This is a genomic window from Citrobacter sp. wls710, assembly GCF_005281115.1.
Classification (GTDB): domain Bacteria; phylum Pseudomonadota; class Gammaproteobacteria; order Enterobacterales; family Enterobacteriaceae; genus Citrobacter; species Citrobacter werkmanii.
In genome coordinates, this window is record NZ_SZXD01000011.1 from 172217 (window position 1) to 287559 (window position 115343).

The following is a 115343-nucleotide window of genomic DNA, read 5'->3' on the forward strand; positions in this document are numbered from 1 at the left end:
GATGGAGCGCGCCCTGTATAACACCGTACTTGGCGGCATGGCGCTGGACGGGAAGCACTTCTTCTACGTTAACCCGCTGGAGGTGCATCCTAAATCTCTAAAATTCAATCATATTTACGACCATGTGAAGCCCGTTCGCCAGCGCTGGTTTGGCTGCGCCTGCTGCCCGCCCAATATCGCCCGCGTACTTACTTCTATTGGCCATTACATCTATACGCCACGTCAGGACGCACTGTATATCAACATGTATGTGGGCAATAGCATGGAAGTTCCTGTGGCAGACGGCGTGCTTAAGCTGCGCATTAACGGAAATTACCCGTGGCATGAGCAGGTAACAATCGCCATTGAATCACCGCTGCCGGTCGATCATACCCTCGCGTTACGCCTGCCGGACTGGTGTACCACGCCGCAGATTTTGCTGAATGGTCAACCGGTTGCACAAGATATACGTAAAGGCTATTTGCACATCAACCGAACCTGGCGGGAGGGGGATACGCTAAGCCTGACCCTGCCGATGCCCGTGCGTCGCGTATACGGAAACCCACTGGTGCGCCATGTTGCCGGTAAAGTCGCCATTCAGCGTGGGCCGCTGGTGTATTGCCTGGAGCAGGCCGACAACGGCGAAGAGTTGCATAACCTGTGGCTGCCAAAAGAGAGTGAGTTCAGGGTCTTTGAGGGTAAGGGACTGTTCAGCCATAAGATGTTAATTCAGGCGGAAGGCGTGAAGCAAAGTGCCCACAATGCGGCACAACAAGCGTTGTGGCACTACGATGTTTCACCAGCTTCGCGTCAGGCGCATACGCTGACGTTCATTCCGTGGTTTAGCTGGGCAAACCGTGGTGAAGGCGAAATGCGAATCTGGATAAACGAGCAGTAACGATGACGACGGATGGCGGCAGTTAGCCCCATCCGTCAAAGCATCATGAAAAGATTGCCCTCCTCCCTGAGGACAAACGGGTGAGAATCAGAAACGCCAGGTCAGACCGGACATCAAGGTAAAGCTGTCATCGCGATCAACCATCGGGCTATTTTTAATGTCATCCGGCAGCACGCTATAGTTGGCGCTGGCCAGCAGCGTCAGGTTGCTGGTCAACGCGTATTTAGCGGACAGGCCAACATACGGTGTCCAGCTGTCCCCTGGGGAGTAGCTTGATAACCCACTACGGCGGGATTCATTGCCAGAGATGCCGTAGTAATATTCGTTGAAGTTTTCGTCATAGTAGAGCACGCCAATCGCCGGCGTCAGCGTCAGCTTGCCCATTGGCATTTGGCGGAACATAGACATTTCCGCCACCCAGCCATTGCTGTTATCCAGCACATCCGCTGCGGCAGAGACCTTCACGCTGCCCCATTTTTCATGGTGATACCATGCGGCACCCGCCATCGCGGTTGCATCACGCTTGTCCAGCTGCTTCATCGCATGATCGTCGTTATCACCGGGATCAAACTCAAGCGGCATGTAAGAAGCAGTAATGCTAAATTCATTACTTTCACTTTTTGAAAGAATATAGCCTAACGTTGTTTGCCTAAAATAAAATGATTCACTTTCATAACTGATAAGCGGTACTGCATGAACATTATCATTATATCCACGATAAGGAGATTCATTATATACAGCGCCACCGCCAATAGAAAACTCTGCGGCAGTTGCACTCGCCATAAAAGAAAAGGCGAACAGCGCCACAATATTGCGTTTAATTAACATGCCAACATTCCATTTTAAAATAAGCCACAAAGCGGGTGCATAATAATGCTTACAATTTCATCGATGCAACTTCCATATTTATATAGTAATATATACAAACATATATATATTGGGTTTGGCGATGAACAAATTACAACTCAAACACCGGGAACTGAAGATTATTTCGGTAATTGCTGCCAGTGAAAACATCAGTCATGCCGCTACGGTTCTCGGCATCGCACAGGCTAATGTCAGCAAGTACCTTGCTGATTTTGAATCAAAAGTTGGGCTAAAGGTATTTGATCGCACCACCCGACAGTTGACCCTGACGCCCTTTGGTGTAGCGCTGCTACCTTACATCAATGACATGCTGGACAGAAACGATCAGCTAAATAGTTTCATCGCTGATTATAAGCATGAAAAACGTGGCAAGGTAACGGTATATGCACCAACCGGAATTATTGCTTACTTATCGCAACATGTTATTGCAAAAATTCAGGATATCGGTGGTATTACTCTCTCGCTGAAAACCTGCAATCTTGAACGGAAAGCATTTTATGAAGGTGTAGACTTCCCGGATGATTGTGACGTTTTAATTACCTATGCGCATCCTAAAGATGAATCACTGGTCGCCAGCTTTATTACCAAATATGCAGTGATGGCGTTTGCCAGCCCTGAATATATCAAACAGCATCCCATTAACAGCCCTGATGAGCTGGAAAATCATTCCTGTATTTTAATCGATTCCATGATGATTGATGAGGCCAATATCTGGCGCTTCAGCTCCGCGGGCGGCAAGGAAATGCATGATTATCGGGTGACCGGAAACTACGTCTGTGACAATACGCAATCCGCGCTGGCGCTGGCGCGTAATCATCTGGGCATTGTTTTTGCGCCTTATGCGAGTATACAAAAAGATGTTCAGTCCGGATTGTTGGTTCCCTGTTTCTCCGAACAGCACGAATGGTGGCTGGATTTGGTGGCGATTTTCCGCAAGCGTGAATATCAGCCCTGGCGTGTACAGTTTATTCTCGACGCAATGTTAGCGGAGATACGTCAGCAGCTTACTCAGACGCTACAGCTGTCTGAGTAAGCAAAATAGCCTGCACCTAGTGGTCGAGATACAGGTAATGCACCCAACTGGTCATCCGCAACAAGACTTTGCGCATGATTGACACATGTTCGAAGTGGTCAGAGTAAACGGCGACCTGGGCGTAAATCCCATCAGGTAACGCGCTCACGTCCGCATTGTCGTTCAGTTCAATCGTGGCGATCACCCCTTCTGAACCGGGCGTAGAGTTTAATGATTGCAACGCCCCGTTCGACTGGTATGTACCACCCGGTACAGCCGGGCTGATAGCAGCCAGTTTGCCGCTAAATACCTTCCCCGGCAGGGCGTTAAACACCACTTCTGCTTCATCGCCTGGCTCCAGTCGCAGCAGCGAGTTTTGACGGAACTGGGCGATAATTTGCCGTTTCTGTTCCGGGATAAACACCATCACCGGACGCATAGGCAGCGCGGCGGCATAGGTTCCGGGGCGCATCAGCACCTGCGTAACGTAACCATCGCTGGGCGCACGAACCACGGTCTGGTCAAGGTTAAACTCCGCTTCGGCGAGTTGTGCCTTCAGGCTGGCAATTTGCGAATTTTCACCCAGTACCAGGCTGTCTAACTGGCTCTGGATTTGCTGTTGCTCCGCAATAGACGATTTCACCGATGCTTCCTGCGCCAGATAGTTTTGACGAGCCGCATCGATATCGCGTTCAGAAAAAGGGTTGACCTTCGCCTGACTCCCCTGCGCATAGCGCTGGTAATCTTTTGCCAGCTTGTCACGCGTCGCCTTTGCCCGCTGCGTATTAGCTTTCATTTCGTCTAGCTGCGCAACCAGCGCCTGCTCTTTATGCTGAGCGGTGACAATGTCGGCTTTCAGACGATCAACCCGCGCCTGATAACGTCCTGGATTAAGTTTAAACAGAACTTCGCCTTTTTTGATCAGCGTATTCTTCTTATCCGTCACTTCCGTTACAACACCCGTGACCTGCGGCACCACGGGAATAGAAATTACCGCTTTTTGCGCCTTAAAGGTATACGGATGGTTATAATTCATCAGTAATATAAGTCCGCAAACAATGAAAATACCACCCAATGCCGCAGTGGGTACCGTCCATTTATTTACAGGAATTTTAAAAATTTTAAATATCGACCATGCGCATGCCACATAGGTCAGAACAATCAGTAAATCCATCGATATTACTCCGCCGGAGAGGTCTTAACCTCACCCAGTTTCTTTTCCAGATCGGCAACCCGCGCCTGAAGCTGGATCAGGGAAGAATCCGCGCTCTGCATACCCCACCCGCGCTCCGGGCGATAAAGCGTTGCCCAGATCCATAAAAAGGGCCAAATAACATGTAAGGTAAACAAGCTAACCCAGCCCGCAACATGTATAGCGTCGGCATGAGGATGGTTACGTTTCTTTGCAATGAGATAGGGAATATCATGCAGAATAATAATCCCGTAAAAAATGACCAGGAATACAAAAATAAGCACTCCTAATGCAAAATAATCAAGGAACATATTTGCCTCAGGGATTTAAATTAAAGAACTTGGCTGCTATTTATTTAAAAAATAGAGTTGATAATAGTAGTGGAATGACCAGATTGGATGCAATGGGGTTATTTATATAACGATATATGACTTTCTATATACCCGTCGTCTTTCGAACTGCTTCTTTGTTGGTTGCGTACGTTCACCCCAGTCACTTACCGGAGTAAGCTCCTGGAGATTCCCTCTCTTACCGCCTCGAAGCAACACGAAATCCATAGGGTATATTTTTCATACTTTAAGCTGCAGGACATAACTTGATGCCCGGTACGCTAAATGCGACCGGGCAGTAAGTGACGGGATATTAAAACAGCCCCAGCGGTTTATCCGAGTAGCTCACCAGCAGGCATTTGGTTTGTTGATAATGCTCAAGCATCATTTTGTGTGTCTCGCGCCCAATGCCCGACTGCTTATAGCCGCCGAACGCCGCATGTGCCGGATAAGCATGGTAGCAGTTGGTCCAGACACGCCCCGCCTGAATCCCGCGGCCCATCTTGTACGCGAGATTTCCGTTACGGCTCCAGACGCCAGCGCCAAGTCCATATTGGGTGTCATTGGCAATTTCCAGCGCTTCGTCCATGGTTTTAAAGGTCGTAACAGCCAGTACCGGGCCGAAGATCTCCTCCTGGAAAACCCGCATATTGTTCTTGCCAAACAGAATGGTCGGTTCGAGGTAGTACCCCTCCTTTAACTCACCATCCAGCTGCTTGCGCCGTCCACCGGTCAGGACATCCGCCCCTTCTTTCTTACCAATATCGATGTAATTCAGAATGGTTTCCAGTTGACCATGTGAAACCTGCGCCCCCATTTGTGTCACGCTGTCTAACGGGTTGCCGCTGCGGATGCTCTCCACCCGGCGAATGGCTCTTTCCATAAAGCGTTCGTAAATGGATTCCTGCACCAGCGCGCGGCTCGGACAGGTACACACTTCGCCCTGGTTAAAGGCAAATAGCGCAAAGCCTTCCAGCGCTTTGTCAAAGAACGCATCTTCTTCATCCATCACGTCCGCGAAGAAGATATTGGGCGATTTCCCACCCAGCTCCAGCGTGACGGGAATAATGTTCTGCGTGGCATACTGCATGATCTGCTGGCCGACTTCCGTTGAGCCGGTAAACGCCACTTTTGCGATACGTTTAGACGTCGCCAGATACTCACCGATTTCCCCACCCGCGCCGTTTACCACGTTCACGACACCAGGCGGGAGCAGATCGCCGATGACCTCCATCAGCAGCAGCACAGACAGCGGCGTCAGGCGCGCAGGTTTAAGCACCACGCAGTTACCCGCCGCCAGCGCGGGCGCCATCTTCCAACTGGCCATTAGCAGCGGGAAGTTCCACGGGATAATTTGCCCGACCACGCCAAGAGGCTCATGGAAATGATAAGCCACGGTCTCACTATCAACCTCGCTGATCCCCCCTTCCTGCGCACGAATACAGGAGGCGAAATAGCGGAAATGGTCAATCGCCAGCGGCACGTCTGCCGCGCTGGTTTCACGGATGGGCTTACCGTTATCCCAGGTTTCTGCCGTCGCCAGCAGCTCCAGGTTTTGTTCCATACGATCGGCGATTTTGAACAGAATCGCCGCTCTGTCCTGTACGGATGTTTGCGCCCATTTATCTTTTATTTTGTGCGCGGCATCCAGTGCCAGATCGATATCCTTCTTACCGGAAGAGGCCACTTCGCACAGCAATTGCCCGGTGACCGGCGTCAGGTTTTGGTAATACTCGCCGTCCACCGGCGCGACCCAGTCTCCGCCGATAAAGTTATCGTATCGGGCTTTTAACTTCAGAGGGTAACCATACTCGCCGGGATAAATACGCGTTGAAGGGGGGTTATTGGTCATGACCGTCTCCTTGCTGTAGGGGTACTACAAGGGTAGACGGGGCTGGCGAATAATTCGCCAGCCTTTTACTGCTTTACGACAGGTATCACGAATTACATCGCAGCACGATAAATCGCCATGATTTCTTCATGTGTCGCCTGAATCGGATTAGTGAAACCACAGGCATCTTTCAGGGCATTGGTCGCCAGAACGGCAAAATCTTCTTCCTTCACGTTTAGCTCACGCAGACCAGCCGGAATATTCACTTTCTGCGCCAGTTCACGGATCGCCGCGATACAGGCTTCCGCCCCTTGCTCTGCACTCAGTCCAGCAACGTTAACGCCCATCGCAGCCGCGCAATCACGCAGACGAGCGGCAGCAACTTTGCTGTTGAAAACCTGCACATGCGGCAGCAGCACGGCGTTACATACACCGTGTGGCAGATCGTAGAAGCCACCCAACTGGTGCGCCATGGCGTGCACGTAACCCAAAGAGGCGTTGTTAAATGCCATACCTGCAAGGAATTGCGCATAAGCCATGGCTTCACGCGCCTGAGCATTGCTGCCATCTTCAACGGCAACTGGCAGGTTTTCCGCAATCATGGTGACCGCTTTCAGCGCACACGCATCGGTAATCGGGGTCGCAGCAATAGAAACGTAGGCTTCGATAGCGTGGGTCAACGCATCCATACCGGTGGCCGCCGTCAGAGATTTCGGCATACCGACCATCAGCGAGGAGTCATTGACCGACAGCAGCGGAGTGACGTGCTTGTCGACAATCGCCATTTTAATATGGCGTTCTTCATCGGTAATGATGCAGAAACGGGTCATTTCAGATGCTGTACCCGCCGTGGTGTTAATGGCAATCATCGGCAACTGCGGTTTTGCAGAGCGGTCAACGCCTTCGTAATCACCGATATAGCCACCGTTAGCGGCCACCAGCGCGATACCTTTCGCACAATCGTGTGGCGAACCGCCGCCGAGAGAAATAACGCTATCGCAGTCGTTTTCTTTCAGCATTTTCAGGCCAGCAGCAACGTTGCTGGTCGTGGGGTTAGGATGCGTACCATCGTAAATTACGCTGAAAATACCATGTTCCTGTAATGCCTTTTGAATCTCACCAGCCATACCTAATTTGGTCAACATGGCATCCGTGACAATTAGCGTGCGGCGAAAACCATATTCAGCCATGGTTTTCATCGCATCTTTTAATGAATCAGCGCCGATTACATTCACGGAAGGAATAAAAAATGTTGAAGCAGCCATTGTACGATCCTTAATTACTCAAAAGAGTCAGGAAGCATACGTGTGAAATTTCCAACAAAATATGATCGAGGTTGTTATTTTAATAACATTCAGAATAAAAGAGCACATTAGGTTCATAATCTAATGTGCTGATTTCAATCAATATATATATTGTATTAATTCATTTGATTTCTGAATTAATTGTTTCATTATTTTTCAGGAAACAGTAATGCATCGCGTAATAAATGATCATTTCCGCGACGACGCGTAAAACCAATCCGGTCAAAATATTCCAGAATCTGGATAGCTAATTTACGCCCCACATTAAGCCTGTCGCGAAAATCGGCGGCGCAGGTCGATCCTTTCTCCTGATCCAGTTCGCGGATCATGTTGGCGAAGGCCACAATCCGATCGTTACGGTAATAACGATCTTTCACGATCGCAGTAATAATGCCTTGCTGCGCCGCTTGTCGTAATGCCACGCGCATCATTTGCTCATCCGTACCCGTCTGTTTTGCCAGATCGCGCACCCACCACGGCTCATCGCCAAAAAGCGGTTCTGCTTTTAGCCAGATTGCCTGCTGCTCATCGCTGAAACCCGCCTTATGATCCGGCAAATGCAGCCAGCCATGATGGCTATGGATGGCACCACTCTCGCGCATCTTTTCAATCAGCAGCAAGACCAGCGCTTCGTCTTCCATCGGCAACGCCATACGACGCAGACGTTCGCGCCCTGGCCCTGGCTCATCACGGTGCTGTTCGTGATAGGTCGCCAGCGTATCGAGGACTTTTCGCTGCCAGCGCGCGGCAACGGGCGCATTCAACAGGCTGTACCCCGCCTGAATAAAACCATGTTGCTCAATCAACGGGCGCATCCCATTGCCGTTGAGCTGGCGCGCCCAGGCAAAGTCAGGAATATTCACCGCCCCACGCGTCAGATGCAACGCCAGGGCGTCGCCGTCGGTGCGTGCATTTTCGAGCGCCGACAGCCACTGCAGATATTCCGGTTTACGCTTTCCGCGGCGCGGTGGGTTGAGCGTGACGACGCGTGCGCCAGCCAGCGTCGTGCGGGCAGAAATATCGCGCAGCACCAGGCGGTCGTTATCGGCGAGCCACAACGGTGTATCAAACACCAGTTCCGCCAGCGTTCCTTCAAGCAGTGAGATGCGCCCGGTGACATGGCTGGCCGCGTGGTGAATATGCAGCGGTTGCCACTGCGTCAGCGGCGCGGCATGTTCTAAAGAGACAATCACGCGGTTAAAAGCCTCTGGCGGGACATCGGAAAGCAGCCAGTCGCCGCGGTTAAGCTCTTCTTTTTGCGCATCACCGGCAATATTCAGCGCAATACGCTGCCCGGCATGAGCATGCTCAGTAGCCTGGTTTTGCGCATGCAGGCTACGTACGCGCATTGGCTTATTGACGCCCGTCAGCCACAGCGTATCCCCGACATTCACTTCACCGCTGAGCGCCGTCCCGGTCACCACCAGCCCTGCGCCCTTGACCGTAAAAGCACGGTCAATCGCCAGGCGGAAGCTGTGATCGCGGGCATGCTCGCGTGAGGTTAATTGCAATAAATGGTCGCGCAGTTCTTCGATCCCACGGCCTTCACTGGCGGCAGTCACAAACAGAGCCGCATCGGCAAAACCATAGTTCTCCAGCGTGGTGTGTACCTCTTCACGCACCGTATTGATGCGTTCCTCATCCACGCGATCGGCTTTTGTGAGCGCCACGGTGATTTGCGGATTGCCCGTCAGTTGCAGAATTTGCAAATGTTCACGCGTTTGCGCCATCACGCCGTCATCACAGGCGACGACCAGCAGCGCGTGGTCGATACCGCCTACACCCGCCAGCATGTTGGACAAAAACTTTTCGTGTCCGGGAACATCAATAAACCCCAACACCTGCCCATCCGGCTGCGGCCAGTAGGCATAGCCGAGATCGATGGTCATGCCACGCTTTTTTTCCTCCGGCAGACGGTCGGCATTCACGCCCGTAATTGCCTGTAATAACGTTGTTTTTCCGTGGTCAACGTGTCCGGCGGTCGCAATAATCATTTCAGCATCATCTCCATAAACCGGGTCTCGTCTTCAAGGCAGCGCAGATCCAGCCACATGCGGCCATCATAAATTCGCCCAATGATCGGCACGGGCAGCGCACGCCAGCGGGCGGCCAGTGCGTCGAGGCGGCTACCGCGCCCGTCATGCGGGGTAAAGGTCAATGCCGCGCTGGGTAACCTGTCAACAGGCAACGAACCGCTACCAATCTGCGACAGGCAAGGCATCACATTCAAAGCAAACTCGTCGCTGTAACGATCGGCAAGCTGCGCCTGTAATTGCTGGGCCTGTGCGTAAATCGCCTCTTGCGAGCGAGTGAGCTGGCGTAATGTCGGCAGCTTCGCCGCCAGCGCTTCCGGGTGCAGATACAGACGCAGCGTTGCTTCCAGCGCCGCCAGCGTCATTTTATCTGCCCGTAACGCACGTTTCAGCGGATGGCTCTGCAAGCGGGCGATCATCTCTTTTTTACCGACGATAATCCCGGCCTGCGGCCCGCCCAGCAGTTTGTCGCCAGAGAAGCTCACCAGACTCACGCCTGCGGCAATCAGTTGCTGCGGCATTGGCTCCTGCGGCAAACCATACTGGCTGAGATCGACCAGCGAACCGCTGCCGAGATCCGCCACCACAGGTACATCCAGCTCCCGGCCAATGGCGGCCAGCTCAGCCTCATCCACCGACTTCGTAAAGCCTTCGATGCTGTAATTACTGGTGTGCACCTTCATCAGCAGGCCGGTATTTTCATTCACCGCCTGGCGGTAATCTTTCGCGTGGGTGCGGTTGGTGGTCCCCACTTCGCGCAGCATACATCCGGCCTGACACATCACATCAGGAATACGAAACGCGCCGCCAATTTCCACCAGTTCACCGCGCGAAACGACCACCTCTTTGCCGTTAGCCGTGGCGGCCAGCATCAGCAGCACCGCTGCCGCATTGTTATTCACGATACAAGCGTCTTCGGCCCCCGTCAGGCGACAGAGTAAATCCGCCAACGCCCGATCCCGATGTCCGCGCCCGGCATCATCCAGGCTGTATTCCAGCGTCACCGGCGTGCGCATCGCCTGCACCACCGCATCGATGGCTTCCTCGGCCTGCAACGCACGACCCAGGTTAGTATGCAGCACCGTTCCGGTCAGGTTAATCACTGGACGCAGCGCGCTTTGCGATTCTCTTTCCAGCCTGGCTCTGGCTTCTTGCGCCCAGTCCTCACACCATGCCGGGAGCGCGTGGGCGTCGCGAATGGCTTCTCTGGCTTCGTCGAGCATATGACGTAGCAGGTCAACTACCCGGGTATGACCGTGGGATTCACGTAAGGCTGAGAAAGCGCTATCGCGCAATAAACGATCGATAGCAGGAAGCTGGCTGTAGAGTGAACGCATGTCGGTTGTCATGAAAGGGCCTGGCTGTTGGTGGCCCTCTCCACCGTGGAGAGGGATATCGATATAGGAAGGATTGTATCGTGACTTTGCTCAGGCGGACATAACGTGTATCAAGCCTTTGGCGGTTCCGTACGGGCAAAACTTTCGCGCTGAAAGAGCGTTTCCACCAGTTTGACCAGACGCGGGCGGTCCACACACCAGCCGGGCGCGACCCGACGGAAATTGAGATAGCCGACAGCGCAGGCAATCGCAATGGTGGCCAGGTTAACCGTATCAGTTTTCAGCGTACCGTCCGCCAGATAGCCTTCCAGCACATCCAGACTGCGGGTGATCTTCTCCCGCTGGCGTAACAACTCTGTTTCTGACTGCTGTGCGGCGGGGCGAGCCTGTTCGCGTACCGAGACTAAACCGGCATCCATAATGCCGTCTGCCAGCGCCTCCAACTGCCGTACCTTCAGCGCCGCCAGCGGTTCACGCGGCAACATAGCTGGCGCAATATCCAGCAGCTCTATGTATTCCGCGATGATTGGAGAATCAAACCAATACTCACCCTCATCAGTAACCAGCGCGGGCACTTTTCCTAACGGGTTATAGCGCGCCACGCCGCTATCCGCGTTGTAGGGGAGTTCATTTACAAATTCGAAGGTGATGCCCTTTTCCAGTAACAGAATAGAAATTTTACGCACAAAAGGGCTGGTATAGCTGCCAATGAGTTTCATGCCGGGTCCTTTTTGCCAACAAAAATATCAGTATGGCTCAGGACAGCGCAAATGGCAGGTGATGACGTTCTCAATGATCCAAATAAAGATAATGCATCCAGCTGGTCATGCGCAGCAGCACTTTACGCATCACCGACACGTGGGCGAAATGGTCGGAATAGACCGCCACCTGGGCATAGATACCGTCCGGCAGCGCCTCCACATCGGCATTCGGATCCAGTTCAATGGTTGCCAATACGCCATCGGTCCCCGGCACCACCGTTAAGGACTGTAATGCCCCCTGCGCCTGATAAGAACCTCCCGGCACAACGGGAAGGATACTGGTTAGTTTGCCGCTGAACACCTGGCCTGGCAGCGCGTTGAATACCACTTCGGCTTCATCGCCCGGCTCAAGACGCAGCAGTGAGTTCTGGCGAAATTGCGCCACGATTAGCCGTTTTTGTTCAGGAATAAATACCATAACTGGTCGCAGAGGCAACGCGGCGGCGTAAGTCCCCGGGCGAATAAGCACCTGCGTCACGTAACCGTTGCTGGGCGCACGCACAACGGTCTGCTCAAGATTATATTTGGCTTCGGCAAGCTGGGCGCGCAGGGAGGCAACCTGGGATTGCTCACCATTGACCATACTGTCTAACTGGCTCTGAATCTGGGTCTGTTCCGCTACTGAGCCTTTCACCAGCGCATCCTGAGCCAGATAGTTCTGGCGGGCATTGTCGATATCACTTTCGGAAAACGGGTTAACCTTCGCCTGACTACCCTTCAAATAACGCTGATAATCTTTATACAGGCGGTCACGTTCCGCAGACACGCGAGTGGTATTCGCGACCGCTTCCAACAGTTGCGCTTTCAAATTGTCGATATTGTGGGTCGCGGTGACCAGGTCAGCCTGGAGTCTGTCAACCCGCGCCTGATAACGCACAGGATCGAGTTTAAATAACACTTCGCCTTTTTTAATCAGCTGATTATTTTTATCTGTCACCTCACTAACAATTCCTGTGACCTGTGGGGTGACGGGAATTGAAATAACCGCTTTTTGCGCCGTAAAGGTATATGGATGGTTATAGTTCATTAATAAGATGAGTCCCGCAACAATAAACACCCCACCTAATGCTGCGGTGGCAAGCGTCCACTGGTTTACCGGAATACGGAATATTTTAAAGATGGCCCAGGCGAATGCCACATAAGTCAGGACAATTAACAAATCCATGATTAAATCTCCGGAAAGGTGGAGTTATCGATTCTTTTTTCCCCATCCAGCTTTTTTTCCAACTGGGCGATGCGCGCTGCCAGCACGGCTATCTCAGGGTCAGGTTCCTTTCCGGTCGGCGTGATGTGCGACTGCATTCCCCACCCCTTTTCGGGCTGGTAGAGCGTGGCCCAAATCCACAGGAACGGCCAAATAACATGCAACGTAAAAAGACTTACCCACCCTGCCGTGTGGATAGCATCGGCGTGGGGATGGTTGCGCTTTTTAGCGATGTTATAGGGAATGTCATGGATGGCGATGATTCCGTAAAACAGAACCAGAAAAACGAAGATCAGCACGCCTAACGCGAAATAATTTAGAAACATACCTGCCTCGAATTCACGCTAATTAGAGTTTTTTTATGCCGGCAGCCGTATGCATCCTGGCTGATGCTTTGAACATAACTGCAGTTTGCGGTTTTCGCCATACCATAAAAAAAATATTTTTTCTGGTTTTAAGTTGCTTTATTTGGCAAGAAAAATGTGAGTTCCAGAACCCGTCGCAGATCACATTTGGTTAAACCGAGACAAAAATACTTTGTGAATCACATCACAAAAATCCAACAAACAGCAAATACAAAAACGTGAACAAGTTCACATTTAACCGCCATTTTTAGCGATTTCTTGCGCTGTGATGTTTTTTTGTACCGGTGTTTTGTGATTGGAGTCACATTAACTAGCGCCACACACCCTATATTTACGTGACAAACATCACATAAAAGGCCGTCGACTGGACAGTTGAACGATTCAGTGCCAGATTTCGCAGTATCTACAGGGTCCGGCTACCTCCTGCCGCTACATTAACAAACCTCGGGCTTTCAGCCTGCGCGATAGCAAACATAAGAAGGGGTGTTTTTATGTCATCCGATATTAAGATCAAGGTGCAAAGCTTTGGTCGATTCCTCAGCAATATGGTGATGCCAAATATCGGCGCGTTTATCGCGTGGGGTATTATCACCGCATTATTCATTCCGACAGGGTGGTTGCCGAACGAAACGCTGGCGAAGCTGGTCGGTCCGATGATCACCTATCTGCTGCCGCTGCTGATCGGTTATACCGGTGGTAAGTTGGTAGGCGGTGAGCGTGGCGGCGTGGTTGGTGCTATCACCACCATGGGCGTTATCGTCGGTGCGGATATGCCGATGTTCCTTGGCTCCATGATCGCAGGCCCGCTGGGCGGCTACTGCATCAAGAAATTCGATAACTGGGTAGACGGTAAGATCAAATCCGGTTTTGAGATGCTGGTGAATAACTTCTCCGCAGGCATCATCGGTATGATCCTCGCCATCCTGGCTTTCCTCGGCATTGGCCCATTGGTTGAAGGTCTGTCCAAAATTCTGGCGGCAGGCGTTAACTTCATGGTTGTCCATGACATGCTGCCGCTGGCGTCTATCTTCGTTGAACCGGCAAAAATCCTGTTCCTCAACAACGCCATCAACCACGGTATTTTCTCACCGCTGGGTATTCAGCAGTCCCATGAGATGGGCAAATCCATCTTCTTCCTGATTGAAGCTAACCCAGGTCCGGGTATGGGCGTCCTGCTGGCGTACATGTTCTTTGGTCGCGGCAGCGCTAAGCAGTCTGCGGGCGGCGCGGCTATCATCCACTTCCTGGGCGGTATCCACGAAATTTACTTCCCGTACGTGCTGATGAACCCACGTCTGATCCTGGCCGTTATCCTTGGCGGTATGACTGGCGTATTCACCCTGACCATCCTGAACGGCGGTCTGGTTTCTCCGGCTTCTCCTGGCTCGATTCTGGCCGTACTGGCGATGACGCCAAAAGGCGCTTACTTCGCCAACATCGCTGCTATCTGTGCCGCCATGGCGGTCTCCTTTGTGGTCTCAGCCATTCTGCTGAAAACCAGCAAAGTGAAAGAAGAAGACGATATTGATGCGGCGACCCGTCGTATGCAGGACATGAAAGCGGAATCTAAAGGCGCATCTCCGCTGGCGGCTGGCGACGTAACCAACGACCTGAGCCATGTACGTAAAATCATCGTGGCTTGCGATGCCGGTATGGGTTCCAGCGCCATGGGCGCAGGCGTATTGCGTAAGAAAGTGCAGGATGCGGGTCTGTCTCAGATTTCCGTCACCAACAGCGCGATTAACAATCTGCCGCCGGATGTGGATCTGGTCATTACCCACCGTGACCTGACCGAACGTGCGATGCGTCAGGTGCCTCAGGCACAGCACATCTCGCTGACTAACTTCCTCGACAGCGGTCTGTATACCAGCCTGACCGAACGTCTGGTCGCTGCACAGCGCCACAACGTGAACGAAGAGAAAGTCCGCGATCATCTGAAAGACAGCTTTGATGAGGGTGATACCCACCTGTTCAAACTGGGTGCGGAAAATATCTTCCTTGGCCGGAAAGCCGCTAACAAAGAAGAAGCGATTCGCTTTGCCGGTGAACAACTGGTGAAAGGCGGCTATGTTGAGCCGGAATACGTCGATGCCATGCTGGACCGCGAAAAACTGACGCCGACTTACCTCGGTGAATCCATCGCAGTACCGCACGGTACGGTAGAAGCCAAAGATCGCGTGCTGAAAACCGGCGTGGTGTTCTGCCAGTACCCGGAAGGCGTACGCTTCGGTGAAGAAGAAGACGATATTGCCCGTCTGGTCATTGGTATCGCCGCACGTAACAATGAGCACATCCAGGTCATCACCAGCCTGACCAACGCGCTGGATGATGAATCCGTGATCGAACGTCTGGCCCATACCACCAGCGTGGATGAAGTTCTGGAACTGCTGGCAGGTAAAAAAGCTTAACAGTTAAGTATCCCCAAAATAGTTCGAGCTGCAGGAAGGCGGCAACACAGTGAATCCCCAGGAGCGTACATAAGTACGTGACTGGGGTGAGCGAGGAGAGCCAACGCATCTGCAGTTCGAAATATGAAGGCGATATCCTCTCCCTTGTGGAGAGGGTTAGGTTGAGGGAAAAGCCTCACCCCAGCCCTCTTGGGTAAAAACATTAATGAAGGTTAATACTATGAAAGCATTACATTTTGGCGCAGGTAATATCGGTCGTGGCTTTATCGGCAAACTGCTGGCGGACGCGGGGATACAGCTGACGTTTGCGGATGTAAACCAGGTCGTGCTCGATGCCCTGAATGCCCGTCATAGCTATCAGGTTCATGTTGTAGGTGAAAACGAGCAGGTTGATACCGTTTCCGGCGTCAACGCCGTCAGCAGCATCGGCGATGATGTCGTCGACCTGATTGCCCACGTTGATTTAATCACCACTGCCGTGGGTCCGGTTGTGCTTGAGCGTATCGCTCCGGCCATCGCTAAAGGGCTGGTAAAACGCAAAGCGCAGGGCATCTCTACCCCGTTGAATATCATTGCCTGTGAAAACATGGTGCGCGGAACCACACAGCTGAAAGGCCACGTCATGAACGCGCTGGCAGATGAAGACAAAGGCTGGGTTGAAGAACATGTTGGCTTTGTCGATTCCGCCGTGGATCGCATCGTGCCGCCATCTGCTTCTGCGACCAACGATCCGCTGGAAGTTACCGTTGAAACATTCAGCGAGGGGATTGTCGACCAAACGCAGTTCAAAGGCGAGCTGCCAAACATCCCGGGAATGGAATTAACTGATAACCTGATGGCATTTGTCGAACGTAAACTCTTCACGCTGAACACCGGGCATGCTATAACCGCGTACCTCGGAAAATTGACCGGTCATCAGACCATCCGTGACGCGATTCTCGACGAGAAAATCCGCGCAGTGGTCAAAGGTGCGATGGAAGAGAGCGGCGCGGTACTGATCAAACGCTATGGCTTTGATGCAGCTAAACATGCAGCATACATTCAGAAAATCCTCGGTCGTTTTGAAAACCCGTATCTGAAAGATGATGTTGAGCGCGTAGGACGTCAGCCGCTGCGTAAACTGAGCGCGGGCGACCGCCTGATTAAACCGCTGCTGGGCACGCTGGAGTATGGTTTGCCGCACGTTAATCTGGTTACCGGTATTGCTGCTGCAATGCACTATCGCAGTGAAGAAGATCCGCAGGCACAGGAACTGGCCGCGCTGATTGACGAAAAAGGTCCACAGGCCGCGCTGGCGCAGGTATCCGGTCTGGATGCCAACAGTGATGTGGTGGCGGAGGCGGTTAACGCATATAACGCGACCAAATGATAGAGAATGTGGCGCAGGTCAGCCTGCGCCCGAATGACAGATTGTCAGATATGCAGGCAATAATGGAACAAACGCAGGCCTTTGAAAATCGTGTGCTTGAGCGTCTGAATGCTGGCAAAACCGTACGCAGCTTCCTCATCACCGCCGTAGAACTGCTCACTGAGGCGGTGAATATCCTTGTGCTTCAGGTATTTCGCAAAGATGACTATGCGGTGAAATATGCCGTAGAACCGTTGCTCGACGGCGACGGTCCATTAGGCGATCTTTCGGTTCGTTTGAAGCTAATCTATGGTCTGGGCGTACTCAGCCGCCCGGAGTATGAAGATGCGGAGCTTCTGATGGCGCTGCGGGAAGAGCTGAATCACGACGGCAATGAATATGCGTTTACCGACGACGAGATTCTCGGGCCGTTTGGCGAGCTTCACTGCGTGACGGCACTCCCGCCGCCGCCACAGTTTGATACCTCAGACTCAGGTTTGCACGCCATGCAGATCCAGCGCTACCAGCAAATGGTACGCTCCACGATGGTACTTTCCCTGACCGAGCTGATTTCTAAAATCAGCTTAAAAAAAGCCTTTCAAAAATAAGTCCATGCAGGCTTATTTCTCTTCCTGCTGCGGTCGATAAAGCTGTCGATAGTACGCCAGACGTTGCAGATACAGCTGCGCATTCTCCTGCGGTATTTCAGAAGGGACAACGTTGCGCGGCGGTGTTTTATTCAGATACTCGCGAAAAGCCTGGCTTGAGGCCATGAAATCAACAGTCTTATCAATAAGGACCGAAACATTCTCACCTATTTTCGCCATAATCTTCCCTCCTCCATGTATTAACCACGCTTAGCCTGCGCGGTTGATCATTTAAGTTTAGGATCGGTTGGGCGATTATATTGAGGAAAACGTGCTTCGCTATCAACCCGCCAACAGAAAGCGCCATGGCCGATCTTATTGCTTAAAATTCCTTATCAATCAAAAGCGTAATATTATCATTAGCTGATTAATACTTGCGGCATTTGATTATTTATCTTCGATTTGTTGTGAAGAATCCCGCTCTGCGCGCATACTATAGGATATACATTCTATTTTTATCAGAAGCTATCCTATGAAAGAAGTCGAAAAAAACGAAATTAAACGCCTGAGCGATCGTCTGGACGCTATCCGCCATCAGCAGGCTGACCTGTCGCTGGTTGAAGCAGCAGACAAATATGCCGAGCTGGAAAAAGAGAAAGAAACCCTGGAAACCGAGATCGCGCGCCTGCGTGAAGTCCACGGCCAGAAGCTGAGCAAAGAAGCGCAAAAGCTAACGAAACTTCCCTTCCGCCGTGCCATTAGCAAAAAAGAACAGGCCGACATGGGCAAGCTGAAGAAAAGCGTACGTGGCCTGATTGTCGTCCACCCGATGACCGAACTTGGCCGTGAAATGGGCCTGAAAGAGATGACAGGCTTTGCAAAAACCGAGTTCTGATCTCCTGCCGGGCAACATCCGTTTGCCCGGTCTTTCCTGCCCCGCCAATTGGCCCTACCAATTATAACCAGATCCTACCATCACCTCACATTTCATTAAAATTCGCGTACAATACCGTTGCCAATAAATAACATCTGATTAACCATTCATTGTCATTACCCCTACACAACAATATTGGCAGGGCCACTTTTACACATAATGTGACGAAGAGATGAGCAAAGACTCATTTCATTATGTCTAAGGCCCCCAGGAGACCTGCAATGAATCTCTGGCAACAGAACTACGATCCGGCCGGTAACATCTGGCTTTCCAGTCTGATCGCATCGCTCCCAATCCTGTTCTTTTTCTTCGCCCTGATTAAGCTCAAGCTGAAAGGCTATGTTGCGGCGTCATGGACGGTAGTGATCGCTCTGGCTGTCGCCCTACTGTTCTACAAAATGCCGGTCGATCACGCTCTGGCCTCGGTGGTATACGGCTTCTTTTATGGTTTGTGGCCGATTGCCTGGATAATCATCGCAGCAGTATTCGTTTATAAAATCTCGGTAAAAACCGGGCAGTTCGACATCATCCGTTCATCAATACTCTCCATTACCCCAGACCAGCGTCTGCAAATGCTGATCGTCGGTTTCTCCTTTGGAGCATTCCTTGAGGGGGCGGCAGGCTTTGGCGCACCGGTCGCCATTACCGCCGCGCTGCTGGTGGGTCTGGGCTTTAACCCGCTGTACGCGGCCGGGCTGTGCTTGATCGTGAATACCGCGCCAGTCGCCTTTGGCGCAATGGGCATTCCGATTCTGGTTGCCGGCCAGGTTACCGGACTGGACAGCTTTGAGATTGGCCAGATGGTCGGTCGTCAGTTGCCGTTCCTGACGATTATCGTGCTGTTCTGGATTATGGCGATTATGGATGGCTGGCGCGGCGTGAAAGAAACCTGGCCTGCGGTAATGGTCGCTGGCGGCTCGTTTGCTATCGCCCAGTATCTCAGCTCGAACTTTATCGGGCCGGAACTACCGGACATCATCTCTTCGCTGGTCTCACTGGTGTGTCTGACGCTGTTCCTGCAACGCTGGCAGCCGGTACGTATCTTCCGCTTCGGCGATATGGGCGCTTCGCAGGTCGATATGGACCTGTCGCGCACCCGCTACACTGCAGGGCAAATCATCCGCGCCTGGTCCCCGTTCCTGTTCCTGACAGCCACCGTCACGCTGTGGAGCATACCGCCGTTTAAAGCGCTGTTTGCGCCGGGTGGCGCGATGTACCACTGGGTGGTCAATATTCCGGTTCCGTTCCTCGACAAGCTGGTAGCCCGTATGCCACCGGTCGTACACGAAGCCACAGCCTACGCGGCGGTGTACAAATTTGACTGGTTCTCCGCGACCGGTACCGCGATTCTGTTTGCCGCTCTGCTGTCTATCGTCTGGCTGAAGATGAAGCCGTCCGCTGCGCTGCAGACCTTTGGCAACACGCTGAAAGATCTGGCGCTACCAATCTATTCCATCGGGATGGTGCTGGCATTCGCGTTTATCTCTAACTACTCCGGGCTTTCATCAACCCTGGCGTTGGCCCTGGCGCACACTGGCAGCGCGTTTACTTTCTTCTCGCCGTTCCTCGGCTGGCTGGGGGTATTCCTGACCGGGTCCGATACCTCATCTAACGCCCTGTTTGCCGCCCTGCAGGCCACCGCAGCTCAGCAAATCGGCGTTTCGGATGTGCTGATGGTGGCGGCAAATACCACCGGCGGCGTGACCGGCAAGATGATCTCTCCACAGTCTATCGCTATCGCCTGTGCGGCAGTGGGATTAGTGGGGAAAGAGTCTGATCTGTTCCGCTTTACCGTGAAACATAGCCTGATTTTCACCTGTATGGTGGGGGTGATTACCACCCTGCAGGCTTATGTCTTAACCTGGATGATTCCATGATTGTGATGCCCAGACGCCTGTCAGACGAGGTCGCATCTCGTGTGCGGGCGCTGATTGAAGAACAACAGCTGGAGGCGGGCATGAAGTTGCCCGCTGAGCGCCAGTTGGCCGTACAGCTCGGCGTGTCGCGCAACTCGCTGCGCGAGGCGTTAGCAAAGCTGGTGAGTGAAGGCGTGTTGATCAGCCGTCGCGGCGGCGGGACGTTTGTTCGCTGGCAGCATGAAGCCTGGTCTGAACAAAACATCGTTCAGCCGCTGAAAACCCTGCTGGCGGACGATCCTGATTACAGCTTCGATATTCTGGAAGCCCGCCACGCCATTGAAGCCAGTACCGCCTGGCACGCAGCCATGCGGGCCACCAGCGCCGACAAAGAGAAGATCAGACTCTGTTTCGAGGCTACGCAAAGCGAAGATCCAGATCTCGCCTCACAGGCGGACGTGCGCTTTCATCTCGCCATTGCGGAAGCCTCGCATAACGTGGTGCTGTTACAGACCATGCGCGGTTTCTTCGACGTATTGCAGTCTTCGGTAAAACAGAGCCGCCAACGTATGTATCTTGTGCCGCCCGTATTTTCACAGCTTACAGAACAACATCAGGCCGTGCTGGACGCCATTATCGCCGGTGATGCCGATGGCGCGCGTAAGGCCATGATGGCGCACCTCAGCTTTGTCCACACCACGATTAAACAATTTGACGAAGATCAGGCCCGTCAGGCGCGTATAACCCGCCTGCCCGGTGACCCTGGTGAGAATAGCAGGGAGAACAACACATGATTATTTCAGCAGCCAGCGACTATCGCGCCGCAGCCCAACGTATTTTGCCCCCTTTCTTGTTCCACTACATTGACGGCGGCGCGTATGCAGAGCGCACTCTGCGCCGCAACGTCGAAGACCTGTCGGAAGTGGCGCTGCGACAGCGTGTGCTGAAGAATATGTCCGATCTGAGCCTCGAGACAAAGCTGTTCAACGAAACGCTCTCCATGCCCGTGGCCCTCGCGCCTGTCGGCCTGTGCGGAATGTATGCGCGCCGGGGCGAAGTGCAGGCCGCCGCTGCCGCTGACGCCAAAGGCATTCCGTTTACGCTTTCCACGGTTTCCGTATGTCCAATTGAAGAAGTCGCGCCGACCATCAGGCGCCCAATGTGGTTCCAGTTATATGTTCTGCGCGATCGTGGCTTTATGCGCAACGCGCTGGAGCGCGCCAAAGCGGCGGGCTGCTCTACGTTGGTCTTTACCGTCGATATGCCAACACCTGGCGCACGCTACCGTGACGCCCATTCCGGAATGAGCGGTCCCAACGCCGCGCTGCGTCGTTACTGGCAAGCGGTTACCCATCCGCAGTGGGCATGGGACGTGGGCCTGAACGGTCGTCCGCATGATTTAGGCAATATCTCAACCTATCTTGGCAAACCTACCGGCCTTGAGGATTACATTGGCTGGCTGGCGAATAACTTCGATCCGTCAATTTCGTGGAAAGACCTTGAGTGGATCCGCGAATTCTGGGATGGCCCGATGGTGATCAAAGGGATCCTCGATCCGGAAGATGCCCGCGATGCCGTCCGTTTCGGCGCGGATGGTATTGTCGTTTCTAACCACGGTGGCCGCCAGTTAGATGGCGTGCTGTCTTCTGCTCGCGCGCTGCCCGCCATTGCCGATGCGGTGAAAGGCGATATCACCATTCTGGCAGACAGCGGTATCCGTAACGGTCTGGACGTTGTGCGCATGATTGCGCTGGGCGCGGATAGCGTTCTGCTGGGGCGTGCTTATCTGTACGCGCTCGCCACCCACGGCCAGGCCGGTGTGGCGAACCTGTTGAACCTAATCGAGAAAGAGATGAAGGTGGCGATGACCTTAACCGGTGCGAAATCGATTAGTGAAATCAGCCGCGATTCTCTGGTACAGGAGCTGGGTAAGAGCCTGCCTGCTGCATTAGCGCCTCTGGCTCAGGGTAGCGCTGCGTAACACTCTCTCCCGTAAAAATCGTGTTTTCTGCATGGTCGGCCTGTTCTCAGTCCGGCCATTTTTTATGCAAAAATAACGACCAGTTAACATTTACAACCAATATATTTGACAACTTTTTATCCACCTGCCAAATGTATATACAAGCTAATACAAGGGCATTTTATACAGATACCCAAATAATTCGAGCTGCAGGAAGGCGGCAACGCAGCGAATCTCAGGAGCGTACATAAGTACGTGACTGGGGTGAGCGAGGAAAGCCAACGCACATGCAGCTTGAAGTATGACGGGTAGATAACAACCATCATAACGGGCGAGGGTGACATGGCTTATTCCGGTAAAGTGAATATCCAGCAGGCGATAGACGACAGTCCTTTTTCACGCTTTCATTGGGTGATTATTGTCCTGGGCTTTCTGGTGTTAGCCATTGACGGCTTCGATACCGCGGCGATGGGTTATATTGCGCCCACGCTCTCTGCCGACTGGGGCATCCAGAAGCAGGATCTCGGGCCTGTTTTAAGCGCCGCATTATTGGGTCTCTCATTTGGCGCATTATTAGCCGGACCGATTTCCGATCGGATGGGCCGTAAGCGCGTTCTGGTCTTTTCCTGTTTGTTCTTTGGTCTCGCCAGTCTCGGCACCGCCTATGCACAGACGCTGAATATGTTGACCTTCTGGCGCTTTCTCACCGGGCTTGGACTCGGCGCGGCAATGCCTAATGCCATTACCCTTGTGTCAGAATTTGCGCCCAAACGCTGCCGTTCGATGGCAATAAACACCATGTATTGCGGCTTTCCGTTAGGGGCTGCGGGCGGTGGCGTCATCTCCTCCTGGCTGATCCCCAACTACGGCTGGCACAGCGTGCTGCTCGCTGGCGCAATCGCCCCGCTGACGCTCACTGTGCTGTTAGTGCTGTTCCTACCGGAGTCGGTTAAGTATTTGGTGCACCGTGGTAAAAGCGTTGCGCAGGTGAAACGTATTGCCCAACGCTTTATGTCGGGCAGTCTGGAACAGGTCACCCAGTTTTATCTGGATGAAGACAAGGTTACGGTCAAAAAAGGCAGCGTGGCGCAATTGTTCAGTATGCCCTGGCTGCCGGGCACGCTGATGCTGTGGCTGACCTACTTTATGGGGCTGGTTATCTATTACGTACTGCTGAGCTGGATGCCAACCCTGATGTTGGGCATGGGCTATCCACTGGCGGAATCGGCCTGGTTAACCTCACTGTTTACCTTCGGCGGTACGGCGGGGATCCTGCTGGCCGGTTGGTTAATGGATCGCTGGGAAGCACATAAAGTGGTGTCACTCGGCTTTATCCTGACGATGCTGTTTGCCCTCGCCCTCGGTTTTGAGCATAACCATATCATCCTGTTCGGCGCCCTGATCTTCCTGATGGGGATTACCATGAACGGTGCGCAGTCCGGGCTACAGACGCTGGCTGCGACGTTCTATCCTACCCACTGCCGCGCGACGGGTATTGCGTGGATGCAGGGAGTAGGCCGATTCGGCGGCGTGGCCGGAACGATGATGAGCGCCCAGCTGCTTTCCCTGCAATGGCAGGCTGATAGTATCTTAATGTTCCTTAGCCTTCCCGCGCTGCTCGCTGCTGCGGCGACAATTTACAAACTGCAACGCTATAAACCGCACGCGCTGACCGTCGCATAGTACCCGCTCTTTCTGCTATTCTGCCCCCCGTTATTAAGGGGGCAGTATGCTTAACATCGTTTTATTCGAACCAGAAATCCCGCCAAATACCGGCAATATTATCCGTCTTTGCGCCAATACCGGCTTTCGTCTGCATATTATTGAGCCGATGGGCTTTACCTGGGACGACAAGCGCCTGCGTCGTGCGGGGCTGGATTATCATGAATTTACCGCCGTGCTGCGCCACCCTGATTACGCCGCCTTCGTCGCCGCAGAAAACCCGCAGCGTCTGTTTGCCCTGACCACCAAAGGTACGCCAGCGCACAGCGCGGTAAGTTATCAGGATGGGGATTATCTTATGTTTGGCCCGGAAACACGCGGTCTGCCAGCCAGTATCCTCGACGCTCTGCCGGCCGAACAAAAAATTCGTATTCCGATGATGCCGGACAGTCGTAGCATGAACCTGTCAAATGCGGTGTCGGTGGTGGTGTATGAGGCCTGGCGCCAGTTGGGATATCCTGGCGCGGTATTGCGTAGTTGATTTGTCGGATGGCGGCTGACGCCTTATCCGACCTACAAATACCACGTAGGCCCAGTAAACGCAGCGCCACCGTGCATGGCTCGAAATCAGATGCCGTCGCCGTACTCGAACGTATGATGTATCCCGTTGAAATGCTGATCCATATCCATAGACGGCTTATCGCTGTCAGGTTTGCCGACAATGCGTGCCGGAACACCTGCGGCGGTAGTGTGTGGCGGTACGGGTTGTAAAACGACGGAACCCGCGCCAATCTTTGCGCCGCGCCCGACTTCAATGTTGCCGAGAATTTTCGCGCCCGCGCCAATCATCACCCCTTCACGAATTTTTGGATGACGATCGCCGCCCGCTTTACCGGTCCCGCCAAGCGTAACGGATTGCAAAATAGAGACATCGTTTTCAATTACAGCGGTTTCACCCACCACAATACCGGTAGCGTGATCGAGCATAATCCCACGGCCAATTTTTGCCGCCGGATGAATATCTACCTGGAAAGAAACAGATACCTGATTTTGCAGAAAGATTGCCAGCGCCTGACGCCCCTGATGCCATAGCCAGTGGCCGATGCGGTAGGCCTGAAGCGCATGAAAGCCCTTCAGATACAGAAGTGGGGTGGAATATTTGTCGACGGCCGGGTCGCGTGTGCGTACCGCCTGGATATCACAAGCCGCTGAGGCAATCATTTCAGGATCGGCCGCGTAGGCCTCTTCCACGACTTCGCGAATCGCAATGGCAGGCATGATTGGAGACGCGAGCTTATTCGCCAGCATATAGCTCAGCGCGCTGCCGAGGTTTTCATGCTTGAGCAGCGTTGCGTGATAAAAACTGGCCAGCATAGGCTCACATTCCGCCAGTGCCCGGGCTTCCGCTTTAATGTTTTTCCAGACGATATCCAGTTCTTCACACGGCATTGCGTACTCCAGAAGGTAGCAAAACGACCGACCCGTTCTTCGCGGGTCGGGTCGTTATTATTCAACAGATCCTTACAGCTAGTGGCGACTCAGCTCGTCCTTGCGCGCACGGCCTAATAACGTTAATGCTGCCTCGCGCGCGTTTTTTCCGCAATACAATACTTGATAAATTTCCTCGGTTATTGGCATCTCAACACCAAAACGGTGCGCCAATTCACGAACTTCTTTCGTATTGCGGTAGCCTTCCACCACCTGACCAATCTTGTCCTGCGCACCCTGCACGTCCATCCCCTGGCCGAGCATCATGCCAAATCGACGGTTGCGCGACTGGTTGTCGGTACAGGTCAGCACCAGATCGCCTAAACCCGCCATCCCCATAAAGGTGGCAGGATCGGCACCCAGCGCCGCGCCAAGACGCGACATTTCGGTCAGTCCACGGGTGATCAATGCGGTTCGCGCATTTGCGCCAAAACCGATGCCGTCAGACATCCCCGCACCAATCGCAATGACGTTTTTCACCGCGCCGCCAAGCTGCACGCCAATGAAATCCGGGTTGCTATAAACGCGGAAGCTTTTGCCGCAGTGCAGCAACTGCTGGAGATCGTCAGCGAAAGTATCGTCCGTTGAGGCCAGAGAAATCGCCGTCGGCATACCCGCCGCCAGCTCTTTGGCGAACGTCGGGCCGGAGATGACCGCCAGCGGAATAGAATCCCCCAGCGCTTCACGCGCCACATCCTGCAGCAGACGCCCTGTTTCCGCTTCCAGACCTTTTGTCGCCCAGACCAGACGCGCATCAGGACGCATCAGCGGTTTGATGTTACGCAGCACTTCGCCAAAGACGTGGCTCGGCACCACCACCAGAATATTACGGCTGGCGGCCAGCGCAGTGGCTAAATCACTTTCCAGGCGCAGCGTGTCGGGAAAAGGCACATCAGGGAGGAACGCGACGTTGCAGCGATCGTGCTCAAGGGTCGCGATATGTTTTGGATCATGGCCCCACAGCACAACCTGATGGCCATTTCTTGCCAGGGTAATAGCAAGAGCGGTGCCGTACGAGCCGGCACCAATCACAGTCATTGAAGCATTACTTTGGTTCATCAGGCATCCTGATGTTCTTCAGTACCTTCGCCAGCCTGCTGCTGTAAATAGTTCATGAACAGCGCATCAAAGTTGACCGGCGCAAGGTTCAGTTGCGGGAACGTACCGCGTGAAACCAGACTGGTGATGCATTCGCGGGCATACGGGAACAGAATGTTCGGGCAGTATGCGCCCAGGCAATGCGCCATCTGAGTCCCTTCGATACCACTGATGGAGAAAATACCGCCCTGCTGAACTTCACACAGGAACGCCGTTTCTTCGCCAAGAGAAGCCGTTACGGTGACACGCAGCACTACTTCATACACGTCATCTGCCAGTTGGGTAGATGCGGTATCAAGATCAAGTTTAACCTCTGGCTGCCAATCTTTCTGGAAAACATGCGGTGCATTTGGCGCTTCGAAAGATACATCCTTGGTATAGATACGTTGGATCTGGAAAGCCATTTCAGTGTTATTTTGTTCTGACATGTTTAGAAAACCCTTAGTGTTGTCCTTTAAATACTTTCAGTACGCCTTATCGCAGCAGGGGATCCAGTCCACCACGCGCATCCAACGCATACAAGTCGTCACAACCGCCAATGTGCTGTGCATCAATAAAAATCTGCGGAACCGTCGTACGGCCACTGCGTTTGATCATCTCTTCACGCTTTACGGCATCGCCGTCAATCGGAAGTTCCTGGAAACTCACACCCTTGCTGTTCAACAGCGCTTTTGCGCGATGGCAAAACGGGCAGGTTGCTTTGGTGTAGATCTCAATATTGGCCATGACTTATCTCCAGTGTTCTTTTTACCCTGCGGCATGAAAGAAGACGGGTAAATTACTTGCCGCGAACCAGTGGCAGATTCTCACCACTCCAGCCCGCTACGCCGTCTTTCAGTACGGATACCTGCTCAAAACCGGCTTTAATCAGCGCAGTTGCTGAATCCTGGCACTGCATGCCTGAACCATCAACCACAATCACAGGTTTGTTTTTGTGTTTTTCAAGTTCGCCAAAATTGTTGGCTTTGATTTCGCTCGGCAGCAGGTTAGTGGAGCCTGCGATATGGCCTTTGCGGAAGTCGTCGCGCTGGCGTAAATCCACAACAACGGCGTCTTCTTTGTTGATGAGACGTGTAGCTTCGCCGCGAGTAATCACCTTCACTTTTGAGGTCAGGCTCTTAAACGTGGTAAATAATACAGCCGCCAGTAACGCAATCCAGGCGATACTCAAGACAGGGTGGCGACTAACAAATTGCATAATTTCTTGCATGGGGGGTAACAACTCCCGACTCAGTGATTAAAAAAACCAGGAAAGGAGTATACCTGCGCGTTGGCGCAAATACAGCCAGAGCATGCATTGGATTGCATTTTTGCGGGGCGCTACGGAAAAAAAAATGTAAATCGGTGTTCCCCCTGGCACGCGATCCCCCATTATTTGATCTTCGGGGGCTACTTTATCGATTCAGCTGTAGTAAAATTACGCAATTATTTTTTATCTATTGAGTGTGAGGTTGTCGCAATGTCGGTTTCTAAAAAACCTATGGTACTGGTGATTCTGGATGGCTACGGCTATCGCGAAGACAGCCAGGATAACGCCATTTTTAGTGCTAAAACCCCGGTAATGGATGCGCTGTGGGCAAAACGTCCGCATACCCTGATTGATGCGTCTGGTCTGGAAGTCGGCCTACCCGATCGCCAGATGGGCAACTCCGAAGTGGGTCACGTCAACCTGGGCGCGGGCCGTATCGTGTATCAGGACCTTACCCGTCTGGATGTCGAAATCAAAGAACGTACTTTCTTCGCTAACCCGGTGCTGACCCACGCGGTCGACCAGGCAAAAAATGCCGGAAAAGCGGTACACATCATGGGTCTGCTCTCTGCTGGCGGCGTTCACAGCCACGAAGATCACATCATGACGATGGTAGAACTGGCCGCTGAACGCGGTGCGGAAAAAATCTATCTGCACGCTTTCCTTGATGGTCGTGATACCCCGCCGCGCAGCGCTGAACATTCACTGCAGAAATTCGAAGAGAAATTTGCCGCGCTGGGCAAAGGTCGCGTAGCGTCCATCATCGGTCGTTACTATGCTATGGACCGCGACAACCGTTGGGATCGCGTAGAACAGGCTTACGATCTGATGACGCTGGCAAAGGGCGAGTTCCAGTTCGCTACGGCGGTTGAAGGCCTGCAGGCTGCTTATGCCCGCGACGAAAACGACGAATTCGTCAAAGCGACCGTGATCCGTGCCGAAGGTCAGGCAGATGCAGCTATGGAAGACGGCGATACGCTGATTTTCATGAACTTCCGTGCTGACCGTGCGCGTGAAATCACTCGCGCATTTGTTAACGCTGATTTCGACGGCTTCGCCCGTAAGAAAGTCGTTAACCTCAACTTTGTGATGCTGACCGAATACGCGGCAGACATCAAAACTGCGGTTGCTTACCCACCAGCATCTCTGGCCAACACCTTTGGCGAGTGGATGGCGAAGAACGAAAAAACGCAGCTGCGTATTTCCGAAACTGAAAAATATGCGCACGTAACCTTCTTCTTCAACGGCGGTGTAGAAGAGCCGTTCAAAGGCGAAGACCGTATTCTGATCAACTCTCCGAAAGTCGCTACCTACGATCTGCAGCCGGAAATGAGTTCTGCTGAACTGACCGAGAAGCTGGTTGCAGCGATTGAGAGTGGTAAATACGACACCATCATTTGTAACTATCCGAACGGCGACATGGTTGGCCACACCGGGGTGATGGAAGCAGCGGTTAAAGCGGTTGAAGCGCTGGACCATTGCGTTGAGCAGGTAGCGAAAGCCGTTGAATCCGTTGGTGGACAGCTGCTGATCACCGCAGACCACGGTAACGCAGAGCAAATGCGCGATCCGTCTACTGGCCAGGCGCATACCGCGCATACCAACCTGCCTGTTCCGCTGATTTATGTCGGTGGTAAAAACGTTAAAGCGGTCGAAGGCGGTAAACTTTCGGATATCGCCCCGACGATGCTGACGCTGATGGGTATGGAAATCCCGCAAGAGATGACTGGTAAGCCGCTGTTCATCGTGGAATAATCCCTCCCCATGAGGGGAAAGGCGATTAATACCATCACTCGGGCCGTGAAACTGCCAAAGTTTTCAGTCAGGCCCTTGTTCTACGCCAGCGCGCTTAGCGCTGGCGTATTGCTGTGCGCCTTTTCCGCCCACGCGGACGAACGCGATCAGCTCAAATCTATTCAGGCCGATATCGCGGCAAAAGAACGCGCGGTACGCCAACAGCAACAACAACGTTCCACTCTCCTCGCTCAGCTTAAAGCTCAGGAACAGGCTATTGCCGTCGCCGCAAGGCAACTGCGCGAAACACAAAACTCATTGGCACAGCTGAACGCACAAATCGCTGAGATGAACGCCGCGCTCGCGAAGCTGGAAAAGCAGCGGGCAGCACAAGAGCGCAGCCTGGCAGCACAGTTAGACGCCGCGTTTCGCCAGGGTGAACACACCGGTATTCAGCTCATCCTCAGCGGCGAAGAAAGCCAGCGCGGACAGCGCCTGCAGGCCTATTTCGGCTACCTGAACCAGGCGCGGCAAGAAACTATCGCGCAGCTGAAACAAACCCGCGAAGAGGTCGACTCGCAAAAAGCCGAGCTGGAAGATAAGCAGAGCGAACAGCAGACCCTGCTGTACGAACAACGCGCTCAGCAGGCTAAGCTGGAGCAGGCGCGTAACGAACGCCAGAAAACACTGTCGGGTCTGGAATCATCAATTCAACAGGGCCAGCAGCAACTGGGCGAAATGCGCGCTAACGAATCCCGTCTGCGCAACAGCATTGCTCGCGCCGAAGCCGCGGCCAAAGCGCGCGCGGAACGTGAAGCGCGCGAGGCGCAGGCCGTACGTGATAAGCAGAAGGATGCGTCACGAAAAGGCTCGACCTACAAGCCGACCGAAAGCGAAAAATCACTGATGTCCCGTACCGGTGGCCTGGGTTCGCCGCGCGGCCAGGCATTCTGGCCCGTTCGTGGCCCAACGCTGCATCGTTATGGCGAACAACTGCAGGGTGAGCTACGTTGGAAGGGTATGGTTATTGGCGCATCCGAAGGCACCGAAGTTAAAGCCATTGCCGATGGTCGCGTCATTCTGGCGGACTGGCTGCAGGGCTATGGCCTGGTGGTGGTGGTTGAGCACGGTAAAGGCGATATGAGCCTGTACGGTTATAACCAGAGCGCGCTGGTCAGCGTCGGTACGCAGGTTCGCGCCGGACAGCCTATTGCACTTGTGGGTAGCAGCGGCGGTCAGGGCAGGCCGGCACTCTATTTCGAAATTCGTCGCCAGGGTCAGGCGGTCAATCCACAGCCGTGGTTGGGAAGATAAGTTTTGCCTCAATTTCGTCGTCAATTACTCTCTCTTGCCAGCGTGCTGGCCTTCGTAACACCTGTTTTTGCTGGCAAACTCGCCATCGTTATTGATGATTTCGGCTATCGCCCACAAACTGAAAATCAGGTACTGGCGATGCCTTCCACCATCTCGGTTGCCGTTCTCCCTAATGCCCCACACGCACGTGAAATGGCGATTAAAGCGCATAACAGCGGGCATGAAGTGTTAATCCATCTGCCGATGGCGCCGCTGAGCAAACAACCGTTAGAGAAAGATACTTTGCGCCCGGAAATGAGCAGCGAAGAGATTGAGCGCATTATTCGCGACGCGGTAAGTAAAGTGCCGAATGCCGTGGGGCTGAACAACCATATGGGTAGCGCGATGACTTCCAGCCTGTTTGGCATGCAGAAGGTGATGCAGGCGCTGGAGCGTTACGATCTCTACTTTCTGGACAGCATGACTATCGGCAACAGCCAGGCCATGCGCGCAGCGTCAGGAACCGGTGTGAAGGTCATCAAACGCAAAGTCTTCCTGGATGACACACAAAATGAAGCTGACATTCGTCGTCAGTTTACTCGCGCCGTCGATCTTGCACGCCGCAACGGCTCAGCAATCGCCATTGGTCACCCTCACCCTTCCACGGTGCGAGTATTACAGCAGATGCTTTATAATCTGCCAGCCGATATTACGCTGGTTCGCCCGAGCAGTCTGCTCAATGAACCGCAGGTCGATACCTCCAGACCCAACCTCACGCCGCCGAATAACAGCGCACCACATAATCCTTTCCGTGGTGTGAAATTGTGCAAACCGAAACAGCCGTTAGAACCCATTTACGCCAGTCGATTCTTCACCGTACTCGGTGAAAGCATCACCCAAAGCACGCTGGTGCAGTATATGCGCCTGCAGTGGCAGGGCTGGCAATAATCAGTCGTTAAGTTCCAGCGTTAAATGGGCCAGGCGGCGCGGCGTCAGTGATTTATCGCGCCACTGGCTAAAACGGATGGCCCACAGCAGCACCTGATAACCCAGCTTAACGCTGCAGATATTACTTACCATCCGTTTGAACATACCCGACACAAATACTTCAGCAATCATACGCTGGCGGATTTTTTCATCCGGCTCTTTACGTATGCAATGACAAACGCGTAGCGCTTCGTAAATCACCTGCTGTTTGAATTCCGGATAAATGGGAATGCGCCCGGCGTACTCGTGATTCATCTTGTCGAGCAGGCGGGTAATTTTGATGTAGTGGCGCTGATAGGCGAGGTTCTTCAGCCCGGTACGCGGCAGACGACTCACGGACGCGCCGTGCAGAAAGTATTTGTACAATGGAACTTCCGTATAGCGCGCGCGTTTGGCGTTAAACATAAATTCCGTGGTCCAGATGATATCCTGGTGGTGCAGGCCAGACAGGAAGGTCAGCCCCGCGTCGCGGATCGTCTGATGACGATATACGCCCATCCAGACAACATGCCGCCAGCGGCGGCTGGCTAACGCTTTTCTTAACCAGTCCGGTCCGGTCATCACGTCAGTAGAACGTATACGATCGGTAGGAATGGATGCCCATGTATGCCCCGTCTCCGCAATACACCAATCGGCATTGCACTGCGCCACATCCAGATTGTCCTGCAGCGCCATATTCATCAACGTTTCATACATTTCCGGATAAGCAATATCATCGCCGTCAACATAAGCGATGTACTCACCCCTGGCGACTTCCATCCCGGTATTACGCGCCGCTGAGACTCCCCCGTTCCGCCGATGCAGTAGATGAACGTGCGGATAACGATCCGCATATGCCTGTGCGAGCTGCGCAGAGTTATCCGTAGAGCCATCATTAACAATGATGATCTCCAGATTTTTCCACGTTTGCGCAATCAGCGAATCCATACACGCAATGAATGGTTCACCCGTATTGTAGAGCGGCATAATGACGCTCAATAGGCCGGGGGTATAGGTCATGTCAAATCCTGCCAAACAGTATAATTAACGGCAATTTCTAACATATTTAGCGGTAAATCTTCAGAGAAAATTTCTCAAACCTTTAGCGGAAAATGCGCCGGACGAGTGAGCGCAGCAAACAAAAAAATCCCCGGAGGGTTAACGATAGTCAACATCCGGGGATAACATACAGAATCCACTACGTGGATACGGTTAATCCCAGCTCAGGATCACTTTCCCTGACTGGCCTGAACGCATCGCGTCAAAGCCTTGCTGGAATTCATCGATCGAGAATCGATGGGTGATGATTGGCGACAAATCCAGACCAGACTGAATCAGTGCAGCCATTTTGTACCAGGTTTCAAACATCTCGCGACCGTAGATACCTTTAATAAACAGCCCCTTAAAGATAACCTTTGTCCAGTCGATAGACATATCTGACGGAGGGATCCCCAGCATAGCAATACGCCCACCGTGGTTCATGGTGTCCAGCATAGTGCGAAACGCTGGCGGCGCACCGGACATCTCCAGGCCTACATCAAACCCTTCGGTCATGCCCAGCTCAGCCATCACGTCGGTCAGATTTTCTTTCGATACGTTGACCGCGCGGGTGATGCCCATTTTGCGCGCCAGCTCAAGACGATACTCATTCACGTCGGTGATCACCACGTGGCGTGCGCCAACGTGCTTCGCGACCGCCGCCGCCATAATACCGATTGGACCCGCGCCGGATACCAGCACATCTTCACCCACCAGATCGAACGACAGCGCCGTGTGTACCGCATTACCGAACGGATCGAAGATAGACGCCAGATCATCGGAGATATTGTCCGGAATTTTAAAAGCGTTAAATGCCGGGATCACCAGGTATTGTGCAAAACAACCAGGACGGTTTACACCGACACCGGTCGTATTGCGGCACAGGTGAGTACGCCCACCACGGCAGTTACGGCAATGCCCGCAGGTGATATGGCCTTCGCCAGAAACTCGATCGCCGATTTTAAAGCCTTTAACTTCCTGACCGATGCCAACAACTTCGCCGACATATTCATGCCCCACGACCATCGGAACCGGGATGGTTTTTTGCGACCAGTCATCCCAGTTATAAATGTGAACGTCAGTCCCGCAGATGGCTGTTTTACGGATTTTAATCAGCAAATCGTTATGGCCGACTTCCGGTTCAGGAACGTCGGTCATCCAAATGCCCTCTTCCGCTTTCAGTTTGGATAACGCTTTCATTTCACATCCTCAGGCAATAACGCCCAGTTGTTTACCAATGCGTGTGAACGCCTCAACAGCACGCGTAATCTGCTCAGGGGTATGCGCTGCAGACATCTGAGTACGGATACGCGCCTGGCCTTTTGGAACCACTGGATAGAAGAATCCAGTAACGTAAATCCCCTCTTTTTGCAGTTCACGGGCAAACTCCTGCGCCACCACCGCATCACCCAGCATAACCGGGATAATCGCGTGGTCCGCACCGGCTAAGGTAAAGCCTGCGGCAGACATTTGCTCGCGGAACTGGCGCGCGTTCGCCCACAAGCGATCGCGCAGTTCGCTACCTTGCTCGACCATTTCCAGCACTTTAATGGAAGCAGCCACAATCGCCGGAGCCAGTGAGTTGGAGAACAGATAAGGGCGGGAACGCTGACGCAGCCACTCAACGACCTCTTTACGGGCCGCGGTGTAACCACCGGATGCGCCGCCGAGCGCTTTACCCAGCGTACCGGTAATGATGTCCACACGGCCCATCACGTCACAGTATTCATGAGAGCCACGACCATTTTCGCCGACAAAGCCGACCGCATGGGAGTCATCAACCATGACCAGCGCATCGTACTTGTCCGCCAGATCGCAGACGCCTTTCAGGTTCGCAATCACGCCATCCATAGAGAACACGCCATCGGTGGCAATCAGGATATGACGAGCCCCCGCTTCGCGCGCCTCTTTCAGACGCGCTTCCAGCTCGACCATGTCGTTGTTGGCGTAACGGAAACGCTTCGCTTTACACAGACGAACGCCATCAATGATTGAAGCATGGTTCAGGGCATCGGAGATGATCGCGTCTTCTGCGCCCAACAGCGTTTCAAACAGACCGCCGTTGGCGTCAAAGCAGGAAGAGTAAAGGATGGCATCTTCCATACCGAGGAAAGCCGCCAGTTTTTGCTCCAGTTGCTTATGGCTGTCCTGGGTTCCGCAAATAAAGCGTACCGAAGCCATGCCAAACCCGTGAGAATCCATACCCGCTTTTGCCGCTGCAATCAGTTCCGGGTGGTTAGCCAGCCCCAAATAATTGTTCGCACAAAAGTTAATGACGTGGCTTCCATCTGCCACGGTGATATCCGCCTGCTGGGCAGATGTAATAATGCGCTCTTCTTTAAACAATCCTTCCGCACGTGCGGTTTCGAGATCGTTGGTTAACTGTTTGTAAAAATCCCCACGCATTTCAATTCTCCAGACTGGGCAAATTTCAGCACATATTACCCAAAGCTATACATTGATACGAGATGACGCATCATCACTTCTTCAAAATGAAGCATAAATCACGCGTACCCGCACAGCTTATCGGTGAATGGCTGAAGCCTGGACCATGTAGTGATATGATAGAAGTATTCGTGTCTGAGATTGTCTCTGACTCCATAATTCGAAGGTTACATTTATGATCATCGTTACCGGCGGCGCGGGCTTTATCGGCAGCAACATCGTTAAGTCCCTGAATGATAAAGGCATCACCGATATTCTGGTGGTGGACAACCTGAAAGACGGCACTAAATTTGTTAACCTGGTGGACCTGAATATTGCTGACTACATGGACAAGGAAGACTTCCTGATCCAGATTATGGCTGGCGAAGATTTCGGCGATATCGAAGCGATTTTCCACGAAGGCGCATGCTCCTCCACCACCGAGTGGGATGGCAAGTATATGATGGATAACAATTATCAATACTCCAAAGAGCTGCTGCACTACTGCCTGGAGCGCGAAATTCCGTTCCTGTACGCCTCTTCCGCCGCGACTTACGGCGGTCGTACATCTGATTTCATCGAATCCCGTGAATATGAGAAACCACTGAACGTCTATGGCTACTCAAAATTCCTGTTCGACGAATACGTGCGCCAGATCCTGCCAGAAGCCAACTCTCAGATTGTTGGCTTCCGCTATTTCAATGTCTACGGACCGCGTGAAGGCCACAAAGGCAGCATGGCAAGCGTCGCTTTCCACCTCAACACCCAGCTTAACAATGGCGAAACACCAAAACTGTTCGAAGGCAGTGAAAACTTCAAACGTGATTTCGTTTATGTTGGCGATGTGGCAGCGGTAAATCTGTGGTTCCTCGAAAATGGGGTTTCCGGCATCTTTAACCTCGGTACCGGTCGCGCGGAATCTTTCCAGGCCGTTGCCGACGCAACGCTGGCGTACCATAAAAAAGGGAGCATTGAGTACATTCCATTCCCGGAAAAACTGAAAGGCCGCTACCAGGCATTTACTCAGGCAGATCTGACTAACCTGCGCGCTGCAGGATATGACAAGCCGTTCAAGACCGTTGCCGAAGGCGTAACGGAATATATGGCCTGGCTGAACCGCGACGCATAAGTATGAAAATTTTGGTGGTAGGCCCGTCCTGGGTGGGCGACATGATGATGTCGCAAAGTCTCTATCGCACGCTCAAGGCGCGCTATCCCCAGGCGATAATCGACGTGATGGCACCGGCGTGGTGCCGTCCGCTGCTGTCGCGTATGCCTGAAGTCAACGAAGCCATCGCCATGCCGCTGGGACATGGCGCGCTGGAGATCGGCGAGCGCCGTAAGCTTGGTCATAGCCTGCGTGAGAAACGCTATGATCGCGCCTGGGTGCTGCCTAATTCGTTTAAATCCGCTCTGGTGCCATTTTTTGCTGGCATTCCCCATCGTACCGGCTGGCGTGGCGAGATGCGCTACGGCCTGCTAAACGATGCGCGCGTGTTGGATAAAGAAGCATGGCCGTTGATGGTCGAGCGCTATGTGGCTCTGGCCTATGATAAAGGCGTGATGCTGACGGCCAAAGATTTGCCGCAGCCTCTGCTATGGCCGCAGTTGCAGGTCAGCGAAGGTGAAAAATCACTGACCTGTAGTCAGTTTTCTCTTTCTGCCGAACGTCCGATCATCGGTTTTTGCCCAGGTGCGGAATTTGGTCCGGCGAAACGCTGGCCACATTATCACTATGCGGAACTGGCGAAACAATTGATCGATGAAGGTCATCAGATTGTGCTGTTTGGCTCGGCAAAAGACCACGAAGCAGGAAATGAGATCCTCGCTACGCTGAGTGTTGAACAGCAGGCCTGGTGCCGTAATCTGGCGGGCGAAACGCAGCTGGAGCAAGCGGTCATTCTGCTCGCCGCCTGCAAAGCGGTTGTTACCAATGATTCTGGATTAATGCACGTTGCCGCCGCGTTGAATCGACCTCTGGTAGCATTGTATGGTCCAAGTAGTCCGGACTTTACCCCGCCGTTGTCGCACAAAGCGCGAGTCATCCGCCTGATTACGGGCTACCACAAGGTGCGTAAGGGCGATGCAGCAGAAGGTTATCACCAGAGCCTGATCGACATCACTCCTCAGCGCGTACTGGAAGAACTGAATGACCTGTTGTTACAAGAGGAAGCCTGACGGATGCGGGTTCTGATCGTTAAAACATCGTCTATGGGCGATGTGCTGCATACGTTGCCCGCATTAACCGATGCGCAGCAGGCCATACCGGATATTCACTTTGACTGGGTGGTGGAAGAAGGGTTCGCTCAGATCCCCTCCTGGCATTCGGCCGTTGACCGCGTGATACCGGTGGCGATCCGCCGCTGGCGTAAAGCGTGGTTTTCCGCGCCGATTAAAGCCGAGCGTAAAGCGTTTCGTGATGCCGTCCGTTTACAGCAGTATGACGCGATAATTGATGCCCAGGGGCTGGTAAAAAGCGCGGCGCTGGTTACCCGTCTGGCACACGGGATCAAGCATGGTATGGACTGGAGCACGGCCCGTGAACCGCTGGCGAGCCTGTTTTATAATCGCAAGCACCATATTGCCAGGCAACAGCACGCCGTAGAACGTACGCGTGAATTGTTCGCAAAAAGTCTGGGATATACCAAACCGCAATCGCAGGGTGATTACGCTATCGCTCAGCATTTTTTGACGGAAGTAAATGCTGATACAGCGCAGTATGCGGTGTTTCTGCATGCCACGACCCGTGATGATAAGCACTGGCCGGAAGCCAACTGGCGGGAGCTGATTGGCCTGTTAAACAATGCAGGCATACGCATTAAACTGCCCTGGGGAGCCGCACATGAAGAAGCGCGTGCCAAGCGACTGGCGGAAGGGTTTACTTATGTTGATGTCCTGCCACGGATGAGTCTGGAGGAGGTCGCCCGCGTTCTGGCGGGGGCCAAATTTGTAGTGTCGGTTGATACAGGCCTAAGCCATTTAACCGCCGCATTGGATCGCCCCAATATAACGCTGTATGGCCCAACGGATCCGGGACTGATTGGGGGATATGGGAAAAACCAATATACACAACAGAGCCATTCCGGAAAATTGCAGGATCTGGATGCTAGTTTAGTCAACGCATCGCTGGTTGATAATAATTTGCTTTAACTTTAAGAGATGAACCATGCTTCACCAACAAATGTTTTCTCGCTTTATATATAGTATAAAAAATAATCCATTTGATTTTATATACTTCTTATTTTATGTCGGGATACTTGCTACACTCGGGATGGTGCTAGTCAATCCAGATGAAGCACTGAAAATATTTATTTTTTCCACGGCTCTGTCTCTGCCTCTTATAGGTAAAAACTTAAAGCATGTATGCAGTAACAAAAAGAATCTGGTTTTGCCTTTTATGTTGCTACTCTTCGGTTTGCTGCAGATTATTTGGGTAGAAATATTTAAACAACCAGGCTCAGCCTTTACCGGAGCCTACCGCTCATACCAGAACGGTGGCAAAGTGATGCTTTTTGCCGCACTGGTGATGACCGCGCTAACATCGCGAGCGCCGTGTGCCAATAAAGCCCGCATCACCAGTGTCTGGGTTATTCTTACAGCAATCGGTTTGTACCTTTTCGCGGGATATCAACTTGCCGGAGCAACTGAACCTTTAAAATACCGCGTAGCACTTGGTTTTGAACACCAAACCGGCACAGCTTATGCGCTGACATTGATCGGCTTATTGGCGTCTCAGGCCATTATCAACCTGCGTATGAAACATACCGTTTCACTGTATCTGTTACATTTTTTGATCTCGCTGGCGGTTATTATTACCACACAAACCCGGGCGGCGATTTTGGTATACCCGATCCTGAGTATCGTCCTGTTTCTCATGCACCATCGCCACAACCGTACCATGTTGTTTAAAGCATTATTGGGCTTCGTGATACTGGTAGGTCTGGCGGCCATCCCTTTAAAGCCAGTACTTGAACATCGCTACCAAAATTTTATGCTGGATGTGCACTCTTACAACCAGAACAATAGTAATACCTCTATTGGCGCGCGGCTTGCAATGCAACGAGCAGGTATTGAGGCAGGGAAAGTACATCTCGGGGGGCAGTCACTTGAACAACGTGGTGCAGAAATTCAGCAACTTGCTGTGCAAGATACCTCTCTGCAAGGGGCGCTAGTGTTCCTGAACGTCCATCTGCATAACGAAATCGTTGATACCTTTTCGCTGAAGGGCATCCCTGGGGCGATTGTGCTACTCTTGCTCTATACTGCCATGTTTTTAACAGCTTACTGGCAACGCAGTCCTCTGTTGTTCGTCATCTCAAGCGCTATCGCTATCTATGGCTTGAGTGATTTATTATTGTATGCCAAAGGTGAAGCCTTGAGCAGTGTGCTGGCGTTATGTGTAGCAGCAATGCTGAGCTCGAAATTCAACGAGAGAACAATGCCATGATTAACGCTTCAGGTTATTTGCTGAGCATAATTATACCTACCTATAACAATGCTGAACTCATCACAGCTACGTTGACATCGATCCATCAGAGCATCACTGATGAGGTGGAGATAATAATTGTTAATGATGGTTCAACAGATTTAACGGAAGAGCGCATCAAGGCATTTTATCATGAGCATAACTGCAACAATGTAAAATATATAAGCCAGAAAAATCAAGGTGTTGCAATCACCCGCAACGTCGGATTGACCCAGGCAACGGGAAAGTATATTGGTTTTGTCGACAGCGATGACATTGTCTGTGCAGATTATTTCACTATCCTCCTCCCTAAATTGAGGGAGGGAAAATATGATATTGTGGAATTCAATTTAACTCGAAATATAAACAATCTGTATCAGAATAAACCTGGCGCAAAGAATACCCTGGCTCAACACGAAATTATTTTGGCTGATGATAACTATGCTCCCCTGTTGCCAACTTTTCGTGCCGGGCAATGGCATCTCATGACAAAAATTTTTCACCGCGACATTATTGGCAACGATCGATTCGAAGAACATCGTCGATATGAAGACATGATTTTTTGTCCCTTCCAATACTTTAAGTGTCATAACATATTAAAGATAGAGAATAAATTATATTACTATCGGGTAAATGAAAAAAGCATTACCGAAAATATTATTGATAGCGATGCGGACAGCATCTTCTTTGCTATGCGAAAAATGTATAACTATGTGAATGAAAATAACGAGAAACGTACCGTCGCCACATTAATGATCATCAATTGTTTTCTGGAAGGCCGCAAACTTTTACGCAAGAAAAAAGGCTACTATCGTTATAACGAAAGTATGTTGAATGACATTCAGAATGCGCTTGCGTGCTGCGATACAAAAATCGTTAAGAATAAAATAATCCTTAAGATGAAATACCCGCATATTGATCGTTCAATTTCTGAAATTAGATATAAGATACTATCCGCTTGCAAAAGTTTATTTTTTCGAAAGGGATTTTAACATGTTTGATAAAGTCGACCGTGTTCTTATTTGCAAGCTCAAATTCTATGGTGATGTTCTGTTAACAACACCTGTTATTGCCAGCATTCAGGCTCGTTATCCTCATGCTAAAATCGATCTGCTTCTTTATAAAGATACAAAATCAATTTTGGCAGCAAATGAAAGTATCAATAATTTTTATCTCATTGAGAAAAAGAAAGGCCTTTTAGATACAGTAAAAAATTATCTTTCAGTGCGTCAACAGCTGAAAAAAAATCACTATGACCTGATCGTTAACCTAACCGAGCAATGGCCGATTGGCGCTCTTGTTGCCTCCTTACGTCGCCCCTCAATTGCATTTGAGCGTGATAAGAAACAATGGAACAATCTTTTTTCACGTGTTACACCGATGACCGGCACGCACATAGTTGAACAAAATCTATCCATTTTAAAGGGTATCGGGTTTAGCGAAGCAGATCTGAAAAAAGAGATGTCACTGCACTATCGCCAGGATGATTACCACCATTTGGTTTCCCAACTTCCGGCATTATCTTCACAAAAATATGTCGTTATTCAACCTACTGCCAGACAAGAATTTAAATGTTGGGATGATGATAAATTCGCCCATGTGATTGACCATCTGCATCAGCGTGGTCTGCATGTTTACCTCACCTGTGGGCCAGCACAAAGTGAGCAACAGCAAGTCCAGCGCATTGCTGAACTGTGTCAATCTGCCCCTGACCTGGCACTGGCAGGCAAAACAACCTTCCTGCAGTTGACTGCGTTAATCGACCATGCCGTTCTTTACATCGGGGTCGATTCCGCGCCTATGCATATGGCGGCAGCATTAGGAACACCTCAGGTCTGTCTGTTTGGCGCGACCAATTATCAGCAATGGAGACCATGGTCAGATAACGCCGTGTTGATTTGGGCTGGTGATTACCATCCAATGCCCTCCAGAGATGAACTCGACAGGTCAAAAAAATATTTAACATGGATACCGGAGCAAGCCGTGATTGACGCTATCGATAGGGTACTTCATGATAGTGGCAATGATAAAGGTAATGAGAAAGCATAAATGGACAACAAAAATAACGTTATTAATATTGCTTACTGCACAGATGCTAATTATCTGGAATATGTAGCAGTGTCCATTATGTCTGTCATAATGAACAACCCAGGACAAGACCTGTCATTTTTCGTTTTTGTCTATGATGTCTCGGACGACGAAATCAATAAACTGCGCTCAACCAGTGATAAAATTCAGGTTATCAATATTGATAAAGAGGAGATTGAAAAGTATAACAATGACTTTGCAATCAAACATCTGAACCGTTCGACCTATATGCGCCTTGCCGTTCCGCGCTTACTAAAAGATAAAGTTGAGTACTTTATCTATTTAGATGCCGATACTCTATGTTTTGATAAACTCAATGATATTAACAGTATTGATATCAGTAACGTCATTTGCGCAGTCAGCCATGACTCGCTCGATATCCATGATACAAAAAATGCTAAACGCCTGGGTCTCAGTACAGGTCATTACTTCAATGCCGGTTTTTTGTATATTAATATCGCAAATTGGATTAAGTTCGACATCGAAAACAAAGCAAATACTGTACTATTTGAACAGGGAAAAAGTCTACCTTACTTTGATCAAGATGCTCTGAATATCGCAATGGATGGCAATGTCAAATTTATTGATAATCGATGGAATTTTTTGTTTAACTGGTTTAACGACCAACAAAAAGATAGCTTCTTCTATCAAAAAGATATCCTGCCACGTATTATCCATTTCACCGGTGGACGAAAGCCATGGTATAAAGAGCACACTGGGCTTTCACAGCAACTGTATCTTTTCTACCATCATTTCACACCCTGGCAGACTACAGAAATGCGCTCTTATGCCCCACGAATGAGGCCTACTGATTATCGGGTTTACTCACGTCAGGAAGCCAAAAGGGGAAATTACTGCGCTTCTATCAAATGGTATCTAAAATATCTCAAAACGAAATTGCGCTAAATAAAAAACTCCCTTTCGGGAGTTTTTTTAATTACTTTGTAACTTTGCACGCAAATAGCCGATATAGCTAATTATTGAAGCGAAATATTTTCCTTGTAGCCTTTCATGCCGTGATTTCTTTTTATATTGCTTTGGTGTTCTGGCTGGTAACAAAGGAACATCAGCCCATGGAGAAGACTTCCACGCTTCAACAAAAAACTGTGCTGAAGGATAGTTAGCCCAGGAATTCCATGGTTTGGTCACGCCTATATAGTGGATCAGAATAGTTTCAGGCGTTATATACTCTTTATATTTTGAAGTATCCTTACTTTTTAGTTCTTGTTTTATACCGTAAATAGCATTAAACCTTCTTTCCAAAAAAATCACTTTTTTTAAGAAAAGAATATTTAAAACATCCTGATCAGGGAAGGAAAGATTGTTATTTTTGTCCAATAAGATATCAAAGGCTGAGTTGATAAAATTCTGTTCTTTCCACTTTTTAAGATTTGCAAAAATGACACCAGAATTAAAATAATCTTTATTCTTCTCAATATCTCTGGCAGGGCTGTCATCAACATCAGTAATTACAGCTGCGACATGTTCCCCAAGATCAATTTGCGTTAACTCATAAAGTGAACCTTTACACATTACATCTGCATCAATGTACAGTAGCGAATCAACTTTCTCGCCAAGATATTCAAAGGCAATGAATCTAAAGTACATTGCATGCGACCAGGCATTGCCACTCGGTAATACTTTTAACCCATTGGCATCCATAATGTAAATTGAGATGTTAGTTGCAAATTGTTCTGCTAATTTTGCAACGCGTTGCTGATAATCAGCATCGATATAATCGGTAAAAAGGTGAAAATGAATATTCAGATCTTTATTATGCAATAGCACCGATGTCATCGAGATCGCAGCACCAAACATAAAATTTTTGTCCACACCCCAGGCGATATTGAGCTGTGTTTGTTGTCCAGATGGCGCTTGATTAAAATCAAGGATCTTTTTTATAGACTGATGACAATCAAAGTTCATTCGCTACACCTATTTAATTTATTATCAATAAGTTACTATTTTTAATTTCAGTAAGCCTTAGAGCTATGTAACTTATTTTTTATATACATAACATGGCTCAGCACAGAACGGATATATTTTCGCTGCACTCGTTCATGTCGTGACTTACGTTTATACAACTTAGCTGTATTTGCATTTAACAGAGATTTTTCCGCCCATGCAGATTTTTTATATGCTTCAATAAAAAATTTAGCCACTGGATATTTGGCCCATGAATGCCATGGTTTGGTGACACCGACATAATGAATTAATACCGTGTCGTCGGTAATAAAGTCCTGATAAATCTTATCGTTTTTATTTTTGAGTTCCTGATCGACCCCATAGATACAGTTAAAATCTCTTCTCAGGAAAATAACATTGCCGACAAACAAAATATTGAGCACGTCCTGGTCGAAATAAAGCAATTCCTTTTGGCGTTTGTCTAATATAGAAAATGCTTTGGTTAACAACTGCTGCTCACGCCATACTTCGAGATTCGCAAATACAACACCCGAATTAAAATACCCCTTACTCAGTTCAGGGATACCGAGTCTGGTACCGGATTTAATTCGCACTTCATCAACATCATTAATGACAGCTGCATATTCCCCACAGAAACTAATCTCAGTAAGTTCCCGTAGAGAACCTTTACAAATGACATCGGCATCCAGATACAGTACCGAGCTTAATTCGGTGCTTAAATATTCAAATGCAAAGTAACGATAGTACATTGCATAAGTCCAGGCTTTCGTGCTCGGCAGTTCACGAAAGCCTGCATTATCGAAAACAAAGACAGTCACTGTCGTACTGTACATTTGCGTCAGGCGTTTTATGCTTTCCAGATAGTCGTCATCGATATAGTCAGTGGCGATATAAAAATGGATATCAATATCAGGATTATTCACTAATACTGAGGTCATAGAAATGCCGGATCCAAACAAAAAATTACGATCGACACCATACGCAACGCTTAGTTTTTTACTCTTGTCATGCGTCGAGCTGTCGATGATATGTTTTTGAATGATCAACTTCTGGAAATCGATGTTCATAATAAAATAGCCTCAAACTTCATGTGTAATTTATAGCGCTTTTCTTATTGTTCTTTGTCTTATTTTTTGCGCTTTTGTGACAGCCTGTTCAAACAACCTGACTTCCTGACGAAAGATTTCACGTAATGGCATCGAAAAATAGACACGTAAAAAACGGTAGATATCTCTGGACGTTAGCCCAATCTCCAGTGAGGAGAAATAGAGCCCGATCAAATCCTTATCCCGCCAGCGGCGTGGTACCCGCTGACGTATTTGCGCACGATGCAGATCAATCACAGAGAGTTTGATCTCCGCAATATCTGCTGGCATCGGCTGTTGGAGCAGGAAATGGCAAATATAACAATCCCGATGATTTACTCCACCTCGATGCATTTTACCCACCATTTCCGCCACGCGGGTAATAATGGTCCGTTTTAATACAAAATCGGGCCGTTCAATTCCCCAGTTGGCGCAAAAATCTTCAAGGCTGATGGCAGGAGAAAGATCCTCAGTGATAATAAATGAGGTTCGCTCTAACGGATTCAGCCCTTTCTGTCCAAAAGCAACACCCGTCATTGTATCCACATTCAATGCTTGCAAACGGTGAATCGCCAGCCACTCCCGGTCCGCGCCAAGCACAGGCATGCGCAGAGAAATAAGGTTCTTCAACACTTCTTTAAGCGTGGTCCCATGATGATATTTAAGAAAGTAACCTTTTCCCATCATCTCAAAACGCAGGGTACGCCGTGTTTCCAGAGCGCGAAAAACCTCGCCATCCAGCTTAGTGACCTCTGTGAACGGGTCTTTTCCTTGCCATTGCGTGGCAAATGGTTCTTTCAATTCAATCATTTTCAAGACCTAAAATGATATCTGCAGCTTTATCTGCCAGGCTGTAGAGATCTTCTGTATCAGCAAAATGTCGCGCATTTTCAGCCCAACGACTTCTCTGCTCATTATTTTGCAGCGCATCGAGAAGTGCTGTATTCAAATTTTCCTGCGCAAAAGGTTCAGGAATCACCACACCGCATTGGGCGGCAGTGATATACCCTGCGTAGCCGCATACCTCAGTGGTTAATACTGGCAGCCCGGCAACTACGGCTTCTAGCAAGACGATACCAGCGGCTTCCTGAACTGCCGGGTGAAGCAATAAATCGGCAGCAGACATCAATTCAGCGACATCATCTCGCCCTGAGAAGAATTGAACTTGCTTTTCAATACCCAATTGGCGGGCCTGAGCACGATAACGATCGGCCTTATCCTGACCAACAACCATCAACTGAGTACTGTGACGTATAGTCTCAGGTAAAGAAGCCAACGCCTGTAAGCTTCTTGGCACACCTTTGCGTTTGAAATCGGAGCCGACCTGCAGAAGCAGGAACTGATCGAGAGCAATACCATTCTTTTCTCTGACAATCTGCCTGCTGTTTTCAGGTTGCAGGCTGTATTTTCTGTCTGGGTAGATACCTGGCGGCAGAATACGAAAACGCTGGCTCTCGGTATGATAATGCTGTTTGAAATCACCGATTTGCTTATCGGTTAACATCAAAAGCGTGGTACCAGAACCTTGTTGAAACGTCGCTTTTTCAAATGCAGAGTAGTGCCGATACCGACGCGTCAACTTATAGAAGAAGCCCTTCTCGCGAGCGACCTTTTCCGCATAACAAACGTCGGCAGCGTAATACACATCCAGCCCAGGCATTTTATTAAAACCAACGATACGATCGACGGGATGCTGGCTTAAATGATTTTGAACCCACTGATAATATTGCTCGTTTTTCCCATGATTAGTTCTGGCTGTGACGGGTACGAGTATAATTTCGAGTCCTTCCGGACGTTCGCCCTGCCATGATTGGGTAAACACCTGGACATGATGACCTCGTGCAGCAACCGTGAGCGCTACCCGCAGAAAATCACGCTGTAACCCACCATAGGGAAAATACTTGTACAAACAAAAAGCAATATTCATGCATTAATATCCGCATCGCGTCGCCAGGCATAGCAGGTCTGATACATCCAAAGATTACCGCCCATGTTTTCGAAATGTTTCTGCCGGCTAGCTACCTGAAATTGCGCAGTAGTATATCATTTATTATCACGCATTCCGAAACGAATATTTTTTGAACAGAATAAATAAATAAACTTTTAAAAACAAAAAGATATAAAATTAGTGCTTTCACCTTAAAACACACGCCGCACAAGACGTTAAGCCACGTCAGTACGATCATAAGCATTTTTAAAATAGCCGTAGGCTAAAACAGTGCCCGACGATTCCATCGTTTTGCTGCAACCTGGATAAAAATGATGGTAAAGCCATAGTTAAATACATAGAATCCCCAGCACATTCATAAGTTAGCTACCATTATGCTCGAATTGCTTTACACCGCCCTTTTCTACCTTATTCAGCCTTTGATCTGGATACGGCTTTGGGTGCGCGGACGTAAGGCTCCGGCCTACCGTAAACGCTGGGGTGAACGCTACGGTTTTTACCGCCGTCCGCTAAAAGCAGGCGGCATCATGCTTCACTCAGTTTCTGTGGGCGAAACGCTGGCAGCTATTCCATTAGTCCGCGCTCTGCGACATCGCTATCCCGACTTGCCGATCACGGTAACCACCATGACGCCAACCGGCTCTGAGCGCGTACAATCCGCTTTTGGTACTGACGTTCAGCACATTTATTTGCCATACGATTTACCGGATGCACTGAACCGTTTCCTGAATAAAGTTGACCCCAAGCTGGTGTTAATCATGGAAACCGAGCTGTGGCCAAATCTGATCGCGGCACTCCATAAGCGCGGTATTCCTCTGGTCATCGCCAACGCACGGCTTTCTGCGCGTTCAGCTGCTGGCTACGCAAAATTAGGCAAATTTGTTGGTAAGCTACTGCGTCGAATTACGTTGATTGCAGCACAGAACGAAGAAGATGGCGCTCGTTTTATTACGCTTGGCGCCAGAAGCAACCAGGTCACCGTCACCGGCAGCCTGAAGTTTGATATTTCCGTCACGCCACAGCTGGCCGCAAAAGCGATTACCTTGCGTCGTCAATGGGCACCTCATCGCCCGGTGTGGATTGCAACCAGCACGCACGATGGTGAAGAAAGCATTATCATTGCTGCCCATCGAGCGTTATTAAATCAGTTTCCTAATCTTTTATTGATCCTGGTTCCCAGACATCCGGAACGCTTCCCGGATGCCATTAACCTCGTACGTCAGGCTGGGCTAAGCTATACCACACGTTCTTCTGGCGAAGTTCCATCCTCAGATACTCAGGTCGTTATCGGCGACACCATGGGCGAGCTGATGTTGCTGTACGGCATTGCCGATCTTGCTTTTGTCGGTGGTTCACTGGTTGAACGTGGGGGACACAACCCACTGGAAGCCGCGGCACACGCTATTCCGGTGCTGATGGGGCCACATACCTTTAATTTTAAAGATATTTGCGCCCGTCTCGAACAGGCAAGCGGATTGATCACCGTCACCGACGCAACCACGCTGGTGAAAGAGGTCTCTTCTTTACTGACCGATGCCGATTATCGTAATTTTTATGGCCGTCATGCAGTTGAAGTCCTGTATCAAAATCAGGGCGCGCTACAGCGCCTGCTGCAACTGCTGGAACCTTATCTGCCACCCAAAACGCATTGAGGCAAATCATGCAAAAACGGGCGATTTATCCAGGAACCTTTGATCCCATAACTAACGGCCATCTTGATATCGTGACCCGTGCAACCAGCATGTTCGATCACGTGATCCTGGCGATTGCCGCAAGTCCCAGTAAAAAACCGATGTTTACCCTTGAAGAGCGCGTCGAGCTGGCGCAACAGGCAACGGCGCATCTCGGCAATGTGGAAGTTCTGGGATTCAGCGACTTAATGGCAAACTTTGCCCGCGATAATCAGGCTAACATTCTGATCCGAGGCCTGCGCGCGGTAGCAGATTTTGAGTATGAAATGCAGCTGGCGCACATGAACCGCCACCTGATGCCGCAACTGGAAAGCGTCTTTCTGATGCCGTCTAAAGAGTGGTCATTTATCTCATCGTCACTGGTGAAAGAAGTCGCCCGCCATCAGGGTGATGTGACGCACTTTCTGCCGGAAAACGTCCATCAGGCGTTAATGAGTAAACTAAAGTAATGCGTCTGGCCGGATAAGACATAAAGTGTACCCGGCCAGCAACGAATGTTATTTCTGACAGCGACGGCAGTAGAACGTTGTGCGCTGGGCGTGTTTTGTCGCAATGATTGGCGCGCCGCATACGCGACAGGGTTCACCTTCTCTCCCATAGACCTGCAACTCCTGGGCAAAATAGCCCGGCTTACCGTCGCTTTGCAGGAAGTCCTTCAGCGTCGTTCCACCCTGTTCAATCGAACGCAGTAAAACCGCCTTGATGACGCGCACCAGCAGTTCGCACTCATCCTGCGACAAAGATGACGCCAGGCGGTCAGGATGGATGCCAGCGGCAAACAGCGACTCGCTGGCATAGATATTACCGACCCCCACCACCAGCTTGTTATCCATCAGCCAGGGTTTAATCGCGGTTTTCTTCTTCGCGCATTTCTGCTGCAGATAACTGGCGTTGAAATCGTCGCTCAGTGGCTCAGGGCCAAGATGAGCGAGAACATTGTGTCCATCCAATTCGGTAGTCCACAACCAGGCGCCAAAACGGCGAGGATCGGTATAGCGCAGGACTTTGCCGTTACTCATCACTAAGTCAACGTGGTCATGCTTTTCTGCAGGAAGCTCTTCAGGAAGGATACGCAAACTCCCCGACATCCCCAGATGAATGATTACCCAACCATCCGGCAACTCCAGCAGCAGGTATTTAGCGCGCCGCTGTACGCTGAGGACAGGTTTATCACTCAGACGATAGATTTCCTCAGATACCGGCCAACGCAAACGACCGTTACGCACAGTCGCGTGCATAATCGTTGCCCCAACCAGATGCGGCTCAATACCGCGGCGGCTGGTTTCGACTTCAGGTAATTCAGGCATAGTATCTCCGGCGATGTATCAGGTCACATTAATATGGGGACGGCCAGAAAACAAAAAACCCCGCCGAAGCGAGGTTTTTTATTACATCAAAGCGAAAATTATTTGATTTTCGCTTCTTTGTAGAGAACGTGCTGACGGACAACTGGATCGAATTTTTTCAGTTCCAGTTTTTCCGGCTTAGTACGTTTGTTCTTCGTAGTGGTATAGAAGTGACCAGTACCAGCAGAAGAAACCAGCTTGATTTTCTCACGAATACCTTTAGCCATGATTTATTTCCTCTTAGTACTTAGTACTTTTCGCCACGGGCACGCAGTTCAGACAGAACTGTTTCGATGCCTTTCTTATCAATAACACGCATACCTTTAGCAGATACACGCAGGGTGACAAAACGCTTTTCGCTCTCAACCCAGAAACGGTGAGAGTGCAGGTTAGGCAGGAAACGGCGTTTAGTCGCGTTCAGTGCGTGGGAACGGTTGTTACCGGTCACCGGACGCTTGCCAGTAACTTGGCAGACTCGGGACATGTCTATTCTCCAAAAATCAAATTAGCTCGAGCTTCGTATGGGGTATCGGCGCCTCGTCAGGCTTTACAGCCCGGTCATCGCATAGTTCTAAGTGAACTCTCGATTGCCAGGCCCAAATGCCAAACCCGAGATTCTCAAAGGTGGCGTAGTATACGCTGACCCGGCGTTATGCTCAAGTCCCGAACAGACAAAGATCCCGATGGATCGCGTAAAGTGCGTTAAATCCAACCGCGTTCCGCAAAAGAAACGTACTCTCCGCGCCCAATGACCAGATGATCAAGCACCCGGATATCCATGAACTGACAGCATTTCACAACACGCTCGGTGATAAGTTTATCTGCTTTACTCGGCTCTGCACAACCCGAAGGGTGATTATGCGCAAGGATCACCGCTGACGCATTCAATTTTATCGCTTCACGCACAATTTCTCGCGGATGCACCTCAACATGGCTAAGCGTACCGGAAAAAAGTTTGCTGTGTTTAATCACGCGATGTTGAGAATCCATAAAGATCACCAGAAAGATCTCGCGCTCCTCTTGCGCGAGCTGACTTTGCAGAAATTCTCGCGCCATTTCCGGGCTAAGTAACGCGCGCTCTTCCATCACTCGCACGTTATGGTAGCGCCTTGCCAGTTCGGCAATCCCTTTAAGCTGCGCATACTTCGCCAGGCCAATACCGTGAACGTGGCTAAACTCCATATAGTCTGCTGATAACAGGCCATACAGCGAACCAAAATGCTGGATCAACTCTTTTGCCAGCGTCAGCACATCTTTACCCAGAATCCCGGTGCGTAAAAAAAGCGCCAGTAGCTCAACATCGCTAAGTGAACCTGGCCCCTGCGCCAATAGCTTTTCCCGGGGCATCATACGTCCTGTATTTTCCATGCCTCCCCCTCCTTTCTCGTCCGCATAGTGGCATAACGCCTGTCGCGAATCGACGCTCTGTTATCACTTCTTCGTAGCGGCTCGCAAACTGAAGCGCGGGCAAAAGCACGACTCATTGCGGATTGTGATAAAATATCCGCCTTCTGGTGAAACCCAACAGGAAAGATCATGATGAGCCTGGCCGGTAAAAAAATCGTACTTGGCGTCAGTGGCGGCATTGCTGCGTACAAAACCCCTGAACTGGTGCGTCGTTTGCGGGAACGCGGCGCTGACGTCCGCGTGGCGATGACCGAAGCGGCAAAAGCGTTTATTACTCCCCTGAGCTTACAAGCGGTTTCGGGTTATCCCGTTTCCGACAGCCTGCTTGACCCCGCGGCCGAAGCCGCGATGGGCCACATTGAGCTGGGGAAATGGGCCGACCTGGTTATCCTGGCCCCTGCTACGGCAGACCTGATTGCCCGCGTCGCCGCAGGTATGGCTAACGATTTGGTTTCAACGATCTGTCTGGCAACGCCTGCTCCTGTTGCTGTGCTGCCAGCCATGAACCAGCAGATGTACCGTGCTGCCGCGACCCAGCACAATCTGGGCATTCTTGCCTCGCGAGGTTTGCTCATTTGGGGCCCTGACAGTGGTAGCCAGGCATGTGGCGATGTCGGTCCTGGCCGCATGCTGGATCCGTTGACGATTGTCGATATGGCCGCAGAACATTTCTCGCCTGTCAACGATCTGCAACATCTCAACATCATGATTACGGCGGGCCCGACGCGTGAACCGCTGGATCCCGTGCGTTACATTTCCAATCACAGTTCCGGGAAGATGGGGTTTGCGATCGCAGCCGCTGCCGCAAAACGCGGGGCAAACGTCACGCTGGTGTCGGGACCTGTTTCGTTACCCACACCGCCATTTGTGCAGCGCATTGATGTGATGACCGCACTGGAGATGGAAGCCGCCGTGCAATCTGCGGTGCAACAACAGCATATCTTTATCGGCTGCGCCGCAGTCGCTGATTATCGCGCCGAGACCGTCGCCCCCGAAAAAATCAAAAAACAAGCGACGCAGGGTGATGAATTAACAGTAAAAATGGTCAAAAACCCGGATATTATCGCCGGTGTTGCCGCACTGGATGCTAATCGTCCTTTTGTCGTTGGGTTTGCCGCCGAAACAAATAATGTGGAAGAATATGCCCGGCAAAAACGCATCCGCAAAAACCTTGATGTGATCTGTGCGAACGACGTTTCGTTATCAAATCAAGGATTTAACAGCGACAGCAACGCATTACACCTTTTTTGGCAGGATGGAGACAAAGTCTTACCGCTTGAGCGTAAAGAACTCCTGGGCCAATTATTACTCGACGAGATCGTGACCCGTTATGATGAAAAAAATCGACGTTAAGATTCTGGACCCGCGCGTAGGGCAACAATTTCCGCTCCCAACGTACGCCACTTCTGGCTCTGCCGGACTTGACCTGCGTGCTTGTCTTGATGACGCCGTAGAGCTGGCACCGGGTGCAACTACGCTGGTGCCAACCGGGTTAGCCATCCATATTGCCGATCCCTCTCTGGCGGCGGTGATGTTGCCACGTTCCGGGCTGGGTCATAAGCATGGCATCGTACTGGGCAACCTGGTCGGTCTGATTGATTCCGACTATCAAGGACAATTGATGGTGTCTATCTGGAACCGTGGTCAGGACAGCTTCACGATTGAACCGGGCGAACGTATCGCACAGATGGTATTTGTACCGGTCGTGCAGGCTGAATTTAATCTGGTGGAAGAGTTTGAAGCCACCGATCGTGGCGAAGGTGGCTTCGGCCATTCCGGGCGCAAGTAACCCGCAGAAAAGTATCCCACAGCGTAATAACGCAATAACACACCGCAAACAGCCGTTTGCGGTCGCTGTGTGGATGCCTGCCTGGCAAGAGCTTATTTTCAGGGGTATTTTGTAACATGGTAGAAAAGCAAACTGCGAAAAGGAATCGTCGCGAAGAAATACTTCAGTCTCTGGCACTGATGCTTGAGTCCAGCGATGGAAGCCAACGCATCACGACAGCGAAACTGGCAGCCTCTGTAGGCGTTTCCGAAGCGGCCTTGTATCGCCATTTTCCCAGCAAGACCCGCATGTTCGATAGTCTAATTGAGTTTATCGAAGATAGTCTGATTACCCGTATCAATCTGATCTTAAAAGACGAAAAAGACACCAGCGCACGTCTGCGTCTGATCGTTCTGCTGATTTTAGGCTTCGGTGAACGTAACCCCGGTCTGACGCGCATTCTGACCGGGCATGCGCTCATGTTTGAACAGGATCGTCTGCAAGGCCGCATTAACCAGCTTTTCGAACGTATTGAGGCCCAGCTGCGCCAGGTTCTGCGCGAAAAAAGAATGCGTGAAGGTGAAGGTTACACCGTGGATGAAACGCTGCTGGCCAGCCAGTTACTGGCTTTCTGCGAAGGTATGTTGTCCCGGTTTGTACGTAGCGAATTTAAATATCGTCCAACGGATGATTTTGACACCCGCTGGCCGCTGGTTGCTGCTCAATTGCAGTAGCGGCTTCGTTTTGTCCGGCCTACGTAACCCGTAGGCCGGATACGCGCAGTGGCATCTACACTTTTTATACGCCATATGCTTCGCGATATGCCCGCACGGCTACCAGGTGTTCTGCCATTTCAGGCTTCTCTTCCAGATACGCAATCAGGTCTTTCAGGGTAATGATAGAAATCACCTTGCAACCATAATCACGCTCTACTTCCTGAATCGCCGAAATCTCGCCCCGACCACGCTCCTGACGATCGAGACAAATCAATACCCCAGCAAGCGTAGCGCCATTAGCCTGAATAATCTCCATCGACTCACGAATAGCCGTACCTGCGGTGATAACATCATCTACCAGCATGACACGCCCCTCAAGTGCGCTACCTACCAGATTACCGCCTTCGCCATGGGTCTTCGCCTCTTTACGGTTAAAGCAGTACGGTAAATCTTTATCGTGGTGTTCCGCCAGCGCAACGGCGGTGGTGGTCGCAATCGGAATACCTTTGTAGGCTGGGCCAAACAGCAAATCGAACTCGATGCCGGAATCCACCAGCGCTTCAGCATAAAAACGGCCTAGCAGTGCCAGATCGCGCCCGGTATTAAACAGCCCGGCGTTGAAGAAATAGGGGCTTTTGCGCCCGGATTTCAGCGTAAACTCGCCAAACTTTAGTACCTGCTTGCTAAGCGCAAACTCAATAAACTGGCGCTGATACGGTTTCATGGATTCGCTCCTCATCTCACTTTATTACAGACAAAAAAAAGGCGACTCTTCAGTCGCCTTTAAAATCAATTTTCTAACGCCGCCTTCTGCGTCGCTACAATGGATTCGATTCCCCCTCGGGCCAAGGCCAGTAGGGTGAGAAGTTCTTCATGGCTGAACGGCTCGCCTTCCGCCGTGCCCTGCACTTCAATAATTCGACCGTCTTCAGTCATCACCACGTTCATGTCAGTTTCTGCCGCTGAATCCTCAACGTACTCGAGATCACAGAGCGCTTCACCATTGACAATCCCCACGGAAACCGCGGCAACCATCCCTTTCATCGGGTTAGTTTTCAGCTTACCGCTCGCCACCAGCTTGTTCAGCGCATCCGCCAACGCAACGCATGCGCCAGTAATCGATGCAGTACGCGTACCGCCATCTGCCTGAATAACATCACAGTCCAGCGTAATAGTGAATTCACCGAGCGTCTTCAGGTCAACGGCGGCGCGCAGCGCACGAGCGATCAGGCGCTGGATTTCCATGGTACGGCCGCCCTGCTTACCTTTCGCCGCTTCACGGGCGTTACGGGTGTGCGTGGCGCGTGGCAGCATGCCATATTCTGCGGTGATCCAGCCCTGGCCCTGACCTTTCAAAAAACGTGGGACGCCTTCATCAATAGAAGCGGTACACAGCACTTTGGTATCACCAAATTCGACCAGCACGGAGCCTTCAGCGTGTTTTGTATAATTACGGGTCAGGGTAACGGGACGCACCTGATTGGCACTACGACCTGCTGGACGCATGATAAAATCTCCGGCTTGAAACGAATGTGGCTGCGCATTATACGGACTTCCGACGGTTATTCCTATCCTGACAAGACGTGGATGGCTATAATCCTCCCATCTCATCTTTAAAAACAGGAACGTCTATGATCCGCAGCATGACCGCCTACGCCCGGCGTGAAATCAAGGGTGAATGGGGTAGCGCAACCTGGGAAATGCGCTCGGTAAACCAGCGTTATCTGGAAACTTATTTTCGCCTGCCGGAACAGTTCCGTAGTCTCGAACCCGTGGTTCGCGAACGCATTCGCTCGCGTCTGACGCGCGGTAAAATCGAATGTACACTGCGTTTTGAGCCGGATGCCAGCGCGCAAGGCGAGCTGATCCTGAATGAAAAGCTCGCTAAACAGCTCGTGAGCGCTGCTAACTGGGTCAAAATGCAGAGTGATGAAGGTGAAATTAATCCGGTTGATATCCTTCGTTGGCCAGGGGTAATGGCAGCGCAGGAGCAAGACCTGGATGCCATCGCCGCCGAAATCCTCGCTGCGCTTGACGGTACGCTGGATGACTTTATCGTTGCGCGTGAAACCGAAGGTCAGGCGCTGAAAGCGTTGATCGAGCAGCGTCTGGAAGGCGTCAGCGCTGAAGTGACGAAGGTACGTGCGCACATGCCGGAAATTCTGCAATGGCAGCGCGAGCGTCTGGTAGCCAAACTGGAAGACGCACAGGTGCAACTGGAAAATAACCGTCTTGAGCAAGAGCTGGTGCTGATGGCACAGCGTATCGATGTGGCTGAAGAACTGGATCGCCTGGAAGCTCACGTCAAAGAAACCTACAACATTCTGAAGAAAAAAGAGGCGGTTGGCCGTCGTCTGGACTTCATGATGCAGGAATTCAACCGTGAGTCGAACACCCTGGCATCCAAGTCTATCAATGCTGAGGTGACTAACTCCGCAATTGAACTGAAAGTTTTGATCGAGCAAATGCGCGAGCAGATTCAGAACATCGAGTAAGCCATTACTCAACGTAGCCCGCCAGTAAACGGCGGGACTACGTATTTTTCCCGGCGTTTCGCTTCCGCTCCTTTACTTCGAATTACATTTTCTCATCGTTTATTATCATCCACCACATTTTAAACAGCATGCCATAACGCATTTCTGACATATTCACATTAGCTGTAGTTATTAAAATCGTTTCACCTTAGAAAATCTCAATCGTGACAATGCGCACAAATCGATAACCTTAGCCCCCAGCACATCAGGGGGAATACATGCTGTTACACGTTTTATATTTAATTGGTATTACTGCCGAAGCCATGACAGGCGCTCTTGCGGCGGGGCGTCGCCGTATGGATACATTTGGCGTTATTATTATTGCCACTGCGACCGCCATCGGCGGTGGTTCGGTACGCGACATTCTTCTCGGCCACTATCCGCTTGGCTGGGTAAAGCATCCTGAATACGTCATTATCGTGGCGGCCGCTGCGGTACTCACCACCATTATCGCTCCTGTCATGCCCTACCTTCGTAAAATATTCCTTGTATTGGATGCGCTGGGCCTGGTGGTCTTTTCTATTATTGGCGCACAGGTGGCACTGGATATGGGCCACGGGCCGATTATCGCCGTGGTCGCTGCGGTCACTACCGGCGTCTTCGGTGGCGTGTTACGCGACATGTTCTGCAAACGCATTCCATTAGTGTTCCAGAAAGAACTGTATGCTGGAGTTTCTTTTGCCGCTGCCGTGCTTTACATCGTGCTGCAACATTACGTCTCCAGCCACGATGTGGTGGTTATCTCTACCCTACTCTTCGGCTTTACCGCCCGGTTACTGGCGCTGCGCCTGAAGTTGGGCCTGCCAGTATTTTATTATCGGCATGAAGGCCATTAAGGCATAAAGCCCGTAATACGCTGAGCAGCCAGCCAGTTGCTCAGCGCTATGACCTCCCTGGTCTCCAGCCACTGAATGATCTGTCGTGCCCGGCGTTCCCCCATTAAAGGGAGCTGCCGCCAGCTTTGCTCATCACGGTCCTGCAATTGTTGCCACGAAGCATCCCGACTGGCATTCAGGGTTGCCTGTGTTAACGGTATTCCCATGGCAATAACCCAACGTGTGAATGGAAGATGGCGCGACAGGTTGAACTGATGCCACATCTTCTCCCCTTTGCTTACGCCTAATGTGGACTGGAGCTGCTCCTGAGTTAATCCGAGCCAGGAAAAGATATGTTCAAAGTGATACGCCTGATGAAGGTCACGCCATCCTGCTTCACCAATACCTTCTAATTCCAGCACTTCTTTCGCGCCCAGCCAAACCAGTCTGGCAATAAACTGCTCATAACACGCCGGCGTGGCATAAAAGCAGGTCATTGAATTGAAGCGCCCCTCAGGCGGCGCTGGCTTAGTGCGTTGAGTGCTGCGCCAGACCACTTCGTCGATACGAGGGATCCCCTGTCCGGCCAGGCTTATCAGGATCCGATCTCCAGGCGCGATATCCCATTCATTCCAGCGACGTACAGAGCCAATATTCACGCGTTGCACGCGCTTATCATCCAGCATGACGGGTGCCAGCAGCGCGACTACGGCAATTTTCCCACTTTTACCGACTGAAAACTGAATATCTGTGACCTCGGATACCTGAGCCACGGGCGGATATTTCCACGCCGCCAGCCAGTCTCCCTGCCCGGGTAACCAGTATCGCGCTTGCGGTTCTTTCCCCGATCGCACCACGACGCCATCCGTCACAAAAGGGAGTGCCGAAGTCCACCACCGGGCACGGGCATGCTCGACATCGTCCGCATTTTTCACGGGCTGGGTATAGCGTTGCGTGAAACTGAACCCGGCAGAAGTGAGTTGTTCCAGCCTTTCCGACATGACCGCCGGACCATCAGGCCAGGCCCAGATAAAAATAGCCAACGAGCGTAACAATTCCGGGTTGCTCTGGCGCATCATCATTCCAGCGACCTTTGAACGTGCGTTCATTCCCCCGCTCTGTTGCTGGATATGCCCTTCCTGCTGTAAAAAAATCTCGCCCTGCAACGTACTGTTCGCCAGCAGACCTTTGGTTGTGTGTGGTACGGAAGGGATCTGAAGAATCTTTTGCGTCCAGTCTTCACCTTTCAGGCCATTACCTCGGCTAATCGCTCTTACCAGATTGCCATTGCGATAGACCAGCGTTACCGCCACGCCGTCGACCTTTGGTTGTACCCAGAGATCGCTGCGCACACGCATCCATTGCTGTAACGCTTGCTTATCTGCCAGCTTACGGACCCCCGTGTGAGGCACTGGATGCGGGACTGTGCCACTTATTGGGGGCGCAGACAGGTCTGGTGGAGCCTCATCGCCAAAACAGCGCTGCCATTGGATGAGTTGCGCATTGAGCTGGTCATAAACGCCGTCATCAACGGTGCTGACACCCTGTTTCCAGTAACTGTCATTCCACCGTGTTATCTGCTGCTGTAATCGTGAAATTTCCTCGCCTGCCCGGGCTGGAGACCAGACCGGGCATACCGCCCAGACAGGCAAATTCCAGACCAGTAAAACTATGCCAAGGCATTTCCATCGCCCCATATTGCCTCCGTTAACCAATGTGCTTCCCGGCAGGTATAGCGCGGAGTGCAACCGAAACAGAGCGACAAAAATTCATCCTGCGAGCAGCCTTCCTGACATTTTGACGTATTGCTGCAAATTGCCGGTAAAACGGGAAACGGGCACGCAAAACGCAATAAACATGCGCAAAAAGTGTGACAAAGGCTACGTCACATAGCGGCTACGTGTATAATAAGCCCGTATGTAGGCTCTCTTTCGACAATCACATACATTAAGATACTCATGGCTCAAGGCACGCTTTATATTGTTTCTGCCCCCAGTGGCGCGGGTAAATCCAGCCTGATTCAGGCTTTATTAAAGACCCAACCGTTGTATGACACCCAGGTTTCTGTTTCGCACACCACGCGCGCACCGCGCCCGGGGGAAGTGCACGGTGAACACTATTTCTTTGTGAACCATGACGAATTCAGAGCCATGATTGGCAGAGACGCGTTCCTGGAACACGCTGAGGTTTTCGGTAATTACTACGGCACCTCGCGTGAGACCATTGAGCAAGTATTAGCATCCGGCGTAGACGTCTTTTTAGATATCGATTGGCAAGGTGCGCAGCAAATTCGTCAAAAAATGCCGCATGCGCGCAGTATTTTTATTTTGCCGCCATCTAAGATTGAGCTGGACCGCCGTCTTCGTGGTCGAGGTCAGGATAGCGAAGACGTGATCGCAAAACGTATGGCGCAAGCTGTTGCAGAAATGAGCCATTACGCCGAATATGATTATCTTATTGTGAACGATGATTTCGATACCGCCCTGGGCGATTTGAAAACCATCATTCGCGCCGAACGTCTGCGCATGAGCCGCCAAAAGCAGCGTCATGACGCTTTAATCAGCAAACTGTTGGCAGACTGAACCCACATTCAGTATCATGCCCAGTCATTTCTTCACCTGTGGAGCATTTTAAGTATGGCACGCGTAACTGTTCAGGACGCTGTAGAGAAAATTGGTAACCGTTTTGACCTGGTACTGGTCGCCGCGCGTCGCGCTCGTCAGATGCAGGTAGGCGGAAAGGATCCGCTCGTACCGGAAGAAAACGATAAAACTACCGTTATCGCGCTGCGCGAAATCGAAGAGGGTCTGATCAACAACCAGATCCTCGACGTGCGTGAGCGCCAGGAACAGCAAGAGCAGGAAGCCGCTGAATTACAAGCCGTTACCGCTATTGCTGAAGGTCGTCGTTAATCACAAAGCGGGTCGCCCTTGTATCTGTTTGAAAGCCTGAATCAGCTGATTCAAAACTACCTGCCGGAAGACCAGATTAAGCGTCTTCGGCAGGCGTATCTCGTTGCACGTGACGCTCACGAGGGCCAGACACGTTCAAGCGGTGAACCTTATATCACGCACCCCGTAGCGGTAGCCTGCATTCTGGCCGAGATGAAACTCGACTACGAAACGCTGATGGCTGCGCTGCTACATGACGTGATTGAAGATACCCCAGCCACCTACCAGGACATGGAACAGCTTTTTGGTAAAAGCGTTGCAGAGCTGGTAGAAGGGGTATCTAAGCTTGATAAGCTTAAGTTTCGCGATAAGAAAGAGGCGCAAGCTGAAAACTTTCGCAAGATGATTATGGCGATGGTGCAGGATATCCGCGTCATTCTCATCAAACTTGCCGACCGTACCCACAATATGCGCACGCTGGGCTCATTACGCCCCGATAAGCGCCGCCGCATCGCCCGTGAAACCCTCGAAATCTACAGTCCGCTGGCACATCGTTTAGGTATTCATCACATTAAAACCGAGCTGGAAGAACTGGGTTTTGAAGCGCTGTACCCGAACCGCTATCGCGTGATTAAAGAAGTGGTAAAAGCCGCCCGCGGCAACCGCAAAGAGATGATTCAAAAAATCCTCTCGGAGATCGAGGGGCGTTTGCAGGAAGCAGGCATTCCGTGTCGCGTAAGCGGTCGCGAGAAACACCTGTACTCGATCTACTGCAAAATGGTACTCAAAGAGCAGCGTTTTCACTCGATCATGGACATTTACGCTTTCCGCGTCATCGTTCATGACTCCGATACCTGCTATCGCGTACTCGGTCAGATGCACAGCCTGTACAAACCGCGTCCAGGCCGCGTGAAAGACTATATCGCCATTCCCAAAGCGAACGGATACCAGTCTTTGCATACCTCAATGATCGGCCCGCACGGCGTGCCTGTTGAAGTACAAATTCGTACCGAAGACATGGACCAGATGGCGGAGATGGGGGTCGCGGCACACTGGGCGTACAAAGAGCATGGCGAAACCAGCACCACGGCACAAATCCGCGCCCAACGCTGGATGCAAAGCCTGCTGGAACTGCAGCAAAGCGCCGGTAGCTCGTTTGAATTTATTGAAAGCGTTAAATCTGATCTCTTCCCGGATGAGATTTATGTTTTCACACCGGAAGGGCGCATTGTCGAGTTGCCTGCCGGTGCGACGCCTGTCGACTTCGCCTACGCCGTACATACCGATATCGGTCATGCCTGCGTTGGCGCACGTGTCGACAGACAGCCTTATCCACTTTCCCAACCGCTGTTTAGCGGTCAGACCGTTGAAATCATTACTGCACCAGGCGCCCGGCCGAATGCGGCATGGCTCAACTTCGTCGTCAACTCGAAAGCGCGAGCAAAAATTCGCCAACTGCTGAAAAACCTTAAGCGTGATGATTCCGTCAGTCTGGGGCGTCGACTGCTTAACCATGCCCTGGGTGGTAGCCGTAAACTGGCTGAAATCCCGCAGAAAAGTATCCAGCGTGAGCTTGAGCGTATGAAGCTCGCCACGCTTGACGATCTGTTAGCGGAAATCGGTCTGGGCAACGCCATGAGCGTGGTGGTTGCGAAAAACCTTCAGCAGGGCGAAGCATCGGCGAACGTTCCTGCGCAATCTGGTCATGGTCATCTGCCGATCAAAGGCGCAGACGGCGTACTGATCACCTTTGCCAAATGCTGTCGTCCAATTCCTGGCGATCCGATCATTGCCCACGTCAGTCCGGGTAAAGGTCTGGTGATTCACCATGAGTCCTGCCGTAACATTCGTGGCTACCAGAAAGAGCCAGAGAAATTTATGGCGGTGGAATGGGATAAAGAGACAGAGCAGGAGTTCATCACCGAAATTAAGGTGGATATGTTTAACCACCAGGGTGCTCTGGCGAACCTGACGGCGGCAATCAACACGACGACCTCCAATATTCAAAGTCTGAATACTGAAGAGAAAGACGGTCGTGTTTATAGCGCCTTTATTCGCCTGACCGCTCGCGATCGCGTGCATCTGGCGAATATTATGCGCAAAATCCACGTCATGCCGGACGTGATTAAAGTCACCCGCAACCGAAACTAGAGATATGAACTCAAAACGCTATGAGCGCATTTGCGAAATGCTTGCCAGGCGTCAGCCCGATCTGACCGTCTGCATGGAGCAGGTCCATAAACCTCATAACGTTTCTGCGATCATTCGTACCGCAGACGCAGTCGGCGTACATGAAGTCCACGCCGTCTGGCCGGGTAGCCGTATGCGTACCATGGCCTCTTCTGCCGCGGGCAGTAACAGTTGGGTGCAGGTTAAGACCCACCCCACCATTAGCGATGCGGTCACGCAGTTAAAAAGCCAGGGCATGCAGGTTCTGGCGACCCACCTCTCTGATAAAGCCGTCGATTTCCGCGAAATTGATTACACGCGACCGACCTGCATCCTGATGGGCCAGGAAAAAACCGGCATCACTCAGGAAGCACTCGCTCTGGCGGACCAGGACATCATCATTCCGATGATTGGCATGGTGCAATCGCTGAACGTTTCGGTTGCCTCTGCGCTGATTCTGTACGAAGCACAGCGCCAGCGACAAAATGCTGGCATGTACCGACGCGAAAACAGCATGTTGCCGGAAGATGAGCAGCAGCGCTTGCTGTTTGAAGGCGGTTATCCGGTGCTGGCGAATGTCGCTAAGCGCAAAGGACTTCCCTACCCTCACGTAAACACGCAGGGCGAAATTGAAGCCGATGCAACGTGGTGGGCCACTATGCAGTCTGCGAAATAAACGCGATGAAAGGCCGTTTACTGGATGCCATCCCGCTCAACTCTCTGACGGGCGTTGGCGCAGCACAAAGCAGTAAACTGGCGAAAATTGGCTTGCACACCGTGCAGGACCTCCTGCTCCACCTCCCTCTGCGCTACGAAGACCGTACTCATCTGTACCCCATTGGTGAACTGCTGCCGGGCGTCTATGCCACCGTTGAAGGCGAAGTGCTGAACTGCAATATCACTTTCGGTGGCCGCCGGATGATGACCTGCCAGATAAGCGATGGCTCCGGCATTCTCACTATACGCTTCTTCAACTTCAGCGCAGCAATGAAAAACAGCCTCGCCACCGGGCGTCGGGTACTGGCCTATGGCGAGGCTAAACGTGGCAAGTACGGCGCAGAAATGATCCATCCGGAATACCGTGTACAGGGCGATCTCAACACGCCGGAACTGCAGGAAACGCTCACGCCGGTATATCCGACCACGGAAGGCGTTAAGCAGGCAACGCTGCGCAAACTGACCGATCAGGCGCTGGATCTGCTCGATACCTGCGCCATTGCCGAGCTTTTACCTCCTGAGTTATTGCAAGGCATGATGAGCCTGCCGGAAGCGTTGCGCACATTGCACCGCCCGCCGCCGACGTTACAGCTTAGCGATCTTGAAACCGGGCAACATCCGGCACAGCGGCGCCTGATTCTGGAAGAACTCCTGGCGCACAATCTCAGCATGCTGGCGCTTCGCGCCGGAGCGCAACGTTTTCACGCCCAACCGCTGAGTCCTGACGATCGGCTGAAAGATCAACTGCTGGCGGCGCTCCCCTTTAAGCCAACCGGCGCACAGGCTCGGGTCACTGCCGAAATTGAACGCGATATGGCGCTGGATGTCCCAATGATGCGCCTGGTGCAGGGCGATGTCGGTTCCGGTAAAACGCTGGTGGCAGCACTTGCCGCCCTGCGTGCGATTGCGCATGGTAAGCAGGTGGCGCTGATGGCCCCCACTGAATTGCTGGCTGAACAGCACGCAAATAATTTCCGCAACTGGTTCGAACCTTTGGGCGTTGAAGTGGGTTGGCTGGCGGGTAAGCAAAAAGGTAAAGCACGCCAGGCACAGCAGGAAGCCATCGCCAGCGGTCAGGTACAGATGATTGTCGGCACGCACGCAATTTTCCAGGAACAAGTTCAGTTCAACGGGCTGGCGCTGGTGATTATCGACGAACAGCACCGTTTTGGCGTGCATCAGCGTCTGGCGCTGTGGGAGAAAGGCCAGCTGCAGGGTTTCCACCCACACCAGCTCATTATGACCGCCACCCCGATCCCGCGTACGCTGGCCATGACCGCCTATGCCGATCTCGACACGTCTGTCATTGACGAACTGCCGCCAGGGCGTACGCCGGTCACCACGGTGGCTATCCCCGACACCCGCCGTAGCGACATCATTGACCGTGTGCGCAACGCCTGTACCCACGAAGGGCGTCAGGCGTACTGGGTTTGTACGTTAATCGAGGAGTCTGATTTATTAGAAGCTCAGGCGGCAGAAGCCACGTGGGAAGAACTTAAGCTTGCCTTACCAGAGTTGAATATTGGTCTGGTGCATGGGCGCATGAAGCCCGCCGAGAAGCAGTCGGTGATGGCCGCCTTTAAGCAGGGTGAATTACATCTGCTGGTCGCCACCACGGTGATTGAAGTGGGTGTGGACGTGCCAAACGCCAGCCTGATGATCATTGAAAACCCGGAGCGATTAGGCCTGGCGCAGCTGCACCAGTTGCGTGGCCGCGTAGGCCGCGGCGCCGTGGCTTCCCACTGCGTCCTGCTCTACAAATCGCCGCTGTCAAAAACGGCGCAGAAACGCCTGCAGGTTCTGCGGGACAGCAATGACGGGTTCGTGATTGCACAAAAAGATTTAGAGATCCGCGGACCCGGCGAGCTGTTAGGTACGCGCCAGACCGGAACGGCAGAATTCAAAGTAGCGGATTTATTGCGCGATCAGGCTATTATTCCGGAAGTTCAGCGTATAGCCCGCCATATTCACGAACGTTATCCGCAACAGGCTGCCGCGCTGATAGAGCGCTGGATGCCGGAAACCGAACGTTACTCCAACGCATAATCGACTTATCGCGGCGGATGTTACTCCGCCGCACAGCCGTTATTGCGCAAAAATCGGCAGCAGCAGATACAGTTTAATCACTAACGCGTTGACGATATCAATAAAGAACGCCCCCACCATCGGCACCACCAGGAACGCCATATGGGATGGCCCAAAGCGTTCGGTAATTGCCTGCATGTTAGCAATCGCCGTTGGCGTCGCGCCCAGGCCAAAACCGCAGTGGCCGGCAGCCAAAACAGCGGCATCATAGTTCTTGCCCATCATGCGCCAGGTAACAAATACCGCGTACAACGCCATGAAAATCGTCTGCACAACCAGTATCGCCAGCATCGGCAGCGCCAGAGATGCCAGTTCCCACAGTTTCAGGCTCATCAACGCCATCGCCAGGAACAGCGACAGGCTCACGTTGCCCAGCACTGAAACCGCCCGTTCAAACACCCGATAAAAGCCCATGAGCGCCAGGCCATTACTGAGGATCACACCAACAAACAGCACGCAGACGAAGGTCGGCAGTTCGAGCACCGTTCCGACCAGCATTTGCGCAACGATTTTACCCACCGTCAGACAGATAGCGATCAGCGCGATAGTTTCAATCAGCACCAGCGAAGTGATTATGCGTCCCACATCCGGTTTTTCAAACGCGGTCGGCACAGCCTGATCGTCCGGCATACCGTCAGGCGTGGTGGAGTGTTTAACCAGATAGCGCGCCACTGGACCGCCAATCAATCCGCCCAGAACCAGGCCAAACGTTGCGCAAGCCATTGCGACTTCAGTCGCATTGGCAAAACCGTAGCGCTCAATAAACAACTTACTCCACGCAGCCCCGGTTCCGTGTCCGCCAGAGAGCGTTATCGAACCTGCAATCAGGCCCATCAACGGATCCAGGCCCAGCAGGCTCGCCATACCGATACCGATGGCGTTCTGCATCAACAGCAGTCCCACAACGACAATCAGAAAAATACCCACCACGCGGCCACCGGCGCGCAGGCTGGCGATATTAGCGTTCAGGCCGATGGTAGCGAAGAACGCCAGCATCAGCGGATCGCGCAGGGTCATATCGAAGTTTACTTCCCAGCCCATGCTTTTTTTCAGCACCAGCAACGCAATCGCCACCAGCAATCCACCGGCTACAGGTTCGGGAATGGTGTATTTTTTCAGGAAGGAGACAGACTGGACGAGCTTACGTCCCAGCAGCAATACAAGGGTTGCCGCAACCAGAGTAGATAACGTATCGAGATAAAACATTTACAGCTCCATTAGTGCGTTTAGCACAATCACGCACGATGCATTCCAGACCGATTTTTAGCTCTTATTGAGTTTTCGGGGTGGATTTTAAGCAGAAAATGATGAAAAGTTATATAAAAAAGTTTGTTTATCCGTTTTAAATATTAAGAATAACTGCTGGCAAACGTTTGCTTTTCCGCCCTGGTCAGATAAAATCACCGCTTTTCCACCATGGGATTGCCTCTGATGTCCGTTAACGCCGTAGAGTCAACAAATGCGCAACCGGTTGCGCAGACTCACAACAGTGAACTGATTTACCGTCTTGAAGATCGCCCCCCGCTAGCCCAGACCCTGTTTGCCGCCTGTCAGCACCTGCTGGCCATGTTCGTTGCGGTGATCACCCCGGCGCTGTTAATTTGCCAGGCGCTCGGTTTACCGGCTCAGGATACTCAACACATTATCAGTATGTCGCTGTTCGCTTCCGGCGTAGCTTCTATCATTCAGATCAAAGCCTGGGGGCCGGTTGGTTCCGGACTGTTATCTATTCAGGGCACCAGCTTTAATTTTGTTGCGCCGCTGATTATGGGTGGCACGGCGCTAAAAACCGGTGGCGCAGATGTCCCAACCATGATGGCGGCCCTGTTCGGTACGCTGATGTTGGCGAGCTGTACTGAAATGGTAATCTCGCGTGTACTGCATCTGGCGCGGCGGATTATTACCCCGTTGGTCTCAGGCGTGGTGGTGATGATTATCGGCCTGTCGCTGATTCAGGTGGGTCTGACGTCGATTGGCGGTGGTTATGCCGCAATGAGCGATAACACCTTTGGCGCACCGAAGAATTTACTGCTGGCTGGCGTTGTGCTGGCGCTGATCATCCTGCTTAACCGCCAACGCAACCCGTACCTGCGCGTTGCGTCCCTGGTGATTGCGATGGCGGCAGGCTACCTGCTGGCATGGTTTATGGACATGCTGCCGCAAAATACCGCACCGGTAAGCCAGGACCTAATCATGGTACCAACGCCGCTGTATTATGGCCTCGGTATCGACTGGAGCTTACTGCTGCCGCTGATGCTGGTCTTTATGATTACGTCGCTGGAAACCATCGGTGATATTACGGCGACCTCCGATGTTTCCGAACAGCCGGTTTCTGGTCCGCTGTATATGAAACGCCTGAAAGGCGGCGTGCTGGCGAACGGTCTGAACTCGTTTGTTTCCGCCGTGTTCAATACCTTCCCGAACTCTTGTTTTGGTCAGAACAATGGGGTCATTCAGTTAACGGGCGTAGCCAGTCGTTACGTCGGTTTTGTGGTGGCGCTGATGCTGATAGCATTGGGTCTGTTCCCGGCAGTTAGCGGTTTTGTACAGCATATTCCTGAACCGGTACTGGGCGGCGCAACCCTGGTAATGTTCGGTACTATCGCCGCATCTGGCGTGCGTATTGTCTCTCGCGAGCCGCTGAACCGCCGCGCTATTTTGATTATTGCGCTGTCGCTGGCCGTTGGCCTGGGCGTCTCCCAGCAGCCGCTGATTCTGCAATTTGCCCCGGATTGGGTGAAAAATCTGCTCTCCTCAGGCATTGCCGCAGGCGGTATCACCGCTATCGTTCTGAATCTGGTGTGCCCACCAGAGAAGCAATAAGCAAAATGCGGCGTTGGCTCTGAATCAACGCCGCTGTAACGCTCTTTCACCATTCCTGCCTTGAGCATTGCCTCTAAATCGTGCATAACTTGACTATGTGCACTTCGCGGGATGGAAGACCATGAAATTTATTGGAAAGCTGCTTCTTTACGTGCTGATCGCCTGTGCAGTGGCGATTCTCGGCCTTTATTTTCTACTGCAAACCCGTTGGGGCGCAGAGCACGTCAGCGCCTGGGTCTCAGAGAACAGCAGCTATCATCTGGCATTTGATGCTATCGATCACCGGTTTTCTTCCCCTTCCCATATTCTGCTGGAAAACGTCACCTTTGGTCGCGATGGCCAGCCCGCAACGCTGGTCGCTAAAACGGTCGATATTGGGCTGAGCAGTCGCCAAATCACCGACCCGCGGCACGTAGACACTATCCTCTTGCAAAACGGCACGCTGAATCTTTCCCAGCAAACCGCACCGCTACCGTTCCAGGCCGATCGCCTGCAGTTACAGGATATGGCGCTCAACAGCCCCGGCAGCGAGTGGAACCTGAGCGCCCAGCGCGTGAACGGCGGCGTGATTCCCTGGAGCCCTGAGGCAGGTAAAATTCTCGGCAGCAAAGCACAAATTCAGCTCAGCGCCAGCTCATTGACGCTGAACGATGTCCCAACCACCAACGTATTGATTGAAGGCAGCATTGACCATGGTCGGGTGACGCTAAGTAATATTGGCGCAGACGTCGCGCGTGGCGCATTAACCGGCGTAGCGCAGCGCAATACCGACGGTAGCTGGGTGGTAGAGAATCTGCGCCTGAACGATATCCGGCTGCAAAGTGACAAATCGCTGGCCGACTTTTTTGCGCCGCTAACCACTATTCCATCCTTGCAAATTGGTCGTCTGGAAGTGACGGATGCCCGTCTGCAAGGTCCTGACTGGGCGGTCACGGACCTTGATCTGAGCTTGCGCAACATGACGTTTAGCAAAGATGACTGGCAAACACAGGAAGGAAAACTGTCGATGAACGCCAGCGAGTTTATCTACGGTTCACTGCATTTCTTCGATCCGATTCTGAACGCCGAGTTCTCGCCGCAGGGCATTGCGCTGCGCCAGTTCACGACCCGCTGGGAAGGGGGAATGCTCAGAACATCCGGAAACTGGATGCGTAACAACAAAGCGCTGGTTCTCGACGATGCCGCGATTGCCGGCCTGGAATATACGCTACCGGAAAACTGGAAACAGCTATGGATGAAGCCTCTGCCAGCCTGGCTAAACAGCCTGACGCTGAAGAAATTCAGCGCCAGCCGTAATCTGGTGATCGACATCGACCCGGCCTTCCCGTGGCAACTCACCGCACTGGACGGTTACGGCGCTAACCTCGGGCTGGTACAGAACAACCAGTGGGGGATCTGGAGCGGTAACGCCACGCTCAACGCCGCTGCTGCCACCTTTAATCGCACCGACGTGCGCCGTCCTTCGCTGGCGCTAACGGCGAACGGCAGTACCATCAATATCAGTGAACTAAGCGCCTATACAGAAAAAGGGCTGCTGGAGGCCACCGCCAGCATTTCGCAACTGCCTCAGCGTCAGGCACAGGTCAGCCTGAACGGGCGCGGCGTGCCAATGACCATCCTGCAACAGTGGGGCTGGCCAGCACTGCCGCTTTCCGGCGACGGTAACATTCAACTCACCGCCAGCGGCAACATTCAGGCCGATACTCCGCTCAAGCCCACAGTCAACGGTCAGTTACATGCGGTGAATGCAGAGAAACAGCAGGTCACGCAGACCATGCAGGCGGGTGTGGTATCAGGTAGTAACGTTGCCTCACCCGTTACGCAGTGATTATTGCCCGGTGGCGCTTCGCTTACCGGGCCTACCGCTCATAAACGCTTATATTCACTGCATAACAACCACTTCACCGGCTCGTCTTCTTCTATCGTCGGGAAACGACCGCCCGGTTCAAGGAAGTGATTGTCATGCTGGTCGTCATTGACCATCGAGATTTCCCAGCCCAGAACAAAGGCTTTCTCAGCCCAGAAACGGTGATACAGTCGCGGCGGCAGACACACTCCCTGCCCCGGTTTTAGCACCAACGTATCACCAGATTTAACGGTACGCCGCTGACCATCGACGCTAACATCAACAATGCGCCGGGTATCATATTCGTCATCGGGCGTGGACCATGCCAGCTGCATACACAAATCGCCGCCGCCGCGGTTAACGATATCTTCCATCTTATGGCGATGAAAATGCCACGGTGTTTGTTGATCCTGCTGAATTTGCAGCATCTTTTCGGCATACGGTTTGGGGTAATCGGCTGACCCCATCAGACCATTGCGCAACGTCAGTAACGTCAGTCCCGTTTGCGCAAAATCCCCGCGCCCAAAGTCAGTAACGTCCCAGCCCAGTTGGAGATCGCGCACTTCACGCCACAAAGAGTGGTCCTGTTGTCGCCAGGCGTCGACCGTTAAATACGCAAAATCAGGCAGACAGACCCGAAAGGTCTCGGCGATGGCATGCGCTTTATCGATGACATAATTAATATGTGAACGCTTCATTGCACTTTTCCTTGTTGCGAAAGAGGCGGGCCACCCCGCCTGCATGCCGTTAGTAAAGTGACGCTTTGCCAGTTGAGCCAAACAGTTTCATTTTGTGGCGAATCACGTCCCGCGCGGCGCTGATGGCTTCCGGGTAGATGACGTTCGGGTCCCACCAGGTCTCTTTTGCCAGGATTTCGCGGACTTTCTGGAAGTAGGCGTATTTCATATCGCTGGAAATGTTTATTTTGCCCACGCCGAGCGTGACGGATTCAGCGATTTCCGCATCCGGGTTCGCAGAACCGCCATGCAGCACCAGTGGAATGTCCACCCGCCCGGCGATGTCGCGCAGGATGTTCATTTGCAGCTCTGGCTGCATCCCTTTCGGGTAGATGCCGTGCGCAGTGCCAATCGCCACTGCCAGCGTATCGGCCCCGGTACGTGCGATGAAATCCTGCGCCTGGGCGGGATCGGTGTAGGTAACCTTCGACACACCGCCTTCCACGGACGTTCCGGTCTGGCCAATCGTACCCAGCTCGCCTTCAACCGAAACGCCCACCGCATGCGCCAGCTTGACCACTTCACGGGTTAACGCCACGTTCTCTTCATACGGCAGCAGCGAGCCATCAATCATCACCGAGGTAAACCCACACTGAATTGCCCGCAGGACATGCTCAACCGAAGCGCCGTGGTCCAGATGCAGAGTAAAAGGAACCGGGCTGCGCAGGGTGATATCTCGCACATAGCTAAAGAACGCATCGCCGAGGAAATCATGTTCGCTGGGGTGAATGGAGATAATCGCCGGGGTGTTGGTCGCTTCCGCTTCTTCTACCACTGCACGTACAAAGCAGCTATCCGCCACGTTGAATGCGCCGACGGCAAAACCGTGCTGACGGGTCGGTTGCAGTAATTCTTTCATCGAAACTAACATGTTAATTCTCCAGTTTCAGGGTGTAGAAAGCCCTGCCAGTGCGTCATCGCAGAGGCATAAAAGGCGTTACAGAAAATGAATCAGGCTTTGCCGATAGCGCCGCTGGCCTGTAGATACGGAATAATGGCTTCCTCGCAGGCCTGCTCCATCAGAGCCAGGGCATCAACAAGTTCGCAGGATGTGTCGCGACATAGGGTATGCAATAGCGCGGCCTTTCCGGCTTCGAAAACCGCCGCGCCAACGTTAATCTTGGCAACGCCGAACGTCGGGCAGCGCTGTAGCTGGTCAAACGGCGTCCCGCTACCGCCATGCAGCGCCAGCGGCACCGTTGATAAACGGGCGATTTCCTCCAGCCGTTGGAAATCAATGGCTGGCGTTACACCCGGCGCGTACATACCGTGCGCCGTACCGACCGACACCGCCAGTAAATCAATCCCGGTCTGTTGGATAAATGGCTCCACGTCAGCGGCCTGAGTCATCAAATCAGCGTTAGCGGCATGGTCATAACGCGGGGCGTCGGCCAGGTGGCCCAACTCGCCTTCCACGCACAGAGAAACGCTGGCTGCGAGCTCGACCACCGCCCGGGTCTGGCGAATGTTTTCTTCCAGGGCAAAGGCGGAGGCGTCGATCATTAACCCACTGAATCCGGCGCGAAAAGCCTGGCGAATACGTACAGGATCCTTTCCATGATCTAACGCCAGCGCGATCGGTACCGAAGCTTCCTCTGCCAGCGTTTTAACCACCGCCGCCGCTATCGGTGCCGGAAAATGGTCCAGGTGCCCCTGATACAGATTCAGAATGATGGGCGCACGGTGTTTCTCTGCTACCCGCACCGCCGCACGGGCGCTTTCCAGGTTCATACAGTTGATAGCCAACAGCGCATACTGCCCGCGCCAGGCTTTCGTCACCATGCTTTTCATATCGGCAAACATACGACCTCCGGTTATTCCAGGGTGAAGGTGATCTCTTCGTCTTTCAGCTTTTGATCGCTGAGCTCATCAAACTCTTCGTCACGCTCGGTTACCGGTTTCTTCCACAGCGAGAGCATAACGCCGCAAATCACTGTCCCGATCCCCAGCGCCAGGCAAAACAGCAGTGGATGCGTAAAGAGTGGAACCACAAACATGCCGCCGTGCGGTACCGGGCTTTCGACACCCCATACCATAATCAGGCCACCCGCTATCGCCGAGGCCACCACACAGGAGCCCACCACGCGCAGCAGATCACGCGCCGCAATCGGAATAACCCCTTCGGTTATCATGCAGATCCCCATCGGGAATGCCGCTTTCAGCGCCTCACGTTCCGCACGGGTGTACTTGTGGCGCGTGAGCAGGAAGGAGAGAGTAATACCGAACGGAGGGATTATCGAACCGACAAACTTCACCGCTTCGGGACCATACACGCCGCTGACCAACATGCCGTCAGCGAACAGCGACATGGTTTTATTCACCGGCCCCCCGAAGTCGAACGTCGCCATTGCACCGAGAATGGCGCCCATCAGGAAACGTGACCCGCCTTGCATGGACTCCAGCAGATGAATTAGCGCGTCCTGCAGCCAGGCTATCGGCTTGCCAATCAGCGTCATCATCAGCAACCCGCCGATGATGGTGCTCAATACGGGCAGCACCATGATGGGCATCAGACCCTGCATCGACTGCGGTAAACGGATATAGCGTTTAAGCAGCAGGACGGTATAGCCAACCAGAAAGCCGCCCAGCATCCCACCAATAAAACCGGTATGAATTTCGCCGCAGACAAAGCCGACAATCAGACCCGGCGCGAATCCGGGGCGATCGGCAATGGAGTACGCAATCGCCGCGCTAATCAGCGGCACGATTAACCCCATCCCCCAGCCGCCAATCTGGTTGAGCATCCAGGGTATAGTTCCTGTTTTTTCGCCTACGTTAGTGCCACCAAGTATTTGCCCGAGAGCAATACAGATCCCGGCGGCTACAATTAACGGGATCATCCACGAAATCCCCGTTAATAAATGTTTTTTTATTTCCTGAGATAGCGGAATTTTATTTTCACTCATGTGAAATCCCTCCAGAATGAGGATCGCTACTGGTTAGTATTAACTAATGATTTTTCGACCTTTTCAAGAAACTGAATGGGCGATTTTATGACGATTTCGGTTTTTACTCGCACAATACGTTTATTTGAGAATCGTTCCTCCCCTTTTATTTTGACATCGACGGCAAGAATCACAACATCCGCGGCAGAAATATCATCTGCCAGCAGTTCGTTTTCCGTTCCGATGGTGCCCTGGGTTTCAACTTTTATATTATGCCCAAGCGCTTTAGCGCCTTTAATTAATTTTTCGCGGGCAATATAGGTGTGCGCAATACCCGCCGTACAGGCGGCAACACAAACAATATTCATAACATGCTCCACATTTTATTTAGCAGACATTGGATTCAGCATATTGACTAAACAGCTCAATAATTTTTTGTGGACTACTTTCAACTAAGAGTTGTTCAATAATGTCATCATCCGCTAGCGCGCCGGCAACCTGCGAGAGCAGACGAATATGGGTCGTGTTTTGATCTTCAAGACGTACGGCAAACAGAATGATGCAGCGCACATTGCTGCCGTCCAGGGTTTCCCAGGGAATATCCTGGCGGGTACGACCAATTGCCAGGGTGGTATTAACTACCGCCGAGGATTTCCCGTGGGGGATCGCAATATGATTTTCGAATCCGGTCGAGCCTTCGGACTCGCGCTGCCAGACATCCTGGATAAATGTTTCCCGACAGCTAATTGCCCCATCCTTTTGCAGAATATCAGTAAGTTCCTCAATAGCCTCCGTTTTGTTCGTAGCCTTCATATCCAAAATAACGCGATTTGTATTGAGAATTTTCGTGATGTCCATCAATCATACCTCATGGAGTTCAGACATTAATTTTCAACGACCAGCGACGTCGCCCGATGTAATTTTTCCGTAATAACCGTTTCCGTTACCCGCTTAATATCCGCATCATTGAAAAAGGCGGTGACATACACGACCGGCATAGCAATGGCGGGCAAATTAATGGTCGATACCACCAGCTCAATATCGTCCGTCAGTACGGAGGGCAAACTGCCAGCTGACACCACGCCGACAATCGTCCAGTCCGGAAAGGCGCGCAGAATGCGGCTTTTAAGTAAATGCGAGGTGCCAATCCCGGTTGAGCAGACTAACAACACCCGCTTACGCGCTATCTGGCGCTCCATTGCGGCCTGAAAATGGACGGTTAAGTATCCCACTTCATCTTCCGAAACGGCCCGCTCTCCCCAACCGCTAAATACCCTATTCACTGCACATTGGGTCAGACGCCAGACGTCCTGCAACTCGCCTTTAATATCCTCCAGCAGCGGATTACGAATGCGGATCTGGTAGTTCAGGCGGTTAATCAGCGGCTTAATATGGATCAGCAATCCGTCATACAGCGCAGTATCCTGGCTGAGATCGCTGTCGACCATCTCGGCGAAGATGGCAATCAGTCGATGAGTAATTAAGCGCGCTTCGTCGCTGGAGTGCATATGACCAATTACGCTCACATCATTATGTTCTTCAATCACCACGCCGGACGAGATAATGTATTGATAGATAAACCAGACTTCGTCTTCCGGCAGCGGGTGAGCGATGCGTTTTTCGATATGCTGAATCATACGACTGGCAATAGAAAAAATATTCTCGTCGCATGAGGTGATGTTTTCATCTTTTCTCGGCAGCGCATTTCCGCGCGTGATGCGGTACATCATGATCAAAATATGGGTGAAGATATTGACGTAATAAGGCTCCCCCAATGACCAACACAGGTCGTTCTCCATTTCCTGCAGCAGCGTCTGGACAAATAAAACGTCTTCCTCGCCGAAGTAATGCACCAACGCTTTATAGCTGCCGGGATCAAGACGCGAATACACCATGCTGCCGGGTTCATTATGGTTAATCACACCGTTAATCAGCGATGCCATCGCCTGGCGCACGCTGCTCTCGCTGCCTTCAATGTGCGTGCCGCTTTGGCTACGGATCAGCGATAACCCCAATGGCGCTATCCAGGATTCAATCACTTTCAGATCGTTAACAATCGATGCGCTACTGATGAAATAACGTTCAGACAATTTACTGATCGACGTTTCATGCGGCGTTTCGCTTAATAATTGCGATGCTATTTTGACGCGCCGCGAATTATTCATCATGCCGTCAGTATCATCCCCCTCGCTCCCTAATAACTGATCCAGATACAACAGATCAGTAATATTATCGGCGCTTAATATTACGCCTGCGCCAGTACGCTTATCGATGGCTATTTTCCATTCCGCTAACCATGGTTCCAGTAACCGCAGATCGCGCTGGACTGTTTTCTCTGAAACAGCCAAATATTCGGCAATTTTCAGTAGCGTGACATATTCCTTCCGGGACAGGAGGAATTTTAATAATCTGTTTTGTCGCGAGGTAATCATTTGCATTATTTACCCTTATCACACACCAGATTAAATATCTAAAGAAGCGTTTATGCTCCACGTGTAATCCGTGATGATAAATATAAGAGGACTGCGATGCGCCAACAATACTAAATCGTGTCCTGTATTCCGGACAGAAATAAGACAAAACGGGGAAATAGTGAGATATTTACGGCGCAGATCACATTTTTTACGGGAATTAGAGTGATAGCGCTCGCAAATATGGGTAGGTAAATTTTTAAGTCAGAATATTTTTGATTTTCAGATCTGGAACGCTGCTCGCATCGTGGGCCGGATAAAATGCATCCGGCACCACGTCGGCTACATTTACAGGGTAATCGTCAGCCCGTCACCTTCAGGGGTCACCACTACGCCCCACTCGTTGCTGGCATGTGAACCGCCCTTCACGCTGCTAACTTGCGGGATATTACGCAGGCACAACGTCCAGTTATGCGCTTCACCGCGACCTTGTACGGTAATGCTGTTACCCGTGCGTATCGCTTTCAGCGTGAAGATAACCGAGCCGTCCATCGATGGTACTTCACAGACCGCTTCCCTACCTTCTTGCAGATGGAACAACTGGAATGCGGTCTCTTCATGCCACGCGTAGTCCGGTTTCTGGTTATTACTGCCCAGCGCCAGTAAGGTATTGTCGCGCACGTATACCGGCAGGCTCAGGAAATCGTGCTGCTGTTTATGCCAACGGCTGCCCTGAATTTCGTCGTTGTGCCACAGATGTGTCCAACGCCCTTCCGGCAGGTAGAACTGCACGTCACCGACTTCGGAAAACACTGGTGCCACCATTACCGAGTCACCCAGCATATACTGGCGGTCGAGATAGTCGCATGCAGGATCGTCCGGGAACTCCAGCATCATTGCGCGCATCATCGGCGTTCCGAGCTCATTGGCGCGCGCTGCTTCGCGATACAGGTACGGCATCATGCGGCACTTCATTTCGGTGAAGTAACGCACCACGTCGCAGGACTCTTCGTCGTACGCCCATGGCACACGGTAGGATTTGCTGCCATGCAGACGGCTGTGGCTGGAGAGCAGCCCGAATGCACACCAGCGCTTATAGACGTCCGCAGGGGCGGTGTTTTCGAAGCCGCCGATGTCATGACTCCAGAAGCCAAAGCCGGAGAGACCAATGGACAGGCCGCCGCGCAGGCTTTCGGCCATCGATTCATAGTTGGCGTAGCAGTCGCCACCCCAGTGCACCGGGAACTGTTGTGCGCCCACGGAGGCTGAACGGGCGAACAGCACCGCCTCTTCTTCACCGACGGTCTCTTTCAGCACGTTCCACACCAGCTCATTGTAAATATAGGCGTAGTGGTTGTGCATTTTCTGCGGGTCAGCCTCGTTGAACCAGCGCACGTCGGTCGGAATACGCTCGCCGAAATCAGTTTTGAAGCAGTCCACGCCCATCTCTACCAGGCCTTTCAGCTTATCGGCATACCATTCGCAAGCTTCCGGGTTGGTGAAGTCATAAATCGCCAGCCCCGGCTGCCATTTATCCCACTGCCAGACGGAACCGTCCGGGCGCTTGAGCAGATAACCTTTCTCTTTCAGCTCCTTGAAAACAGGTGATTTCTGGCCGATGTACGGGTTAATCCATACGCAGACCTTCAGGCCTTTTTCTTTCAGGCGGCGGATCATGCCTTCCGGGTCCGGGAAGGTCTGCGGGTCCCACTCAAAGTCGCACCACTGGAAAGCCTTCATCCAGAAGCAGTCGAAGTGGAAAACGTGCAGCGGCAGGTTGCGCTCCGCCATGCCGTTGATAAAGCTGTTTACCGTCGCTTCGTCGTAGTTGGTAGTGAACGAGGTGGTGAGCCACAGGCCAAATGACCAGGCTGGCGGCAGCGCCGGACGACCGGTAAAGCGGGTATAGCGATCCAGCACCGCTTTCGGCGTCGGGCCGTCGATGACGAAATATTCCAGATACTCGCTTTCGACGCTGAACTGCACTTTCGACACTTTCTCAGAACCGATTTCAAACGACACGCACTGCGGATGGTTCACCAGCACGCCGTAGCCACGGTTGGTGATATAGAACGGGATATTCTTGTAAGACTGCTCGGTACTGGTGCCGCCATCGCGGTTCCAGGTCTCTACCGTCTGCCCATTACGTACCAGCGCGGTAAAGCGCTCGCCCAGCCCGTACACCGTTTCACCGACGCCCAGATCCAGGCGCTCGAACATGTAATTGCGTCCGCTGTTGACGTCCTGTACATAGCCGTTGTTTTTCAACTGGCTGCCGGTAATACGTTCACCGTTGCGCAGGAAATCCAGCGACCAGAGCTCGCCTTTGGTGACGCGCACGCTCAAGTTGCCGCTTTTCAGCTCGGCAAACTCGGCGTTGTTCTGCATCTCAACCTTTACGTCCTGCTGCACGTTCAGCGGGTAATGCGGACCGGTATCCAGCGCACCCTGGAAGTGCTCCATCCGGACACCCACCACGCCTTCCTGCGGCGAGAAAAGGCGCAGCGTGAACAACGGGGTATCGAGTTGCCAGGTCCGTTCACGCACGTCACGCGGCGCAACGTAGACCAGCATCTCATTACCTTGCTGTTCAACCTCGAACACCTGGATTGGAATAATCACATTCAGACCAGGCTGAATCAGCCAGTTTCCGTCGCTAATTTTCATAATCGGTTCCTTAGTTCTGTAATTCTTTCGTCGTAAAATCCTGCTGATTACGGTGTGCCCCCTGTGCCAGTTGACGCATAATTTCAGTCAGATACGGGGTTTTCAGGGTGTAGAAGCGTTTGGCGATCACAGCACTCAGCAGGTAACAAATAGCCGGAATAAGGGTGAACAATGCAATGATGATGGTGATGGTGGCGCTGTTTTGCGTTTTCGCCGCGGCATCGTAGCCACCGCCTGCCAGCATCCAGCCGATCAGCGCCCCGCCAAGCGCCAGACCCAGTTTGAGCACGAACAACGTTCCCGCAAAGCTGATCCCCGTCAGACGTTTGCCGTTACACCACTCCCCGTAATCGACGGTGTCGGACATCATGACCCACTGGATTGGCGTCACGAGCTGATGCAGGACGCCAATCACGAAGATAAAGACAAACATGGTGATGTTGGCGTGCATCGGTACGAAGAACATCGCCACGCTGATGACGGCCAGCAGGGCGTTCGTCCACCAGAAGACTCTAACTTTGCATTTCCAGTCGGTCAGTGGTTTTGCCAGCGCAGAGCCAATCAGGTTGCCGACACAATAGGTGGTGAGGAAGGCGACAAATACTTCCGGTGTGCCCAAAATCCAGGTAACGTAATACATCATCGCGCCGCCGCGAATGCAGACCGCCATAATGTTGAGGATGGTGAGTAAGCCGACAATACGCCACTGGTCGTTCTGCCAGATGTCGCGCAGGTCTTCACGCATTGAATTGTTGGTTGGCGGCGCTTCAACACGTTCTTTGGTGGTGAAGAAGCAGAATGCGAGCATCAGGAACGCCACAACCGAGAGCACTGCGATTCCTCCCTGGAAGCCCAGCGCTTTGTTTTCACCGCCAATCAGCTTTACCAGCGGCATCATCAGGACGGTGGAGAGCATGCCGCCCGCCGTCGCCAGCACAAAGCGCCACGATTGCAGGGAGATACGTTGCGTCGGGTCATTGGTGATCACGCCGCCCAGCGCGCAATAAGGGATATTCACCACGGTATAAAGCAGGGTTAACAGCGTATAGGTGATGACGGCATAAATCATTTTGCCGTGCAGGCTGAAGTCGGGCGTGCTGTAGGCGAGAACACAAACCAGACCAAACGGCAGCGCGCCAAACAGCACCCACGGACGAAACTTCCCCCAACGTGAACGGGTACGGTCAGCAAGCAGCCCCATGCAGGGGTCTGAGATGGCATCCAGCGCGCGGGCCAGTAAGAACATCGTGCCGACAAATCCGGCCGGGATACCAAAGATATCGGTATAAAAGAACATCATATATAACATGACGTTATCGAAGATGATGTGGCTGGCGGCATCGCCCATGCCGTAACCAATCTTCTCCTTAACAGACAGAATCTCACTTTTCATTACGCATCCTTGTTGGCACTTTCACACGCACTGGTACCGGTTACAGTTCTTGTAAACCATCCCTGTGAGCGCGGGTATTCCGATATCTCGTTATCAAATTACGATTCTTGTTTTCTGTGATCGGAGTAGCGTCTAAAAATATGTCTAATTGTAAGTGATGGATTTTGTAGAGATTTATTTGAAAGGGGTCATGGTAAGGAGAAACGGAAGTTAAAAAAGTGAGTGAGGGGGTGTGGAAACCCGAGGAAGTAGCTATAATGCGCCCCGCCTCCATGTAGCAATCGAGGCGCGGAAGATCGTCATCTCCGGTGAGGTGGCTGGACTTCAAATCCAGTTGGGGACGCCAGCGTTCCCGGGCAGGTTCGACTCCTGTGATCTTCCGCCAAAATTCCTCCGCCGCTATCCGAGAAAGTCTAAAAATCCTTTATTTTCAACATCAATAGCAAATCACTTATCCGTAACCGTCCGACAAGTTCTCCCTGAATCCATGAAAAATATGTATAGTGATGTGTATAGATTTTTTATACACATTTTTGGCTTATACACATGGCACTTACAGATATACAAATCAAACGAGCAAAGCCCCAAGACAAGCCATACACATTGAACGACGGGCAAGGCCTGTCATTGCTTATCAATCCCGATGGATCGAAGGGCTGGCGTTTCCGTTTCCGCTTTGCCGGAAAAGCGCGGTTAATGTCATTTGGTAGCTACGACCTTGTGAGCCTAGCTGAAGCACGTGAGAAGCGTGAGACCGCTCGTAAGCAAGTTGCCAATGGCATTGACCCGGTTGAGGAACGCAAAGCCCAGAAACTGGCTCAGCAACTCTCCACTGAAAACTCATTCGAAGCTATATGTCGAGAATGGCACACCAACAAAGCTGACCGCTGGACAGTGGCCTATCGCGAAGAAATCATTAAGACATTTGAACAAGATGTGTTCCCGTTCATTGGTAAACGCCCTATCAGTGAAATCAAACCGTTAGAACTGCTTGAAGTATTGCGACGAATAGAGAAGCGTGGGGCACTTGAGAAAACACGTAAGGTGCGTCAGAGGTGCGGTGAGGTTTATCGCTACGCAATCATAACTGGCCGCGCTGAATACAATCCTGCGCCTGATTTGGCTATTGCTTTAGCCGTTCCGAAGCAAAAGCATCATCCATTTTTATCCGCTGAAGAGTTACCTCATTTTATTCGGGATCTTGAAGCGTATACCGGCAGCATCATCACTAAGAATGCGACAAAAATCGTCATGCTAACCGGTGTACGAACCCAAGAGATGCGCTTTGCTACATGGGATGAGGTTGACGTTGAGAAAGGTATATGGGAAATACCAGCAGAACGGATGAAAATGCGTAGACCTCACATTGTTCCTTTATCTACTCAGGTAATTGAGCTATTTAAGCAGCTCAAACCTATTACCGGCCATTATCCCTACATTTTTATTGGTAGAAATAATCGTAGTAAACCAATCTCTAAAGAAAGTGTGTCGCAGGTTATTGAATTACTGGGCTACAAAGGACGTGCGACAGGTCACGGATTCAGACACACAATGTCAACGATCTTACATGAACAAGGATTTGCAAGTGCGTGGATTGAAATGCAGCTTGCACATGTAGATAAGAACAGCATTCGTGGAACATACAATCATGCACAATATATTGAAAATCGAAAAATGATGTTGCAATGGTATAGTGATCTCCTATTAACAACAGATATAATATAATTATTATATGCTAACATATTGCATCAGTATTTCACCGATGCAATATGCATATTATTTACTTAAGTTACCTTGTAATTCTGAAACAATTTCTTTCGAACATATTTCACCAAGTTCTAAGCTATCTCTTTCTAATTTCAATTTATCAAGCATAAATCTATTAGTGAGCTCGAAGCCATCAAAAATGGTATACCAGTTTTTAACGTAGCGCTTCATCCTAGAATCATCCCCAACTAATCCCATATCACCTTTTTGTATATGTGAATTCAATCTACTTTCTATTTCGAAACTATCTTTAGATATTTTACGACCTATAAGTATGAGTTCAAAATGCAAATTTTGACTACTAAACCCCGGATGTCTTTGAATTATTGCCGCATAATCATCAAGCTGTCTTAGATGTTTTATATTTAATGAAATACTTGGTCTTTTTATCTCAATGATAATGCATTTGTAATATGGGTTACCATTGGAATCAAGGGCCGGGTACTTTCTGGCTAAAAATAGATCTGTCTGCCGTTTTGAACCAGCTAATTCTGCCTCATTCTCAACATCATCTTCATCAATATCGTTGATATGTTTAACACTATTCCTTAATTCTAAGGCTATTTTGGTAAATGTATCTTCCTCAGCCCCGATAGTTTCATAGCGTTCACCGAACAACCATGTATTGTTTTCAATTATTTTTTGAAGATCTGGAGTCTCTCTTATTTCCTTATAATGATGATCCATTAAATAACGAAGCTTATCCACTACAAGCCTTCTTTTTTGTAGTTCTTCAATCGCGCTAATTATATTATCGAGTTTTGTAATTCTTAATTGATTAGAAAGTTTTGATAAACCCTCTTTACTCAAATCTAAAACGCTTTCAAGTATATTAAATAAATCCTCATTATTATTTGATGAAGATAGTTTATCTAATAGCCTTACAAAAACCTTTCTTTGTTTTGTATTCAAATTATCGAGCATGGCTGGCTCGGCTATATATATATCACGAACGATAGCCTTGATATTATTCAAGCGCCACTCAGCATATTTAGGATCTGAGTATTCGCTATAAGAAGGGAATACTCCCTCTTGTTGATAACGCTCTAAAGTTTCGTCAATTTTCTTTTGAAGGAAATCATCATATATCTTTTTTGATAATCCCCAAACAAATTTTATGACATCTTTCCAAACTTTTGAGTCAGCATTATACTTAGCATCTGAAAATATATCATCGCCTTTATTACTAAAATTATCAGCCCAGTCAGAACTGACGAATATAGAAAGGTAGAAATCTTTTTTCTGATTAAATTTACTTGGAACTTCGTGAACTTTTTTACCCTGCGAATTTACCAAATATACATACGATCTTTCTTTAGAGGGTTTTTCATCCCATCGGAGAGCCTTGATTGAAAATGGACTTCCATCAAATTCTTTTTCTAATGAGTGAGAATCATGTTCTGGTGCCGTTATAACAACCCCATTATAAGATAACGTTATCTGCTCGTTCAGTGCTAAGTGACAGCAAAACTCACTCTGTAATCTTTTTATTATTTCATTATCACTTGGTAAATCATTATGAAAATGATTCAACATGACACATGTGCCACTTTTTTGTCCGATTAATGTTGTATGCTGCTCTTGATATGGAATATTAATATAAGCTTGATAATTTTTAAGATCAGCATCATCAATTTCTATTTTAGCATTTATATCGTTATATTTAGTAAACCATATAGCTTGACGACTGAGCTTATGAAATGCAAGCCTTCCTCTTCCTTGTGAACCATGTAATTCAATATTATCTTTTTTTAGTGAATCATCAAATCTATTAAAGTTCAAATCAAAGTTATTAAAGTCTATACCATCACCATCATCAAGAATATAAACTGATGACAGGCCGCCTAAATCAGTTCTACGCACCTCAACAGTGACATTCCGAGCTTTGGCATCAAATCCATTCCATGCTAGCTCAACAATACACTGAAATGGCTCGCAATTTTTAAATCTCTTTTTTATGCCAACATCATTTATATTAGTTTCGCCACTTATTATCTGCATGGTAATGTCCTTTTTTGCAATAATGCTGGTATCTGCTCATCTGGTTTATTCATTTCTAATGCAAACACTATATCTTTTACAACCATTTATACAATATACATGTTGCCCGACAAATGCGGTCAAAGTATACCTGCCACCAAGAAATGTACGAAACTAAAATTACCCAGCTTGCGCGCAATGCTCTCCCCGCCACGCCTGCCCGCTTTATAGGGTAGTTTTCATGCAGGTGCATGAACCGGCTCAGGCCTCGCCGGTACTGGCGTGGTGGGGGAAATAAAATACGGGGATTTGCATGCAAAACCATGCACCTTATGGATGCATGGCTTTTTTCGGAAAAAATAGCGGAATTTTCGCGTATTTTTTCGCGTGCTACCGTGCGGCCAGTTCTGCACGTCGGCGGGTGTAAATCAGGTTCTGTGCCGGGGTGAATTTCAGGCGATTATCATCCCGCGAAGCCGCATCAGGCCTGAATCCGATAGCCGTTAAAATGTCGTTGTCCTGCGCGGAATAATTAATTTTTTCACCTGCGGCCAGCCACACCGACAGGGCTTCACGCAGATAATCAACCGAGTGCTGCATGGCGCTCTGTTTTACTGCGGGAAGCTGTTCGTGATATCCCATCAGCTCAGGTGCCAGCGTGGCGGCCAGCTCCGCGCCGTGCTGCTGCATAAAGTCATGGAGCCGGTTGCGGATGCTGATATGCTGCACCTCCTCATGTGAGCGGATATAGCTACCGGCGGCCTGATTAATCTCCCATTTTTTCACATCGATATTGTCGCGTAAATCCTGCATTCTGCGCGGAATTTGTTCGTCACCGGCAAGGAGCTGTTCACGGTATTCCCGTTCAAGGTCTGCCAGTTCGGCTTTACGTTTCAGCCAGGTATTTTTGTTCGTCTGACAGGCCTCAAAGGCCTGCTGTATGGTCACAGTGGTCACGAGTCTCTCTCCTGATTAATGCCGGAACGGCGAGCTGTAGCAGCCCTGTACTTTACGCGGCGGCGGTGGCGTCACCGGGGCAGGGTCGGTTTTCTCCGGTGCGGCACGTATCACACCGTCAACCGACTCGATGGTGCGGAAAGTGGCCGAACATTCGATATTGGTACACTGGTGATAACGCTGTTTGACGTTTTCCGACAGATACCGGCTGGTACGGACGTGCGCGGTCTTTTTGCAGAACGGGCAGTGAAACATGATTCAGCCCTCTGCCTGTTCGTGGGATTTTTCGGCCAGTTCAGCGGCAAGCTTCATCCGTCTGGCCGGGCTTCTTAACAGCGCCATATCAACCCCGGTTATGACCGGGCGATTCATGCCGGTTACGGACAGGACCGGCTCCTGCTCCATATCAAAATGATACAGGGCTGACTGCAGATTCAGGGCATCACCCAGCTCACGAGTCACGGTCGCACGCGGCGAGGTTTCTCCGCTCATTTCCAGCGACCGTATACGCAACAGAAAGGCACGTAACAGTGCGGGGCTGATACCGGCCAGCGCCTTCTTCCACTCGCTGTTGGCGTAGGTAGTGAACGCTTTTTCATGGGCGCTGATATAAGTAGTACCGGAGGAGCATGCGCCAAGCATGGCGTGGCTTTTGTCTTTCTCCAGCTCGGTAATCAGACCGGTGAACTCATCAGCCAGTTCGCGGCTGGCGATACGTTTACTGTGTTCAGCTTTCAGTTCAGGAGTGAGGTTGCCGCGCAGAGTTCGAAAGCGGCTGCGCCAGTCCTGTTCGGCCTGTGCACTTTCACTGAGGGCGGTCTGTCGCTCCTGCTCACAACGCTGAATGGAAGCCTCAATGTCGCTGAGTTTACCCATGCTGGCCGTGTGTGCGTCTTTTGCTTCGTTAAGTGCGGCCAGCGCACCGGCAATACGTTGTTCCGCGCCTTCATCCTGTTTACTGATAACGGTCTGCATGGCTTTGATAATGAGTTCGGGTTTCATGTTCAGGTTCTCCGTGTGTTCAACCTGAAATGATTCTGACGCCTCCTGCACAACAACACGATTCATTGCCGTTGTCAGAGTGCTGGCACAAACAGACCTTAAAATCAGGCTGGCCAGAGAAAGGTTGCAGGAAGAGCTTACTCACCATTTGTTTTTTTACTTATAACTATTCATCACTGTTCACCTCAAATAAAAAGATAAATAATACAGTAAGTTAAAGGGTGAACAGTTGAAGGCCTGACTGTTCACCGTCTGTTCACCACTGTTCACCCTCCTGTTTTGCTCTGGCTATATCATCTAGACTTTATATCGATTAAAAATGAAAAATATATAACTAAAAGAAATAGAAATTGCTGCATTGTAATGCAGTGATTTGCATATGTTTGCCAGCGTTTGCCTTTGTTTGCCATAGCGAAAAGTCAATGTTTGTTTCCCCGAAAATCTCACATGACCTGAGGGAAAATATAGACATAATAAGGAGCTACCCGAAGCCGGACGGACACGACCGGCACTGTATGGACTTTGTGAGGTAGCCCGATGCACACCGCTTTTTCTTCCCCGTCTTCTGCCCCTGCCGCGCCGCTGATGCCGGTTTCTGATACCGTTCACGAGCGCTTTATCCGTCTGCCCGAAGTGATGCATCTGTGCGGCCTGTCCCGCTCGACCATTTACGACCTCATCAGCCGGGAAGCCTTCCCGAAACAAATCTCCCTCGGCGGAAAAAATGTGGCGTGGGCGCAGTCTGAAATCACTGCATGGATGGCGGATCGCATTGCCGAACGTAACCGGGGCTATGACGCATGATGATGACCGTTCAGCAAACAGCCCCTTTTTCTGGCTTGCTTCTTTTCGCCGTTTCCAGGTATAGTTTTCCCGCTGTCGCAAAATCGGCAGCCGGGCGTAGGAACCCGTGTTTAACTATGGCGACACCTGACGCGCCTTGCGTCTTTTTTTGTGTCTGTGCCTTGATGCACCCATTCAATACACAGTGGCCTTTTCGCCATTGTGGGTATCGCGTAATGGTGGCTCAGGCGGGGCAGCCTTCGGGCTGGCCGGTTCTCATAGTTACCGGTATTCCTACCCCCGTCTGGGCTACCACCCATGAGCGTAGGAACTCCGGTGGTAGCTGTAACCAGCTAACTATGGAGGTTGCCCTTATGGCTACGACCCTCACCCCGTCACACCCGCAGTTTGTCTTTGTGTTTGCCGCCGTTCGTCGCGCAGACCGTAAACCCCATATTTGCATGCTCCGCACCGTTGCCGGTGATGAACACGCTGCACGTCGTTCCCTCGTTCGCGATTACGTCCTCTCATTCGCTGGCCGTCTGCCGGTTGCAGAGGTGCGCGCATGAGACACACCACCATTACCGCCCGTGACCTCGAATGTCTGGAGCATATGCGCAATGTCGGCCAGCTCGTCGGCGACCTGATGCAGGTGCAGGACTGCGCCACCATTCGTCGTGACCCTGCGCAGCAGTTACAGCTCACCTCCGTGATTTACCTTATGACCGCCCAGCTCGACGGCGTGGTCGAACGCTGCAATCAGCAGTGGCTGACCGGGGAGGGCAACGTATGAAAAATCCATTACCGCCTGTATTACGCGCCGCGCTGTATCGTCGCGCCGTGGCCTGTGCATGGCTGACCCTGTGCGAACGCCAGCACCGCTACCCGCACCTCACCCTCGACGCGCTGGAAAGCGCCATTGCCGCCGAGCTGGAGGGCTTCTACCTGCGCCAGCACGGCGAGGAAAAAGGCCGCCAGATTGCCTGTGCATTACTGGAGGATTTAATGGAAGCCGGACAACTCAAAGCCTCGCCGTCGCTGTCCTTTCTCGGGCTGGCCGTGATGGATGAGCTTTGCGCCCGTCATATCACGTCGCCGGTACTGCACTGAGGGAGAAAACAACGATGAAAATGAACGTAACAGAAACGGTAAAACAGGCGTGCGGCCACTGGCCGAACATTCTCCCTGCGCTGGGTGTGAAAGTGATTAAAAACCGCCATCAGGCCTGCCCGATTTGTGGCGGTGATGCCTGTAGCGACCGCTTTCGCTTTGATGACCTGGAGGGGCGCGGCACGTGGTACTGCAACCGGTGCGGTTCGGGTGACGGACTCAGGCTTGTCGAAAAGGTGTTCGGTGTAAATCCGTCTGAGGCCGCCCGGAAGGTGAACGCCGTGACCGGCAACCTGCCGCCGGTTGCCCCGGAAGTGATTGCGGCCGCAGAGGCTGCAACCAGTGCCGACCGCAAAACGGCGGTCGCGCTGGCCGTCAGGCTCATGGAGAAAATCCGACCGGCCACCGGCAACGCCTACCTCACCCGCAAGGGTTTCCCCGCTCAGGAATGTCTGACGCTCACCGTCATACATAAAACCGGCGGCGTGACGTTCCGCGCCGGGGATGTGGTTGTCCCGCTGTATGATGATACCGGTGCACTGGTTAACCTTCAGCTTATCAATGCTGACGGTCTCAAACGCACCCTGAAAGGCGGGCAGGTCAAAGGGGCATGTCATATCATCGAAGGACAGAAACAGACCGGAAAACGCCTGTGGATTGCGGAGGGTTATGCAACTGCGCTCACCGTGCATCATCTGACCGGGGAAACCGTCATGGTGGCGCTGTCCTCCGTAAACCTCCTTTCTCTGGCGAGCCTTACCCGTCACAAATACCCGGCCTGTCAGATTGTCCTCGCAGCCGACCGCGACCTGAACGGCGATGGCCAGAAAAAAGCCGCCGCGGCCGCAGAAGCCTGTGAGGGTGTTGTTGCCCTGCCGCCAGTGTTCGGTGACTGGAATGATGCGTTTATGCAGCACGGCGAGGAAGCCACGCGGAAAGCCATTTATGACGCCATCCGGCCACCGGCGCAAAGTCCGTTTGATACCATGAGCGAGGCGGAATTTACCGCCATGAGCGCCAGCGACAAGGCTCTGCGGGTGCATGAGCATTACGGCGAAGCGCTGGCGGTGGATGCGAACGGCCAGCTCCTGTCCCGCTATGAAAACGGCATCTGGAAAAATATCCCTGCCGCCACTTTTTCACGAAATGTGGCTGACTTATTCCAGCGTCTGCGCGCCCCGTTCTCGTCCGGGAAAATTGCCTCGGTGGTGGAGACCCTGAAACTGATTATTCCGCAGCAGGATACACCGGCACGTCGTCTGATTGGCTTTCGCAACGGGGTACTCGATACCCAAAGCGGCGTATTCAGCCCGCACCATAAATCGCACTGGCTGCGCACGCTGTGTGATGTGGATTTTACCCCGCCGGTGGAAGGGGAAACGCTGGAGACTCACGCGCCGAACTTCTGGCGCTGGCTCGACCGTGCGGCCGGTAAAAATCCACAAAAACGCGACGTGATTCTGGCTGCGCTGTTTATGGTGCTGGCGAACCGTTACGACTGGCAGCTCTTTCTCGAAGTCACCGGTCCCGGCGGGAGCGGCAAAAGTATTCTGGCCGAAATCGCGACTCTGCTCGCCGGGGAAGATAACGCCACGTCAGCCGATATCGACACACTGGAAGACCCGCGCAAGCGTGCCTCCCTGATTGGCTTCTCGCTTATCCGTCTGCCAGACCAGGAAAAATGGAGCGGTGACGGCGCAGGACTCAAGGCCATCACCGGCGGCGATGCGGTCTCGGTTGACCCGAAATACCAGAATCCGTACTCAACGCATATTCCGGCTGTAATTCTGGCCGTGAACAATAACCCGATGCGCTTCACCGACCGCAGCGGCGGCGTCTCCCGTCGCCGGGTGATTATTCATTTCCCGGAGCAGATTGCCCCGGAGGAACGCGACCCGCAGCTCAGGGATAAAATTGCGCGCGAGCTGGCCGTCATTGTGCGCCAGCTTATGCAGAAATTCAGCGACCCGATGACCGCCCGCGCACTGCTCCAGTCGCAGCAGAACTCCGACGAGGCGCTCAGCATTAAGCGCGATGCAGACCCGACGTTTGATTTTTGCGGCTATCTGGAAATGCTCCCGCAGACCAACGGGATGTTTATGGGGAATGCCAGCATCATCCCGCGTAATTATCGTAAATATCTCTATCACGCGTATCTGGCCTATATGGAGGCTAACGGCTACAGGAACGTGCTCAGCCTGAAAATGTTCGGGCTGGGGCTGCCCATGATGCTGAAAGAGTACGGCCTGAATTATGAGAAGCGGCACACCAAGCAGGGGATACAAACCAATCTGTCGCTGAAAGAGGAAAGCTACGGAGACTGGCTGCCGAAGTGTGACGAACCCGCAGCAACATAACCTTACTCAGACCGGCAACAGCCGGTCTTTTCCTTTCTGGCCATTGCCACAAGGTGAACAATCCACTGTTCACCCTTCACCGTATATTCACCCTGTATCACCATGAAATTATTGATAAAAAACCAGAGGTGAACAGTGTGAACAGTAAAACCTGAAAAAACTTTTTACTCTCACTACAGCCTGACTGATCGTCTCCATAGCGAGCAGAAAATCATCAATAATGAAGAATCGACTGTTAACTCTGCGTCAATTCATTACCACTTAACTTAATGATATAAAATGGAAAACTATCGAAATGAATAGTCTGCAAAGTTAAATGCAAAAAATATATTCCAGTCAAATTTCGTTACGCACTCTCTCCAAAGAAGGAGATAAATACTTTATACGTCCACCATACTATGTTATTTTTTCTATACGGCTCTGCCTTAAATCTGTGAGGTTGTTTCGCCTCGAAGTATCTTATGTTAGTACATCACGCTACCAATCAGCGGTTAGTTACTTGACGTAACTGTTAATTGGCTAAAGTTTGCATAAAGTGATTGGGCGGAGCCGTAAATTTAGTCCATAAATACAGTGACGAGGTAGAGAGTGTCTTTACATGACAAGCTACTGATGCTTAGTCTCAGTTCAGCAAATAAAGAAGAAAATGAGACAATCCCGGAGTTACCTAAGTTAGAGCCTCAGCCCTATCAAGCTGGAAAAAATTTGAAATGGGATAATAAAGAACTCAAAAATCATCCCATTACTTCAAAGATTGACATTGATGTAATATGCAAAAAAATTGAAAACAAAAGCATTGTAATTACGTCAGCTAACGATGTAGCCAATCTTTTAGAAGTTCCGGTCGGACAATTATTATTTATTTTATATAATAAAAAAGATAACTATAGAACTTTTGAAATAAAAAAGAAAAATGGAAAAAGTAGAATAATAAACGCACCTCAAGGGGGTTTATCAATTCTGCAGGAGAAATTAAAGCCGATTATTGAGTACTTTTATCGTCCCAAAAAACCAGCGCATGGATTCATTAAGGATAAAAGTATATTAACAAATGCAGAAAAACATACAAAGAAAAAATATGTTGTTAATGTAGATTTAGAAAATTATTTTGGTTCAGTCACTTTCGCGAGAGTGTATGGAATATTTAAAAGTAAGCCATTTAATTTCTCACATCCTGCGGCGAGTATATTAGCTCAATTATGTACTAAAGATGGGAAATTACCTCAAGGAGCCTGCACTTCCCCTATCCTGGCAAATTTAGCATCAGCATCGCTCGATAAACACCTAACTCAACTGGCACGTAGAAAAAACATCACATACACAAGATATGCAGATGATATTACTTTTTCATTTAATCAACAACAAGTCAGAGAAATCATAACGTTAGATAATGAGAATAATTTTGAATTGGGTGAGGCTGTTATCTCTGTGATCGAGAAAAGTGGCTTTAGCATAAATACAAGTAAATTCAGAGTTCAGAAAAGAAATGAACGTCAAAAAGTTACTGGATTAGTGGTAAATGAAAAAGCAAATGTCGAGCGTAAATATCTTAGAGTTACTCGTTCATTAGTTCATAAATGGAGAGAAGACAAGTTAACATCAGCATTATTATTTGTTAATAAAAAAGGCTTTAAAGCAGCAAATAATGAGCATGCTATATCAATTTTTCGCAATCATATTTATGGCCGATTGAGTTTTATAAAAATGATCCGTGGTGATGACTTTCCATTATATCTTAAATTAATGGCTGAAATGAGTCATCATGATCCTTTAAAAACAAAAGAAGGACTTAGAGCAATGAAAGAAACTGAAACTTATGATGTATTTATTTGTCATGCAAGCGAAGATAAAACATCCATCGCAATTCCAATTTACGAAGAATTAACCAAATTAAAAATATCAACATTCATAGATCATGTCGAAATAAATTGGGGCGATTCATTAATCCAGAAAATTAACTCAGCTCTTGTAAAGTCTAAATATGTAATTGCTATTCTTTCGGCTAATTCTGTAGATAAGCATTGGCCTAAGAAAGAATTGCATTCTGTGCTTGCAAGAGAAATCGCTGAAGGTGAAGTAAAATTACTTACTCTTGTAAAAGAAGCAGATGAAGCAATAGTTGCTGCATCTTTGCCTCTCTTAAGTGATAAGCTTTATATTACCTATAAAGATAATCCGGCAGAGATTGCGGATAAGGTTCGTGCACTTTTGAACAAGTGACAACTACTGTCCAATGTGTATAGTAGTGTGTATAAAGTCATTGATATGTTTATTTATATTTAATCAAAATCAATGACTTACAATCCAAATAAGACTCCTGTGATCTTCCGCCAAAGTTCCTCAAGTTAGTTCTTCTTAAATCACATCTCTTTTTAGCTTTCTTTATCCTGTGTTGATCTCTGGCATACTACGTTGACTGCTGCGCGATTAGTCAGATTGAAACGGCGGCCACATTTCAAATAAACACCTACCACAATCCCCGACAGGCGAATTTATTATGTTTGCCAGTGATGAATGGTTGTATCGTCCTGATGGTCTACGGCGAACAGGAACAACGGCTGCAGGATGAGCTGCAAGAAGCAAATCAGAAGTTAAAAAGAATTGAGAGCACGCTGGCGACTCTCCATTGAATTGCGAGTTAACATGTAAGTAGCGCTTACATGTTAACCTGATGTCGGATGGCGCTAACGCTTATCCCGGACTACGATTCCAAAAAATAAAGCCGCCGATCGGTGAATCAGCGGCTTTTCCATTACTCACTTACATCAGAAATTATATTTTATGCCGAGCATACCGCGGGTATCGCTGTAGCCTTTGTCGCCGACCTGTTGGGCCACGTTGCTCCATACGTTGAGGCGCGGAGTGATTTGACCTTCAACACCCACTTTCAGCTCGCCGATATTCTTCGTGCCGCGCATGTCGTTTCTCACATCGTCCATCTTCACGCTGGCAGTCTGCGTGTTATGGATCCAGTTGGCTTCGACAAACGGCTGGAACTCGCGAGATTTGCCGTCGTCGATGGCGTTGTGGCCGTTGATAAAGGCTTTCACGCCCAGACGAGTCATCAGGTTGCCATCGGTGTCATCCTTCACGCGGGTCCCGTTCGCTTCGCGATGGCTGTCGGCCTGCACGTCCATCCACACCACTTGCGCTTTCGGTTGCAGCCAGTAGCTGTTGCGCTCGCTTTCGCCAAGTTTAAAGCTATAACCGGCTTCGACCGAGGCGGTGATACCGCTGGATTTGTATTTCTCCGTCGCCTGCTCCTGGCCCATCACTTTGTTATCAAACCAGTTGTACAGCGCCCAGGTATCCACGTAGGTACCGGTCTTGTCTGCGTCATTGGCATACCAGGTGCCGTACAGCCCCACACTGTAACCGGTGACCTGACCACGAGAGTGGTAGCCGGTCAGGCTGGACTGCGTGCGGTTCTGGCTGTTGGCATAACCTGCCATCGCGCCAATATGCCAGCGGTCGAGGCCGTCGCTACTCCACTGCGCCAGATCGCCGCCTAACTGTAAGACGTAGCTGTTACTTTGGGTTTTCAACTGCCCACTACCGTCTTTGAAGCGGGTATGCGCGCCAACGTTACGCATCCACAGGCTGGTAACTTTTTTCTCACCGGTCAGCATGTCAACGTACTGAGTTTCCCCCAGGCGATCATGCAGTCGGGTCATGAACAGCGTGTTAGCGGCATAATTGTTCGCCAGATAGCTGCCGGCCTCCGGACGATACTGTTGCTCTGTGACCGGCGGAACATGAGGCTCTTCCGGTCCAGGAATAACCGGGTCTACAGGATCGGTCGGGTCAGGGTTAACCGGATCAGGGATAATCGGATCCACCGGATCCGGGTCAACGGGGTCGGGGTCGATGGGATCAACCGGGTCCGGGTCTACGGGATCAGGGTCAACAGGGTCCACCGGATCGGGCGGAGCAGGAATAAAGCTGGTCAGATACCAGTTGTTGCCCTTCTGCACAACGTTATAGTCGTACGCCCCGGCAACAATACGGCTCGCTTTTTCAAATGTGCCGTCAGAATTGCCAGCAACCTCAATTATCTCAATACCTTCAACAGTCTGCGCCCCGGTACCGCCAATGTTGTTCACCGCCACAAAGGCATTACCCGTCGTGTTACCGAGCACTGTCAATTTATTGGTTTCGGAGGCATCGTCATTCAGGACGGTATTGAAAACCAGTTTGCCGCCATTCCCGGTAAAATCTTCATTAATCGTAAGCGTCTGCCACGGTTCGCCGTCAACATGGCCAAAGTTAACCACTGCCCCGCTGTTCAACGTCAGGTCGGTCAGCGTTGAGCTGTTGGTCATATTCCAGGTCGCATCGCTCATTTGCAGAGAGATTACCCCCGTCCCGGCGGTCGCGCTGGTGATATAAGACGCCCCGTTCCATAACGAATTATCGGTCATGTTGAGCTTAATCGTACTGTTTTGCTGGGGCAAACTACTGGTCGCGGCTATCGCTCCGGCAGCATGAAGATCGCCGTCGATAAGAAAGCGTCCACCGGTGGATCCGTCTACGGTACCGCCCGTTTCGGTGCTGATGGCATAGCTTTCAGTACTGTGGTCGCCCACCATAGTAATGGCGGCACCACCGGCCAGATTTATCGCCCCGCGTGAGATCGCAAACAGTCCGCGTGGTGCTTTGCTGTATGAAGCCGCTTTTCCAGAACTGTTCACGCTAATCGTCGCGTTATCGCCCAGGTTCACGGTCGCGTTGGTGGAATAGACCGCATGCGCACTCGCGCCGTTAACCGTAATAGTGGCGTTATTGCCCAGTTCCGTTTTGGAAGATGAGGCGGCATAAATGCCCGTGGAAGAGGTACCCGATGTCTCAATGGTGGCGTCATTGCCAAGCAGGATCGAGGAACCGCTCTGCCCGGAGCGAATGCCTTCAGAGCCGTCGCCGGTCGTCACAATGTGCGCACGATCGCCAACAACAATCGTATTTTTGGCAAGCGTCGCATCTCGCATGGCATTGGCGGTGATACCACGCCCCTGGTTACCCGTCGTTTTGATGTACAGATCGTCACCGACGTAGATTTTAGCCGAGCCTATCCAGCCCTGGCCTATCGCGTTATAACCGGCGTTAATACCATCACCATCCTGACCATCCACATAAATACTGGTGCGATCTCCGGTGATGATAAAGACCGGGTTATCCGGCGTATTGGCCCCGTGCGTGCGAATACCGTCAACATCTTTTCCATTATTGGCGGCATTTTTCGACTGGGTGCGGATCGTCAGATCGTCACCGAAAATAACGCCCGGGCTACCCGTCGCGCTGTTCTGAATAACAGTAACAGAGTGCTCAAAAGCTTCTGCACCGGGTCCATTCAACGTTAATCCATTACCATAAACGGGAATGGTGCCAGCACTCCACTGATAAACATAATTTGGCATGGCGCTGGTTTTAGCGAAATTGGCATTGGCCTGCGCTGGGATTATTGCCTGCAATTCCGGGGGCAGACTGCTAACCAGACCGCTGGAAGGAAGACTATCAACATCAACCCAGGCTGCATGGGCTGAAAATACCATAGACGTTAATGCGGCTGAAACCGCGATGGCAATACGAGAGTAAGATTTGGGATTTGGCATATTAGCCTCCTGCTATCAGGCGTAGAGCGTCCACCACATCTCAAGGATGTGAAATAATAAAAATCAGAAATGCGTTATAAAATATTCGATAGTATTTGATGAATACTATGGCCCAACTTATCTTCAAGCCGGAGCTTATAGACATATATTTTCTTAATATCAATATTATCTATTTGGGTAATTTGCTGAATACTTTTCCCTGAGACAAATCGCTTCAGTAATATCATTTCTGTATAGTTGAGTGAGCGTCCACGTTTACTGTTAGCGAGATGACCCGTAAATAATCGTCGCATTTTCTGATGCTGTACGTCATCATCATCATCAGAATATATAATGCCTTGTATTTTATTGCTTTTCGACAGCCAGTAGTTGGCTAACGGCGCCAGGTTCCGGTCCGCTATCAAAACAATATGCATGCCGCTATACGCCAGACGGTCAACCCATTGCGGGTCGGCGAACAGGCGCAGGTTTGGGAAGGAGAAATCCACAAAAATAAACCCGCGCGACAAATGATTTTGATTATTAAGTAGAAGTTTTTCAATAACTCCTCTTTGCAGAAAGCCATTTCCCTCCGGCCAGATCGCAAAAGCGGCACGGTGACAGTACCTGGCGCGTACCGCAGTATCCGGAAATAATTGACAGGATAATTCACAGCTTATGCAACGAATACTCTGTGATGGGGATCTGTTCATAAAAAATGACTCCTGTTATTTTTCCATAAATATTTCATCGGTAAATAAATGTGTCAATCCGACACGCATGACATTCCTTGTCAGTTAATAACAGCAACCCTAAAAAAATGTAATAAACTCTTGATGCGCTAATATGTACATACGGTAAGCAATGCCATACCGCTAAGTTTTTTTATGTTTTATCTCAGAATAACAATCTGGGCATTAGGAATTTTATGCATAAATTAAAATCCTAGGATAAATCTTAAAAAAGCACTATTTGCTAAAAAATAACCGATGTAAAGGTTACTTGTTAATTACACAATTCAGATAACTTAATCACCCTAGTCGCTCTGTGGATAAATATAATGATAACCCAGATAAAACTGTAATGAATTCTCATTATTTAACATTAGCTAATTCCAACCTAAGAAATTAGGTTAATAACTTGTTGTATTTGAAGGGTTTTTATCCCCTAAGTGAAATTCTTATCTTCGATCATGTACAAAGAGTGAGGCGTCTTATCGATTTGGATGTAAAATTTAAGGGGTGTGCAAGGACACGCTGTGATACGTTTTGGTTACTGAGGGCTGGGCAATTGTATCTTATCAATCAGTTGGTCGAATTTAATCCTGATAGCAAAAGTCTGGTCAATCGTCAGACCGGGCGCACAATACAACTCCAGCTCCCAGCTTCGCTCTGTTTTCTCTATTTAATTACTCACGCAAGTGACATTGTTTCCCAGAACACGTTGATGATAGTGGGTTGGGGAGAGAGAAATAATGTCACCAGCACCAACACGTTCTACCAGGCAATTCTGACGTTACGTAATGCGCTGGCGGAAGTGGGACTACCGCGTGATACGGTGAAAACTATTTCCCGGCGAGGGCTGAGATTGAATGAAAACACTCAGGTAGAAGTGATAACGGACCCTCAGAGTGACGTTTCCCAGTCACCGGTTATTGAGGAGCGCGCGCCTGCAAAGGTAATTCTTACCGCACCACAACAAACGACGCAGATCTCCTGGTGGAACATTTTATTTAGCGTTAGTGTTGTTATCGCCACTCTGGTTATCTGGCTGGTGTGGTATCAGACTCGCCCGGTTATGCCATTTAGTAAGTTTGTCTCTGTTTCCATGCAGACCCCTTCGCGGCAAAACTGCAAAATTTATTACTCTCCAAATGAGTACGACCAGCATGGCTATTTCAATCTGATGCAGCTTCATCCTTTACTCTGTGAAAACAACAAACACGTATTTCTATCCGGCTACCTCAAAGCAGAGAGGATGGTAGCATTTGTATGCGATAAAGATGCGCGGATTGATGCCCACGCATTTTGTACTACCCATTATTACTGGATGCGCGGGCAATGAAAAAAACACGCCAAATAATCTTGCTCACTATTGGCCTGGTTACCCTACTCGGTTCAGGTAGTTGGCTATGGTATTCACGTTATGCCGAAAAGCCGCTAAATTGCGTTGGAAACGTTGAATGGAATATTGGCAGCAACCGCTTTGCTGGAACGGTTTCATTTCGGATGTACAACCAGGAAGGATTATCGACAATTACCGGTAAGCTGTATGGGCGTAATATCTCAGACATCAGCAGGAACATCTATTTCAGCTACACCCAACAGCGTGATGCACGGGTGTTACAGGCCATGCAAGTTGTCAAAACCTTCGCCGACACGGCCGATGAAGCGGATATCAACAATACGTTGCCCGGGTTTTATCGGCAGACCGGACGCAGCCTGAGCCTGGTTATGGAGGAGTATAAGGGCGCATGGATTTTCGCCAGTTCCAATGTTCCCTCGCTGTATTGCCGCAAAAGGTAACGTCATATCCGGAAACAAAAGCACGGTGCTGCCACAGGATTCACATTTGTCATCATTAACTTACGCGACACAGGTCACTGAATCCACTAATAAGCCATTCTATTCTTCACCGCGAATCAGGAAACATCCTGAATATCAGGATATTCGTTGCGTAATAATTAAGCGAAATGGACATGTTATTTTGTCCAGAAGACTTCAATCTACGAATGAATATTTGGAGAAGACGTGGGCAGGGGCGTTTATCTCTCTCGCGAGTAATGTCTGAGCGTTCAGGCGTTATCGCATTTCAGGAAACGGTATGTTTCCGGTGTATTTTGGCGTACATATGAGGGATACGTAATGTTTACTTTTAAAAAGTGCCTGATTGCACTTTCAATAAATTTGGCGGTTGTTTCATCAGGTTTTGCTTGTACGACCCTGCTGGTCGGCAATGAAGCATCAGCGGACGGCTCCATGTTGGTCGCCCGTAGCGCAGACAGCGATGCCCTGAAAGCACAGCATTTTGTCATTCATCCGGCAAAACAGAATCAGACCGGGGTATACAGCACCAAAGCACATAATGGCGCGAATGATTTTACCTGGCCACTGCCGAAAAACTCTCTGCGTTATACCACCGTCCCAAACTGGAAAACTCAACTGCACGGCGCAACCGGATTTAACGAACTGGGCGTCGGCGTGAGTGGGACAGAGTCTATTTTTGCTTCACCAAAAGCGCTGGCCGCCGACCCATACGTTGAGGATAAAGGGATCACTGAAGACGATATCCCGGATGTTCTGCTGTCGCAGAGCAAAACCGCACGTGAGGCCGTTGCGCTGCTGGGACATATTGTTGAAACCGTCGGTGCTGGAGAAGGATTTGGCGTTGCCGTGGTCGACGATAACGAGATTTGGTACCTGGAAACCGGCAGCGGCCACCAGTGGATGGCGCAGCGCCTGCCTGATAACCAATATTTCGCCACCGGTAATCAGGGCCGCCTACAGGATTACGATCCTAAAAACCCGGATATGATGGCGTCAAAAAATCTGATTCAATTCGCAACGGAAAAAGGCCTGTACGAACCGGCGAAAGATGGCAAATTCAACTTCGCCAAAGCCTATACCCGTGATGACGAGCGTGACCGTACGTATAACGATCCTCGCGTATGGACCATCCAGAAAACGTTCAATCCTTCCGTAAATCAGGATATGGCCAAAGGACGTGAATTCCCGGTCTTCATGAAGCCAGAGAAGAAAATGACGCTGGACGATGTGAAAGCCGTGCTGCGTAGCCACTATGAAGGCACCAGTCATGACCCGTACACCAATGGCCTGAACGGTAAAGAGCCATGGCGTCCGGTCAGCGTCTTCCGCACCTATGAGGCGCATGTCATGCAGGTACGTCCGTGGTTGCCAAAAGAGATCGGTGAAACCACCTACATTGGTCTGGGTATGGCCGATCTCACCGCCTTTGTTCCGTATTACAGCGGCCTGAAAGCATATCCGGCCAACTATACAATGGGTACAGATAAGGCTGACGATCAATCCATCTACTGGAAATATCGTAAATTGCAGACGCTGACGATGACCGATTATCCGAAGCTCGCGCCAATCGTCAAAAAGGCCTACAAAGCGTGGGAAGATAAAGTGGCGAAGGAGCAAAAAGAGGTCGAAGCAGAATATCTGAAGATGGCGAAAACCAATAAACCTGCCGCAGATAAAATGCTGAATGACTTCAACCTGCGCATCATGGCCGATGCCGAGAAGTTAACGGAAGATCTAACTAATCAGCTGTTTACCATCCGCACCAAAGACATTCAGTCTGATATTTTCTTTGCTAACGCAGCGAAAAAAGACTAAGTCACACCACAGTAATGTACTGGCGCAAAGCGTATCTTAGCTCTGCGCCAGCATCTCACATCGCGCCTTCACGGCGTCATGCAGCAAGCGTACTGCCGTAGAAAGCTGCTTACGATGCGGGCAAATCATATTCAGCGGGACTTTCTCCCCCTGATAATCCGTCATCAGCAGCTGCAATCGCCCTTCGCGTACATCCTCGCTAACATCCAGCCACGACTTGTAGGCAATCCCCTCACCAGCAATCGCCAGCCGCCGGATCACTTCGGCATCATCGCTCATAATCGTGCCGTTAACCTGCACGCTGCTGACCTCGCCGCCGTGTGTAAAGGTCCAGCGGTCGTGCAGGCGTCCACGTAAGACAAAGGTCATGGCGTTCAGCTGCGCTAAATCTTCCGGGGTCTGCGGCGCACCGTTTTGTATAACCCAATTCGGTGACGCCACCAGCACGCGTCGATTACCCGGCGCAACGGGCAGCGCAATGTATGACGCATCTTCGGTATTGCCATAACGAAATGCGACATCGACAGGATCTTTAAAAACATCCGTCACCTGATCGGAGAAAAAGATCCGCAAACGCAGCGCAGGATAGCGGCGTCGAAAAGATTGAAAGACCGGCAGAAGCAAATTTCTCCCAAGATCGGACGGAACCGCGATTTGCAGCGTGCCAGAAACTTCATCTTCCGGGGTCTGAATTTTTTGCAGTCCGGCATGCATCACGTCCAGCATCTGGCGGGCATAGGGCAACCAAATCTCGCCTTCCGGCGTCAGGCGCAGGCTGCGCGTGGAGCGAGCGAACAGACGGATAGTCAACGTAGACTCCAGGCGCTTGATAGCAGAACTGACCTGAGCAGGCTGAACGCCGGCTTCGCGTGCCGCATCACTAAAACTATTCAGCGCCGCGGCGCGGACAAACAACGTGAGATCTTCAAGCCGGAACATTTTCACTCCCCGAGTATAAGTCCTGTCGCCGTTGGGCTATTTTTCCCGTTCTGCTACCGGTTTACCATCGAATTATTCAACTGATTCCTGTGACCGGAGAGAATATGAAAGCCATCGCCATTACCCGCGCCGCGACCGACGGCAATAACATTGAATTTTTACAAGAGATTGACCTGCCCATGCCGGTCGCCAGCGGACATGATCTGCTGGTTGAAGTGAAAGCCATTTCCGTCAACCCCGTTGATACCAAGGTCCGCGAAGGTTTTAACGCCGATGTGCCGCGCGTACTGGGCTGGGATGCCGTTGGTGTGGTGCAGTCCGTGGGTGAAGCCGTCACCCTGTTCGCACCTGGCGATGAAGTCTGGTACGCCGGAGCGCTGGGGCGTGCGGGGAGTAACAGTGAATTTCAGTTGGTTGATGAGCGAATCACCGCGCTGAAACCGCGATCGCTGGATAACGCCTCTGCTGCGGCGCTGCCGCTGACCGCCATCACCGCCTGGGAAATGCTGTTCGACCGTCTGGGCGTTGAGGAAAATGGCAATGAAGATGATGTGTTATTGATTGTTGGCGCGGCTGGCGGCGTCGGTTCTATTCTGACGCAACTGGCCAGTAAGCTGACCAAAATGACCGTCATCGGTACCGCATCGCGTGCGGAAAGCCAAAAATGGGTACGTGAAGCGGGCGCTCATCATGTGATTGACCACAGCAAACCGTTGACGGAAGAACTGGCGCGGATAGGGATCAAGGAAGTGACGCACGTTGCCAGCCTGAACAATACCGAGCAGCACTATCAACAAATTATTGCCGCACTCGCTCCGCAAGGAAAGCTGGCGCTGATTGACGATCCGCAAACCCTTGATGCCCGCCCGCTGAAGGCCAAAAGTATTTCCCTGCACTGGGAATTTATGTTCACCCGTTCGATGTTTACCACCCACGACATCATTGCCCAGCATCAGCTATTGACCCGTGTGGCGCAGTTGATCGACGACCACACTATCCATACCACGCTGGGTGAACATTTTGGCGCGATCACTGCGGCGAATCTGCAAAAAGCTCACGCGCAAATTGAAACGGGTCGCTCGGTCGGCAAGATTGTGCTGGAGGGGTTTTAACATGTCTGATGCAGAAGTGATTTCAATTATTGCAGTACTGAAAGCCAAACCAGGGAAAATAGATGCCCTGAAACAGGCGCTACAGGCTCTCTTACTGCCCACGCGCCGGGAGGAGGGCAATATTGAGTATGCGCTGTTCCAGTTACGCGACACGCCAGATGTATTTTATGTGCGTGAATCCTGGCGCGGTCAGGCTGGCCTGGACGAACATATCGCCCTGCCGCATTTCCAGTCGTTTGTATTGCAAATGAACGATCTACTGGCCGAGCCGCTACGACTGGATTATCTGACGCCGATTGAGCCGTAATATTAATACCGTGCTCCTCTGCTGTTCGGAGGAGCACAATAAATATCAATCTGAGAATTTACTTAATTCAATAATGACTTAGTAAATAAAATAGACATGATCATTACTCTCAAGAAAACCGTGGCATTAGTCACAAAATTGACATTGAAGATATATCGTTAATATTCATTTTATTTCACAATAATAATAACCGTATAAAAACAAATCAGTCAGAAATACCCACCGATATCTACCCCTCTTACTTCCAACACACACCATAAAATAATATGAATGCAGAAATATAATTTCATAATAACAGGCATTGTTATTTTCATAGGGTCGGAGGAAATTAGTTCACTAAGGCTGTTCTGATAAAGATAGCTTTAGCCTCCCCCTGAAATTAACCATGATGATGTCAATAATGGTTAATTAGCTGTAGAGCAAAAATGGATATCGCCCAGGCGATTATAGACTTTACTGCAGGTTAGATAACCTGCAAAAAGCAACAACAAGGAATGGATCATGTCTACACCCGCTAATTTTAATGGCCAACGCCCAGTGATTGATGTCAATGACGCAGTTATGTTGCTTATCGATCATCAAAGCGGCCTGTTCCAGACCGTTGGCGATATGCCAATGACTGAACTGCGTGCAAGAGCTACGGCTCTGGCAAAAATCGCCACCTTATGCAAAATGCCGGTGATTACCACCGCCTCTGTGCCGCAGGGGCCAAACGGTCCGCTTATTCCGGAAATTCATGAGAACGCACCTCACGCACATTATGTCGCACGCAAAGGTGAAATTAACGCCTGGGACAACAAAGAGTTTGTTGCGGCGGTAAAAGCGACAGGCCGTAAGACGCTGATTATTGCTGGTACCATCACCAGTGTATGCATGGCATTCCCGGCCATCAGCGCGGTAGCAGAAGGCTATAAAGTCTTTGCCGTCATCGATGCTTCCGGTACTTACAGCAAAATGGCGCAGGAGATCACCATGGCCCGCGTCGTACAGGCTGGCGTCGTGCCGATGGATACTGCCGCGGTTGCGTCCGAACTGCAGAAAACCTGGAATCGGGAAGACGCAGCGGAATGGGCCGAAGTCTATACCAAAATCTTCCCGGCTTATCAGTTACTGATTGAAAGCTATACCAAAGCCCAGGATGTTGTGAAAAATAACGAGCTGCTGGACTCTCAGCGCACTTAACTTTTCCGATCTTCCATAAACGCCTGTTTAGTATAAGCAGGCGTTTTGTAATGCGCAGCATCAGTCCCTGTCAGCCATTACGTCCGGCCATAACCCCCCCATCGACATCCCAGACAGCACCAGTTACCCAACCCGCCTTGTCTGACAACAGGAACGCGACGGTTTCTGCCACATCACGCGGCGTACCGACCCGGCCAATCGGATGGAAGCTATCAAAGCTGCTCATCACACCTTGTACATCTTCTTTCGGGATAAATCCTTCATAGATGGGTGTATGCACGACCGCTGGCGAAACAGCGTTCACGCGAATCCCATGCGCACCCAGCTCAATAGCCAGATTTTTGGTTAACGCATGCAGACCTGCTTTGGCCATCGAATAGGCCGATGAAGGTGTCGCGCCCACCGCTTGTTGCGCCCACATTGAACCAATATTCACGATGGCGCCGTTTATATTGTCTGCCAACATATTGCGCACCACGTCGCGGGTAATGAAAAACGTCGCCCGATTGAGGCTCATATATTGCTCATAATCCTCAACCTCATGTTCAATAAACGGTTTCGGGAAAAACACGCCAGCCGCATTTACCAGCAGGCTGATATCTTTATGCTCGGCATTCAACCTGGCCATCACCTGCTGCGCTCCGGCTTCCGACATCAAATCCGCAACAATCACCGCGACATCACCCAACGTCGCCAGAGTTTGACGCGCTTGCTCTGCTTTGTCGGCGCGGTTGCCTACCAGCACCACGCTACCGCCGCCCTGGAGGATCAGTTTCGCCGTTTCGAATCCCATCCCACTGGTCCCACCCACAACTAACAATTTCTTTCCGGCAAATAATGCGCTCATCGTTAACCTCGTTTAAAGAATCCGTTGATGCGCTAAAGATGCCACTCGTTTCAGAGGTTGACGACTGAGAAGAAATAGCGCCTCAAGAAAGAAAATCTATCTCGCTGGCGTATACTGAAAACAGTTAACAAGAATGGAAAAAAGCAGATGCGTTCACTCAATCGGCTAAAATGGTTACACGCTTTTGAAGCCACCGCCCGTCATGGCAGCTTCACCGGCGCGGCGCAGGAACTGGGCGTGACGCCTGCAGCCGTTGGACAACTGGTGCGTGCGCTGGAAGATTGGGTAGGCCATCCACTGTTACATCGCACCCGCACGGGCAAAGAACGCCTCACGCTGGTCAGCGAAGCACAGGACGCATTGCGCGACATCACTCTGGGACTGGATAACCTGGAATCAGGACTCAACAAGCTGCGCGGCCGTCGGGCACGCTCAGTGGTAATTATTACCGCGTCGCAGGTCCTGGTCATGAACTGGTTGATGAGTCGTCTCAATCGTTTCTCACAAACGCATGAAAACATCGAATTACGTTTGAATGTGACGGAAAAGCTGATGGATGTCGCCCACGGCGAAGCCGATCTGGGTGTACGCTGCGGCAAAGGTGACTGGCCCGGCGTCAACAAAACCTGGTTAATGGATGAAGAAGCCGTTCTGGTCTGCAGCCCACGAATGGTACCGGTAGATAAAATCGCCTGCGGGGAATGGCTGGCCGCGCAAAAGCTGATCCACGATGACACTCCCCACCCCGGTGCTCATTTTCCTGCCTGGGATGATGTCTTGAACGCTACCCATGCCCCGACCGTCCGCGACAGTGGACTGCACATCAACTCCACTGCTGCGGTGATCCTGGCAGCAATCAGCGGTCAGGGCGTGGCTATCGTTCGCCGGGCGCTGGTTCAGCAGTTACTTACCGACGGACAACTGGTGCAACTTCACCCCGACACCCGTTGGCCGCTGACGTGGTCATACTACATCGTCACGCCGCAACACGCGGTAATGCGTCCGGAGGTGAAAGTCTTTAATGACTGGCTGATTGCGGATGTGCTGGCAGAAATCGCGGCTAACTCTGCTATGATGCCTGCACACAAATAAAACAAAACAACATGCCGAGGGAAAGATGGGTTCCACCAGAAGAGGGATGATGAACGTCCTGATTGCCGCCGTATTGTGGGGAAGTTCGGGCGTTTGTGCACAGTACATCATGGAGCAAAGTCAGATGTCATCTCAGTTCCTGACCATGACGCGTCTGATTTTCGCCGGACTTATTCTGCTGATGCTCTCTTTCGTTCACGGCGACAAAGTATTCTCCATTATCAAAAACCGCAAAGACGCGATTAGCCTGCTGATTTTCTCCGTGGTAGGCGCGCTTACCGTACAGTTGACCTTTCTGTTAACCATAGAAAAATCTAACGCCGCCACCGCGACGGTACTGCAATTTTTATCACCGACCATTATCGTGGCGTGGTTTTCCGTTGTACGTAAAGCGCGACCGGGTATTTTGGTGCTAACCGCGATCCTGACCTCGCTCATTGGCACGTTCCTGTTGGTCACCCACGGTAATCCGACGTCGCTGTCTATTTCACCTGCCGCGCTGTTCTGGGGAATTGCCTCCGCATTTGCCGCCGCGTTTTATACCACCTACCCTTCAACGCTTATCGCGCGCTACGGTACGCTGCCGGTTGTTGGCTGGAGTATGTTAATTGGCGGGATGATCCTGCTGCCGTTTTATGCCGGGCAGGGAACCAACTTTGTCGTCAATGGCAGTTTGATTCTGGCGTTTTTCTATCTCGTGGTCATCGGTACGTCACTCACGTTTAGCCTGTACCTGAAAGGTGCGCAGATGATTGGCGGCCCGAAAGCGAGCATTTTGAGCTGCGCGGAACCGCTGAGTAGCGCGTTGCTGTCTCTGCTGCTGTTAGGCATTACGTTCACCCTGCCTGACTGGCTGGGCACGATGCTGATCCTCTCATCGGTAGTGCTGATCTCAATGGACTCACGTCGCCGCGCCAGAGCGGTTTAATCCCAACCGGCGCGGCAACGGGTTAATTACCAGCCCGGAACCGCGCCGCCGTTGAAGATGGTTTCCGCCGCTTTTGCTACTTCCGGTGATTGATAAGATTGCAGGAATTCTTTCACATTTTCGGCATCTTTGTTGTCTTCCCGTGCCACCAGGATATTCACATACGGTGAGTTCTTATCTTCGATAAATACGCTGTCATGCACCGGAGAAAGTCCGGTTTGCTGGATATAAGTGGTACTGATAATCGCCACATCTACTTTCTGATCGTCCAGTACGCGTGGTAGCTGTGCGCCTTCCAGCTCCATGATATTCAGATGCCGTGGATTATCAGTAATATCCAGCGCCGTAGGCAACAGACCTGTCCCCGCTTTCAGGGTGATTAACTTTTCTTTTTGCAGCAACAACAGCGCCCGCCCAAGGTTGGTCGGATCGTTAGGTATTGCAATCGTTGCGCCGTCTTTCAGTTCCGCTATAGTTTTGATTTTCTTAGAATAACCGGCCATCGGAAAAACAAAGGTATTGCCCACCGCCACCAGCTTGTAGTTATGCGCTTTATTATCCTGTTCGAGGAACGGACGATGCTGGAAGACGTTGGCATCCAGTTCGCCATGATTAGTGGCATCGTTGGGTAATAATGAGCCACTGAAGCCCACCAGCTCAACGTCCAGCCCGTATTTCTCTTTGGCTACTTTCTTCGCGACCTCCGCCACGTCCTGCTCTGCGCCGTTAATGACGCCCACTTTGATATGTTTCGCGTCATTGCTCTGCTGATCGCACCCTGCCAGCAATAATCCCGCCAGTAATACCACCGTCCCGGCTGCAAAATGAGGTATTTTCAGTTTCACGTTTTTATCCTTTTGAAATAACCGCCTGATGAGTAATGAAATGACTATAGCGGGAAGGCCACTGCGGTTTAAAAAACGAAAAAGCATCAGCAAGAAGAAAAAAGCATAATGGAAAAAAGGATAATTAGTCAGAATGTGCCGTGAGCTCATCAATGGAAAGCCCGGTAATCATCAGCACCAGTTCACGATCGATGCCCTTCTCAAGCATGGCATGGGCGATCCGCAACGCTTCATCCTTTTTGCCTTCGAGTTTGCCTTCCAGCAATCCTGTTCTTCGCCCCGACTCACGTAAGCATTCTGCAATCGTCATTAATCTCTCCTTGTGTTGAGGAACGCGCCTGGCAACCTCACGAATAAACGCTTCAAAGCGCGGTGCGCTGCCGGACTGTACCAGGTAATTAAATAGCGTTTCTACCTGACTGTCATTAGCGTGTCCCTTAATCAGCAGGGCAACCAGTTTATCGACCAACACCATCAAATCGCGCTCACGTATATGCTTTTGGACAAGTTCCAGTAGCGCCATGCGCCGATGCTGCATAATCTCGTCATCAGATACCACCGTGATGTCTACCAGCGGGAAAGCCGCGCCATAAAGCTGCCGCGCAGTTTCTGAATCGTCAAACTCATCCAGCCAGCACAGTGAAAAAGGGTACGGGCTAGCAACGCCATGATAAAAAAGTATCGGCACCACTAGCGGCAGCGTTTTGTTTCCGGCATCAAGATGGCTCTGCATCGCGGCAATGGCATAACGCATCATCCGGAACGCCATATGCGCATCCGGCGAACTCTGGTGTTCAATCAACGCATAGATATAGCCTTTTCCAGTCCTTGTTTTTAGTGACCACAGTACATCGGAATAGCTGGCACGCAGGTCTTCCTCAATAAAACTCCCGGATTCCAGCTTCAGTGTGTTCAGATCACAATGCTCGCGTAATGACGCTGGAAGATAGGTATCAAGAAAATCCCTCGTCGTTTCTGGATGGCTTAAAAACTTTTTAAAAACCGCATCATGCGGGGTAGAAGTTGTAGGTTTTTTCATGGCGATCCGTCACCAAAAGAACAAGATGACGGAACCTTACTCGCCAGCAGCGCAACCAACATCAGGGAAACTCTTCATCTGCGAGGCGCTTTGGCGAATAAATACATACTTTTGCAATGTATTCATTTTCCGGGAATGGTGTTCGCAAAAATGCCCGGTGAAACCTAGCGCTTACCGGGCATCTTTACACCGCATCGCGCAGGCTGCGATCGTAACCAATCAGGCCGAAAAAGGGATCGTCTGTCGCCTGGTCTTCCTGAACAGGCAACAGATCGGCAACGGTTTGCACTTCGCGTTCGGACTCATCCAGTTGGCGTCCCAACAGCGTTTCGATTGCCTGACGATGCAGAAAGAATACCGGACGTCCGCGACTTTTAATCGCCAGACCGTCATTCCAGAGCTGATTTAGATCTTTACTGACCGAGTTACGCGCCAGCCCAAGATTAAAGCCGATGGCCTCCGCTGTGAACGCCGTTTCCTGCGCCAGTTGGGCAAGATTCAGTCCTCGCGGCATCCAGACCTTCCGGTCATCAAAACGTTTTCGACAAATAATGGCGCGCGGCACCGGTTTCCGGGAAGTTATCGAGGGTCATTTGCAGCTGATAGCCGTTTTTCTGATAAAACGGCAGCGCCTGGAAACTCATCGTATCCACCAGTGCATGCAGACACCCTCTCTCACGCGCGGTTTGTTCCGCCGCCTGCATCAATTTTGTGCCGTAACCGCCTTTACGCAGCGAATCATGCATCCATAAAAACTCAATGCACAGCCATTCGCCTTTAATTTTGCCGATCAACCCGCCCAGAATTTCATTGTGCTCATCGCGCCAGTACACTGCCAGGTCGCCAAAATTGGTGGTTCTGAGAAACTGGCGATTGTACGCACGCAATCCACTCAGCAGCGCGTTTTGATCGTCTTCGGTAATCGTATCGGTAATCTGTATTTGCATCCTATCCTCCTGAAAAACTACAACGTCTGGCTGATTTAGTTTTAGGCATTAACACAGGCTGATGAGTGAGTCGTATGCCGTCTACACTTACTCTTGAGATGATGCGCATAGACAACAAGGATTATTATCATGAAACGAGCCATTTTTCCGATTATTGCCGTCCTTTTAACGCTACCCGCTCTGGCGCAAGCCGACTCAGCGTATGGCGGTCTGCAGGCTGTACACGAAAAAAATACCGTGCTGAATGACTTACGTAAGATTTGCACCCCGCAAGGGTCGCCGTCAGATGAGGTGTGGGAAAAAACAATTATGGCTGATACGCGCAATCAACAGCACATTCGCGAAGCCATTCTGGCAATACAAAGAAACAATCAGAACAACTACTGGGAAGCGCTTGGCAAAGTGGAATGCCCTGATTTATAGCCATTATGTTGTAAAATGAGCACTGTAACCGGTTTCTGTATCGTAAAAACACGTATTGTTGCCAGAACAGATAAATAGCAATGGAGCAACAATATGCGATACCGTTTTCCTGAAAACTTCTGGTGGGGCAGTGCCTGCTCGGCGCTACAAACCGAAGGAGATAGCCTGAACGGCGGTAAAAGCCAGACCACGTGGGATGTGTGGTTCGACCGTCAGCCAGGTCGTTTCCATCAGGGGGTTGGCCCGGCGAACACCTCAGGCTTTTATCAGCACTGGAAACAGGACATCGCACTGCTCAAACAGCTGAAACACAACAGCTTCCGTACATCTCTGAGCTGGTCACGCCTGATCCCGGACGGCACCGGTGAGGTTAATCCTCAGGCCGTCGATTTCTATAATAACGTCATCGACGAGCTGCTGGCGCAAGGCATAACGCCATTTATCACCCTGTTCCACTTCGACATGCCGATGGTGATGCAGGAAAAAGGCGGCTGGGAAAACCGTGAAGTGGTCGAGGCGTTTGGCCGCTACGCACAGACGTGTTTCAAATTGTTCGGCAACCGTGTTAAGCACTGGTTCACCTTCAACGAGCCGATTGTTCCGGTAGAAGGTGGTTATTTGTATGACTTCCATTACCCTAACGTGGTGGATTTCAAACGTGCGGCCACCGTGGCGTACCATACCGTGCTGGCGCATGCGACGGCGGTGCGGGCGTATCGTGATGCAAACCATGACGGTGAAATTGGCGTGGTATTAAACCTGACGCCTTCGTATCCGCGCTCGCAGCATCCGGCAGATGTCAAAGCCGCGCACCATGCGGACCTGCTGTTTAACCGCAGCTTCCTCGACCCGGTGCTGAAAGGGGAATATCCAGCTGACCTGGTGGCATTGCTGAAAGAGTACGATCAGCTTCCGGCCTGCCAGCCAGGCGATGCGCAGTTGATCGCCGACGGCAAAATCGACCTGCTGGGGATTAACTATTATCAGCCGCGTCGTGTGAAATGTCGCGATACGGCAGTCAATCCGAATGCGCCGTTTATGCCGGAGTGGCTGTTTGATTACTACGAAATGCCGGGGCGTAAAATGAACCCTTACCGCGGCTGGGAAATTTATGAGCCGGGTATTTACGATATTATTACCAATCTTCGCGATAATTACGGTAACCCACGCTGCTTTATTTCAGAAAACGGTATGGGTGTAGAAAACGAACAGCGCTTTATTCAGGAAGGACAAGTTAACGACAGCTACCGTATCGAATTTGTTGCTGAGCATCTGAAATGGCTACATAAAGGCATTAGCGAAGGCTGTCATTGCCTTGGCTACCATATGTGGACCTTTATTGATAACTGGTCATGGCTCAACGGCTATAAAAACCGCTACGGTTTTGTCCAGCTGGATTTAGAAACGCAAAAACGCACGGTGAAAAAGAGCGGCGAATGGTTTGCCCATACCGCCGAAAATAATGGTTTTGATTGATTAAGTTGCCGGATGACAGTGTTGACTGAAAACGATGCGCCATCCGGCAACTGTTTTCACTGAATCCTGACCTTCATCGTAACCAGAAGCGCTGTCAGCAGCATCAGGCTGCCCGAGAGCATCAGGGGCGACAGCAGTCCGAGGTTATCAAGCGCGTAGCCTCCCACCGCAGCCCCGCAGGTATTGGCAAGCTGGATCACGGCGACCTGGACGGATCCGGCTTTTTCTGCCTGATCGGCAAGTGAGCGGGTGATCCACGTCGACCAACCAACCGGTACCAACGCAAACGCCAGCCCCCAGATTATTGCAATGCCCGCGGCAACCACTTTATCGCTACCCCACAAAATCAGGACCAGCGCGCTGAGCGCCAGCACCAGCGGCGCACCGGCCAGGGCCAATTTGACCGAGCGCTTCAGAATCACCGAAGAGAACGACGTCCCGACAAAGCTGGCGATACCAAAACTCAACAGCACCAGCGTCAGGCCATCAACATCAAAGCCCGCCAGATTCATATAGACAGGGCGAATATAGGTAAAGAAGGCGAACTGCCCGGCAAAGGACATGAAGATGGCAATCATCCCGGCCATTACTCCGGGGCGCTGCAGCAGGCTGAACATGTTTTGCTTCTGATGCGAAGGTTCGCCCGGCAGCGAAGGCAGCGCTCTCACCACCCAGATGGTACACAACACCCCCATTATCGCCGCCGCGTTAAACACGTTGCGCCAGCCGATGATGCCGCCCAAAAAGCTTCCCAACGGCGCGGCAATCACCAGCGCGATGGACACCGCGCCAAAGATCACCGACAGCGCTTTCGGCACCGTACGCGCGGGAACCAGACGCATAGTCAGCGACGCTGACATCGCCCAGAACCCGCCGAGCGCCAGCCCCAGACAGGCACGACCGATCAGCAGTAGCGTAAAAGAGTTAGCAAATGAAACCAGCAGGCAGGAAAGCGTCAGCAGAATCGAAAACAGGATCACCACGTAGCGACGATCGGTCGCCTGGATAATTTGCGTCACAAACAGGCTGGCAAACATGGCGACAAACGCCGTCACGGTCACTGATTGTCCGGCAACGCCTTCCGAAATGCCCAGATCCTGCGCCATTGGCGTCAGCAGGCTAACGGGCAGAAACTCAACGGTTATCAGGCAGGCAACACAGAACGCCACGGCGAATACCGCCGACCAGTTTGGCCGGGTATTTACCTCAGCGCGGGATTTTTGTTCAACAGCGTCACTCATTTTGTTACCTGCGTGGGGTTATTGTAGAAAAGTTACGCATTGTAACATTAAAAGTGTGACGTATTTAACGTTTTGACAACTCTCACCGCCGGATGGCGACGTCGCCTTATCCGACCTACGGCTGAGCCTCTTTGTAGGACTGATAAGCGTAGTGCCATCAGGCATCACTATCAGTGCAGCCAGTGCACGCCATCTTCAGGTTGGAAAAAGGCGTTATAGCGCATCTGGAACGCGTTAAGTTCCTGCATATCCGGCTCCATTTCACGTAGAAACCCGAGCGCCAGGCGCACCTGCGCGTCGGTGATCGGGGCGGCCAGGCGAGATTTTTGTAGCAGGCGGTGCCACTGCAGCAGGTTCTGCTCACTACCGTCGACAATGACGATTTGCCAGATTAACAATACCTGGGCGGCATTTTGCAGATGCGATTCCTCAGGGCGGTGCAGGTACTGTAAAAACGCCTCACCCTGTATTTTTCCCATCTGGTCAATCATCGATTCTACTGGTACTACATCAATACTCAGTCGCTCACTCAGACGGCGAATGGCCCGTCGTGATCCAGACGTCAGCACCCGAAAACCCACTACAAAAACAACCACCAACGTGGCCAGCATTATCCAAATCATTAATGACGATACCGCCGCTTAAACTAATTTTTCCGAAAGGGACTGACAGGCTTCGCGCACCCATTGCGAATATTGTGGAATACAATTTTTTGGCATTTGTAATTCAACGCCGCTGATACTTATTGCCGCAATCACGTCTTTATTACGGTTAAAAACCGGTGCGGCAATGCAATAGATGCCAGGAGAGTCTTCGGCGTTATCAAAGACCCAGCCTTGCTCGCGGATTCTGGCAAATTCCTTCATTAATGCTTTTTTGCTGGTAATGGTGGTTTCGGTATACCGTGGCAACACTTCCTCAGGCAACAGTTCATCGATTTTGTCCTGCGGCAACCAGGCACAAAGCGCTTTCCCCACACCGGAGCTGTGCATCGGTAATTTTTTACCAACCCAGGTCCGAATGCCAATCGGCTGGGTATTCTCCAACTTCATAAGATAAATTGGCGCGACTTCATCCAATATACCTAAGTGACAGGTCAGATCCGTTTGCTGACGCAGTTTTTCCAAAACAGGAAGTGCTGCATTACGAATATCAAATTGTTCCAACGAACGATTTCCCCATTCGTACAGCTTCAAGCCCAAAAAGAAACGTCCCTTTTCCAGGCGCAAAAGATGATGCGCAACCAGTGCATTTAGCAGGGAAGACGTGCTGCTTTTTGGTAATGCCAGATCCTGCTGAATCTGACTGAACGTCGCTCCTGGGGAGTTAAAAAGATAATTACAGATTTTTACTGTCTTATCCAATGCGGGAACAGAGGTCGTAATGTCTTGGTTCATGCGCTATTAATCTTTTTTATTCATAGACTCTGCACAGTATACCGCAATCACTTTTCTCAGGAATGCGGCTTTTTTGCACATACGCAAACTGGGCTCTATTACCTAAATTTTATACCCACAAACCCGATCCATCTCACAGTTGTTCATTTGTTCTGCAAAAAACGTTGACGAACGATTTGGATATTTGCTGTACTAACTTCAATATACAGAACATAAGTTCCATATACAGAACTAAAGGAGTGGCAATGTTGAACATTTTTAAGGGCATCTTCCCACCAGTGCCGACTATCGTTGACGAAAGCGGTGAATTGGATCGCGCAGGAATGGCAGTAATGATTGACCATGTGATTAGCAATGGTGCCGACGGAATGCTCATTCTGGGCAGTGGTGGCGAATTTTCCCATTTCTCGTCCGAACAAAGAAAGCAAATTGCAGAGTTTAGCCTGCAGCATGTTGCTGGTAGAGTTCCTGTTCTTATTGGTATCGCCTGCGCCAGCACAGCGGAAACTATCGAACTTGGAAAGCATGCTGAAAACGCGGGCGCAAAAGGAGTACTGGTAGTCAATCCTTATTATGCAAAACTCAGCGATGAGGCCCGCTTTACGCATTACAAACGAATCGCTGAAGCGCTAAGCATTCCCGTCTTCTTATATAATTTTCCAGAACTAACTGGCCAAGATATTGGTTTAAACGTTATCACTCGCCTTGCCCGCGAAGTACCAAATATCGTTGGCATTAAAGATACAATTGATAACATTAGCCACACCAGGGAAGTTATCAATCAGGTTCACTGTTTCCGCCCAGATTTTATCATTTTTAGCGGTTATGACGAATATTTGCTTGATACATTATTACTCGGTGGACATGGCGGCATTCCGGCAACATTTAACTTTGCGCCTCATATTACACGCGGAATTTATCAGGCTGTTCAGCAGAACGATCTTGCTACCGCCAAAGCACTTCAACAACAACTTGCCGGGTTATCACCTTTATATGCCTTAGAACAACCGTTCTTTGCCGTTATCAAGACCGCCATTAAATTAAGTGGCGTGGATATATCAACTGCAGTTGTCCCGCCAGCATTACCGTTAAATGAAGAAAAAAGAGAACAGGTTAAAAATATTTTATCCCGTATTGCGGTATAAACCAGCATGAGAGCAAAGATAATGAACATCAACCCTGTATTAAAATTGAATCCCAAAGATGATGTGGTTATCGCAAGGCAGGCTGTCCCCGCAGGCACCCGGCTTGAAGAAGAGCACATTACGGTACTCAGTGATATTCCCGCAGGGCATAAAATCGCCCTGCATGCACTGAGAGTTGGCGATGCGGTCAGACGTTATGGGCAAATTATTGGCTTCGCAACTCAGCCCATTAAGCCTGGCGAACACATCCACATGCATAATTTGGGAATGGGTGACTTCGAACGCGACTATGCCTGGGGCGAAGATTGCCATTCACCCTCCCCAGCCCCTCAACAGGATACCTTTATGGGTATCCGACGCGCCGATGGTCGTGCAGCTACACGTAATTACATCGGTATTTTAAGCTCCGTAAACTGTAGTGCCACGGTCGTAAGAGCTATTGAGGATCACTTCCGTCTGCAGGGTCTTGCAGATTACCCGAATGTTGATGGCGTGGTGTCATTACCACAAAGTTTTGGCTGTGCTATTGGCTCTAAAAGTGAATCAATGGACGTTATGAGACGTACGATGGCCGGTTATGCCACTCATGCCAACTTTGCCGGAGTAATCATCGTTGGACTGGGATGCGAATCCAGTCAAATTAAAGACATGATGAACGCCCATGGACTGGCCGATGGCCCAATGATGCACAGTTATACCATTCAGGATGTGGGCGGTACACGTCACGCCATTGAGAAAGGAATTTCCCTGGTTAACCAAATGTTGCCCGTTGCTAACCAGGTAACACGCCAACCTATCCCGGCATCAGAAATCATACTCGCGCTGGAGTGTGGCGGTTCCGACAGCTATTCCGGGATCTCAGCCAATCCAGCTCTGGGCTATGCGGTAGATAAACTGGTGCAACAAGGCGGAACAGCGATTTTATCTGAAACCTCCGAAATTTATGGT

109 protein-coding genes, 1 tRNA gene and 1 pseudogene (2 of these 111 running past the window's edge) are annotated in these 115343 nt (G+C 50.9%); 56 read left to right on the forward strand and 55 right to left on the reverse strand.

What is annotated here, in order from left to right; all coding sequences use genetic code 11:
* Window positions 1–877, forward strand: partial view of a glycoside hydrolase family 127 protein gene (locus FDX14_RS05045; protein ID WP_137349123.1) — the end only. 1079 nt of this gene lie to the left of the window's left edge; only the last 877 of its 1956 coding nucleotides appear in the window; the start codon falls outside the window, past its left edge; it ends in the stop codon at window positions 875–877.
* 87 nt (window positions 878–964) lie between these two features.
* Here the strand turns inward: FDX14_RS05045 and FDX14_RS05050 are convergent, their stop codons facing one another.
* Entirely contained in the window at window positions 965–1705 is a 741-nt protein-coding gene (locus FDX14_RS05050; RefSeq protein ID WP_038635252.1) for a MipA/OmpV family protein, read from the reverse strand.
* 121 nt (window positions 1706–1826) lie between these two features.
* On the opposite strand from FDX14_RS05050, the gene FDX14_RS05055 reads away from it, so the two are divergent.
* Complete coding sequence (locus tag FDX14_RS05055; RefSeq protein WP_042311631.1) at window positions 1827–2777, forward strand: LysR family transcriptional regulator; 951 nt, start codon at window positions 1827–1829, stop codon at window positions 2775–2777.
* Window positions 2778–2793: 16 nt separating this feature from the next.
* Here the strand turns inward: FDX14_RS05055 and FDX14_RS05060 are convergent, their stop codons facing one another.
* The 9 genes from FDX14_RS05060 to FDX14_RS05100 all read right to left on the reverse strand — a co-directional run bounded on the left by FDX14_RS05060 (window position 2794) and on the right by FDX14_RS05100 (window position 13073).
* Complete coding sequence (locus tag FDX14_RS05060; protein WP_042311628.1) at window positions 2794–3930, reverse strand: HlyD family secretion protein; 1137 nt, start codon at window positions 3928–3930, stop codon at window positions 2794–2796.
* A gap of 5 nt (window positions 3931–3935) precedes the next feature.
* Entirely contained in the window at window positions 3936–4259 is a 324-nt protein-coding gene (locus FDX14_RS05065; RefSeq protein ID WP_042311625.1) for a DUF3302 domain-containing protein, read from the reverse strand.
* 331 nt (window positions 4260–4590) lie between these two features.
* Window positions 4591–6129 (reverse strand): aldehyde dehydrogenase AldB, encoded by a 1539-nt coding sequence (aldB, locus tag FDX14_RS05070; protein WP_038635264.1) that lies wholly within the window; start codon window positions 6127–6129, stop codon window positions 4591–4593.
* 92 nt (window positions 6130–6221) lie between these two features.
* Complete coding sequence (gene yiaY / locus FDX14_RS05075; protein ID WP_137349124.1) at window positions 6222–7373, reverse strand: L-threonine dehydrogenase; 1152 nt, start codon at window positions 7371–7373, stop codon at window positions 6222–6224.
* 188 nt (window positions 7374–7561) lie between these two features.
* Window positions 7562–9406, reverse strand: coding sequence for a selenocysteine-specific translation elongation factor (gene selB / locus FDX14_RS05080; RefSeq protein ID WP_137349125.1), 1845 nt, complete (start codon window positions 9404–9406; stop codon window positions 7562–7564).
* Complete coding sequence (gene selA / locus FDX14_RS05085; protein ID WP_061380923.1) at window positions 9403–10794, reverse strand: L-seryl-tRNA(Sec) selenium transferase; 1392 nt, start codon at window positions 10792–10794, stop codon at window positions 9403–9405. Before selA ends, selB begins: the two co-directional genes overlap by 4 nt.
* Window positions 10795–10892: 98 nt before the next feature.
* Complete coding sequence (locus FDX14_RS05090; RefSeq protein ID WP_006687581.1) at window positions 10893–11501, reverse strand: glutathione S-transferase; 609 nt, start codon at window positions 11499–11501, stop codon at window positions 10893–10895.
* Window positions 11502–11571: 70 nt separating this feature from the next.
* Entirely contained in the window at window positions 11572–12708 is a 1137-nt protein-coding gene (locus FDX14_RS05095) for an HlyD family secretion protein (protein WP_042311616.1), read from the reverse strand.
* Window positions 12709–12710: 2 nt separating this feature from the next.
* Window positions 12711–13073, reverse strand: a complete 363-nt coding sequence (locus tag FDX14_RS05100) for a DUF3302 domain-containing protein (RefSeq protein ID WP_042311614.1) — start codon at window positions 13071–13073, stop codon at window positions 12711–12713.
* A gap of 530 nt (window positions 13074–13603) precedes the next feature.
* Here FDX14_RS05100 and mtlA point away from each other — a divergent pair.
* From mtlA to mtlR, 3 genes are all read left to right on the forward strand, one after another.
* Complete coding sequence (mtlA, locus tag FDX14_RS05110) at window positions 13604–15520, forward strand: PTS mannitol transporter subunit IICBA (protein WP_137349126.1); 1917 nt, start codon at window positions 13604–13606, stop codon at window positions 15518–15520.
* 220 nt (window positions 15521–15740) lie between these two features.
* Window positions 15741–16889 carry a mannitol-1-phosphate 5-dehydrogenase gene (gene mtlD / locus FDX14_RS05115; protein ID WP_137349127.1) on the forward strand — a complete coding sequence of 383 codons (1149 nt, stop codon included), beginning with the start codon at window positions 15741–15743 and terminating at the stop codon, window positions 16887–16889.
* Window positions 16886–17476 (forward strand): mannitol operon repressor MtlR, encoded by a 591-nt coding sequence (mtlR, locus tag FDX14_RS05120; protein WP_005120486.1) that lies wholly within the window; start codon window positions 16886–16888, stop codon window positions 17474–17476. Before mtlD ends, mtlR begins: the two co-directional genes overlap by 4 nt.
* A 12-nt stretch (window positions 17477–17488) precedes the next feature.
* On the opposite strand, the gene FDX14_RS05125 is transcribed toward mtlR, so the two are convergent.
* A complete protein-coding gene (locus FDX14_RS05125) occupies window positions 17489–17695 on the reverse strand; it encodes a hypothetical protein (RefSeq protein WP_003827334.1) in 207 nt (68 codons plus the stop codon).
* Window positions 17696–17987: 292 nt separating this feature from the next.
* Between FDX14_RS05125 and FDX14_RS05130 the strand changes: the two genes are divergently transcribed.
* The 6 genes from FDX14_RS05130 to trmL all read left to right on the forward strand — a co-directional run bounded on the left by FDX14_RS05130 (window position 17988) and on the right by trmL (window position 24408).
* Window positions 17988–18350: a YibL family ribosome-associated protein gene (locus FDX14_RS05130; RefSeq protein ID WP_042311608.1), complete on the forward strand. Its 363-nt coding sequence runs from the start codon at window positions 17988–17990 to the stop codon at window positions 18348–18350.
* 260 nt (window positions 18351–18610) lie between these two features.
* Complete coding sequence (lldP, locus tag FDX14_RS05135; RefSeq protein WP_137349128.1) at window positions 18611–20266, forward strand: L-lactate permease; 1656 nt, start codon at window positions 18611–18613, stop codon at window positions 20264–20266.
* Window positions 20263–21039 (forward strand): transcriptional regulator LldR, encoded by a 777-nt coding sequence (gene lldR, locus FDX14_RS05140; protein WP_079225820.1) that lies wholly within the window; start codon window positions 20263–20265, stop codon window positions 21037–21039. The genes lldP and lldR overlap by 4 nt, the downstream gene beginning before the upstream one ends.
* The gene (gene lldD / locus FDX14_RS05145; protein WP_137349129.1) at window positions 21036–22226 is read left to right on the forward strand and encodes an FMN-dependent L-lactate dehydrogenase LldD; all 1191 of its coding nucleotides are present in this window, start codon (window positions 21036–21038) and stop codon (window positions 22224–22226) included. The genes lldR and lldD overlap by 4 nt, the downstream gene beginning before the upstream one ends.
* Window positions 22227–22547: 321 nt before the next feature.
* Window positions 22548–23888 carry an MFS transporter gene (locus FDX14_RS05155; protein ID WP_042311600.1) on the forward strand — a complete coding sequence of 447 codons (1341 nt, stop codon included), beginning with the start codon at window positions 22548–22550 and terminating at the stop codon, window positions 23886–23888.
* A gap of 46 nt (window positions 23889–23934) precedes the next feature.
* Complete coding sequence (trmL, locus tag FDX14_RS05160; RefSeq protein WP_003827329.1) at window positions 23935–24408, forward strand: tRNA (uridine(34)/cytosine(34)/5-carboxymethylaminomethyluridine(34)-2'-O)-methyltransferase TrmL; 474 nt, start codon at window positions 23935–23937, stop codon at window positions 24406–24408.
* 86 nt (window positions 24409–24494) lie between these two features.
* On the opposite strand, the gene cysE is transcribed toward trmL, so the two are convergent.
* The 5 genes from cysE to FDX14_RS05185 form a co-directional block, all read right to left on the reverse strand.
* The gene (gene cysE / locus FDX14_RS05165) at window positions 24495–25316 is read right to left on the reverse strand and encodes a serine O-acetyltransferase (protein ID WP_016154965.1); all 822 of its coding nucleotides are present in this window, start codon (window positions 25314–25316) and stop codon (window positions 24495–24497) included.
* A 78-nt stretch (window positions 25317–25394) separates the two neighbouring features.
* Window positions 25395–26414, reverse strand: a complete 1020-nt coding sequence (gene gpsA, locus FDX14_RS05170; RefSeq protein WP_008786462.1) for an NAD(P)H-dependent glycerol-3-phosphate dehydrogenase — start codon at window positions 26412–26414, stop codon at window positions 25395–25397.
* On the reverse strand, window positions 26414–26881 hold the full coding sequence (gene secB, locus FDX14_RS05175; RefSeq protein ID WP_003024155.1) for a protein-export chaperone SecB: 468 nt from the start codon (window positions 26879–26881) through the stop codon (window positions 26414–26416). Before secB ends, gpsA begins: the two co-directional genes overlap by 1 nt.
* Window positions 26882–26927: 46 nt before the next feature.
* A complete protein-coding gene (gene grxC, locus FDX14_RS05180; RefSeq protein WP_003024152.1) occupies window positions 26928–27179 on the reverse strand; it encodes a glutaredoxin 3 in 252 nt (83 codons plus the stop codon).
* Between the two features lie 52 nt (window positions 27180–27231).
* Window positions 27232–27663: a rhodanese-like domain-containing protein gene (locus FDX14_RS05185; protein WP_003024148.1), complete on the reverse strand. Its 432-nt coding sequence runs from the start codon at window positions 27661–27663 to the stop codon at window positions 27232–27234.
* A gap of 249 nt (window positions 27664–27912) precedes the next feature.
* Between FDX14_RS05185 and gpmM the strand changes: the two genes are divergently transcribed.
* The 3 genes from gpmM to FDX14_RS05200 are packed head-to-tail and all read left to right on the forward strand — an operon-like array spanning window position 27913 to window position 31677.
* On the forward strand, window positions 27913–29457 hold the full coding sequence (gene gpmM / locus FDX14_RS05190) for a 2,3-bisphosphoglycerate-independent phosphoglycerate mutase (RefSeq protein ID WP_137349131.1): 1545 nt from the start codon (window positions 27913–27915) through the stop codon (window positions 29455–29457).
* Window positions 29458–29490: 33 nt separating this feature from the next.
* Complete coding sequence (gene envC, locus FDX14_RS05195; RefSeq protein WP_233639320.1) at window positions 29491–30750, forward strand: murein hydrolase activator EnvC; 1260 nt, start codon at window positions 29491–29493, stop codon at window positions 30748–30750.
* Between the two features lie 3 nt (window positions 30751–30753).
* Window positions 30754–31677, forward strand: a complete 924-nt coding sequence (locus FDX14_RS05200) for a divergent polysaccharide deacetylase family protein (protein WP_137349132.1) — start codon at window positions 30754–30756, stop codon at window positions 31675–31677.
* Here FDX14_RS05200 and FDX14_RS05205 read toward each other — a convergent pair whose 3' ends face one another.
* From FDX14_RS05205 to kbl, 3 genes are all read right to left on the reverse strand, one after another.
* Complete coding sequence (locus FDX14_RS05205; protein ID WP_061380911.1) at window positions 31678–32715, reverse strand: glycosyltransferase; 1038 nt, start codon at window positions 32713–32715, stop codon at window positions 31678–31680.
* 192 nt (window positions 32716–32907) lie between these two features.
* Window positions 32908–33933 (reverse strand): L-threonine 3-dehydrogenase, encoded by a 1026-nt coding sequence (gene tdh, locus FDX14_RS05210; protein WP_137349133.1) that lies wholly within the window; start codon window positions 33931–33933, stop codon window positions 32908–32910.
* 9 nt (window positions 33934–33942) lie between these two features.
* Window positions 33943–35139, reverse strand: a complete 1197-nt coding sequence (gene kbl / locus FDX14_RS05215) for a glycine C-acetyltransferase (protein ID WP_087857212.1) — start codon at window positions 35137–35139, stop codon at window positions 33943–33945.
* 214 nt (window positions 35140–35353) lie between these two features.
* On the opposite strand from kbl, the gene rfaD reads away from it, so the two are divergent.
* From rfaD to FDX14_RS05250, 7 genes are read left to right on the forward strand one after another with little or no spacing between them, the layout of a single operon-like run.
* Window positions 35354–36286, forward strand: coding sequence for an ADP-glyceromanno-heptose 6-epimerase (gene rfaD / locus FDX14_RS05220; RefSeq protein WP_003827312.1), 933 nt, complete (start codon window positions 35354–35356; stop codon window positions 36284–36286).
* Between the two features lie 2 nt (window positions 36287–36288).
* Entirely contained in the window at window positions 36289–37335 is a 1047-nt protein-coding gene (gene rfaF / locus FDX14_RS05225) for an ADP-heptose--LPS heptosyltransferase RfaF (protein ID WP_137349134.1), read from the forward strand.
* Window positions 37336–37338: 3 nt separating this feature from the next.
* Window positions 37339–38307, forward strand: coding sequence for a lipopolysaccharide heptosyltransferase RfaC (gene rfaC, locus FDX14_RS05230; RefSeq protein ID WP_137349135.1), 969 nt, complete (start codon window positions 37339–37341; stop codon window positions 38305–38307).
* A gap of 16 nt (window positions 38308–38323) precedes the next feature.
* Entirely contained in the window at window positions 38324–39604 is a 1281-nt protein-coding gene (locus tag FDX14_RS05235) for an O-antigen ligase family protein (RefSeq protein ID WP_137349136.1), read from the forward strand.
* Entirely contained in the window at window positions 39601–40614 is a 1014-nt protein-coding gene (locus FDX14_RS05240) for a glycosyltransferase family 2 protein (RefSeq protein ID WP_079225817.1), read from the forward strand. The genes FDX14_RS05235 and FDX14_RS05240 overlap by 4 nt, the downstream gene beginning before the upstream one ends.
* A 1-nt stretch (window position 40615) precedes the next feature.
* On the forward strand, window positions 40616–41671 hold the full coding sequence (rfaQ, locus tag FDX14_RS05245) for a lipopolysaccharide core heptosyltransferase RfaQ (RefSeq protein WP_137349137.1): 1056 nt from the start codon (window positions 40616–40618) through the stop codon (window positions 41669–41671).
* A complete protein-coding gene (locus FDX14_RS05250; protein WP_042311579.1) occupies window positions 41672–42616 on the forward strand; it encodes a glycosyltransferase family 8 protein in 945 nt (314 codons plus the stop codon). It abuts the gene before it with no gap.
* A 27-nt stretch (window positions 42617–42643) separates the two neighbouring features.
* Here FDX14_RS05250 and FDX14_RS05255 read toward each other — a convergent pair whose 3' ends face one another.
* From FDX14_RS05255 to FDX14_RS05270, 4 genes are read right to left on the reverse strand one after another with little or no spacing between them, the layout of a single operon-like run.
* Window positions 42644–43636, reverse strand: a complete 993-nt coding sequence (locus FDX14_RS05255; RefSeq protein ID WP_061380905.1) for a glycosyltransferase family 8 protein — start codon at window positions 43634–43636, stop codon at window positions 42644–42646.
* 47 nt (window positions 43637–43683) lie between these two features.
* Window positions 43684–44703: a glycosyltransferase family 8 protein gene (locus FDX14_RS05260; protein WP_061380904.1), complete on the reverse strand. Its 1020-nt coding sequence runs from the start codon at window positions 44701–44703 to the stop codon at window positions 43684–43686.
* Window positions 44704–44733: 30 nt separating this feature from the next.
* Complete coding sequence (gene rfaP / locus FDX14_RS05265) at window positions 44734–45531, reverse strand: lipopolysaccharide core heptose(I) kinase RfaP (protein WP_061380903.1); 798 nt, start codon at window positions 45529–45531, stop codon at window positions 44734–44736.
* The gene (locus tag FDX14_RS05270; RefSeq protein WP_137349138.1) at window positions 45524–46648 is read right to left on the reverse strand and encodes a glycosyltransferase family 4 protein; all 1125 of its coding nucleotides are present in this window, start codon (window positions 46646–46648) and stop codon (window positions 45524–45526) included. Before FDX14_RS05270 ends, rfaP begins: the two co-directional genes overlap by 8 nt.
* Window positions 46649–47043: 395 nt before the next feature.
* Between FDX14_RS05270 and waaA the strand changes: the two genes are divergently transcribed.
* Together waaA and coaD are read left to right on the forward strand one after the other, a co-directional pair.
* Window positions 47044–48321, forward strand: a complete 1278-nt coding sequence (gene waaA, locus FDX14_RS05275) for a lipid IV(A) 3-deoxy-D-manno-octulosonic acid transferase (protein ID WP_137349139.1) — start codon at window positions 47044–47046, stop codon at window positions 48319–48321.
* 8 nt (window positions 48322–48329) lie between these two features.
* Window positions 48330–48809: a pantetheine-phosphate adenylyltransferase gene (coaD, locus tag FDX14_RS05280; RefSeq protein ID WP_003024099.1), complete on the forward strand. Its 480-nt coding sequence runs from the start codon at window positions 48330–48332 to the stop codon at window positions 48807–48809.
* A gap of 48 nt (window positions 48810–48857) precedes the next feature.
* Here coaD and mutM read toward each other — a convergent pair whose 3' ends face one another.
* The 4 genes from mutM to radC all read right to left on the reverse strand — a co-directional run bounded on the left by mutM (window position 48858) and on the right by radC (window position 51074).
* Entirely contained in the window at window positions 48858–49667 is an 810-nt protein-coding gene (gene mutM / locus FDX14_RS05285) for a bifunctional DNA-formamidopyrimidine glycosylase/DNA-(apurinic or apyrimidinic site) lyase (RefSeq protein WP_061380900.1), read from the reverse strand.
* A gap of 98 nt (window positions 49668–49765) precedes the next feature.
* Window positions 49766–49933 (reverse strand): 50S ribosomal protein L33, encoded by a 168-nt coding sequence (gene rpmG, locus FDX14_RS05290; RefSeq protein ID WP_003024094.1) that lies wholly within the window; start codon window positions 49931–49933, stop codon window positions 49766–49768.
* A gap of 20 nt (window positions 49934–49953) precedes the next feature.
* Window positions 49954–50190, reverse strand: coding sequence for a 50S ribosomal protein L28 (rpmB, locus tag FDX14_RS05295; RefSeq protein ID WP_003024071.1), 237 nt, complete (start codon window positions 50188–50190; stop codon window positions 49954–49956).
* A gap of 218 nt (window positions 50191–50408) precedes the next feature.
* Window positions 50409–51074 (reverse strand): RadC family protein, encoded by a 666-nt coding sequence (radC, locus tag FDX14_RS05300; protein ID WP_061380899.1) that lies wholly within the window; start codon window positions 51072–51074, stop codon window positions 50409–50411.
* Window positions 51075–51245: 171 nt separating this feature from the next.
* Here radC and coaBC point away from each other — a divergent pair, with 171 nt between their 5' ends.
* From coaBC to slmA, 3 genes are all read left to right on the forward strand, one after another.
* The gene (gene coaBC, locus FDX14_RS05305; protein WP_094300993.1) at window positions 51246–52466 is read left to right on the forward strand and encodes a bifunctional phosphopantothenoylcysteine decarboxylase/phosphopantothenate--cysteine ligase CoaBC; all 1221 of its coding nucleotides are present in this window, start codon (window positions 51246–51248) and stop codon (window positions 52464–52466) included.
* On the forward strand, window positions 52444–52902 hold the full coding sequence (gene dut / locus FDX14_RS05310) for a dUTP diphosphatase (protein WP_006687626.1): 459 nt from the start codon (window positions 52444–52446) through the stop codon (window positions 52900–52902). The genes coaBC and dut overlap by 23 nt, the downstream gene beginning before the upstream one ends.
* Before the next feature lie 116 nt (window positions 52903–53018).
* Window positions 53019–53615, forward strand: a complete 597-nt coding sequence (gene slmA / locus FDX14_RS05315; protein WP_003024060.1) for a nucleoid occlusion factor SlmA — start codon at window positions 53019–53021, stop codon at window positions 53613–53615.
* Between the two features lie 64 nt (window positions 53616–53679).
* On the opposite strand, the gene pyrE is transcribed toward slmA, so the two are convergent.
* Window positions 53680–54321, reverse strand: a complete 642-nt coding sequence (gene pyrE / locus FDX14_RS05320) for an orotate phosphoribosyltransferase (RefSeq protein WP_137349140.1) — start codon at window positions 54319–54321, stop codon at window positions 53680–53682.
* A 65-nt stretch (window positions 54322–54386) separates the two neighbouring features.
* Window positions 54387–55103, reverse strand: coding sequence for a ribonuclease PH (rph, locus tag FDX14_RS05325; RefSeq protein WP_003024054.1), 717 nt, complete (start codon window positions 55101–55103; stop codon window positions 54387–54389).
* 125 nt (window positions 55104–55228) lie between these two features.
* On the opposite strand from rph, the gene FDX14_RS05330 reads away from it, so the two are divergent.
* Both FDX14_RS05330 and FDX14_RS05335 read left to right on the forward strand, forming a co-directional pair.
* On the forward strand, window positions 55229–56092 hold the full coding sequence (locus FDX14_RS05330; protein WP_042311560.1) for a YicC/YloC family endoribonuclease: 864 nt from the start codon (window positions 55229–55231) through the stop codon (window positions 56090–56092).
* Between the two features lie 257 nt (window positions 56093–56349).
* Window positions 56350–56967, forward strand: coding sequence for a trimeric intracellular cation channel family protein (locus tag FDX14_RS05335; protein WP_038635410.1), 618 nt, complete (start codon window positions 56350–56352; stop codon window positions 56965–56967).
* On the opposite strand, the gene ligB is transcribed toward FDX14_RS05335, so the two are convergent.
* Window positions 56964–58643: an NAD-dependent DNA ligase LigB gene (gene ligB / locus FDX14_RS05340; protein ID WP_061380898.1), complete on the reverse strand. Its 1680-nt coding sequence runs from the start codon at window positions 58641–58643 to the stop codon at window positions 56964–56966. The two genes, FDX14_RS05335 and ligB, sit on opposite strands and share 4 nt — an antisense overlap.
* A 261-nt stretch (window positions 58644–58904) precedes the next feature.
* Between ligB and gmk the strand changes: the two genes are divergently transcribed.
* Genes gmk through recG form a run of 5 tightly spaced genes read left to right on the forward strand, consistent with a single transcriptional unit; the run spans window position 58905 to window position 64769 of the window.
* Window positions 58905–59528, forward strand: a complete 624-nt coding sequence (gene gmk / locus FDX14_RS05345) for a guanylate kinase (RefSeq protein ID WP_042311556.1) — start codon at window positions 58905–58907, stop codon at window positions 59526–59528.
* Window positions 59529–59582: 54 nt separating this feature from the next.
* Complete coding sequence (gene rpoZ / locus FDX14_RS05350; RefSeq protein ID WP_000135058.1) at window positions 59583–59858, forward strand: DNA-directed RNA polymerase subunit omega; 276 nt, start codon at window positions 59583–59585, stop codon at window positions 59856–59858.
* 18 nt (window positions 59859–59876) lie between these two features.
* The gene (gene spoT / locus FDX14_RS05355) at window positions 59877–61988 is read left to right on the forward strand and encodes a bifunctional GTP diphosphokinase/guanosine-3',5'-bis pyrophosphate 3'-pyrophosphohydrolase (RefSeq protein WP_137349141.1); all 2112 of its coding nucleotides are present in this window, start codon (window positions 59877–59879) and stop codon (window positions 61986–61988) included.
* Between the two features lie 4 nt (window positions 61989–61992).
* Entirely contained in the window at window positions 61993–62682 is a 690-nt protein-coding gene (gene trmH / locus FDX14_RS05360) for a tRNA (guanosine(18)-2'-O)-methyltransferase TrmH (protein WP_042311553.1), read from the forward strand.
* A gap of 5 nt (window positions 62683–62687) precedes the next feature.
* Window positions 62688–64769, forward strand: a complete 2082-nt coding sequence (gene recG, locus FDX14_RS05365; RefSeq protein WP_137349142.1) for an ATP-dependent DNA helicase RecG — start codon at window positions 62688–62690, stop codon at window positions 64767–64769.
* Between the two features lie 39 nt (window positions 64770–64808).
* Here the strand turns inward: recG and gltS are convergent, their stop codons facing one another.
* Window positions 64809–66014, reverse strand: a complete 1206-nt coding sequence (gene gltS / locus FDX14_RS05370) for a sodium/glutamate symporter (RefSeq protein WP_042311549.1) — start codon at window positions 66012–66014, stop codon at window positions 64809–64811.
* A gap of 225 nt (window positions 66015–66239) precedes the next feature.
* On the opposite strand from gltS, the gene xanP reads away from it, so the two are divergent.
* On the forward strand, window positions 66240–67631 hold the full coding sequence (gene xanP, locus FDX14_RS05375) for a xanthine/proton symporter XanP (RefSeq protein WP_137349143.1): 1392 nt from the start codon (window positions 66240–66242) through the stop codon (window positions 67629–67631).
* 121 nt (window positions 67632–67752) lie between these two features.
* The gene (locus FDX14_RS05380; RefSeq protein ID WP_085049113.1) at window positions 67753–69459 is read left to right on the forward strand and encodes an AsmA family protein; all 1707 of its coding nucleotides are present in this window, start codon (window positions 67753–67755) and stop codon (window positions 69457–69459) included.
* 38 nt (window positions 69460–69497) lie between these two features.
* Here the strand turns inward: FDX14_RS05380 and FDX14_RS05385 are convergent, their stop codons facing one another.
* From FDX14_RS05385 to FDX14_RS05425, 9 genes are all read right to left on the reverse strand, one after another.
* Window positions 69498–70175, reverse strand: a complete 678-nt coding sequence (locus FDX14_RS05385) for a D-lyxose/D-mannose family sugar isomerase (RefSeq protein ID WP_137349144.1) — start codon at window positions 70173–70175, stop codon at window positions 69498–69500.
* Between the two features lie 49 nt (window positions 70176–70224).
* Window positions 70225–71085, reverse strand: coding sequence for a ketose-bisphosphate aldolase (locus FDX14_RS05390; protein ID WP_042311545.1), 861 nt, complete (start codon window positions 71083–71085; stop codon window positions 70225–70227).
* A gap of 80 nt (window positions 71086–71165) precedes the next feature.
* Window positions 71166–72017, reverse strand: coding sequence for a class II fructose-bisphosphate aldolase (locus tag FDX14_RS05395; protein ID WP_042311544.1), 852 nt, complete (start codon window positions 72015–72017; stop codon window positions 71166–71168).
* A gap of 11 nt (window positions 72018–72028) precedes the next feature.
* The gene (locus FDX14_RS05400; protein WP_006687644.1) at window positions 72029–73120 is read right to left on the reverse strand and encodes a PTS fructose transporter subunit IIC; all 1092 of its coding nucleotides are present in this window, start codon (window positions 73118–73120) and stop codon (window positions 72029–72031) included.
* A 26-nt stretch (window positions 73121–73146) separates the two neighbouring features.
* Window positions 73147–73467, reverse strand: coding sequence for a PTS fructose transporter subunit IIB (locus FDX14_RS05405; protein WP_042311542.1), 321 nt, complete (start codon window positions 73465–73467; stop codon window positions 73147–73149).
* 19 nt (window positions 73468–73486) lie between these two features.
* A complete protein-coding gene (locus FDX14_RS05410) occupies window positions 73487–73957 on the reverse strand; it encodes a PTS sugar transporter subunit IIA (protein WP_003024008.1) in 471 nt (156 codons plus the stop codon).
* Between the two features lie 26 nt (window positions 73958–73983).
* Window positions 73984–75537 (reverse strand): BglG family transcription antiterminator, encoded by a 1554-nt coding sequence (locus FDX14_RS05415; protein ID WP_042311540.1) that lies wholly within the window; start codon window positions 75535–75537, stop codon window positions 73984–73986.
* A gap of 321 nt (window positions 75538–75858) precedes the next feature.
* On the reverse strand, window positions 75859–78177 hold the full coding sequence (yicI, locus tag FDX14_RS05420; RefSeq protein ID WP_137349145.1) for an alpha-xylosidase: 2319 nt from the start codon (window positions 78175–78177) through the stop codon (window positions 75859–75861).
* A 10-nt stretch (window positions 78178–78187) separates the two neighbouring features.
* Complete coding sequence (locus FDX14_RS05425) at window positions 78188–79570, reverse strand: glycoside-pentoside-hexuronide family transporter (RefSeq protein ID WP_137349146.1); 1383 nt, start codon at window positions 79568–79570, stop codon at window positions 78188–78190.
* Between the two features lie 290 nt (window positions 79571–79860).
* Here FDX14_RS05425 and FDX14_RS05430 point away from each other — a divergent pair.
* Both FDX14_RS05430 and FDX14_RS05435 read left to right on the forward strand, forming a co-directional pair.
* Window positions 79861–79955, forward strand: a tRNA-Sec gene (locus tag FDX14_RS05430).
* Between the two features lie 161 nt (window positions 79956–80116).
* On the forward strand, window positions 80117–81295 hold the full coding sequence (locus tag FDX14_RS05435; RefSeq protein WP_137349147.1) for a tyrosine-type recombinase/integrase: 1179 nt from the start codon (window positions 80117–80119) through the stop codon (window positions 81293–81295).
* Between the two features lie 51 nt (window positions 81296–81346).
* On the opposite strand, the gene FDX14_RS05440 is transcribed toward FDX14_RS05435, so the two are convergent.
* The 4 genes from FDX14_RS05440 to sid form a co-directional block, all read right to left on the reverse strand.
* A complete protein-coding gene (locus FDX14_RS05440; protein ID WP_252182514.1) occupies window positions 81347–83338 on the reverse strand; it encodes an ATP-binding protein in 1992 nt (663 codons plus the stop codon).
* Window positions 83339–83707: 369 nt separating this feature from the next.
* Window positions 83708–84274 carry a phage polarity suppression protein gene (locus FDX14_RS05445; RefSeq protein ID WP_031602017.1) on the reverse strand — a complete coding sequence of 189 codons (567 nt, stop codon included), beginning with the start codon at window positions 84272–84274 and terminating at the stop codon, window positions 83708–83710.
* A 15-nt stretch (window positions 84275–84289) separates the two neighbouring features.
* Window positions 84290–84529 carry an STY4826 family bacteriophage gene regulatory protein gene (locus FDX14_RS05450; RefSeq protein ID WP_000468231.1) on the reverse strand — a complete coding sequence of 80 codons (240 nt, stop codon included), beginning with the start codon at window positions 84527–84529 and terminating at the stop codon, window positions 84290–84292.
* 3 nt (window positions 84530–84532) lie between these two features.
* Entirely contained in the window at window positions 84533–85276 is a 744-nt protein-coding gene (sid, locus tag FDX14_RS05455; RefSeq protein WP_170973570.1) for a capsid size-determining scaffold Sid, read from the reverse strand.
* 537 nt (window positions 85277–85813) lie between these two features.
* Here sid and FDX14_RS05465 point away from each other — a divergent pair.
* From FDX14_RS05465 to FDX14_RS25605, 7 genes are all read left to right on the forward strand, one after another.
* Window positions 85814–86080 (forward strand): helix-turn-helix transcriptional regulator, encoded by a 267-nt coding sequence (locus FDX14_RS05465; RefSeq protein ID WP_000556587.1) that lies wholly within the window; start codon window positions 85814–85816, stop codon window positions 86078–86080.
* A complete protein-coding gene (locus tag FDX14_RS05470; RefSeq protein WP_137349151.1) occupies window positions 86077–86628 on the forward strand; it encodes a host cell division inhibitor Icd-like protein in 552 nt (183 codons plus the stop codon). Before FDX14_RS05465 ends, FDX14_RS05470 begins: the two co-directional genes overlap by 4 nt.
* Window positions 86625–86852, forward strand: a complete 228-nt coding sequence (locus tag FDX14_RS05475; RefSeq protein ID WP_034165547.1) for a hypothetical protein — start codon at window positions 86625–86627, stop codon at window positions 86850–86852. The genes FDX14_RS05470 and FDX14_RS05475 overlap by 4 nt, the downstream gene beginning before the upstream one ends.
* Window positions 86849–87169, forward strand: a complete 321-nt coding sequence (locus FDX14_RS05480; protein ID WP_137349152.1) for a DUF5375 domain-containing protein — start codon at window positions 86849–86851, stop codon at window positions 87167–87169. The genes FDX14_RS05475 and FDX14_RS05480 overlap by 4 nt, the downstream gene beginning before the upstream one ends.
* Before the next feature lie 14 nt (window positions 87170–87183).
* On the forward strand, window positions 87184–89526 hold the full coding sequence (locus FDX14_RS05485) for a primase-like DNA-binding domain-containing protein (RefSeq protein ID WP_137349153.1): 2343 nt from the start codon (window positions 87184–87186) through the stop codon (window positions 89524–89526).
* 588 nt (window positions 89527–90114) lie between these two features.
* Entirely contained in the window at window positions 90115–91746 is a 1632-nt protein-coding gene (locus FDX14_RS05490; protein ID WP_252182515.1) for a TIR domain-containing anti-phage reverse transcriptase, read from the forward strand.
* 281 nt (window positions 91747–92027) lie between these two features.
* Window positions 92028–92156, forward strand: coding sequence for a hypothetical protein (locus FDX14_RS25605; protein WP_256372614.1), 129 nt, complete (start codon window positions 92028–92030; stop codon window positions 92154–92156).
* Between the two features lie 135 nt (window positions 92157–92291).
* Here the strand turns inward: FDX14_RS25605 and misL are convergent, their stop codons facing one another.
* Both misL and FDX14_RS05500 read right to left on the reverse strand, forming a co-directional pair.
* Window positions 92292–95135, reverse strand: a complete 2844-nt coding sequence (gene misL, locus FDX14_RS05495; RefSeq protein ID WP_137349154.1) for an intestinal colonization autotransporter adhesin MisL — start codon at window positions 95133–95135, stop codon at window positions 92292–92294.
* A 74-nt stretch (window positions 95136–95209) separates the two neighbouring features.
* Window positions 95210–95827, reverse strand: a complete 618-nt coding sequence (locus FDX14_RS05500) for a helix-turn-helix transcriptional regulator (RefSeq protein WP_137349155.1) — start codon at window positions 95825–95827, stop codon at window positions 95210–95212.
* A 577-nt stretch (window positions 95828–96404) separates the two neighbouring features.
* On the opposite strand from FDX14_RS05500, the gene FDX14_RS05505 reads away from it, so the two are divergent.
* The 3 genes from FDX14_RS05505 to FDX14_RS05515 all read left to right on the forward strand — a co-directional run bounded on the left by FDX14_RS05505 (window position 96405) and on the right by FDX14_RS05515 (window position 99475).
* Window positions 96405–97178 carry a winged helix-turn-helix domain-containing protein gene (locus FDX14_RS05505; protein ID WP_137349156.1) on the forward strand — a complete coding sequence of 258 codons (774 nt, stop codon included), beginning with the start codon at window positions 96405–96407 and terminating at the stop codon, window positions 97176–97178.
* On the forward strand, window positions 97175–97639 hold the full coding sequence (locus tag FDX14_RS05510) for a YqeJ family protein (RefSeq protein ID WP_042311533.1): 465 nt from the start codon (window positions 97175–97177) through the stop codon (window positions 97637–97639). The genes FDX14_RS05505 and FDX14_RS05510 overlap by 4 nt, the downstream gene beginning before the upstream one ends.
* Window positions 97640–97978: 339 nt before the next feature.
* Window positions 97979–99475, forward strand: a complete 1497-nt coding sequence (locus tag FDX14_RS05515; RefSeq protein WP_137349157.1) for a C69 family dipeptidase — start codon at window positions 97979–97981, stop codon at window positions 99473–99475.
* Window positions 99476–99511: 36 nt separating this feature from the next.
* Here FDX14_RS05515 and FDX14_RS05520 read toward each other — a convergent pair whose 3' ends face one another.
* On the reverse strand, window positions 99512–100414 hold the full coding sequence (locus FDX14_RS05520) for a LysR family transcriptional regulator (RefSeq protein WP_061380885.1): 903 nt from the start codon (window positions 100412–100414) through the stop codon (window positions 99512–99514).
* A gap of 104 nt (window positions 100415–100518) precedes the next feature.
* Here FDX14_RS05520 and FDX14_RS05525 point away from each other — a divergent pair, with 104 nt between their 5' ends.
* The 3 genes from FDX14_RS05525 (at window position 100519) to FDX14_RS05535 (ending at window position 103015) form a co-directional block, all read left to right on the forward strand.
* Entirely contained in the window at window positions 100519–101526 is a 1008-nt protein-coding gene (locus tag FDX14_RS05525) for a zinc-binding alcohol dehydrogenase family protein (protein ID WP_061380884.1), read from the forward strand.
* A 1-nt stretch (window position 101527) separates the two neighbouring features.
* Window positions 101528–101833, forward strand: coding sequence for a putative quinol monooxygenase (locus FDX14_RS05530; RefSeq protein ID WP_042311525.1), 306 nt, complete (start codon window positions 101528–101530; stop codon window positions 101831–101833).
* Between the two features lie 501 nt (window positions 101834–102334).
* On the forward strand, window positions 102335–103015 hold the full coding sequence (locus FDX14_RS05535; RefSeq protein WP_042311522.1) for a hydrolase: 681 nt from the start codon (window positions 102335–102337) through the stop codon (window positions 103013–103015).
* Between the two features lie 70 nt (window positions 103016–103085).
* On the opposite strand, the gene FDX14_RS05540 is transcribed toward FDX14_RS05535, so the two are convergent.
* Window positions 103086–103862: an SDR family NAD(P)-dependent oxidoreductase gene (locus FDX14_RS05540; protein WP_079225796.1), complete on the reverse strand. Its 777-nt coding sequence runs from the start codon at window positions 103860–103862 to the stop codon at window positions 103086–103088.
* Between the two features lie 147 nt (window positions 103863–104009).
* Between FDX14_RS05540 and FDX14_RS05545 the strand changes: the two genes are divergently transcribed.
* Window positions 104010–104954, forward strand: a complete 945-nt coding sequence (locus FDX14_RS05545; protein WP_042311518.1) for a LysR substrate-binding domain-containing protein — start codon at window positions 104010–104012, stop codon at window positions 104952–104954.
* 25 nt (window positions 104955–104979) lie between these two features.
* Window positions 104980–105882 carry a carboxylate/amino acid/amine transporter gene (locus FDX14_RS05550; protein ID WP_038635581.1) on the forward strand — a complete coding sequence of 301 codons (903 nt, stop codon included), beginning with the start codon at window positions 104980–104982 and terminating at the stop codon, window positions 105880–105882.
* A 26-nt stretch (window positions 105883–105908) separates the two neighbouring features.
* On the opposite strand, the gene nlpA is transcribed toward FDX14_RS05550, so the two are convergent.
* The 4 genes and pseudogenes from nlpA to FDX14_RS05570 form a co-directional block, all read right to left on the reverse strand.
* Window positions 105909–106727, reverse strand: coding sequence for a lipoprotein NlpA (gene nlpA, locus FDX14_RS05555; RefSeq protein WP_042311515.1), 819 nt, complete (start codon window positions 106725–106727; stop codon window positions 105909–105911).
* A 124-nt stretch (window positions 106728–106851) separates the two neighbouring features.
* Window positions 106852–107766, reverse strand: a complete 915-nt coding sequence (locus FDX14_RS05560; protein ID WP_042311513.1) for an Rpn family recombination-promoting nuclease/putative transposase — start codon at window positions 107764–107766, stop codon at window positions 106852–106854.
* A 187-nt stretch (window positions 107767–107953) separates the two neighbouring features.
* Window positions 107954–108280, reverse strand: a pseudogene (locus FDX14_RS05565) (transcriptional regulator); the annotation flags it as partial.
* A 16-nt stretch (window positions 108281–108296) separates the two neighbouring features.
* Complete coding sequence (locus FDX14_RS05570) at window positions 108297–108713, reverse strand: GNAT family N-acetyltransferase (RefSeq protein WP_061380876.1); 417 nt, start codon at window positions 108711–108713, stop codon at window positions 108297–108299.
* Window positions 108714–108842: 129 nt separating this feature from the next.
* Here FDX14_RS05570 and FDX14_RS05575 point away from each other — a divergent pair, with 129 nt between their 5' ends.
* Both FDX14_RS05575 and gmuD read left to right on the forward strand, forming a co-directional pair.
* Window positions 108843–109136, forward strand: a complete 294-nt coding sequence (locus tag FDX14_RS05575) for a YicS family protein (protein WP_023183846.1) — start codon at window positions 108843–108845, stop codon at window positions 109134–109136.
* Between the two features lie 93 nt (window positions 109137–109229).
* A complete protein-coding gene (gene gmuD, locus FDX14_RS05580) occupies window positions 109230–110612 on the forward strand; it encodes a 6-phospho-beta-glucosidase GmuD (RefSeq protein ID WP_137349158.1) in 1383 nt (460 codons plus the stop codon).
* A gap of 56 nt (window positions 110613–110668) precedes the next feature.
* On the opposite strand, the gene nepI is transcribed toward gmuD, so the two are convergent.
* The 3 genes from nepI to FDX14_RS05595 all read right to left on the reverse strand — a co-directional run bounded on the left by nepI (window position 110669) and on the right by FDX14_RS05595 (window position 113250).
* Window positions 110669–111853: a purine ribonucleoside efflux pump NepI gene (gene nepI, locus FDX14_RS05585; RefSeq protein WP_137349159.1), complete on the reverse strand. Its 1185-nt coding sequence runs from the start codon at window positions 111851–111853 to the stop codon at window positions 110669–110671.
* A 170-nt stretch (window positions 111854–112023) separates the two neighbouring features.
* Entirely contained in the window at window positions 112024–112476 is a 453-nt protein-coding gene (locus FDX14_RS05590; RefSeq protein ID WP_137349160.1) for a DUF1198 family protein, read from the reverse strand.
* Between the two features lie 18 nt (window positions 112477–112494).
* Window positions 112495–113250 carry an IclR family transcriptional regulator gene (locus tag FDX14_RS05595; protein ID WP_042311500.1) on the reverse strand — a complete coding sequence of 252 codons (756 nt, stop codon included), beginning with the start codon at window positions 113248–113250 and terminating at the stop codon, window positions 112495–112497.
* Between the two features lie 245 nt (window positions 113251–113495).
* On the opposite strand from FDX14_RS05595, the gene FDX14_RS05600 reads away from it, so the two are divergent.
* Together FDX14_RS05600 and FDX14_RS05605 are read left to right on the forward strand one after the other, a co-directional pair.
* Window positions 113496–114395, forward strand: a complete 900-nt coding sequence (locus FDX14_RS05600) for a dihydrodipicolinate synthase family protein (RefSeq protein WP_042311498.1) — start codon at window positions 113496–113498, stop codon at window positions 114393–114395.
* Between the two features lie 21 nt (window positions 114396–114416).
* Window positions 114417–115343, forward strand: partial view of a UxaA family hydrolase gene (locus FDX14_RS05605; RefSeq protein ID WP_170973571.1) — the 5' portion only. 591 nt of this gene lie beyond the right edge of the window; 927 of the gene's 1518 nt are visible here — the first part of the coding sequence; its start codon is at window positions 114417–114419; its stop codon lies beyond the right edge, outside the window.

Coding starts and splice junctions, on each gene's coding strand:
- FDX14_RS05470 (WP_137349151.1), top strand. CDS start 86,077: ATGATGATGACCGTTCAGCAAACAGCCCCTTTTTCTGGCTTGCTTCTT.
- FDX14_RS05540 (WP_079225796.1), bottom strand. CDS start 103,862: ATGAGCGCATTATTTGCCGGAAAGAAATTGTTAGTTGTGGGTGGGACC.
- FDX14_RS05060 (WP_042311628.1), bottom strand. CDS start 3,930: ATGGATTTACTGATTGTTCTGACCTATGTGGCATGCGCATGGTCGATA.
- FDX14_RS05415 (WP_042311540.1), bottom strand. CDS start 75,537: ATGCAAATGATTACCTCGCGACAAAACAGATTATTAAAATTCCTCCTG.
- FDX14_RS05485 (WP_137349153.1), top strand. CDS start 87,184: ATGAAAATGAACGTAACAGAAACGGTAAAACAGGCGTGCGGCCACTGG.
- lldD (WP_137349129.1), top strand. CDS start 21,036: ATGATTATTTCAGCAGCCAGCGACTATCGCGCCGCAGCCCAACGTATT.
- cysE (WP_016154965.1), bottom strand. CDS start 25,316: ATGCCGTGTGAAGAACTGGATATCGTCTGGAAAAACATTAAAGCGGAA.
- FDX14_RS05450 (WP_000468231.1), bottom strand. CDS start 84,529: ATGTTTCACTGCCCGTTCTGCAAAAAGACCGCGCACGTCCGTACCAGC.
- rph (WP_003024054.1), bottom strand. CDS start 55,103: ATGCGTCCAGCAGGTCGTAGTGCCAATCAGGTGCGTCCCGTTACCCTG.
- FDX14_RS05440 (WP_252182514.1), bottom strand. CDS start 83,338: ATGCAGATAATAAGTGGCGAAACTAATATAAATGATGTTGGCATAAAA.
- FDX14_RS05570 (WP_061380876.1), bottom strand. CDS start 108,713: ATGCAAATACAGATTACCGATACGATTACCGAAGACGATCAAAACGCG.
- gmk (WP_042311556.1), top strand. CDS start 58,905: ATGGCTCAAGGCACGCTTTATATTGTTTCTGCCCCCAGTGGCGCGGGT.
- FDX14_RS05530 (WP_042311525.1), top strand. CDS start 101,528: ATGTCTGATGCAGAAGTGATTTCAATTATTGCAGTACTGAAAGCCAAA.
- rpoZ (WP_000135058.1), top strand. CDS start 59,583: ATGGCACGCGTAACTGTTCAGGACGCTGTAGAGAAAATTGGTAACCGT.
- gpsA (WP_008786462.1), bottom strand. CDS start 26,414: ATGAACCAAAGTAATGCTTCAATGACTGTGATTGGTGCCGGCTCGTAC.
- gpmM (WP_137349131.1), top strand. CDS start 27,913: ATGTCGGTTTCTAAAAAACCTATGGTACTGGTGATTCTGGATGGCTAC.
- lldR (WP_079225820.1), top strand. CDS start 20,263: ATGATTGTGATGCCCAGACGCCTGTCAGACGAGGTCGCATCTCGTGTG.
- trmL (WP_003827329.1), top strand. CDS start 23,935: ATGCTTAACATCGTTTTATTCGAACCAGAAATCCCGCCAAATACCGGC.
- ligB (WP_061380898.1), bottom strand. CDS start 58,643: ATGGGGCGATGGAAATGCCTTGGCATAGTTTTACTGGTCTGGAATTTG.
- mtlR (WP_005120486.1), top strand. CDS start 16,886: ATGATAGAGAATGTGGCGCAGGTCAGCCTGCGCCCGAATGACAGATTG.
- FDX14_RS05385 (WP_137349144.1), bottom strand. CDS start 70,175: ATGAAGCGTTCACATATTAATTATGTCATCGATAAAGCGCATGCCATC.
- coaD (WP_003024099.1), top strand. CDS start 48,330: ATGCAAAAACGGGCGATTTATCCAGGAACCTTTGATCCCATAACTAAC.
- nepI (WP_137349159.1), bottom strand. CDS start 111,853: ATGAGTGACGCTGTTGAACAAAAATCCCGCGCTGAGGTAAATACCCGG.
- tdh (WP_137349133.1), bottom strand. CDS start 33,933: ATGAAAGCGTTATCCAAACTGAAAGCGGAAGAGGGCATTTGGATGACC.
- FDX14_RS05185 (WP_003024148.1), bottom strand. CDS start 27,663: ATGCAAGAAATTATGCAATTTGTTAGTCGCCACCCTGTCTTGAGTATC.
- FDX14_RS05235 (WP_137349136.1), top strand. CDS start 38,324: ATGCTTCACCAACAAATGTTTTCTCGCTTTATATATAGTATAAAAAAT.
- FDX14_RS05090 (WP_006687581.1), bottom strand. CDS start 11,501: ATGAAACTCATTGGCAGCTATACCAGCCCTTTTGTGCGTAAAATTTCT.
- gltS (WP_042311549.1), bottom strand. CDS start 66,014: ATGTTTTATCTCGATACGTTATCTACTCTGGTTGCGGCAACCCTTGTA.
- dut (WP_006687626.1), top strand. CDS start 52,444: ATGATGAAAAAAATCGACGTTAAGATTCTGGACCCGCGCGTAGGGCAA.
- FDX14_RS05550 (WP_038635581.1), top strand. CDS start 104,980: ATGGGTTCCACCAGAAGAGGGATGATGAACGTCCTGATTGCCGCCGTA.
- FDX14_RS05595 (WP_042311500.1), bottom strand. CDS start 113,250: ATGAACCAAGACATTACGACCTCTGTTCCCGCATTGGATAAGACAGTA.
- FDX14_RS05535 (WP_042311522.1), top strand. CDS start 102,335: ATGTCTACACCCGCTAATTTTAATGGCCAACGCCCAGTGATTGATGTC.
- FDX14_RS05050 (WP_038635252.1), bottom strand. CDS start 1,705: ATGTTAATTAAACGCAATATTGTGGCGCTGTTCGCCTTTTCTTTTATG.
- coaBC (WP_094300993.1), top strand. CDS start 51,246: ATGAGCCTGGCCGGTAAAAAAATCGTACTTGGCGTCAGTGGCGGCATT.
- aldB (WP_038635264.1), bottom strand. CDS start 6,129: ATGACCAATAACCCCCCTTCAACGCGTATTTATCCCGGCGAGTATGGT.
- FDX14_RS05250 (WP_042311579.1), top strand. CDS start 41,672: ATGGACAACAAAAATAACGTTATTAATATTGCTTACTGCACAGATGCT.
- FDX14_RS05395 (WP_042311544.1), bottom strand. CDS start 72,017: ATGTTTGCCGATATGAAAAGCATGGTGACGAAAGCCTGGCGCGGGCAG.
- FDX14_RS05065 (WP_042311625.1), bottom strand. CDS start 4,259: ATGTTCCTTGATTATTTTGCATTAGGAGTGCTTATTTTTGTATTCCTG.
- rfaF (WP_137349134.1), top strand. CDS start 36,289: ATGAAAATTTTGGTGGTAGGCCCGTCCTGGGTGGGCGACATGATGATG.
- FDX14_RS05405 (WP_042311542.1), bottom strand. CDS start 73,467: ATGAATATTGTTTGTGTTGCCGCCTGTACGGCGGGTATTGCGCACACC.
- FDX14_RS05560 (WP_042311513.1), bottom strand. CDS start 107,766: ATGAAAAAACCTACAACTTCTACCCCGCATGATGCGGTTTTTAAAAAG.
- FDX14_RS05410 (WP_003024008.1), bottom strand. CDS start 73,957: ATGGACATCACGAAAATTCTCAATACAAATCGCGTTATTTTGGATATG.
- mtlD (WP_137349127.1), top strand. CDS start 15,741: ATGAAAGCATTACATTTTGGCGCAGGTAATATCGGTCGTGGCTTTATC.
- rfaQ (WP_137349137.1), top strand. CDS start 40,616: ATGTTTGATAAAGTCGACCGTGTTCTTATTTGCAAGCTCAAATTCTAT.
- FDX14_RS05510 (WP_042311533.1), top strand. CDS start 97,175: ATGAAAAAAACACGCCAAATAATCTTGCTCACTATTGGCCTGGTTACC.
- FDX14_RS05590 (WP_137349160.1), bottom strand. CDS start 112,476: ATGATTTGGATAATGCTGGCCACGTTGGTGGTTGTTTTTGTAGTGGGT.
- waaA (WP_137349139.1), top strand. CDS start 47,044: ATGCTCGAATTGCTTTACACCGCCCTTTTCTACCTTATTCAGCCTTTG.
- lldP (WP_137349128.1), top strand. CDS start 18,611: ATGAATCTCTGGCAACAGAACTACGATCCGGCCGGTAACATCTGGCTT.
- FDX14_RS05390 (WP_042311545.1), bottom strand. CDS start 71,085: ATGTTAGTTTCGATGAAAGAATTACTGCAACCGACCCGTCAGCACGGT.
- FDX14_RS05475 (WP_034165547.1), top strand. CDS start 86,625: ATGAGACACACCACCATTACCGCCCGTGACCTCGAATGTCTGGAGCAT.
- rfaC (WP_137349135.1), top strand. CDS start 37,339: ATGCGGGTTCTGATCGTTAAAACATCGTCTATGGGCGATGTGCTGCAT.
- xanP (WP_137349143.1), top strand. CDS start 66,240: ATGTCCGTTAACGCCGTAGAGTCAACAAATGCGCAACCGGTTGCGCAG.
- recG (WP_137349142.1), top strand. CDS start 62,688: ATGAAAGGCCGTTTACTGGATGCCATCCCGCTCAACTCTCTGACGGGC.
- sid (WP_170973570.1), bottom strand. CDS start 85,276: ATGAAACCCGAACTCATTATCAAAGCCATGCAGACCGTTATCAGTAAA.
- FDX14_RS05270 (WP_137349138.1), bottom strand. CDS start 46,648: ATGAATATTGCTTTTTGTTTGTACAAGTATTTTCCCTATGGTGGGTTA.
- FDX14_RS05400 (WP_006687644.1), bottom strand. CDS start 73,120: ATGAGTGAAAATAAAATTCCGCTATCTCAGGAAATAAAAAAACATTTA.
- FDX14_RS05525 (WP_061380884.1), top strand. CDS start 100,519: ATGAAAGCCATCGCCATTACCCGCGCCGCGACCGACGGCAATAACATT.
- FDX14_RS05125 (WP_003827334.1), bottom strand. CDS start 17,695: ATGGCGAAAATAGGTGAGAATGTTTCGGTCCTTATTGATAAGACTGTT.
- FDX14_RS05255 (WP_061380905.1), bottom strand. CDS start 43,636: ATGAACTTTGATTGTCATCAGTCTATAAAAAAGATCCTTGATTTTAAT.
- trmH (WP_042311553.1), top strand. CDS start 61,993: ATGAACTCAAAACGCTATGAGCGCATTTGCGAAATGCTTGCCAGGCGT.
- FDX14_RS05515 (WP_137349157.1), top strand. CDS start 97,979: ATGTTTACTTTTAAAAAGTGCCTGATTGCACTTTCAATAAATTTGGCG.
- radC (WP_061380899.1), bottom strand. CDS start 51,074: ATGGAAAATACAGGACGTATGATGCCCCGGGAAAAGCTATTGGCGCAG.
- mtlA (WP_137349126.1), top strand. CDS start 13,604: ATGTCATCCGATATTAAGATCAAGGTGCAAAGCTTTGGTCGATTCCTC.
- kbl (WP_087857212.1), bottom strand. CDS start 35,139: ATGCGTGGGGATTTTTACAAACAGTTAACCAACGATCTCGAAACCGCA.
- FDX14_RS05055 (WP_042311631.1), top strand. CDS start 1,827: ATGAACAAATTACAACTCAAACACCGGGAACTGAAGATTATTTCGGTA.
- FDX14_RS05335 (WP_038635410.1), top strand. CDS start 56,350: ATGCTGTTACACGTTTTATATTTAATTGGTATTACTGCCGAAGCCATG.
- rpmB (WP_003024071.1), bottom strand. CDS start 50,190: ATGTCCCGAGTCTGCCAAGTTACTGGCAAGCGTCCGGTGACCGGTAAC.
- FDX14_RS05100 (WP_042311614.1), bottom strand. CDS start 13,073: ATGTTTCTAAATTATTTCGCGTTAGGCGTGCTGATCTTCGTTTTTCTG.
- FDX14_RS05465 (WP_000556587.1), top strand. CDS start 85,814: ATGCACACCGCTTTTTCTTCCCCGTCTTCTGCCCCTGCCGCGCCGCTG.
- FDX14_RS05435 (WP_137349147.1), top strand. CDS start 80,117: ATGGCACTTACAGATATACAAATCAAACGAGCAAAGCCCCAAGACAAG.
- rpmG (WP_003024094.1), bottom strand. CDS start 49,933: ATGGCTAAAGGTATTCGTGAGAAAATCAAGCTGGTTTCTTCTGCTGGT.
- FDX14_RS05205 (WP_061380911.1), bottom strand. CDS start 32,715: ATGACCTATACCCCCGGCCTATTGAGCGTCATTATGCCGCTCTACAAT.
- FDX14_RS05095 (WP_042311616.1), bottom strand. CDS start 12,708: ATGGATTTGTTAATTGTCCTGACTTATGTGGCATTCGCCTGGGCCATC.
- FDX14_RS05240 (WP_079225817.1), top strand. CDS start 39,601: ATGATTAACGCTTCAGGTTATTTGCTGAGCATAATTATACCTACCTAT.
- FDX14_RS05500 (WP_137349155.1), bottom strand. CDS start 95,827: ATGAACAGATCCCCATCACAGAGTATTCGTTGCATAAGCTGTGAATTA.
- yicI (WP_137349145.1), bottom strand. CDS start 78,177: ATGAAAATTAGCGACGGAAACTGGCTGATTCAGCCTGGTCTGAATGTG.
- yiaY (WP_137349124.1), bottom strand. CDS start 7,373: ATGGCTGCTTCAACATTTTTTATTCCTTCCGTGAATGTAATCGGCGCT.
- FDX14_RS05425 (WP_137349146.1), bottom strand. CDS start 79,570: ATGAAAAGTGAGATTCTGTCTGTTAAGGAGAAGATTGGTTACGGCATG.
- FDX14_RS05545 (WP_042311518.1), top strand. CDS start 104,010: ATGCGTTCACTCAATCGGCTAAAATGGTTACACGCTTTTGAAGCCACC.
- FDX14_RS05575 (WP_023183846.1), top strand. CDS start 108,843: ATGAAACGAGCCATTTTTCCGATTATTGCCGTCCTTTTAACGCTACCC.
- rfaP (WP_061380903.1), bottom strand. CDS start 45,531: ATGATTGAATTGAAAGAACCATTTGCCACGCAATGGCAAGGAAAAGAC.
- selA (WP_061380923.1), bottom strand. CDS start 10,794: ATGACAACCGACATGCGTTCACTCTACAGCCAGCTTCCTGCTATCGAT.
- selB (WP_137349125.1), bottom strand. CDS start 9,406: ATGATTATTGCGACCGCCGGACACGTTGACCACGGAAAAACAACGTTA.
- FDX14_RS05260 (WP_061380904.1), bottom strand. CDS start 44,703: ATGAACATCGATTTCCAGAAGTTGATCATTCAAAAACATATCATCGAC.
- FDX14_RS05130 (WP_042311608.1), top strand. CDS start 17,988: ATGAAAGAAGTCGAAAAAAACGAAATTAAACGCCTGAGCGATCGTCTG.
- pyrE (WP_137349140.1), bottom strand. CDS start 54,321: ATGAAACCGTATCAGCGCCAGTTTATTGAGTTTGCGCTTAGCAAGCAG.
- secB (WP_003024155.1), bottom strand. CDS start 26,881: ATGTCAGAACAAAATAACACTGAAATGGCTTTCCAGATCCAACGTATC.
- FDX14_RS05380 (WP_085049113.1), top strand. CDS start 67,753: ATGAAATTTATTGGAAAGCTGCTTCTTTACGTGCTGATCGCCTGTGCA.
- slmA (WP_003024060.1), top strand. CDS start 53,019: ATGGTAGAAAAGCAAACTGCGAAAAGGAATCGTCGCGAAGAAATACTT.
- rfaD (WP_003827312.1), top strand. CDS start 35,354: ATGATCATCGTTACCGGCGGCGCGGGCTTTATCGGCAGCAACATCGTT.
- FDX14_RS05520 (WP_061380885.1), bottom strand. CDS start 100,414: ATGTTCCGGCTTGAAGATCTCACGTTGTTTGTCCGCGCCGCGGCGCTG.
- gmuD (WP_137349158.1), top strand. CDS start 109,230: ATGCGATACCGTTTTCCTGAAAACTTCTGGTGGGGCAGTGCCTGCTCG.
- FDX14_RS05330 (WP_042311560.1), top strand. CDS start 55,229: ATGATCCGCAGCATGACCGCCTACGCCCGGCGTGAAATCAAGGGTGAA.
- FDX14_RS05480 (WP_137349152.1), top strand. CDS start 86,849: ATGAAAAATCCATTACCGCCTGTATTACGCGCCGCGCTGTATCGTCGC.
- FDX14_RS05155 (WP_042311600.1), top strand. CDS start 22,548: ATGGCTTATTCCGGTAAAGTGAATATCCAGCAGGCGATAGACGACAGT.
- FDX14_RS05600 (WP_042311498.1), top strand. CDS start 113,496: ATGTTGAACATTTTTAAGGGCATCTTCCCACCAGTGCCGACTATCGTT.
- mutM (WP_061380900.1), bottom strand. CDS start 49,667: ATGCCTGAATTACCTGAAGTCGAAACCAGCCGCCGCGGTATTGAGCCG.
- misL (WP_137349154.1), bottom strand. CDS start 95,135: ATGCCAAATCCCAAATCTTACTCTCGTATTGCCATCGCGGTTTCAGCC.
- grxC (WP_003024152.1), bottom strand. CDS start 27,179: ATGGCCAATATTGAGATCTACACCAAAGCAACCTGCCCGTTTTGCCAT.